The sequence below is a fragment of the Acinetobacter sp. CAU_H_S139_7 genome (assembly GCF_058599305.1).
Genome location: NZ_CM178651.1, coordinates 57,672 through 173,014 on the forward strand (window position 1 = coordinate 57,672; position 115,343 = coordinate 173,014).

The window sequence follows — 115,343 nt, forward strand, 5'->3', positions numbered from 1 at the left end:
GTGCTGACTGGTAAAGACTTTGATTATGCGGTGATGAAAGAATATGCCGACCGTCTACAGTTACAACTACAACGCGTCAAAGATGTCGCCAAGGTCAACTTGGTTGGGCTGCAAGATCAAAAGATTTGGATTGAAATTTCCAACACCAAGTCGGCACAGTTAGGCATTCCTGTGACAGCGGTGCAACAAGCCCTGCAACAGCAAAATACCATGGCCAGTGCAGGCTTTTTTGAAACAGAATCGGATCGTATTCAACTCCGAGTCACAGGGCAAATTAAGAGCGTTGAAGAACTGCAACGTATGCCTTTATTGGTCAATGGGAAAACCATCCAGCTGAGCGACGTTGCCGACGTCTATCGTGGCTTTAGTGAACCTGCTCAACCCCGTATGCGCTTTATGGGGGAAAATGGCATTGGCATTGCGGTGTCGATGCGTAAAGGCGGCGACATCTTGGCTTTGGGTAAAAACTTAGAAACTGAGTTTTCCAAGCTGCAAAAAACCTTACCTTTAGGTATGGAGCTGAAAAAAGTTTCAGATCAGCCTGTTGCGGTGAAGCGTAGTGTCAACGAGTTCATGAAAGTTTTGGCTGAAGCGGTGATTATTGTACTGCTAGTCAGTTTTTTCTCGCTGGGTTTCCGTACTGGACTGGTGGTGGCATTCTCCATTCCACTGGTCTTGGCCATGACCTTTGCAGGCATGAATATTTTTGATGTCGGTCTCCATAAAATTTCTTTGGGTGCGCTCATTTTAGCGCTGGGCCTCTTGGTCGATGACGCTATTATTGCCGTGGAAATGATGGCGATCAAAATGGAGCAAGGCTACAGTCGACTACAAGCAGCAGGGCATGCGTGGCGAACGACGGCTTTCCCAATGTTGACGGGAACTTTGATTACCGCTGCGGGCTTTTTACCGATTGCCACGGCAGCGTCCAGTACAGGTGAATACACTCGTTCTATTTTCCAAGTGGTGACCATTGCCTTAATTGTGTCTTGGTTTGCAGCGGTGTTGTTTGTGCCTTATTTGGGCGACAAACTCCTGCCCGATTTTAATAAAGAGCTGATTCAAAAAGCGCCGTGGTATAGCTGTTTGTGGGCACGTTTGCGCAAACAGCCAGAACCTCAGCCGATGGTGCATCATGCAGGTGAGCATCATGATCCTTATCAAACTAAGTTCTATCAAGGTTTTCGCCGTTGGGTCGATCTGTGTGTGACCTATCGCAAAACGGTCATTGCAACGACGGTGGCTATTTTTGTGCTCTCGGTGTTGATGTTTAAGTTAGTACCACAGCAGTTTTTCCCACCTTCAAATCGTGCCGAAATTTTGGTCGACATAAAACTTGAAGAAGGTGCATCTTTAACGGCAACTGAAAATGCGGTGAAAAAAGTTGAACAGTTCCTGTCGAAGCAAGAAGGCATAGATAATTATGTGGCGTATGTGGGCACAGGCTCGCCACGTTTTTATTTACCGCTCGATCAGCAGCTACCACAGGCCAGCTTTGCTCAGTTTGTGGTCTTGGCTTCTTCACTGGATGATCGCAATGAAATTCGCAAATCCCTAGACACCCAAATCCGCCAGTTATTGCCCGATGTGCGTACTCGCGTCTCTTTACTTGAAAACGGTCCCCCTGTCGGTTATCCACTTCAATACCGTGTGTCGGGTGAAGACTTGACCCAAGTGCGTGCTTGGGCGGATAAAGTCGCAGCGATGCTGAGTGCTAACCCCAACACCACCAATGTGCATTTGGACTGGGGTGAACCAAGCAAGATGATCAATTTAGAGATTGATCAAGACCGTGCCCGCCAAATGGGGGTATCGAGTTTAGATTTGGCCAATTTCTTGAACAGCTCAATTTCGGGTGCCACCATTAACCAGTACCGTGAGAAACGTGAGCTGATTGAAATCCGTTTACGTGGCGATCAAGCCGAGCGGGTTGAAGTGGCATCACTGGCGAGTCTTGCCGTTCCAACTTCAAATGGCGGAACAGTACCGTTGGCACAAATTGCCAAAATTGAGTATAGCTTCGAAGAAGGTTTGATTTGGCATCGTAACCGCCTACCGACTATTACGGTACGTGCAGATATTCGGACCAAGTTACAGCCAGCCACTGTGGTGGATGAAATGGCCGAACAGATGAATCAGCTGCGTGCGGAACTGCCGAATGGCTATTTGGTTGAAGTCGGCGGTACAGTGGAAGAGTCTGCACGTGGGGGTAAATCGGTTGCAGCAGGCATGCCTTTATTCTTGGCCGTGGTCATGACTTTGCTGATGATTCAACTGCGCAGTATGTCTCGTGCCACGATTGTCTTGCTCACTGCACCTTTAGGTTTGATTGGCGTGGTGTTGTTCCTGCTACTGTTCAATAAACCTTTTGGCTTTGTTGCGATGTTGGGCACCATTGCCTTGTCGGGCATGATCATGCGTAACTCGCTGATCTTGATTGATCAGATTGAGCAAGACATTCAAGCGGGGCATGAACAATGGGATGCAATCATCGATGCGACGGTGCGACGTTGTCGTCCAATTGTGCTGACGGCATTGGCAGCTGTTCTGGCGATGATCCCACTATCTAGAAGTATTTTCTTTGGCCCTATGGCCGTTGCGATCATGGGCGGACTGATTGTGGCGACGCTATTAACCCTGTTCTTTTTACCGGCCTTGTACGCGCAGTGGTTTAAAGTAAAAAAAATTAGCCATAAGCTGTAAATTTATGCCAATATCAGGTGCGAAACGTTGAAAATTTCAATATAGTAGCACCTGAAATTTATGGCATTTTTATAAAGCAGTTTTTTGCTACACATTAAAAAACCAACGATGTGGCAAATGGGGTTAAACGCATGATGCAAGACAATGTAACCAAGTATCGCCGCTCTATCGCGATTTCTTATGTCTTCATGTTTTTGGCTTTGTTTACTGTGATTAGTGGCGCATTTTCCTATTGGTATGCCCGAAAAGTCACGCAAATTGATCATGCCGAAGTGTGGTTACAAGCGCAAGCACTCTGGGTCATGCGCAATATTGTGATTTATAGCATTTTGGCTTTATTTGCAGCACTGTGGTTTATTCCTCTTATTTTCTTCACTTGGGACAGCGCATTGTGGGTGACTGCATGCACGGTTGCAGGTGTGGTTTTTAGCTGTATTGCATTTCTCTTCCTTCTAAATGCATGGTTTAAAGGCCTGTCTAAATTTTTGAAAAATAAAGCAGTTTTCTAATCCTACTGATTTTTTTTCAAACACCCCCTTGTAAAACTTGGTTTGAACCCAATTTCAGACCACAGTTGAGTATTAAATAAATTCCGTGAGGAGCATCGCCAGACATGGCTAAACGTGATTATTATGAGGTTTTAGGTGTTGCTAAAACCGCTAGTGATGATGAAATTAAAAAAGCCTACCGTAAGTTGGCGATGAAATATCATCCGGACCGCAACCCTGACAATGCTGAAGCTGAAGAGAAGTTTAAAGAAGCGGCTGAAGCTTATGAAATTTTATCGGATAGCGAAAAGCGTAGCATGTACGACCGTATGGGGCATCAAGCCTTTGAAGGTGGTATGGGCGGCGGAGGCGGCTTCGGTGGTGGTTTCAGCGCAGAAGACATTTTCAGTCAATTCGGTGACATTTTCGGTGGTGCATTTGGCGGCGGCGGCGGTCGTGGTCAACAGCGTGCACGTCGTGGTTCTGACTTACGTTATGTGATGGAACTGACGTTGGAAGAAGCAGTAAGAGGGGTGAAAAAAACCATTACTTTTACTGCACCAGCGCCGTGTGAAACTTGTGATGGTAAAGGCTCTAAAAACCCGAACGATGTTGAAACCTGTAAAACTTGTCATGGTGCAGGTCAGGTTCGCATGCAGCAAGGTTTCTTCTCTGTACAGCAGACCTGTAGCACCTGTCGCGGTCAGGGTAAGATCATTAAGAACCCATGTAATACCTGTCATGGTTCAGGTGTTAAAGACCGTCAACAAACCTTAGAAGTGACGATTCCTGCGGGCGTTGACAACGGTGACCGCGTTCGTTTAACGGGCAAAGGCGAAGCGATTCGTGATGGTCAGTCAGGCGACTTGTACGTAGAAGTGGTGGTGCGTGAGCACGAAATCTTCCAACGTGATGGTGCAGACCTGTATATGGATGTCCCTGTGAGCATTGCTGATGCTGCTTTGGGTAAAGAAATTGAAATCCCGACACTCGAAGGTCGTGTGAGTTTGAAAATTCCTGAAGGCACACAAACGGGTAAAATGTTCCGTTTACGTGGCAAAGGGGTTAAACCTGTACGCACCAGTATGCAGGGTGATTTGCTCTGCCGTATCGTGATTGAAACGCCAGTCAACTTGACGGCACGTCAACGTGAACTGTTGAAAGAGTTGCAAGAAACTTTAGATGGAGATGATCACAAATCATCACCGAAGAAAAAGTCTTTCTTTGACCGTCTGTTTGATTAATTAAATACGGTACGTCTGAATCAGTGTTGAAAAGAGCGGGAATATTTTCCCGCTTTTTTTTTATGTTATTGCGCTTCTGCTGGCAACTCAGGTTGATCAATCTGATCTACAGAGACAGTTTCTTCAACAGGTGCAACTGATGGTGCTTGATGTTCAGTATTGGCCTTTGGATGTGTACTGGTGCTAATTTTGACTTGTGACAAACTTTCCAACGTGTCTCCCACTTGAACAGCGGGTTCAGCCTGAACCTGTGCCCAACTGCCCCCAAACGCCATCGCTAGAAAAAGTACCTTTGCTTTCATTCTATTTTCCTCATTTTAAAGTTGTTTTTAAACGCGAACCTAGTCTGCGTAAGATTGATTGCAAATTTGTGAAAAGCTTGAGAAATCATGTTTGAAAATAAAGCGATTTTTTCGATGAAAATGCCCAACAAACCTTAGTCTGGGCAATCAGTTTTGCTATAGTAAGAGCAATTTTGAAGCTAGATTAGGAATATGTTATGTCAGCAGCTCCACGCATTGGTGTCTTAGGTGCCGGCGGTCGTATGGGTCGCATCCTTATTCAAGCGGTACATGAAGCAGGCTATCAACTGGCTGCGGCAGTGGAACGCCCTGAAAGCTCACTGGTTGGTACAGATGCAGGTGAGCTTGCAGGTATTGGCAGCCTAGGCGTGAAGGTGGTGGGTAGTCTGGAAGCGGTAGTGAAAGATTGTGATGTGATCATTGATTTCACTGCACCAGTAGCGACCGTTCAGCATTTAAAAATTTGTCGTGAAGCTGGGGTGGCCATTGTCATTGGGACCACGGGTATGAATGACGAACAAAAAGCTTATTTGGATGACTCTGCGACTCAAATACCTGTGGTCTATGCAGCCAACTATTCTGTGGGGGTCAACGTTTCGATTAAACTGTTGGAAATGGCGTCTAAAGTCTTTGGCGACACAGTGGATATTGAAGTGATTGAAGCGCATCACCGTCATAAAGTCGATGCACCATCAGGCACAGCGTTGATGATGGGTGAGGCGATTGCGGGTGCTTTAGGTCGTGACTTGAAAACCGATGCAGTGTATTGCCGTGAAGGTCATACAGGACCCCGTGAGCGTCAAAGTATTGGTTTCCAAACCATTCGTGGCGGCGATATTGTCGGTGAACATACAGCTATGTTTATTGCTGATGGTGAGCGTGTTGAAATTACCCATAAAGCGACTAACCGTATGAACTTTGCTTCGGGTGCGGTACGTGCTGCGGATTGGGTGGTAGGACGTGAAGCACGTAAATATGACATGAAAGATGTACTGGGTTTTAACGACATTCAAGTTTAAAAACCTGCTTCATTCGCCATAAAAACAAGATAAAAAACTAAAATAAGACGAAGAATAGAATGAAAAAAGTCATGTATATGGCTTGTGTTGTTGTCGTGATGACGACAGCACAGGCCAAACCTATGGATCAAGCCAAACTCAGTATTCATAAAAATAATATTAAAGTTTGGACCTATCAAAATGCGCAAAATCCGGTCTTTTTATATAAGGCTGAAACCACGTTTGATGTACCGATTGAAAAAGCAGTGTCATTGATCTTAGATGTTGACCATGCGGTGAAATGGGTGCCGTATATGGGCAGTGTGAAAGTCTTGTCGCGCGATGATAAAAAAGGCGAGTTTCAGCTGTATATGGTGCTGGATTTTCCTTTTCCTTTAAAAGATCGCGACTTGGTGGTGCAGGGGAAAATGACCAAGGACAGTCAGGGCATTATTAGCATTAAAAATAAAGCGATTGATAAAAACATCCTTAAAAATCCAGATTATGTGCGTCTAAATCATTATGAGGGCGATTGGACCTTTCAGAAACTGGGACCAAATAAAGTCAAGGTTTCGACCTCGGGCTATGCCAACCCTGAGGGATCGATACCACTGAAGTTTGTGAATATGTTTGTCCAACAACAACCCTATCAAATGCTGCAAAAAATGAAAAATCAATTGCTGGAACAAGAGGGGACACCTGCCCACTTACCGACTGCCTTACGTTAATTTTGAAGACGAAGAAGCCTGCAATGCAGGCTTTTTATGTTTTAAAAATTAAGGCTGTTGATAAGCGCTCAGCAGCTCTAAGGTTGAAGCCTTAGGCAGGTCTAACTGGATTAAACTGAGCATGGCATCTCCTTCACCAGCGAGCGAGATCTTGAAGTTTTCAGCACTGCTTTGGTCACATTGAAACTGTAAATTTTTCTGGCGGGGCAAGTTCATCTGCATTTGACGTTCATTGTTTAACTGATATTGATAAGTTCGTTGGGTCGAGGTTTCAGTCAAGCTCGGCGCTAAACTTAAAAACTGATAATCAGTTAAATTTTGCGTTTTCAGAAACCCTTCAATCAGTGCTTTACAAATAAAATGCTGCTGTTGTACCTGCTGTGAAACATGTGGCGGTTGGCAAGCCGATAAGCTCAATAAGCAAAAGAGAGATATGATTATTTTTTTCATAAAAGTGCCTATTTATGGTTGTGAACGAATGACAGAAGCATAATTCTGTTGGCATAATGGATACAGATACATAAAATTTTAAAAAACAGGTACAGATGAATGGCATTTCAGTATCAAAGCTTAGCTGCACAGTTGCTTGAAAAAATTCAAAATGCTGAATTACCCGCAGGGCAAAAGTTGCTGTCGTTACGCCAGTTTGCTAACTTACAAAAGGTCAGCTTGAATACGGCCAAGAGCTGTTATGAGCTACTCGAGTCGCAGGGGTATATTCATGTGAAAAATAAGTCGGGCTATTTTGTCAGTTATCAAAAAAATACCAGCTCATCTATTCCTGTACCGCAGCATCCTGATTTTCAGTCTCAAGCTCGTGATATTTCTAATTTAGAGCTACAGCTAGAAATTCAACAGTCTTCCATTAATAGCCGTCTCATCCATTTGGGAGCGATTCAGCTTTCTCCAAAACATGTGCCTGTAGAGGCGCTCCGCCGCTCCATTCAACGTGCTTTAAAACACAGTCAACCTGAAGATTTTTTATATAGCGATAAGCAGGGTCATATTCGCTTACGGCAGGCTTTGTCTGAGCATTGGGCTGAAGATGGCTTTTATATTTCGCAGGATGATATCTACATCAGCAATGGCTGTATGCCTGCGTTGTCGGTGATGATCCAACACCTCAGCAAGGAAGGCGACAGCGTGATTGTGCCGACCCCAAATTTTAATGGCCAGTTGCAAATGCTGGCGGGGTTAAAGCGAAAAATTATTGAAATTCCAGCCGATACCCAAGGCTTTGATCTTGAACGTTTAGAGCAGGTCATGCAAAGTTCAGGCGCAAAAGCGTGCTTACTCACGGCCAATTATCAAAATCCATTGGGGTTTTGCTTAAGCAATGCAGAAAAAGAAAAAATTGCACAACTGGCGGCACGCTATCAGTGCTATGTGATTGAAGATGATATTTATGGTGAATGTAGTTTCAGCTCGAGTCGTCCGCTGCCGATTAAGTATTGGGATCAGCAGGGTTATGTGATTTTCTGTGGTTCGGTTTCCAAGTCACTTTCAACTGCGTATCGGGTAGGTTGGTTTTGTATTCCGCAGCGCTTAGCGCATTTGAAGGCTACGTTATTGATGCAAAATATTACAGTGAATACACCCTTGCAGTTGGCACTGGCCGATCTCATTTATAGTCGTGCTTATCGGGAGCATTTACAGCAGTTAAAGCCGATTTTGAAACAGCAAGTTGAGCAATACCGACACATGATTCAGCATGCCTTTAACGGAGTTGAGTTACGTATCAATCAACCCTTTGGTGGTTATGCACTGTGGTTACAGTTGCCAGAGTGTATTGACGGTTTAGATATGTACTATTTTGCTCAGCAGCACGGTATTAATATTGTGCCAGGCGAAGTCTTTGGTGAAGGGCAGCGTTATAAAAACTGTATCCGCCTCAATGCTGGTCATGAAATTTCAACAGATATTCGCGCAGCGGTCACTTTGTTGGCCGATTGGGTGAAAGCGCAACTCAGCAGTTCGACGTTGGTCAAACAAGCGGTATAAAAAGCGCCTCTTTTGAGGCGCTTATGGATTAAAAATCGGCTTTGAGGACGATACGATAACGGGCTTTTCCAGAATGTAACCGTTCCAGTGCTTCATTCAACTGTGACATAGGATACAGTTCAATTTGTGGCGCAATGTTTTTACGTGCAGCGAATTTGAGTAGCTGACGTAATGCCGCAGGTGAGCCAGTGGGTGAACCCGTGATAGACTTTGCTCCACCAATCAGACTACCTGCATTTAACTTGATGGGCTCTAGAGGCAAGCCTAGCAAATGGATCGTGCCATTCGGTGCCAGTGTACTAATATAGGCAGGCCAATTGAGCGTGACATTCACCGTACTGAGCAATAGATCGAATTTGCCTCGCTGGGTTTTAAGCGCATCCACATCACGGCTATTCACCACATGATCTGCACCCATGGCCTTGAGTTCTTCCGTTTTGTCGAGGTTCGAGGTAAACGCCGTAATTTCACAGCCCCATCCTCGAAGTAACTTAATAGCCATATGTCCTAGACCACCAATCCCAATTACCCCGACATGGTGAATGGCTTGAATTTGGTGTTTTAAAATCGGATCAAAAACGGTAATACCGCCACACAATAAAGGACCCGCAGACTCAGGATCCAGTTCTTCTGGTAAAGGAATAATCCACTGCCAACCTGCGCGAACTTTATCGGCAAAGCCACCTGCATGACCGACGATGGTTGCTGTCGACCCACCTGTACAGAGCACTTGTTGGCCCGACACACAGGGGTCACAGTGTTGGCAGCTTTCTGCCGTCCAACCAATACCGACGCGCTGTCCAAGTTTAAGCCCTTTGGCTTCGGAGCCTAAGCGACTGATGGTGCCAATAATTTCATGACCCGCGACAACGGGATAGACCGAAGAGTTCCATTCATTGTTAATGACTGAAACATCGGAATGGCACAATCCACAATATTCGACTTGGACTTCGACCTGATGTGGTTGCAGTTCACCCGCATCGAATTGATAGGGTTGTAGTGCTGCACCTGCTTGCATTGCCGCATAGGCACGAATGGTGTTATCCGTCATAGTCTATATCCTTATTTTCCTGTTTTTTATGTACTTTTATTTAAAATGACAGCTGTTTTCATGATCATTGACCATACCGACCGCTTGCATAAAGGCATAGCAGGTGGTGGGGCCGACAAATTTAAAGCCCTGTTTTTTTAGGGTTTTCGACATATTTTGGCTTTGAGGTGTCTGTGCAGGCGCTGTACGGTAGTCAGGGACATCATTGTTGATGGCGTGTTGCTCGACAAAGTTCCAGAGCCACTCAACGGGGTTGATGCCTTGTTGCCTTAGGGCTTGCCATGCAAGCGCATTGTCACGAATGGCGGTCAGCTTCCCGATATGGCGAATTAAGCCGATATCTTGGACTTTTTCGGCTAAGTCTGTATCACTTAGAGCCGCAATTTGTTCAATAGAATATTGAAAAAACTGGCGATGATAATGTTCACGCTTTTTCAGGACAGTAATCCATGACAGCCCCGCTTGTTGACCTTCGAGGCAGAGCATTGCAAATAATTGCTTTTCATCATGTAGTGGTTTACCCCACTCATGATCATGGTAGTCGATATAAAGTGGGTCTGAGGAGCACCATCCGCAGCGTTGAGTGGTCATGAACATGCTCCTGATCTTTTTATAGGGTAAAAGGTGCCCATTGGTCGTGTTGATTGTCCCAATAAAACAATTGGGCGTGTTCGAGGTCGGAAAAGTTAATCCAAACATCTTTTCCTGTTTTTTCAGCAAATCCAGTACTGATTAAAAGCGCATCTTCGGTAATTTCCATGATCCAACCTTGGTGGTTTTGTCCAGCCAAGATGATTTTTTGTTGATTGCCTGATTCAGCAAATTCGACCAGACGGTTGATCAACGCTTCTGACATGAAAAATTCCTAAAGTTAACGTAAATAAGGATAGGGATTTACTGCACCACGGCCTTTACCTTGTAAATAAAGTCCATAATGCAAATGTGGGGCTGTGTGCCGTGCATTGCCTGTATTACCGACATAGCCAATCAGGTCGCCTTTTTTGACATAGTCGCCGACACTTAAGCCACGTTTATGGTCATCAAGATGAGCGTAGTAATGCCAAGTGCCTGCTGGCCCCATAATCCAAACCACTTTACCACCCAAATTGTTATTGCGTAAGTCTGCGACGAGCCCTTCTGTGGCAGAAAAAACTTTTGTTCCACGTGGAGCCAGAATGTCGATGCCTTCATGCGTCCGTCCGCTACTGCGGGACGCTCCCCAAGTATCTGTGAGCCCATGACGTTTAATGCCTTGAACGGGTACAGGCAGCTGCTGAGCTAAACGCATGTTTTTCAGCTGTTGGACTTGTGAGGCCGGTAACTGGCTTCCACTTGGTGCAGGCGGCGTGGTACGGCAAGCTGCGAGTAACAGAATCACAAAACTTAAACTGGCAAGCGCAGAAAGGCGGGGCAAACAATTACGCACGAACAATCCTTTATTATTTCAGTGATCTAATTTTAAAGTGTCAGGGTGAACCCAATGGATTACCCAACTATGTCACAGTTGAATTGCCGAGATCAATTTTTTCATCGCAGTTGGGATACCCATTTCTGTGACGTTTTGTATGTCTAGCCATGTGCTGGCCAATTCTATACTTAAATGTTCGAGTTGATCGGCATCGACTTCAAAGCAAAGCGCTTCCAGTTGCCAAGTGAAATGGGTGAAACTATGCGAAATGTCAGCGCGTTGCGAGACTTGTTTCAGTCCTAGACTTTGGCGAAGTTGCGTGAGTTCATCACGATTTTCAAAAATAGGTAAACACCATAAACCGCCCCACAGTCCACTATTGGGACGCTGTTGCCACAGCCATTGATTGTGATGACGCAGCACCAAAACTTGGGCTGACTTCACAGGCACAGCTTTCTTGGGTTTTTTAAAAGGCAGTTCAGTTTCTAGCCCTTGTGCATGGGCCTTACAGTGTTGCTGCATTGGGCAGTATAAACACAGTGGTTTTTTAGGGGTACAGACGGTTGCCCCCAAATCCATGATGGCTTGGGTATAGTCGTGGTTACGTTCAGTTGGACAGAGTTCAGAGGCCAGTTGCCACATGCTGCGTTCATGCACAGGTTTGCTTAGATCATCCTCAATGGCAAAAAAACGCGCGAGCACGCGTTTTACATTGCCATCCATAATGACGCCGTACTGACGTAAACCCAAAGACATCAGCGCACCTGCGGTTGATGGACCAATGCCTGGCAGTTCAATCCAGTCCTCTAAAGTTTGAGGAAAGTGTCCCTGACGTGCCACAACCCCTGCGGCTTTATGCAGATTACGTGCACGGGCATAGTAGCCTAGGCCTGCCCAGTAGGGTGCGACCTCATCCCATGATGCTGTCCCTAAAGCTCCAACCGTTGGGAAGCGTTCGATAAAACGCTCGAAGTATTGCAGCACTGTTTTGACTTGGGTCTGTTGCAGCATAATTTCAGACACCCAGACTTTGTAGGGATCATCGGCCACTTGCCATGGCAGATCATGTCGACCATGAACATCGAACCAAGTCAGTAACGCATCTGAAAAAGAGAAAGGAGACATCTGAGGCACAAGCAAAAAATTCGGCTTAGTATAACTGAATGTCTTTTCTGAGCCTGATTTTTTGCACGTAAAAAATGGCGCTTACGCGCCATTTAAAACCATAAAAACTTAGTCTTTCGTCATGCCCCAACGTGCATCGAGTTTTAGCTCTTGGTCTTTGTAGCGTGGAATAATGTGAATATGTAAGTGTTCAGACACATTCCCAAATATTTCACCGTCATTAAAACCAATATGAAAGCCTGAAGGTTGATGACGCAATTGGAGTTCATTACGTGCCAGTTCTAGCAAAGACATTAAACTTTTACGTTCTTTGTCGGTAATGTCAAAAAATGAGCTCACATGACGTAGAGGGATAATGACACAGTGACCTTTAGACAATGCATTGGGTTCGGGCAAAATTACCCCAAAGTCATTTTTATCAAGCACGTCATATTCATCAAAATTACAATATTGGCAGTGGGTCTCAGTCATTGTTATCTCCTCTAAAATCTAATTATGTATCCTGTTGGATCTGAAAAATCAAATATTTGAATTCTCAGCTCTAGTTAAGCACTGAGATTGCGTTCTAGCAAGTCATACATTGCATCTAGCCCTTGTCTTTCTGCTTCTGGGTTATAGCCCAAGTCTACGCCATTGGCTTTGGCACGCTCATCGGCCAATGGGTTGCTAAAACCGTGCTTCGCATCTTCAAAAATGATCACTTCATGGTCCACTTTTGCCGCATGCATTTCTTCACGGAAGCTGGCAACATCATCCAAAGTGACCATGCTGTCTAACTCACCATGTAAAACTAAAATCTCACCCTGAATTTGACCTTCGACCGCGGGGGTTTTCGGTGCCAATGTGGCGTGGAAAGTCGCCACTGCTTTAAGCGGTGCACCTGAGCGAGCTAAGTCTAAAACCACTTTACCGCCATAACAAAAACCAATCGCCGCCAGTTGAGTGGGATTCACTTCAGGCTGGGCAGCAAGCGTATCTAAACCTGCTTGCGCACGGTTGACGATGGTGTCTGCATCGGCAAAAGTTTGCATCATCCATTCATAGGCTTGTTTCGCATCTGTGGTGACATTTTTGTCGCCGTACATATCAATCGCTAGTGCGGCATAACCGTGTTCAGCCAGTTCGCGAGCACGTTGTTCAGTATATTCATTTCGGCCCCACCATTCGGGTGCAACGATGATACCTGCATGCGGTGTTTGAGAGCTTGGTGCTGCAAAATAACCGACTAAGCGTTGTCCATCGGCTGCGTTATATTGAATTTCTCGAGTTTGAATACTGATTGTCATGCTCAAATCCTGATAGATGATCTGTTCTGATTAAAGCATAAAAACTTTTACAAGGATTTGAAAAATATTCCGATCTAGATGAGAAATGTGAGAAATTATTTTTAAAGGCACATATAAAAAAAGAAGGATCTGAATCCTTCTTTTTTTAGTGATTAAGCGTAATGTGCTTTAGACTTTGCCACGGGATAAAAATCCGACAATCGCAAGAATCACAGCAATCACTAATAAAATAATCGCAAAGTCTTTGGATAAACCTGCTACGCCGCCAAAACCAAGTAAACTTGCAATCAGTGCAATCACTGCGAAGATAATCGCCCAACGAAACATAATTTTTCTCCATACATGTTCTTATTTATTACTCTATTAGTATAGAAAGAAGGTTCGGACACACTGTGTTGCTTTTGTTTAAAAAGTGTTCTATTTGTATTTTAAGTTTATGAATATGATGTAAATATTGACACTTTAGATAGCTCTGAAAGCCATGTGACTATAGGTTATAATAGTGCATTCAGTTTTATTGGCAGTGGTTATGTCCAACGAATTAAGACCAGAGTTTTGGAAGCATTATGCGCTCACTGAGCTACGTTCAGCAGAGTGGGAAGCGTTGTGTGATGGTTGTGGTCTATGCTGTCTGGTGAAACTTGAAGATGAAGAAAGCCAAGAAGTCGCCTATACCAAAGTGGCCTGTAAACTGTTGGACTGTCAAACGGCCAGTTGTCGGGATTATCCGAACCGCAAGCAGCATGTGCCCGATTGTATCCAGCTCACGCCCGAACTTTTAGACACGATTCATTGGTTACCACCGAGCTGTGCTTACCGTCGTCTGCATGAAGGTAAAAATTTGCCCAGATGGCACTATCTGAACACGGGCTCACGTCAAAGTATTCTGAAAGCGAAAAAGTCTGCGGCAGGACGCTGTATTTCTGAAGAAGAGATTCAGGATGATGACATCGAAGACTATATTGTGCGTTGGGTTCGCTAGTCGATAAAAGCACAATCAAATTGCATGAAAAGTTTGTGTCATTCGCCTGAATTTGCCATAACATAAGCATTCGATGAACGCATGATAAGTCCTAGCCCTATGTCCGATAGCAATATTCCACTGCCTGAACGTTTACGCCCGCGTGATTTATCTGAAATTATTGGGCAGGATCACTTATTGGGTGAGCAGGCACCGCTCCGCCAAATGATCGATCAAGGGCATTTGCCATCGATCATTTTTTGGGGGCCGCCAGGCGTGGGGAAAACCACCATTGCTTTACTGTTGGCGCAAGCGATTGATCGACCTTTTGTCAGTCTATCTGCACTCAATACGGGGGTTAAAGAGCTCCGTGAGATCATTGCTGATGGCGGAGATTTAATGCCACCTGTGGTGTTTATTGACGAAATTCATCGTTTTAACAAATCGCAGCAAGATGCTTTACTGAATGCTGTGGAGAAAGGCAAAATTACCCTCATTGGTGCCACCACTGAAAATCCTTCTTTTGAAGTCAATAGTGCATTGTTGTCGCGTTGTCAGGTCTATACCTTAAATGCGCTCGATGCCGATGCGATTCAAACTTTATTACTGCAAGCGATTAAGAACGATCCGTTTTTAAAAGAGCGTTATATTCAAATTGAAGAATTTGAAGCACTGGTGCAGTTTGCCGCAGGTGACGCGCGCAAAGCCTTGAATTTAATTGAACTGATTGCGGGCACCTTCGAGCCTGACGTTGAAAATATCGTGACCAATGCAATGGTGGTCAAAGTTGCACAGCAAAATATCGCCCGTTATGACAAATCGGGTGAGCAGCACTATGATTTAGTGTCAGCTTTTATTAAGTCAATTCGAGGGAGTGATCCTGATGCCACGTTATATTGGATGGCACGCATGCTCAAAGGTGGTGAAGATCCCGTTTTTATTGCCCGTCGAATGTTGATTGCAGCCTCTGAGGATATTGGTAACTCAAACCCCAATGCACTGCTGCTTGCTGGAGAATGCTTCCGTTCTGTTCAAGCGGTGGGCATGCCAGAGTGTCGAATTATTCTTGGGCAGTGTGCGGTGTATTTGGCGACCAGTGCCAAAAGTAACAGTACTTATCTTGCGATCAACAAAGCTTTAGATTTGGCTGAGAAAACAGCGAATTTACCTGTGCCGCTGCATTTAAGAAATGCACCGACCAAGTTGATGAAAGAGCAGGGCTATGGCGTCGACTACTTGTATCCGCACAACTATCCAGAGCATTTTGTGATGCAAGAATATTTACCCCCTGAGCTCAAAGGAACCAAACTGTATGAGTCGGCACGTAATAAGCGTGAGGTTGAGGGTGAGCGTTTACAGCAGCGCCGTTGGCAACAAGAACAGCAACAGCAGCAGTAGTAAAAAAGCCTGATTCACAAATCAGGCTTTTTGCTTTTGGGGCATAGGATTTAGTCACATTCATTGAGCAGTTTTTTCTTTAAGCACTGTAGCGTTTTTATGTTCCGATGTGCGTATTCATCAATTTTAATGCCGCAGGTAACACAGCGGCTAATAAAGCGATTGCCATCGTGATGTTAAAGCTCAAGGCAAAGCGCGGTTTCATCAGATATTGGCGTAAGAAAAGACCACCGACTGCCCAAACCCCGACACATGGAATGGAAACTACCATTAAAATCAGGGCCGCATAAAGAATATCGCTGGCATGAGGGTTTAAAGCAAAATAAGTGGCAATGGTACTGATGGAGATGATCCACGCTTTGGGATTGACCCACTGAAAAAGAGCCCCTTGTAGAAAACCCATCGATGGTTTTTGTTCTAATTCGATGTTGAGTGGCCCACTGGACGCAATTTTCCATGCGAGCCACAGCATATAAGCAGTGCCGATCAAACTTAAAATAAATTGGAGCTTGGGCAGGGCCAGAAACACCTGATTTAACCCGATGCCGATGGCGAAGAGTTGCACGGCCACACCAAAGGCAATGCCTAAAACCAGAGGTAGGGTTTTACTGATGCCAAATCGTGCACCAGACAGCATGACCAGTGCATTATTGGGTCCAGGCGTGCAGGTCATTACGACACAGAACAGCAGATAAGAGACAAACAGTGAAGCGTTCATAAAGGGGATGGAGTAATCAAATATGTATCATTTTATTGTTGATCTATCACAATTTGGTTGTATATTGATCGTTAATACTGAGTTTCATGCAACAAATGATTGAATTAGATCGATTAGACCGAAAAATATTGTGTGAGCTTGAGCGCGATGCACATTTAACCAATATTAAACTGGCAGAACGCGTGGGTTTGTCACCCTCGGCCTGCTTACGACGCGTGCAAGAGTTAGAAAGAATTGGTGTGATCCGAGGCTATAAAGCGGTGATTGACCGTTCGCTTTTGGGTGTTGGTTTAACGGTTTATGTGACCATCGGGCTGTCTTGTCACTCAAAAGAAAGCTTGAGTCAGTTTGAGGATGTGATCACTGCAACGGATGAAGTTACTGAGTGTCATACCATTACAGGCTCGGTCGAGTATTTGCTCAGGGTTGAAGTGGCTGACATTAAGTCTTATAAAAAGTTTCATACTGATGTTTTAGGAACGATTCCATCCATTAGCTCGATCACCAGTTTTTTGGTGATGGATACCACTAAAAATCGATAAACCAATCTATAAAAGCTTAGGTGGAAAGGTAAAAAACCGAGCGAAATGGCTCGGTTTTTATCTGAGTGCATATAGTTTCGTGGGATCAGATCAAACAAGGCGCTTTATCTTTTCAACTAAGTATTGAATGTTGAATCATTGCTGCATCAAGCTCTTGAAGACTATTCAATTATTTAAAGTTACCCTCTAAAAACTGTTGCAGGCGTTCACTTTTGGGGTGAATCAAAACTTCTTTTGGATCACCTTGTTCTTCAATTTTGCCTTGATCTAAGAAAATGACATGATTGGATACATGGCGTGCGAAGCCCATTTCATGGGTGACCACAATCATGGTTCGGCCTTCTTCAGCTAAACTTTGCATCACTTTCAATACCTCACCCACCAGTTCAGGGTCTAGAGCACTGGTCGGCTCATCAAACAACATCACTTCCGGCTCCATTGCTAAGGCACGGGCAATTGCAACACGCTGTTGTTGTCCTCCTGACAAAAAAGACGGATATTTCTTTTCGACACTTTCAGCAAGCCCAACTTTTCTTAAGTATTTTCGTGCACGCTCTTCCGCCTCACTCCGCTTTAGCCCCAAGACATGAATGGGTCCTTCAATAATATTTTCTAATACCGTCATATGCGACCATAAATTGAAATGTTGAAAGACCATCATCAGTTGGGTGCGCATTTTTTGCAGTTGTTTGGGATTTGTCGCTTTGAGATCGCCATTTTTATCTAAAGTAGTCTCTAACTGTTCACCATTGAGCTGAATGCTGCCTTGGCTCGGTTGTTCTAGAAAATTGATGCAACGAAGAAAGGTACTTTTACCTGAACCTGAGGAACCAATAATACTAATCACATCACCTGCGCGTGCCTCAAGTGAAACCCCTTTTAAGACTTCATGATCGCCAAAACTTTTACAAAGGTCTCGAATCACCAGTTTTGCTGAATTTTCCATTGTTTCTCCTAATGATTCGATGGTTTTAAAAACGCCAACCAGCGTTGTTCCAATTTACGAAAGATCCAAATGAGGATAAATGCCAGACAGGCATACAGCACAGCGGCAATGCCAAAGGCATCAAACGTGGCATAAGTGGCAGCATTGACATCTCGTGCAATTTTGAGAATATCAGGCACGGTTGCAGTGAAGGCAATGGTGGTTGCATGCAGCATCAAAATGACTTCATTACCATAAAACGGCAATGCTCGGCGTAGCATCGACGGAATAATAATACGGGTATAGCGTTTCCAAGGCGACATTCCAAAGGCTTTTGCTGCCTCAATTTCGCCGTAGGGAATCGAACGTATCGCCCCTGCAAAAATTTCAGTGGTATAAGCTGCTGTATTGAGTGCAAACGCTAAAATGGTGCAATTAAGCCCTTCTCTAAAAAACTCATCGAGCCGTTCATGGGCATGCACAAATTCAAGGCTATAAATTCCGGTATAAATAATCAGTAGCTGCACATATAAGGGGGTACCACGGAAAATATAAGTAAAAAACCAAACAGGTCCACGTACAAAAGCATGCTCAGAAACTCGAGCAATTGACAAAGGCACAGCCAGAACAAAACCAATCGCAATCGATAAGACCAGTAGCCACGCGGTCATGGCGACCCCAGTCATTTGAAAACCATCGGTCCACAGATAGGACTGCCAGTATTGTTGAATAATTTCAATCATAGTTGTCCCTTTTTCACACCAGCAGAATAACGACGTTCCAGCCACATGAGAATCAAATTCGAAAGGGTGGTGATGGCCAGATAAATGATGGCTGCAACAATACTGAAATAGAACACTTGCATGCTGCTTCGACCTGCATCTTGGGTAATTTTGACGATGTCGGTCAAACCAATTAAGGACACCAAGGCAGTGGCTTTGATGAGGACTTGCCAGTTATTGCCAATCCCCGGTAAGGCAAAACGCATCATTTGTGGAAAGAGGACACGCCTGAAGACTTGAAATGGGGTCATGCCATAGGCATATGCAGCTTCAAGTTGACCTTTGGGGACGGCTTGAAATGCGCCACGGAAGGTTTCCGTAAAATAGGCCCCATAAATAAAGGCTAAAGTAATCACCCCTGCCACAAAGGGATTGATGTCAATTTGCTCCATATGGATCGATTCGGTAATGGAGTTCAGTCCAAGTTGCAGGCTATAGAACAACAACAACATGATCACCAGATCAGGAACACTACGAATGAGCGTGGTATAGAGGGTTGCAACATGACGTAAGATTTGAATACGAGAGAGTTTGGCACTTGCCCCAAACAATCCAATAATGATCGAAAGTACCAGTGATAACAAAGCAAGCTGTATGGTCATCCAAGTGCCACTGAGTAATACGGGACCATAGCCAGACAGAAACATACTCAGTTTCTCCGAGTAAAAATATAAAATTTTATAAATCAGCAGTATATAAAAAGTGTCGGTGTTGAACCGACACCCTATAAATTAATAAATGCTGAAGGAGAAGTATTTTTTCTCGAGTTTCTTATAGGTGCCGTCGGCAATAATTTCAGCTAATGCTTTATCAATATTCTTTTTCAGATCGGCATCTTCTTTACGTAAGCCGATTGCAGCGCCTACACCGAGTGTTTTGGCATCGACCACATTATTGCCTGCAAAAGCAAAGCCTTTGCCTTTGGCCGATTTTAGGAAACCAGCATCGACCATAATCGCATCTTGTAAAGTTGCATCTAGACGCCCAGAAACCATGTCTTGGTAAAGCACGTCTTGGTTTGGATAAGGAACTACATTGACACCTTTAGGCGCCCAATAGGCTTTTGCATAGCCTTCTTGAATCGTACCTTGTTGTACACCCACACGTTTGCCTTTTAGGGATGCAGGCGTAGGGAGTAAAGGAGAGCCTTTCTTCGCGACCATGCGGGTAGGCGTGTTGTAAATTTTCTTACTAAACGCGATTTGTTTTGCGCGATCTGTAGTAACTGTCATTGAAGACAGAATGCCGTCGAATTTCTTCGCTTTGAGCGCAGGAATCATTCCATCAAAGGAGTTTTCTACCCACACGCATTTGGCTTTTAATTTGGCACAAATGGCATTGCCCAAGTCGATGTCAAAACCGACCAACTTATTGTCTGGTGTTTTATATTCAAAAGGCGCATACGCAGATTCTGTGCCAAAACGAATGGTTTTCCATTCTTTTGCTTGCACAGTACTGCTTAGTGCTACGGCTACGAATGTAGTGGAAAGTAGTAATTTTTTTTGCCAGTTTTTCATTTTAAATATAGCCATCCGTAAAAATCAAATCTAAGAAATAAGACGAAGATAGAACTTACCCTACTGAGTACTTTTGAATAAAAGCAACATCTATACCAGCTTTCTGCTCTTAGGGGATCGATGGATCTTGTCGCTATGAGAGATGAGGAAATGAGGGTATTTTTTCGGTTAGAATAATTTTTATCTGAGAACATCCTGTTCATATGTTTTTATCATATTAAAAAATGAAGTTGAGACATAGCTGAAATATACCTGAAGTCTTGTGCGCTATGACGTACAGGATTGTTGATTTTTTAACAGTGGCTCAGTGTTTTACAAGACTATTTTTCAGTGTTGAATAGCTCACAAATAAACTGAAGTACTGTAATAGCTATGGAGCTGAAAAACAAAAAAACCGAGCGTTTAAGCTCGGTTTTCTTGAATCTGTAACTGATTAGATATCAGAAAGGTCGATACCTAAACGTGTAGCAACTTCTTCATAAGCTTCAACCACACCGCCTAAACCTTGACGGAAACGGTCTTTGTCGAGTTTTTTCTTGGTTTCTTTGTCCCATAGACGACAACCGTCTGGAGAGAACTCATCACCAAGAACGATACGGTCGTGGAATACACCAAACTCAAGTTTGAAGTCCACAAGTAGCATGCCACCTTGGTCAAATAAGTTTTTAAGAACTTCGTTCACTTGGTAAGTGAGGACTTTCATTTGCTCAAGTTGCTCAGCAGTTGCCCAACCTAAAGCAATCGCTTGAGACTCATTGACCATTGGGTCACCAAGCGCATCATCTTTGAAGAATAATTCAAAAGTCGGCGGTGTTAATTCCTTGCCTTCTTCTACACCTAAGCGACGGCATAAAGAACCTGCTGCATAATTACGAATTACACATTCAACAGGGATCATGCTGAGTTTTTTCACTAGAACTTCTGTTGGAGAAAGAAGTTTTTCAAAGTGAGTCTCAATGCCAGCCGCAGCCAATTTATCCATGATAAAGGCGTTAAAACGGTTGTTCACCTTACCTTTACGATCTAGTTGTTCGATCTTTTCACCATTGAATGCCGAAGCATCATCACGAAAGACTAAAATCAGGTGGTCTGCACTGTCTGTTTCATAGACAGATTTCGCTTTACCAGTATAGAGCAAGGTTTGTTTTAACATGAGGGAACCTTTTTCAAAAAAAAATGCCTAGTACGACTAGGCTGGCCAATTTTGGTAAATCTGGGTTAACAATTCTGTGGCTTTTTCAGGCGCTGCAAAACTGTTATCGGCATTGAACACAGCGAGGTTGTTGCTGCTGCCGACCGCGGTTAGTCTTAACACATAGACCTGTTGATCGATTTTAATGGTTGCTTCATAACCATTTTTGCTTTGACCAACAATTTGATGGTTGAGGCTGCTGAGGGTGGCAAGCGTATATTGCCAAATTGTAGCAGAATTTCCCTCAATTTTGAGCAGCGGATTCTTATTTCCGTCAATAATCAATTGAGGGCGACTCACAGCTGTATCAACTGTTTCCGTTGATTCTGCATTCGACATGACTTGAGCAGCTTGAGGGCGCGGCATTGCAAAACGGTTTCCGCGCTTGTTTTCAAGTACAGGTGCATGTTCAAGAGCGAGTGCTTCAACCGTTGGAGCTGGATACAACGGCGTTGCAGGTCGAACCATAGAGCCTTCAGGGTACTTAAGAGGTTCTAAGGTTGCTGTTTCTTTATAGTCCAAACTACCGTTATTGACTGCAAGGGAACTACAACCCGCTAAACTGACAACTGAAAGTGCGAGAGTAAGACCTAAACGTAATTGCATATTGATGTGCTCTTTATTTAATGACACCCGCCGTTGTGAGTGCTTCACGGAGCGGTGTGCGATATTGTTCTGCAAGTGGTGTTAATGGTAAACGAATACCCGTTTCGATTAACTCCATTTCATGAAGTGCCCATTTCACAGGAATTGGGTTTGATTCGCAAAATAGAATTTCGTGTAAATTTGCAACTTGGGTATTTAGGTTTTCAGCTTTTTCAGCTTCGCCTGCCAGTGCTGCCGCGCAAACATCGCTCATTTCTTTTGGTGCAACGTTTGCAGTCACAGAAATATTGCCTTTTGCTCCCGACAGAATCAGTTGATAAGCCGTTGCATCATCACCTGAATAGACGGTCATCGCTTTGCCAGCAAGGCCTTCGAGCAGTGCTTGACCACGCGGGACATCACCTGTGGCATCTTTGATGCCCACAATTTGAGGAATATCGGCCAAACGAATAACTGTTTCATTCGCCATATCGACACCCGTACGACCAGGTACGTTATACAGAATTTGAGGAAGATCAACAGCTTCAGCAATAGCTTTATAGTGCTGATATAAGCCTTCTTGGGTCGGTTTATTATAATAAGGGGTAACCAGAAGAGCAGCATCTGCACCGAGTTCTTTGGCTTCTTTAGTCAACTCGATGGCTTCACGCGTTGAATTCGCGCCAGTACCCGCAATAATAGGGATGCGTTTGTTTGCGACACGAATGATTTCTTTAATCACTTGTGTATGCTCTTTCATGCTTAGAGTAGACGCTTCACCCGTTGTACCGACAGCAACAATGCTATTTGTGCCTTGTGCGATGTGCCACTCAACGAGCTTCTCTAGACCCTTCCAATCTACGCTGCCATCTTCAAACATAGGGGTGACGATTGCGACAATTGAGCCTTGGATGGTCTGTGCTTGCTGAGTCATTTTAAAAAAATATCCTATTTGTCCATCCAGTTAGGCCAGAAAAACATAAGATTGGATGGGTGCGTATTTTAATTTATAGCATTTTCAAAGCGCTGATGCATTGAATAATGCTTATGCAAATTATGAACGAACACAACATGAAGAACAATATGCTTTAGTCAAAGTGTATAAAAACTTTATCTTTCGCTACAAAAATACAGCTTGTTCAAATGGTAGACAAAGAAATGCTTTTCATTTTGCATCTGAAAAGAGCGTTTTGCATAACCTATTGCCGTTGATTGAAGTATTTAATGAAAGGAGATTCTTCATTTCAATTGAGGCTTAGAAGTCAATTAAACTGAATATCTGGATATAAAGTTCAGGATTGAAGCACTTTTAACGCTTACACAATTTCTCTAAACAGCGATGACATGTCCTTTTAACCTTATAGATCAATGTCCAGTATTTTGTTCTATATTCTATCTTCGCTTCAATTTGCCACAATACCCATTGCACTCAAGGCTGCGGTCATTTAATTTTGACCCGCGAGGGTGAATACTGTTTTATAAATTAAGCTAAGCTTGGCCTTCGAGCGCAGAACAAAAAGGACAGAGAATAATGCAGAAGAATATGGCATTGATTGTGGTGGATGTACAAAATGGTTTTACGCCTGGTGGAAATTTAGCGGTAGCAGGATCAGATCAAATTATTCCTAAAATTAATCAGCTTGGCGATTATTTTGACACTATTGTACTCACTCAAGATTGGCATCCTGAAAATCATATTTCTTTTGCAGACAATCACCCCGATCAACAAGCCTTTCAAACCATTGAATTAGACTACGGCACACAAGTGCTCTGGCCACGTCACTGTGTACAAGGCACACAGGATGCGGAATTGCATCCCGATCTCGATCTTGCCAAAGCGCAGTTGATCATTCGTAAAGGATGTCATGCGCACATTGATAGTTATTCTGCTTTTTTAGAAGCCGATCACAAGACCCAGACGGGACTCGCAGGCTATTTAAGAGAGCGTGGGATTGATACCGTATTTATTGTTGGGATTGCAACTGACTTTTGTGTGGCATGGACGGCAATAGATGCCTGTAAACTCGGTTTTCAAACCTATGTGATTGCCGATGCCACCAAAGGCATTGATTTACATGGTTCTTTACAACATGCATGGCAAGAGATGCTGGCCCATGGTGTGAAACGTCTGTATTGCAAAGATATTGTGCAACAATATGCCGTGAATTGATGTGCTGAGCCAATCGGCTCACCTCAATCACCAATATCGATATTATAAAAACATGTAGCAGGGAAAGGTCATGGGCACTTTTTTTAAATTTACCGCTTGGATTCAAAAAACTTTTGCTCTGTGGGTCGTGTTATTTGCAGGCATTGCGCTCCTGAGCCCTGAAACTTTTATTTGGATGAAAGCTTATATCACGTGGATGTTGGGTCTGATCATGTTTGGTATGGGCATGACCATGACACTGGATGATTTTAAAGGGGTGATGCAAAGTCCTAAAGCGGTTGCAATTGGGGTAGCGGCTCAGTTTGTGGTGATGCCAAGCGTGGCTTATCTGCTGTGTTTATTGTTTCGCTTGCCGACTGAAATTGCGATCGGGGTGATTTTGGTGGGTTGCTGTCCGGGTGGCACCGCATCCAATGTGATTACTTACATGGCGAAAGGTAATACAGCATTGTCGGTCGCATGTACCACGGTATCGACCTTATTGGCACCCGTGTTGACTCCCGCGATTTTCTATCTGTTGGCCAGCCAATGGATTGAAATTAATACATGGTCGATGCTGAGTTCAATTTTGCAAGTGGTCCTGTTCCCGATTATTTTAGGGCTGGTGGTACGCGCCGTGCTAAAACATAAAGTCGAAAGCTATATTTCGGTGATGCCCTTAATTTCTGTAGTGGCGATTGTGCTGATTGTGGCGGCGATTATTGGCGGCTCAAAAGCACAAATTTTAGAATCAGGCTTATTGATTTTAGCTGTGGTGGCATTACATAACGCGATTGGTTATTTACTTGGCTTTGGAGCAGCACGGATGTTTCACTTGCCACATGCCGACTGTAAAGCGGTCTCGATTGAGGTGGGTATGCAAAACTCAGGACTAGGTGTGGCTTTGGCAGCTGTACATTTTGCCGCTTCGCCAGTTACGGCTGTACCCAGCGCAATCTTTAGTTTGTGGCATAACATTTCAGGGCCAATTTTAGCCAGCTATTGGGCCGCGAAAGCAGAGGCTACTGCCAAGGAAAAAAGTGAAAAGGAACAGATGTCGGTTTGAATATTGTACGCTGTTGCAGCTTTAAGCATAAAGTCAGGATGAATTTTCTATTTGGCATGAGGTTGTAACTAAACTGTCATAAAGACTACCTAACATCCCTGCCAAACACTTCATAACAGACTGTTGCAAACAGCATTGAGAGGGTATGGATAATTTTCAGCATTCATCGGCGACGTATTTTAACCGAGAGTTATCGTTATTTGAGTTTCATCAGCGGGTTTTAGCACAAGCATTAGATCCGAGTTTGCCAGTGCTGGAGCGTTTAACTTTTTTAATTATTTTTTCACGTAATTTAGATGAGTTTTTTGAAATTCGTATTGCGGGCTTGATGAAACAACGCGATATGAATGTGATAGCACGGACCCCTGATGCTGTTCCCACTGAAGTGATATTAGAAGACCTGTCCCAATCCATTCATCGTGCCGTCAAAAAACAGTTTGAAGTTTTAAATCATTCGATTTTGCCTGAGTTACAAGCGCAAGGTATTCAGTTCATCCAATTCCAAGACATTTTAGAAAAACATAAAGCATGGATTGCAGAATATTTTGCCAAAGAAATCCAACCCGTTTTGACCCCAATCAGCTTAGATCCGTCACATCCTTTTCCTCGCCTTGTGAATAAAAGTTTGAATTTCATTGTGAGTTTACAAGGTAAAGATGCTTTTGGACGAAGCATTGAGATGGCGATAGTCCCAGCGCCGCGCTCATTACCGCGTTTAATTCATATGCCGAAAAGCGTGGCAGGCAATATCGACACGCAGATTTTTTTAACCGCAATGATTCAGCAGCACATCAGCGATCTGTTTCCAGGGATGAAAGCCACGGGGTGTTATGCTTTTCGTGTGACGCGTAATGCTGATCTGATTTTGTCGGAAGATGTTGATGATTTGGCGGTTGCACTCAAAGATGAGCTGTCTTCACGCCGTTTTGGTCGCGCGGTGCGTTTAGAAATCGAAGATGACTGCCCTGAAGCGGTGATTGATTATTTGCTCAAGGAGTTTGATTTAACTGAGCAGGAGCTTTATCGCATTGATGGGCCGATCAATCTTTCACGCCTCAGCACCAGTTGTGACCGACCTGAATTAAAGCATCCAGTTTTTATTCCAGTCATTCCCAAAGTTTTGCGTAAACAAAAAAGTACCTTTGATACCTTAAAAGCACAGGATGTGTTGTTACATCATCCTTTTGACTCTTTTCAGCCTGTGATTGGTTTATTAAAAGAAGCAGCGAAAGACCCAAATGTGCTGGCGATTAAACAAACCCTTTACCGCAGTGGGCCTGACTCAGAAATTGTACAGGTCTTGGCAGAAGCAGCACGAAATGGTAAGGAAGTCACGGCAGTGATTGAGTTACGGGCGCGTTTTGATGAAGAGTCGAACATTACCGTGGCCAATATTTTGCAAGAAGCTGGGGCGGTGGTGGTGTATGGCATTGTCGGTTATAAAACCCATGCCAAAATGATTTTGATTGTACGCCGTGAAAATGCTCAGCTGATCCGTTATGCCCATCTGGGCACAGGCAATTATCATGCGGGCAATGCGCGTATGTATACCGACTATGGCCTGATGACCACACAGCCTGATATTTGTGAAGATGTACACCGTATGTTCCAAGAACTGACGGGGATGGGCAAAATGGCCAAATTGAAGGCGTTGTTACATGCGCCTTTTACGTTACACAGTGAACTGTTAAAACTGATTGAGCAAGAAATTCAGTTTGCGCAAGCTGGTCAAAAGGCGCGTATCATCATTAAAGTCAATGCCTTAACGGAGCCGCAGTTAATTGCTGCACTGTATCGTGCGTCACAAGCGGGGGTACAGGTCGATCTGATTATCCGTTCGATCTGCTGTCTGATTCCACAGGTCCAAGGCATGTCTGAGAATATTCGTGTGCGTTCGATTGTGGGCCGTTTTCTGGAACATACCCGCGTGTATTGTTTTGAGCATGGCGGTGAGAAAAAGCTGTACTGTGCCAGCGCAGATTGGATGGGACGTAATTTATTTTCGCGTGTGGAAACTTGCTTTCCAATATTAGATCGCGTTTTGAAAAAGCAGATTTATAAAGACGGATTAATCAGTTACTTAAATGATTGTTTGAATGCTTGGGAGCTACAAGCCGATGGTCATTGGCTTAAAGTGGCCTGTACCGATCCAGAGCAAAGGTATAGTGCGCAGCAACATTTAATTGCACAGAAGCAACTCAAAATTTAACAGTTGCCATAAAAAAAGCCTGACGTAGGTCAGGCTTTTTTATGATTGGATGTAATTAAGAGGCTTTAGATTGTTTTGCTTTTAAAATTTCCGTTCTTAAGCTTTGCGCCAACTCTGCAGATTCTGCACCCATGCCATTGACCATAAAGGCATGACGGGTCAAGACATTGGTTGGATTAGGTAAATTCACCAGTTGGTAACTTTCAGAGATGTCTTTCAATAATTCGTTACTTAAATGTACGGCACTTTCTTTGGCCGACAACTGCTGGACCAAACGCTCAGCAGCTTGATTCGCAGACAGTTGCATCGCATCGACTGCAGTTGAAATGCCACAACGCGTTTGCAAAACAAAGCGCTTTTCTTCGCGGTAACGTTTATACAAAACCTCAGATAGCAGTTGGAACACACTGCTGATCATCATTAAACATGGGACTGCATTGGGTGTGTCTGTCGACATGCTGAGGGTGGCACCATGCTCATTAAAGGATTGAACTGTAGTGATGTCCGAGCTGTTGAGTTTGTAGTGTTTTAAACAAAGTTCTATGCTTTTATTGAGGAAAATCTGACACAAATTAAAGTATGGAATAGACACGGTTGTATTCACCGAGTCCATCAACTGTTTCGGGTCATAAAATTGAATATTGAGCGCAACCGAATGATTATCCACGATCACGGGTTTTTGTTCTTTAGGCTTCGCACTGGTTTTGATTTGTTGTTGTGCTTGGGCAATCGCGACCGCCGTATGGTGTTTCTCTTGTTCAAGGGTTTGGGTTAAAACTTGAATTTCGTGTTTTAAGCGGGATTCATTATTGATCCGTGCCAAATATTCGGTACGACTTGGGCGCGCAATGGCGCGATAAACTAACCACAGTAAACCATGAATCGCTAAGGACAATAAAATCGCTAACCACTGAGTCCGTAAAATCTCACCCATACTTGGTTTAATGAGCGTGATTTCAATGCTACCCACTTTCTTTTCATTTTGCAGCGCATCACGGACAAATACTTCACCATCACGTGTTCGAACTTGGCCACCTGTGGCCAAGACTTGATTGTTGGCATCCAAAATACGAATGGAAGCTACGCTTGGATTAGTCGCATAGCGATCCACCAAAAGCGCAAGGGAAACCGTGTTGGGAGGCTCCAGCTCTGCAAGACTGTCTGTGACCAATTGAGAGGTCATCAGTTGGCCTTGGTTGGCACGGTTTTCATTCAGTTGATGAGTCGTTGCCAATACCAATAAAAAGGTATGTAAAGCAAAACTTACAATTAATAGGCTAGCAAATAGCCCTTGTCTAGGCGCATTCAACGTAAACTTCCAAAGAAAATATATTCAATTTCGATTATGATTCTAACAATAGTCGTAGCTCAGACCCGAGTCAATTCATGCGAGAAATCATTCTTATTTCATTTTTAGGACCAGACCAACCTAATCAGTTCACTCGATTAATGCAGGTTTTGTCCACTCATTCATTACAAATTTTAGATGTCGGACAAGCAGTTATTCATAACCAATTGACCTTAGGTATTGTTATTTCTTCAGACGACCAAACTGCAACAGCTTTGGCGATGAAGGAAATTCTAATTTTAGCACATGATATTGGTTTAACTGTACGTTTTAAACCAATCACTACAACTGAATATGACCAGTGGGTGAGTGAAGGTGGGCGGACGCGTTATATCGTCACGGCTTTGGCGCCAGAGCTTGAGGCGTCTCACTTACAAGCAGTTACAAATATTGTGTCTAACCAAGGTTTCAACATCGAAACCGTGACCCGTTTGTCAGGTCGTCCAGTCTTAAATGGCGAAGTCGATGGACCGAAACGCGCCTGTGTTCAATTCGGTTTAAGTGGTCAAATGCTGGATGCCGCAGCCATGCGTGCAGCCTGTTTACGTTTGTCACATGAACTGAATGTCGATGTAGCTGTACAAGAAGACAATGCCTACCGTCGTAACCGCCGTTTGGTGTGTTTTGACATGGACTCGACCTTAATCGAGCAAGAAGTGATTGATGAGTTGGCGATTGAAGCGGGTGTCGGCGCACAAGTCGCTGAAATTACGGAACGTGCAATGCAGGGTGAGCTAGATTTTCAACAAAGCTTCCGTGCACGTGTCGCACTACTCAAAGGGATGGACGCCTCTGTCCTACCTAAAATTGCAGAACGTCTGACCGTTACAGAAGGTGCTGAACGCTTAATTTCGACTTTAAAAGCGTTGGGCTACCACACGGCTATTTTGTCGGGTGGTTTCCAGTACTTTGCAGAGTATCTACAAGCCAAACTTGGCATCGATGAAGTTCATGCCAATGTCTTAGACGTTGAAAATGGCGTGGTGACGGGCGAAGTTAAAGGTCACATCGTGGATGGTGCACGTAAGGCATTATTATTACGTGAGTTAGCCGATAAGATGGGCATTTCTCTTGAGCAGGCGATTGCAGTGGGCGATGGTGCAAATGATTTACCGATGCTGTCGATTGCTGGCTTAGGTGTCGCTTTCCGTGCGAAACCGCTGGTGAGACAAAACGCCAATCAAGCCATTTCAAGTGTCGGCTTAGATGGGGTGTTGTATTTATTGGGTGTGCACGATAAAGATTTAAATCGTGCTTAAAGCTTGTCCCTGTTATAAAAAACGCAGCCTTTGAGCTGCGTTTTTTTGTTGCAAATTTAAGCGAAAAACGATGAGCGGTCAGTGAAAAATGTCGATAAAAACAACGATCAACAGAATTGGAAAAAATATTTTTAAGCGCTGAAAATACGGGTTTTATTTTGTAATGACACGCCAAGACTGAGCGCGTCTTTGTTTTGGAAAAGTTCAAATCTAAAAAAATGTAATGACAATATAATATGGCGACAAGGTATGTCGCATTCTAAAAATACAAGCCTTTTTTTCTTTTCAAAACTGCTCATAATGCATGCATAGAGTTTGAAAGCTACACAATCCATTAATTTTAAACGGTATCGGGGATGAGTTCAGCACAGTGTATCAGTCGCCTGAATTTATCTTAGACGGAGGTTTTTATGGTAACAGCGAATTTAGCAACCATCGTTGGCTTAAGTTTAGTCGCCGCTGCGTTAATTGCTGTTTTCTTTTCGCCTTATCGTCGCTGGTTGAGTTTTATGGTGGCGGGTATGGTGTTTTGGGGAATCTTGGAAGTCATTCGCCTAGGTGTGCAAGCAGTGTTTGAAATGCCGATCACTTATAGCTACTTAACTGCTTTAACTTCAGCGATGCTTATTGTGACGATGTTGCTTCTACGTGAAGACCGTCGCGCAGAACGTGCACTGGCGCAGCGCCGTTGTATTGAACATACACCTGTATATGAAGATGACCAACAGCAGTGTTCTAGCCGCTAAGTCATAACCTCATACCGTAAAAGAAGATGCCTAGAGCATCTTTTTTACGTTCTTACATGATTGTTATACAAAGCCTAGCGGTAAAAATGGCAACTTGTGGTAGCATTGAAAACAGTCAATTTATCAACAATTACAATAGGCTTTCATGTCATGAAACTATCTTCAATTCCTGTGGTTAAACTTCCATTGGTTGATGTCAGCACGGATCCGCTGGATTTAATGGTTACTGGTTTGGCACTTCGTATGAAACAGCTGGCGCGTACCAGTCCAAAATTTATTGAATTAGTTCATGAACGTCAGTTCCGTATTCAAATTGGTACGGATCTGGGTATGGCGCGCCAAATTATTGTGAACAATGGTCAGATTGATACCGTTTCAGGTGATGCTGAAAAAGCCGATTTTATTTTACAGTTTGCGGACAGTGAGCAAGGTGTGAAAACTTTAATCAAAGGTGACCCAACCGCATTTATGACGGGCATGCAAAACGGTAGCATTAAAATGGAAGGTGATTTTGGTCTCTTGGTTTGGTTTAACCAAGTTGCAAAATTGGTTCCACCAAAGCTACCAAAGCCTGTGAAAGCAAAAATTAAAGCTGCTCGCGCATTTTTGAAAGAAAAAACCGGTAAGTAAAAAGATTTTTTAAACGTCTCGATTCCGTCTCCTTTATAAAAGACAGATTGAGAGTGATGAAATCGAAAAGCCCTCTATCGAGGGCTTTTTTATGCATGGTGTTTTATTCGACTTCTAAATTGAAAGTCACGGGTCCATTATTGACCAAATGTACTTTCATGTCGGCAGCAAAAATACCGGTTTGCACATGCTCAAACTGGGTCTTGGCATAGTCAACCAGTTGTTCGTATAAGGCCTCGGCATCATCCGGTGGCATGGCCGGTCCAAAGTCAGGACGTAAGCCTTTTTGGGTTTGCGCCATCAAGGTGAACTGAGAAACCAGAAGAATACCCCCGCCAGCTTGACTGACATTCCAGCCCATTTTGCCTTGTTCGTCGTTAAAAAAACGATACTTTAAAATTTTATCGATCAGTTTTTTGCCTTTATCTAAAGTGTCTTCTTTCCCAAGACCTAAGAAAACCAAGATACCGTGTTGAATTTCGCCTGTGGTTTCACCATCGACCACCACTTTGGCTTCGAGAACGCGTTGTAATAAGGCCCGCATGACTGATTCTATCTACCTTTTGATTGTGCAGACTGAAATTGTAGCAATTCTAGGGCAGCACAGGAGAAACATCGATTGAAAAAACAAGGCCGTTGCGTTGATATCCATAGCAATGTTTAAGTAAAAGAACATAGGCCAAGAGCGATGACAATAAAGACATCAACACTTGAATTCTGAATAGAGAGAAACAAGAGATGTACTGAGTAATTGGTCGAATAGCAAGACCGAATTACCAAAACATGGCTATGCAGCTTAAAAAAATGTGCTTTAATGCAATAAGTTGCTAAAAACCGAAAATGATATGTCTGCCATCATCCAATCCTTATTAGATACTGATCTGTACAAATTTACGATGCTACAGGTGGTCCTGCATAAGTTTCCCCAAGCGCATAGTGTGTACCAGTTCCGTTGTCGCAATTTGGATGACACGGTCTATCCTTTGGTCGACATTCTTGATGATTTAAATCACCAATTAGATTTGCTTTGCCAATTACGTTTTCAAGACGATGAACTGCAATACCTGCGCAGTTTGCGCTTTATCAAAAGTGATTTTGTCGATTATTTAGAGTTATTTCAGCTCAAACGTCGTTTTATTGTGGCCAGTATCGATCACCAAGGCCGTTTAGACATTCGAATTGAAGGGCCGATGGTTCAAGCCATGATGTTTGAAATCTTTGTGCTTGCCATTGTCAATGAGCTGTATTTCCGCCGTATTCGAAGCGAAGAGGTCATGGCTGAGGGCGAACGTCGCTTACAGGCCAAAGTGGCTTTATTAAAACACTATGAAACATCGCAGACCCCAAATGATCCCCCATTTTTAGTCTCTGATTTTGGTACGCGGCGCCGCTATAGTTTGGCGTGGCAAAAACATGTGATTGAAGTGTTTAATCAAGCTGCACCGCATATTTTCCGTGGCACCAGTAATGTCTTAATTGCGAAGCAATTGGGCCTAACCCCGATTGGCACCATGGCACATGAATTCCTACAAGCATTCCAAGCGTTGGATGTACGTTTACGTAATTTCCAAAAATCAGCACTGGAAACCTGGGTACAAGAATACCGTGGTGACTTAGGTATTGCCTTGACGGATGTGGTGGGGATGGACGCATTCCTGCGAGATTTTGATTTGTATTTTGCCAAGCTGTTCGATGGTTTGCGTCATGACAGTGGCGACCCGTATGAGTGGGGCGATAAAGCCTATGCTCACTATAAAAAGCTGAAAATTGACAGTAAAACCAAAATGCTGACCTTTAGTGATGGACTGAATTTAGAGAAAGCGTGGGATCTGCACAATTATTTCAAAGACCGTTTCCAAGTCAGCTTCGGGATTGGTACCAATTTGACCAATGATATGGGACAAACTCCTTTAAATATTGTGCTTAAACTGGTCGAGTGTAATGGCCAGTCGGTTGCGAAAATCTCAGACAGTCCGGGTAAAACGATGACGGATAACGACACCTTTTTAGCGTATTTACGTCAGGTTTTTGAGATTGCTGAAGCAGAAGCCAATTAATCCAGAATATATACCATGCCAGAATCGGTTCTGGCATGGTTGTATTCAAAAACTGGCGAATAGTGATATCTATAATTCTGCTAAAAGAATGCAAAAAATCAGAATAATTGTAAAAATGAGTTGTGCTAAGATCAAAGCATAATCTGAAAACATACGAAATAATATGACACATTCTGCCTTTGATTTTGGCTTGTTGATAGACGCAGAGCAGTTGGTTCCGCATTTAGGGAATGACAAATTACGCATCGTCGATTTAAGTCGAGCTTCAGTCTATGACCAATTGCATATTCCACATGCTTTACATTTAAAGCCAAAATTTTTGGTGCGCCAAGATGAGCAAGCCACCGGCCGACTTCCTGATGTAGAAGGTTTACAAGAGCTGATTCGTTATTTGAATATTTCACCCGAGCATCATGTCGTGGTCTATGATGATGAAGGTGGTGCTTGGGCGGGGCGTTTGATTTGGAATTTACACTGCTTAGGTTTTGAAAATACCAGTCTGCTCAATGGTGGAATTCATGCATGGCTTGCAGCAGGACTTCCAACCACTTCTGAAGTGGGACAGTTTGAACCTGTGAGCGCCTTGGTACAGGTCGATCAAGCCAAAATACAGCAGTATCGAATTGAATATGCTGAGTTATTAGAGAAAGTTCAAAACAGCGAAGTCCAACTCTGGGACTGCCGAACAGAAGACGAATATACCGGCGTGCGTCTTGCAGCGCGACGCGGCGGTCACATTCCAAATGCACTACATTTTGAATGGAGTACTGCCCTTAACCGTGAAAATCATTTAAGATTGCACCCTTTAGAACGCACGCAGCAACGCTTAGAACAATTGGGTTTTAACTTAAATAAACCTGTGGTGGTGTACTGTCAGTCACATCACCGCTCAGGACTGGCTTATATTTTAGGTCGTTTATTGGGTTGGAATATTCAGGCGTATGACGGTGCGTGGAGTGAATGGGGCAACCGCCTCGACAGTCCTATCATTACCGGAGAGATGCCGTCTTGAGCCTCACATCACGCTTAAAAAAACAAATTTTCATTCAAGCTCAACGTGTTGTACCGCAACATCAGTTATCACGTGTCGTGGGTAGAGTCGCAGCCAGCGAAAATCCGATTGTGAAAAATGCGGTCATCACTGCGTTTAAAGCGCAGTACGGCATTGATATGTCGATTGCTGAGCAGAGCAATGCACTGAAGTTTAAGTCCTTTAATGAATTCTTTACCCGTGCATTAAAAGAGGGTGTACGTGATATTGATACCGATGCGACCAGTATTGTATCGCCTGCGGACGGTGCGATTTCACAGTTGGGTCCAATTGTGGAAGGGGATATTTTCCAAGCCAAAGGGCAAAAATTCACCGTTGATAATTTAATTGCAGATCCACAGTTGGCTGAACCGTTTAAAAATGGTCAGTTTGCAACGGTGTATTTATCGCCTAAAGATTATCACCGTGTGCATATGCCATTTGCAGGCACATTGACTGAAACCTTATATGTGCCGGGTGAATTGTTCTCGGTCAATCAAACCACTGCTGAAAACATTCCAGGCCTGTTTGCCCGCAATGAACGTATGGTTTGTTTATTTGATACGGAAATCGGCCGTATGGCCGTGGTCCTCGTTGGCGCCATGATTGTGGCGGGGATTGAAACTGTTGCAACAGGAAAAGTGAAGCCTACTGGCCGTTTAGAATTAAATCAGCATGACTTGTTCTTGGACAAAGGTGCTGAACTCGGTCGTTTCTACCTAGGTTCAACCGCTGTGGTACTGTTTGAAAAAGACAAAATGACGTGGGATACAGCCTTTAAAGCCAACTCGACTGTGGTGATGGGTGAAGCGATGGGACATACAGTTTAATCGTTTCAGCTCTAGGTCACCATCCTTGTTAAAGGGAAGGTGAGAGACAAAAAAGCACCGATATCGGTGCTTTTTTCATGCTTTTGAAGAAAGGCTTATTCAGGATTATAGGTGCGTTCTTTGGGGAAAATCACTTTAAAAATTGAGCCTTGATTTTCTTTAGATTCAATTTCTAAATGTGCTTGGTGCTGCATTAACACGTGTTTCACAATTGCTAGTCCTAAGCCTGTGCCACCCGTTTGTCGACTGCGCGCGCTGTCAACACGGTAGAAGCGTTCGGTTAAACGGGGTAGGTGCTTAGGATCAATGCCTATGCCAGTATCTTCCACAGTAAAATAAGCTTGCTCACCATTGTCATGCCAACCCATGGTCACCGTTCCACCTTTCGGTGTGTATTTGATGGCATTGGTAATCAGATTACTAAAAGCGCTGGCCAACTCCATATCTGAACCGATTAAGTCGCAATGACTGTCGATATCGAGATTGAGCGTATGCCCATAATCAATATTATAGGCATGTGCATCGTCATAAAGTTGGTTCATTAAGCTAGGCATATCAATGATTTGATTTTTAGCAATTTGCTTGTCATTTTCTAGGCGTGACAGTAAGAGCAAATCATTCACCAAGGCATTCATGCGTTTGGCCTGTGCCTGCATTTGGTCAAAGGCCCGCTTCCAACGTGGGTTGAGGTCTTCTTGGTCTGTAAAGGTTTCAATATAACCACTGAGTACTGTGAGTGGTGTACGTAGTTCATGTGAAATGTTATCGACAAAGTCTTTACGCATTTGTTCGAGATTGTGCATGCGGGTCACGTCATAGGCGACCAGTAAGCGACTTTCACCACCAAAACGGGTCATTTTGACTTGAACATAATGTTCATCAAAACTGGATGACTTCATTTTTAAGCCATCTGGTGCCGCATCAATATTATTGTAATAATCCACAAAACTCGGTTGGCGTAATAAAGTCAAAATATTACGGCCACGGTCATTTTGTTCGATGCCCAATAACCGTTCTGCAGCAGGGTTCCACCATTCAATTTGTTGCATGTCATCAATCAGCACCACGGCTTCTTGCAAAGCGACCAATGATGACTGTGCCCGATCAATCAACCCAACCATTTCCGCTTGTACAATCCGTTCTTGGCGCTGTGCACGATAAACATTGAACAATAATGCCCCCCAAATGCCCCCAAGGTTGGGTGGAACTTCGTAGGGACGATTGGAAATCCAGTCATTGACCAAATACAAAGAGCGCATTTGCAGAATGAAAAAAACGGCAAAGGCAAAGGAGATACACGTCCAAAAATAACCAACGCCAAAACCAATCAAGCTTGCAATCAGCAAGAAAAAGGCAAGGAGACGTAAGTCCTGTTTGGCAAAGCCCCATAAACTGCTGTATCGCGTTTTTTTATGCTCGCGCGCAAGTTCAGGGACCGGGTAGGGTTCATACATAAAACAAAATTAACCTAGGGCGATATCCGCACGTGTAGAGAATCGATAGCCTGTACCGCGAACTGTTTGCACAAAGCGATCTGCCGCATAAGGCTCAAGCACTTTACGTAAACGGCGAATATGCACGTCGATGGTACGGTCTTCAATATACACGTTTCCACCCCAGACTTGGTCAAGAAGTTGTGCACGGGTGTAGGCACGCTCAGGATGAGTCATGAAGAAGGCCAGTAAACGATACTCGGTTGGTCCCATGTCGAGGAAATTATTGCCAAAGCTGACCCGTTGGCTGACAGGGTCTAAGATTAAGCCATTGGCATCAATCGATTTTTCACCGCTGAGCGCATTAGCGCGGCGTAAAACGGCTTTAATGCGTGAAACCAATTCACGGGTCGAAAACGGTTTGGTCATGTAGTCATCTGCACCAGCGTCCAGACCTTGTACTTTATGGTCTTCTTCACCACGTGCCGTGAGCATAATCACTGGAATTTCAGAGAGATTTTCATCGCGCTTGAGACGGCGACATAAATCTACGCCACTGACGCCACCAGGCATCATCCAGTCGAGCAAGATCAAAGCAGGACGCTGATCCACAATCATTTGGTGGGCTTGTTTTGCATCTTCGGCTTGTAAGCATTGAAAGCCTGCCATATCCAACGAGGTGTGAATCATTTCTCGAATGGGAAGTTCATCATCGACGATTAAAATGTAGTCATCTTTCACAACGCAATATCCTATTGTAGGTAACGGCAGGCCGTTTTAATTTTATGACAGGCTTATTACAAAGATTAATTATGACAGTATCATTGCAAAAAACAGACGATTGATGAAATTTGCAAAAAAATGTGACAAAAAATCGTCATATTGGGATTCAAAATTAATGGAAGTTTAATCTAAATTGCATTCGAAAATGCCGATCTCATCCAAGTGAAAAGTCTTAGACATCCAATTTTTCCCGTGCATTCGGGTCAGAAAAGGTTTCTAGGAGTGAAATAAACACAATACGGCTGGAGGTTAAAACTTCTTCAAAGGATTGTTTAAACCCACTGACCACCCAACGGATCGCAATTTGCGTAACATAGCCATTGAGGCCTGTGGCGACCAGCGAAATTTCTCGTTCGGAACGATTAATTTGCGGCATCATCAGCATCACAAAGGCCTGAATCATTCGGTCAAAACGGGTCATGGTTTCATGAATGGTGGCTTGGTTATGTAATTCTTGGACCAACATTGCATCGATATAAATAATACGCGCCATGCGGGGATTGTCTTTTAAGGTAGTGAGTAAGGCACGCAGTCCTGCATCAATCATTTTGTGTGGATCTGAAGAGGCTTGCATGATGGCTTGCATGACATTGTGCTGTAACTCATCGATCAGCTTTAAAAAAATGGTTTGAAACAGCTGCTCACTTTTTTTAAACGACTCATAAAAATAACGTTCAGTAAGTTTGGCTTCATTACAAATATCTTTCACCGTCACGGCAAAAAAGCCGTGAGTACCGTAGGCTTCAATTCCTGCTTCAATGAGTTTTTCACGACGCAGCTGTTTACGTTCAGAAAGCGATAAGCCCTTGAATTGTCTTTCTTTGGTTTTATTATTATCGCTGTTTTTTTGTACTGGTTCAGATGCCGTCATCAGATTTCATCGCCCTATTTGAAAGCCAAGGTTTTGCATAGTTTAGCAATAAACCACGACTCTACCTATGCGTAGGCTTTAATCTCTAGCTGGTTTTCATGGACTTGACACTTTTGGCTATTAAATTTATGACAATTGATATTGTCAATTATAAAAAAAGCATCTACAGTCGATGTACAAAGATAAAGGACAACCACAATCTCATGAAGAATTTTAAAAATAAAGTCGCGGCAATTACAGGTGCAGGATCGGGTATTGGCCAACAATTGGCACTTTTATTAGCCAAGGCGGGCTGTCATGTATCATTGAGTGATGTCAATGAACAAGGGTTGGCAAAAACAGTTGAACTGCTACAAGGCACCAATGTACGTGTCACCACGAAAAAATTAGACGTCTCAGACCGCTTAGCGATGCAAGCGTGGGCTGAAGAAACCGTACAAAATCATGGTTCTGTGAATATGATTTTTAATAATGCCGGCGTTGCTTTGGGTTCAACCGTAGAAGGTGCATCCTATGAAGAGCTGGAATGGATCTTGGGGATTAATTTCTGGGGTGTGGTCTATGGCACCAAAGAGTTTTTGCCTTATATTAAGAAAACAGGCGATGGGCATATCATCAATATTTCCAGCTTATTTGGCCTAACCGCTCAACCGACTCAGTCTGCTTACAATGCCACTAAGTTTGCGGTGCGTGGCTTTACGGAGTCATTACGCCAAGAGTTAGATATGGAAAACTCTGGCGTGAGCGCGTTGTGCGTGCATCCAGGTGGGATTCGAACCAATATTGCCAATGCTGCCAAAGTGAATGACAGCCTGCGTAGCATCGGGATGAACCCTGAGAAATCTGCACAGACCTTTAATAAATTATTACGCTGTCCACCTGGAGAAGCAGCGCGTCAAATTTTAGAGGCGGTACAAAAAGACAAGCGCCGTTTATTGATTGGCAATGATGCGAAAACGCTAGATTTGATTCAGCGCATCTTACCAACGGGCTACCAAAAAGTGACGGCTTTTGCGACCAAATTAAGCCAAAGAAAGTCTTAATGTTGTGATGTAAAAAACCCGCTTTGGCGGGTTCTTTTATGCTTAATTTTAATGAGTGTCATGATCAAAAACGTGTTCTATCAAATATCTGTTTAGCTTTAAATGAGCGTTTCAATGGTCTTTTTCTTCCAAATAAATTGATAATAAAGCCCCTGCATAATGCATAAGCTGACAAAGGCCAGTGCATAAGCATACCAAATACCTTGCAGTCCCCACCATTCACTAAATAAGTAGGCACAGGGCACTTCAATCGCAATAATCGCAATGATATTGATGATCATGGGCATGGTGACTGTACCGCTGGCCCGCATAATGGAGGCAAAAATGGCACTGGCACCAAAGAATAAAATGGACCACAGCACAATGAACAACAGCTGTTGCCCCAGCTCAACCACTGCATGGTCAGTGATAAAGAGTGCCATGAGGTATTTGGAGAAGAGGTAAGCCAAAACCACCAAAGAACCCGTAATGATAATGTTCATGCCGAGTGCGGTACGCGTGACTTTGGCCAATAACTCGGATTTGCCTGCGCCAATGGCTTGCGCACCAAAAATCGATGCAGCAATGGCAATCGATAGAGCAGGGAATTGAATATAATTCAGAACCTGATTAACCGCACCATAGGCTGCGGTCGCATCGGCCCCATGGCGGTTGACTAGGCCCACAATAACAAGACCCGCAACCGAGGTGGTGATCATTTGAATGCCTGTTGGAACCCCTAAGCGCAGAATGATTTTACTCAGCTGGCGGTCAAAGCGAATATGACGTAGCAGTTGTGCATCAAGCCTGAGTGGGTGCTGTTTATAGTTCAAATAGAAATATAAAAAGGTCAGCACAGAAACAAAGCCTAAAATGGTCGCAATGGCAGGCGCAACAATCCCCAGTTTTGGAAAGCCAAAATAACCCGCAATCAGAACGGGTGTGACACAAAGCCCAATCAAGATGGTCATGCCAGAAGCAATTAGAGGTGTCGTGCTGTCTCCGACACCGCGTAAAATTGAGGTATAAATAATATATACAAACAGTAGGGGGCTACCTGCCAACATCCATTGCACATAAGGTAACGAGAGATGCATGACGTCTTCATCGATACCCAAAGCCGATAAAATTGGTCGCGCAAAAACTACCCCAAGAAACGCAATAAAGCTGCCACCAATGAGGGTCATAAAAATAGTGGAGCCGACCACCGCCCGGACTTTTTCAATATTCTGTGCGCCCCATGCTTGACCAACCAAGACGGTAGAACCCGCGGATAGTCCAATTACGAAGGCCATTAAGCAAAATAGGATGGGGAAGAACACCGCAACCGCTGCAATCGCCTGCACCCCCATCATCTGTCCGACAAAGATGGTATTAATCGTACCCGACAGATTTTGCAGAATATTGGTGGCAATCAAAGGCATCAGGAAAATAAAAAAGGCTTTCCATAGCTTTTGCTGTTGCACCAATGGGGCGTGTGCTGACATAAGTCATCCTGAGGTTATTTTTATTACATTTCTAAGGCTTACCCTAGCATAGTTCAGCGCTGAAAAGCCGATGTATTTCAGTAAGCGAAGCTTGTTCTTGTGCAAAAGAAAAGCTGAAAAATTTAAACGCTTTGCAAAATTTCAGCTGCCTGAGCCAAGGTTTGATCGGTCTTGGCAAAGCAAAAACGAATCATGCGCAAAGCCTCTGGTGCCTGCTGATAAAACACGGAAACAGGAATGCCAACAATGCCATGCTGCTCTGCCAGAAAGCGGCAAAATTCAACATCGTTTAAATCGGGACGAATGTGGCTGTAGTCGACATTTTGAAAGTAAGTGCCTTGCGAAGGCAGCCATTGAAAGCGTGAACCGGTTAAACCCTCAATAAAACGATCGCGTTTTGCTTGATAAAAGCCCGCTAAGTTTTGAATATGCTCAGGATGTTGCTGCATATAATTGGCTAACGCCAGTTGTACTGGGGTGACTCCGCAGAAGTTGGCAAACTGATAGACCTGACGGAACAGTTGCATCAGCGCAGGTGTAGCAACGCAGTAGCCGGTTTTCCAACCGGTCACATGAAAGGTTTTGCCAAAGGACCCCACCACTACACTACGCTCACGCAGTTCAGGAAAAGACAGCGCCGAATAGTGACGTTGACCATCAAATACCAGATGTTCATAGACTTCATCGGACAGGATTAAAATATTGGTGTCGCAAATCAGTTCAATCAGCATCAACCAATCTTGCTTACTCCAAATGGCACCACTTGGGTTATGTGGTGTGTTGATAATGATCAGTTTGGTTTTGGCAGTGATGGCTGATTTGACCTGCTCCCAATCGACCGAAAAATGTGGGGGGTGGAGCGCAATATGAATGGCTTTGCCCCCAACCAAAGCCACACTTGGCGCATAGCTGTCATAACTGGGGTCAAAAATGATGACTTCATCATCCGCATGGACTACGGCTTGAATGGTGGCAAAAAGGCCAATGGTTGCGCCCGGAGTGATGGTAATTTCAGTCATCGGGTCGAGCTGAATCTGATCGCGGTGTGCAAATTGCTGCGCCAGTTGCTCGCGTAATAACCAGACTCCATCGCCTGGAGCATACTGATTGAAACCACTTTGAGTGGCCTGTGCTAAAGCATCCAGCAGTTCAGCAGGAGCTTCGAAGTCTGGAAAACCTTGGGATAGATTTAGTGCATTTAAGCGCTGTGCCATGGCAGTCATAGTGCTGAAAATAGTGACGCCTTGTGCAGGCAGTTTAGATGAAGGCAACTGAATCATGAATGCTTAAAAGTGTCTAAATATCAGCCCAAAATAGCATATTCATCCCCTTTTACTTATGCAAATTTTGCATGTAGGGCAGGGGTGAAGCATGCATTTTTGTGGATTGCTTTTATAAGAGCTGTTCAACTGCCGCGCGAATAATCCCCAGTGCTAAGCCAATAAATGCACCGACTACGACGCCATTGACCCGAATCATATGCAAGTCGCCACCGACTTCATTTTCGATCTTGTCAATCATCACACTGGAGTCCCATTCGTGAATACGTTCACTGATAAAACGAATGACTTTTTCACTGTATTGGTCGCTGAGATTGACCGCAATGCCGCTGAGGCGTTGATTAAGCAAGTCTCTGACGGCTTGATTGGAGATGATGTTTTCCCCGATTTGTTGAATGGATACACGGATGTTGTGAGCAATACCAGAGTCTGGTTTTTGCAAGTCTTGTTTAATGGCATCACATAAAATGACCACTGCACCGCTAATAAAATTCAGCACTTGTGGGCTATCTAGCAGGGCGTCTTTGGTCTGGTTTAAACGCTGACTGGCCCTACTGTCGCTGTCTGCCAGTTCGAGCATAAGCGCGTGTCCTATTGCTTCAATCTTTTGACGCCATGGATGCTCAGGATCGGCCAACATCGATTCGACTCGTTGAATGAGTGAGTCGATGGTTCTTTGCTGCACATCGATGCCAATCCAACTGGCCCCTTTGGCCAGTTTCCAAACCCCGAGTTCTTTGAACAAGGTTCGGGTCAACTCACGACTTTGTTCAGGATGTTGGGTCATCCAGTCATGCGCCAAGTCGAGTCCGCGTTGTAATACATCTTGATGGAAATCATTTTCTAGCACTGCACGCAGCATTTCACTGGCCAAATGATTGACTTGAGTGTTACGCACCCACTGCACGCTGTTACTTTGAATAAAGCGTCCGATTTGTTCTTGGCCCACAAACTCAAAGACTTTAGGCACCGTTTGTTGAATGACTTGGGTGACTTGCAGATTGTTTTGTGGGTTGGCAAGCCATTGGCCAACCGCCAAAGACAGGTCGGTACTTTGCAGGCTTTTTTCCACCACTTGTGGAGAAAGAAAGTTCTCTTGTACAAAGCGGCCCATAGACTCTGCAATACGGTCTTTGTTACGGGGAATAATTTCGGTGTGATCGCGTAAAAACTTTGGAATTGGCATTTTCCCAAAGGGATTACGGAACAGCACAGTAATGGCATACCAGTCAGCCAAGCCGCCGACTACACCTGCTTCGGCGGATAACATTAAAATATGAATGATCCAAACCTTGTCTGTGGGGACAAACTTGGCAACGACCATCAGCAGCAGCCATGTCACCACTGCCGTGATTAGGGCAATGGTGGCAAAACGTTTGCTGCGTTTCAGACTCGATGGGACGGCTTGAGGTTCATTCATAGGCAGGCTCTATGCTTTATTTGCTGGTCGACGCTGGACTGCTCGGTTCAGGCGGTGGGAGCACTTCACCGGTTGGACTCAAACCGTATTTTCTACCCAGCGATTTTAAAATCAGCGTGGCATCAAAGGCATCGCTTGGTGCCGATTTTTGGTCTTTAAAGCATTGAATGCTGTATGACACTTGCACGGGGTCAATGTCGACTACACGTGGTACATCGTAGAACGGATCAGGCCAAAAGGCTGGATGGCGAGAATAATAACCATATGGGTAATAAGGCATTGGGTTTGAATACACCACGGCTTGTCTTGGTGGTTGGTTTTGGTTGCTCGGGTCATTTAGCACTTTAAAGAAGCGATAACCATTTTGCACTGTGGTTTGCGCAGCTTTGACCAGAGTGATTTCTTCAGCCGTGCCATAGCTCATATTTGGGCGCGCTTGGAAGCTGATGCGATAAGTCGAGGTGTTTAATGGCGTATTACTAAACCGACCTAACTGGTCGAAGGTTAAGGGCTTTGAGGGGGTAGAGGCACAGCCTACTAAACTCAGACCCGTCGCCAGTGCACAGGCGATTAAAATTTTCTTCATGAGATAGACTCCTTAGCACAGAGGGAGAAGCCGAACAGTTAAAAATGGCTGTTGGGCTGAGTCAAAAAATCCAGTTCTTCTTGGCTTGAGTTGCGGCCAAGGACTTGGTTCCGATGCGGATAGCGTCCAAAACGATCGATAATCACTTTGTGACGCTGTTCAAAATCGAGGTTAATCGGATTGCCTAAGTCTTCGAACAATTTTAAAGCATATTGATGAATAAGTTTCGATTCACTATGCATAAAGGGCATATATAAAAAACTACGTTGTATGGGTGGTAGTGCTGCATCCAGTTTTAGCGTGATGGCTTCTTGTGCCAAAGCCAAGGCCAAAGCGTCCTGAGCAAAGACCAAAGAACTGTTGCGATACAGGTTTCTCGACAGTTGGTCGAGCACAATAATTTCAGCCAAACGCCCCTCAGCACCAAGACCATAGCTCAGCATGCGCCGCTTGTTGATGAATTGTCTTAAATTTTTCTTCGATGAGTGCATCGAACGCATCATTTTGGCTAAACCACCAGCTTTGGTTTTTGGGATCGAACCAAAAATCTAAAATTTCTTGATAATTCATAAAGTTTACAATTCTTTAGCATTTATTCTTCAATACAATCACACTTTTGATATGTCTAATAGCGTAACTTTGTGATAAATATTTTCCGAAAAAATAGAACAGATGGTTTACTTGAAAATAGGACTGGGTGTAATGTGCCGAATTAAAATCACGTTATACTGATATAAACTGATGATTTTATTTTATTCGTCGTTGTAATTGTTTCTTCCAAAAAGTGAGATTGTAATGGGTCAACCCGCATCTAAATCTACAGCTGTGTTACCGACTTGGGTCAATTCATCACTTTTGCAAGGGATGTTACGTGGGATTGAGCGTGAAAGTTTGCGCATGCAAAGTGATGGTTTTTTATCACAAGCCGACCACCCTCAAGCTTTGGGTTCTGCACTGACCCATCCGCATATTACGACGGATTATTCGGAAGCTTTATTAGAATTTATTACACCGCCCCAGCCCAGCATTACCGAGGCGTTGCACTATTTAAAAGACATTCATAGCGTGGCGCATCGTCATCTGGAACATGGTGAAAAGCTCTGGCCGCTGTCGATGCCATGTATGTTGGATGACAATGACGATAAAATCCGCTTAGCCCAATATGGCAGCTCAAATATCGGGAAGTTCAAGACCTTGTACCGTCATGGTTTAGGGGTACGTTATGGTCGCCGTATGCAAACCATTTCAGGTTTACACTATAACTTATCTTTTCCTGATCAGCTGTTTGAACAATTACAACAACACGAAACAGATGAGGCACTAAAAGCCTTATCTGCACAAGACTATCGTAGTCACCGCTATTTTGGATTGATCCGCAACTTTATTCGCCTTACGCCGTTGGTGATGTTTTTGGTCGGGGCAAGTCCATCGGTCTGCCAGTGTTTTATGACAGGGCGTGAACATCATCTGTTGCCATTGCTGCGCGGGACCTTGTATTTACCTTATGCAACTGCTTTGCGAATGGGACGTTTTGGTTATCAAAACTCAGCACAAAAGCAGCTCGGGATTCATTACAACAATATCGACGGTTATCTCGAAGGCCTACAAAAAGCAGTCAAAACGGCTTATGCGCCGTTTAGTCGCTTAGGCCTCAACGATGCGCAGGGAGAGCCGATTCAAATTAATGATCATGTCCTGCAAATTGAAAATGAGTACTACAGTTTGGTGCGGCCAAAGCAAGTACCACAAGCAGGTGAAACTCCATCACAAGCGCTGAGCAATCGTGGTGTCGGTTATGTGGAACTGCGTGCGGTGGATGTGAACCCGTATAGCCCAATTGGGATCAATGAAGATACCGCAGGTTTCTTAGAAGTGCTGGCGCTGTACTGCTTATTGCTAGATAGCCCAGACTTATTGGCCGCAGAGCAAGATCAAATCGAGAAAAACCAAGCGGAAGTGGTCAATCGTGGTCGCGCACCGAATGCTGCAATTGCTGTGGGTGAGCAATCGTTCCCAATTGAAGCATGGAGTCAGTCTCATTTAGAGGCTATGCAAGAACTGGTTGTGTTGTTAGATCAGTGCTATGACACCACACTGTATAGTAAAGCGATGACAGTCATGCAACAGAGAGTCGCTGAAGTTGATGATACTTTGTCGGCGCAGATGATCGAAGATACTCTAGAAGCGGGTGGGACATGGGGCTTTGGTAGCCAAATGGCTGCACAACATGCATCGAGTTATGAGCGTCATCAGTTGAGTGCAGAGACATGGGCTTATTTTGACGATTTAGCCACGCAATCACTGCAACAACAACAGCAATTAGAGCAAGACAGTCAGCTGAGTTTTGAACAGTATCTTGCGCAATTTAGATAAAAAATTAAGAGGATTGACCATGCAATGGAGTTATCGCTTCGTGAGTGGTGTTTTGGTTTTAGCCAGTATCATCGGGATGGCCTTTGCCTTGTATTTAGAGCATGGCCCGCTACAGTTAAACCCATGTCCACTCTGTGTGTTCCAACGTGTGGGACTGATTGGACTGGGGATTATTTCGCTGATTGCCTTTTTGCATAACCCAGCATCGAATGGTTTTAAACGCTTTTATGCATTTTTAGGCAGCCTCTCGATCTTATGGTCGGCTGGTGTGGCAGCACGTCACGTTTGGTTACAGAGCTTACCGCCTGATCAAGTGCCGAGCTGTGGCCCAGGCTTGGATTATTGGTTAGACACGTTGCCGCTGCGTGCTGTGTTTGAGCAAGTCTTAACAGGTTCAGGTGAATGTGCACTGGTAGACTGGACTTTCCTAGGTCAGTCTTTACCTGTGTGGTCTTTGGTATTTTTTGTGGCACTGGCGTTGATTAGCCTGTGGCAACTGTTGCGTACATATCCAAGCCACGCGAAGAAAAAATAATAAAGATAAAAAAAGCCAACGTGATGTTGGCTTTTTTATGAGGTGAATGAGGGGGCCTAGGTGAGCGCAATGCCCTCTAAGTCATCCAACCCGATCATATATTCATGCACTTGGCCATATTCCGTTTCAGTTGGATTTGGATAGAACCAATTGACGATTTGTTCGGCAACACTGGCATGGGTATGTAGCTCAAAATGGTTTAAGCCATAGAAAATGGCTTTATGTGAATCGGGGACTTTCAGTTGAAAGCGCGGATTCATATGCTCGCCTAAGGCACTTTTCACACTGACCAAATAATCCCCAATCACATTGAGCGCGCGATATTTGCGATGTTCAAACTCAATCGTACCTGCCACCAAGAAGGTATTGATATGGGAGGGTAAAGGGGCTGGCTTACGATTGTCATCAACATGACCAATACGCGCTTCATTATGTTCCCAGTCATCATCCCGCACACTGCCATGACGTAAGTCTAAAATACCGTTGCTGCGAATGTTGATGATATGCCCAATAATTTTGACAAAAGGGAAACGTCCCAATTTGTCCTGCAAATGAAAGCCAAAACGTTCTAAAGCCGCACCATGATGCGGAGAACCAATACAGACCATGTTTTCCACCACATGAATCCAACTTTGCATATTTTGTTTGCCGTAGAACAGCGCACTGCGCGAAACCAGTCCGCCCATACTGTGCCCAATCAGATCAATCGAGCTAATCCGTGGGTTACGGTTGAGTAAATCTTGTAGTGAGTTGGCAAAGCTACGCCCATTGGCTGAAATACGACGACCCGTGTTGTAGTTGAGATATAGCATGGTGTTTTGTGCACGTTGCGTCAGCAGTTTTTCCCCTATACCGCCATAACGCGCCGTGCTCCAGTACAAATGGTTCATGCATAGACCATGAACCATAATCACAACGCGGCCAGATAACTCACCTTGTTGGACAGCGCCATAATGATCATATAGCACCATCGGTAGTGCCACAGGGTTGTGATATTTCAGTAAATAGTCGCCCAAAACACCATTCAGCGCCCCAACTAAATAATGCATGGTTGGGGTTAAGGGTTTGCGATGCAAATTTGGAAATTTTTCAATGATATGACGCAAACTTGGCGCCAATAAATAGCTACCGTAGTTTTGCAAGGTATTGAAGGAAAACTGGTAAATTTTTTCAATTGACCGTGTCGACAGAAACTTCTTGGAACTGGTTTCATTCATCCCAAATATACTGATTAAAATTTCACGCTGAATGGCCTGAATTAAATCGTGGACGACATCGCCTAAGCGGGTTGTCACCAACTGAGCAATCCCTTCAAGCAGGTCGGCTTGGCTGGGAGGAGTACGATCCCATTTACAATAGGTCTCGTGCAGAGGCGTTAAACTTGGCATTTTTTCTACCCTTGTGTTTCTGTGTCCAAAGGGACTTTATTTTTTTCAACGATCACGGTATAAATTCTTAGCACTCTAGCTTATCTAATTCATCTCGAACAACTTTTACAATAGCGATGAATACACAGATGACCTTATTTTTTTGTCTGACAATTTTTATATCCATACAAAATAATACAGTCGGCTGATGTCATCTCTTTTGAGTTCAATAAAAATGATGTAGAAGAGTAAATGTACAGCATGAATATTATTTATTTACATGGCTTTCAAAGCAGTTCTTTATCGATTAAAGGTCAATTGCTGAAACGCTATTGCGAATCTCGTCCACAGTGGCATGTGCATTTGCCAGACTTGAACATGCCGCCACATTTGGCCTTAGAAAAATTGGCCGCCTTGATTCAGGAGTTGGATCAGGTGGTGCTGGTAGGCAGTAGTTTAGGTGGGTTTTATGCGACACAACTGGTCGCGAAGTTGGCAGTGCCGGCTGTGCTGATCAATCCAGCTATGCAACCATGGCATTTGTTCCGAGATTTATTTGGTGCGACGCAACTGCCCTATAAAGTCAATGAACATTGGACGCTCGATGATGCACAATTAGACTATTTAGAGCAGATTGAGCTGCCATTTGTGCAAGATGCAGACAAAATTTTAGTGTTATTGCAACAAGGCGATGAAGTTTTGGATTATCGTGAAGCACAGCGCTATTATAATGGCGCAGCGCTCGTGATCTCGGAAACGCAAGGCAATCATGCGATGGAAGATTTCGCAGACAAAATACCGATGGCATTACAGTTTTTATCGGACTGCTTAAAATAAGGAAACAGTACAACGTGTCTCAATATACGGCTCAATCGCTTGAAGTATTATCTGGTTTAGATCCGGTACGTCGTCGTCCCGGCATGTATACCGATACCACACGCCCAAACCATTTGGCGCAAGAGGTTATTGATAATGCAGTCGATGAGGCACTGGCTGGCCATGCCAACAAAATTACCGTCACCGTTTATAAAGATGGTTCGCTCTCAGTCGAAGACAATGGTCGCGGTATGCCTGTCGATATTCACCCCGAATATGGTCAAAGCGGGATCGAAATCATCCTGACCAAACTGCATGCAGGTGGTAAATTCAGTACCGACAACTACCAGTTCTCAGGCGGTTTGCATGGCGTAGGCATTTCCGTGGTAAATGCCTTATCTAGCCGAGTCGAAGTAGAAGTTCAGCGTCAAGGCAACCTTTACCAAATGGTGTTTGAGCAGGGTGAACCGACTGCGCCCTTGACGGTGCTAGAAGGTAAAGCTCCGAAGCGTGCGACAGGGACCACCGTTCACTTTTGGCCTGAAGCCAAATATTTTGATTCACCGAAATTTGCCTTGAAAGCGCTGAAGCACAACTTAAAAGCCAAAGCTGTTTTGGCGGCTGGTTTGCAAATCAATTATGTCGACCAAATCAATGACGAAAAAATCGTTTGGCAGTTTGAAAATGGCCTCGTCGATTATTTGATGGATGAAATTGAGGATCGTGAGATTCTGCCTCATCCAGCCTTTGTGGCAACAGGAGATGCTGAGCGTGCCAGTGCCGAATTTGCCATTTGTTGGAATGTCGATGGCGGCGAATTGGTACAAGAAAGCTATGTGAACTTGATTCCAACGGCGCAAGGCGGAACCCATGTGAACGGCCTACGCTCAGGTGTGACCGATGCAATGCGTGAGTTTTGTGAACTGCGTAACTTGCTGCCACGCAATATGAAGCTGTCAGCTGAAGACGTCTGGGATGGTGTGAACTATATTTTGTCGTTGAAGTTCCAAGAGCCACAGTTTTCAGGCCAAACCAAAGAGCGTTTATCTAGCCGTGAAGCATCGGGCATTGTCCAGAACATTGCCAAAGATGCTTTTGCACTGTGGTTGAACCAAAACTCCGATATTGCCATGCAGTTGGCTGAAATGGCGATCTCAAAAGCAGGTCGTCGTCTGAAAGCTGCGAAAAAGGTCGAACGTAAGAAAATTGTGGCAGGGCCAACTTTACCTGGAAAACTGTCAGACTGCGTTGGACATACCTTAGAAGAGTCTGAACTGTTCATTGTGGAAGGTGATTCTGCTGGTGGTTCAGCCAAGCAGGCGCGTGATAAAAACTTCCAAGCGATCATGCCTATTCGTGGGAAAATCTTAAATACTTGGGAAGTCTCTTCTGATGAAGTCTTAGCTTCGCAAGAAGTGCATAACATTGCCATTGCGATTGGGGTCGATCCGGGGTCGGATGATCTATCCGAATTACGTTATGGCAAGATCTGTATTTTGGCCGATGCTGACTCGGATGGTCTACACATTGCGACTCTGCTATGTGCTTTGTTTGTGAAACATTTTCCGATCTTGGTTGAAGAAGGACATCTGTATGTGGCGATGCCTCCGTTGTATCGAATTGATGATGCAAAAGATGTGCACTATGCCTTGGACGATGATGAGCTTGAAAGCATGTTAAAAAAATGCAAAACCAAGAACCCGCAAATTACTCGATTTAAAGGTTTGGGTGAAATGAACGCAAGCCAACTGCGTGAAACCACGCTGGATCCAAACACACGCCGTTTGGTGCAATTAGATTTGGATGACAGTCATTTTACTGCAGGTTTATTGGACAAATTACTGGCAAAAAAACGCTCCAGTGACCGTAAAGAATGGTTAGAGCAGAAAGGTAACTTGGCCGAGTTGGTGGTTTAATATATTGATAAGCCTGCGTAAAGTGGGCTTATCTATTATGATGACTAAAAACTAAATTGGCTTTAAGAGAATAAAAATGGAATATCAAGAAAAACATTTAGCGGAAAATATACGAAATGATATGGGCATGGATGAAGAAGAATTACAGGAAATGCGTGAAGCTGATGTGGATGATGAAACACTACATACCTTAAGCTTAGCAGGGCGTGTCGAATGGAAAAAAAGAATTTTGTATTATGCCAATTTATTAAATTCTGAGATGAAAAAAATTTTAGACAATGAGTTAGCACTAGGTAATCGAATCAGTGATGCACATTGTGATTATCCTGAACAAGGCTCAATACACGTTACCCTTGCTGAAAAGTTTAAAGGAAATTATAAAGAACAAAATGTTAAATATACGAAAGGTAATGATCCACATTATTGGTTTGAAGATTACACATCACTAAATCAACCTAGGCATATGATTCTGCATTAAATGCATAAATTGTGTTATTTGAACACTTTTAATCTAAAAATAAAAAGCCCGTACATTGCGGGCTTTTTGTTGCGCAGATGGGCCATAAGATTGCGCTTAATCTGTGCACAATTTTTCAGTCAATCAATTGAATTAGGCGAAATGAATTGATTTGGAACAAATGATGTATACAAGTTTGTATGCAGAAAAGTAGCCATTTGGGCGAAAATCTACCTAAAATACAGTGCATTTAAAAATAAATAAATGATTGATAAATATTGAAATAATTAAAAATTTGATAATGATTTTCACATCGTAAAACCCTGCTTGGCATAGAAATTGAATTGGCACTCATAGCGCGAATAACAATCATGCATTGCAAAATGCACCCTAAGTTTCAAGTTTGGAGAAAATCAAGATGTTCCAACAAAAATTACTCACTAAAACATTCCTTGCAACTGCAATGATGGGGACTATTGCTTTGACAGGTTGTTCAAAACCTGCGGAGAAAGCGGAAACAGCAACGTCTGAGCCAACAGCGGCAGTGAGCAGTGGTGACACCATCAAAGTCGGAATTTTGCACTCGCTCTCAGGCACCATGGCAATTTCTGAAACCTCTCTCAAAGACACAGCATTGATGACCATCAATGAAATTAATGCCAACGGTGGGGTACTGGGCAAAAAGTTAGAACCTGTAGTGGTCGATCCAGCATCTGATTGGCCTTTATTTGCTGAAAAAGCACGTCAACTCATTACCCAAGATAAAGTCGCGGTGATTTTTGGTTCATGGACATCGGTATCGCGTAAGTCAGTGTTACCTGTGGTAGAAGAGTTGAATGGTTTATTGTTCTATCCCGTGCAGTATGAAGGGCAGGAGCAGTCGAAAAATATTTTCTATACAGGCGCCGCACCGAACCAACAGGCGATTCCTGCGGTGGAATATTTGATGAGCGAAGAGGGCGGTAAAGCAGAGCGCTTTGTGCTACTCGGTACGGACTATGTCTACCCACGCACCACCAATAAAATTTTACGTGCGTTCTTGAAGTCCAAAGGTGTGGCCGATGCGGACATCATGGAAGAGTACACCCCCTTCGGTCATAGTAACTATCAAACCATTGTCGGTAATGTGAAGAAATTTGCTGCGGGTAAGAAAACCGCAGTAATTTCAACCATCAATGGCGATTCTAACGTACCGTTCTATCGTGAGCTGGGTAACCAGGGCATTAAAGCTTCGGATATTCCAGTCATGGCTTTCTCTGTGGGTGAAGAAGAACTCCGTGGTATTGATACCAAACCATTGGTTGGACATTTGGCTGCTTGGAACTATTTCATGTCGGTGAAAAACCCGACTAACACCGAATTTGTCAATAAAATGAAGCAGTATGCGGTGCAGTATAAGCTACCGAATGCTGACAAAATCGTGACCAATGATCCGATGGAAGCCACCTATGTGGGCATCAATATGTGGAAGCAAGCGGTTGAAAAAGCAGGTAGCACCGATGTTGATAAAGTTCGCGTTGCGATGGCAGGTCAAGAGTTCAAAGCACCTTCAGGCTATACCTTAAAAATGGATGCTGAAAATCATCATCTACAAAAACCAGTGATGATTGGTGAAATCCGTGGTGATGGTCAGTTTGACGTGGTCTATAAAACACCAAATGTGATTAAGGCGGAACCTTGGAGTCCGTACATTCCTAAATAATTTCCTTAAGCGTTGAGCCTGCTGCGATTGCTGTGGGCTTTTCAGTAAGCACATCCCGATGTGGGGTGTTTTAAGCAAGCTTAAGGAGGTCATATTATGAATCTTAAATTTTTTTGTGCTGCACTGTTGTGCGCAATGGCACAGCTCGTGAGTAGCAGTGTTTGGGCTGAAGAGGCTCAACTTTCTGCTCAGACCCAAAGCGTATCAGCATCGAATGATACGATTCAACGTTTTGTCAAAGCTGAGTTTGCTGAGCGCCGTGTCATGCTCAACCAATGGCCGGGGACGATTGAAGAATTTGATCGATTGGTGGCACTGATCGACAATGATGAGCTGTATCGAGACAGTACAGGTACGACGTATATTTTAAAAAATAATGAAAAATTATTGCGTTATCCCGATGAGCAAGTGATTGACACTTGGCCGGGGGATTTGTCTCAGGTAACTTTGGTCAACACCTTACGTAAGGCTTTAAATTTTGGGCAGGCACAGGCCAAATTAAAATCTGAAGAATCTGCCCAACGTTTAGCAGCCATTGATATTTTAGAAAATAATCTGTCTGAACTGAATGTTGCGCAGATTAATCAGCTCTATCTGCATGAACAAAATAATAAAGTTAAACAGCGCTTGGCACAGCTCAAAGCACGCCTCGACTTTGAAAGTCCAGATGTTTTAGTCCAAATTCAGGCTGCTAAAGTCCTTACCAATTCCAACCGTCCCGAGGTGCTGGCACTGGTTGAGCAGGCTTTAACTCAATCAAATTTGAACCCCGAACTCAAAGCTGTTTTGGTGGATGCCAAAAGCCAGATTAAAACACGGATTCAGGCCAGTGAATGGGCTGGACATGTGTTTTCAGGTTTCAGTACAGCCAGCATTTTACTGCTTGCGGCACTCGGTTTGGCCATCACTTATGGCCTGCTTGGTGTGATTAATATGGCGCATGGCGAGTTGATTATGATCGGAGCCTATACCACCTATGTGGTGCAAAGCCTGTTTAAGACTTATTTAGGCAGTTATGTCGATTGGTATTTGATTGCTGCTATTCCTGCAGCCTTTTTGGTGAGCGCGTTGATTGGCATGTTGATTGAACGGACGGTGATTCGTCCACTGTACGGTCGTCAGCTTGAAACCTTGTTGGCCACTTTTGGGGTCAGTCTGATTTTGATGCAATTGGTGCGGATGATTTTTGGCGCACAAAATGTTGAAGTCTCGAATATTTCTTGGTTATCGGGTGGGATAGCGCTGAGTCCAAGTTTAATGCTGCCGTATAACCGGATTGCCATTATTGTGTTTACGGTTGCGGTGCTACTGCTGTTGGTTTACCTACTTAATAAAACCCGCTTTGGTCTGTTTGTTCGTGCCGTAACACAAAACCGTCAAATGGCACGTGCTGTCGGTATCCGCTCTAGCCGTATCGATATGTTGGCCTTTGGGCTGGGTTCAGGCTTAGCTGGTCTAGCAGGCTGTGCCTTAGCACAAGTGGGCAATGTTGGGCCTGATTTGGGTCAGAACTACATTATCGATGCTTTCTTGGTTGTTGTGGTGGGTGGTGTCGGGCAAGTTTGGGGAGCTGTGCTGGCGGCGCTTGGTTTAGGGATCAGCGGTACAGTCCTTGAAATTGGGATGGGGGCTGTTCTTGCTAAAATTATTCTACTGGTTCTTGTGATTTTGTTTATTCAAAAACGTCCACAAGGTTTGTTTGCCATCAAAGGCCGTTTTGTGGAGTAAGCGCATGAAAATCACTTCTTTATTTTCCGATAAACCTTATAGTGCGCTCGCTATTGCGGTCTGCTTTGCGGTGATGTTGATCCTGCCTTGGTTACATTTGCTACCAGTCGATGCAGCCTTTCATCTCTCTGCGTATTGGGTCACCTTGATTGGTAAAATCATGTGTTTGGCTTTGGTGGCTTTGGCGTTGGACTTGGTTTGGGGTTATGCAGGCATTTTAAGCCTAGGCCATGGCTTGTACTTTGCCCTTGGTGGCTACGCGTTTGGTATGTATCTGATGCGCCAGACGGCAGGTGACAGCCTGCCTGACTTTATGCGTTTTTTAAGCTGGACTGAACTACCGTGGTATTGGGTGGGCAGCAATCATTTCTTATGGGCTTTGGCCTTGGTGGTATTGGTGCCCGGTATGGTGGCCTTCATCTTTGGTTTCTTTGCCTTTCGCTCCAAAATTAAAGGCGTGTATTTCTCGATTATTACCCAAGCCATGACATTTGCTGCGGCACTGTTATTTTTCCGCAATGAAACAGGCTTTGGCGGAAACAATGGGTTTACTGGCTTTAAGACTATTTTAGGCATGGACATCACGTCTGCGCCCATGCGTGCCACCTTATGTTCTCTAACGGCTTTGGTGTTGATGCTGTGCTTTGTGGGGTTGCGTCATCTCATGAATAAACCCTACGGTCGTGTGCTGGGGGCGATTCGGGACAGTGAAAACCGCTTGCAGTACTTGGGCTATCGTACGCTGTGGTACAAGCTTTCTGCATGGGTACTGTCCGCAGTGATTGCAGGTATTGCAGGAGCTTTGTATGTGCCTCAGGCTGGCATTATTAACCCGAGTGAAATGAACCCTGTCAATTCGATTGAAATGGCGGTATGGGTGGCTGCGGGTGGGCGTGGCACCTTGATTGGCCCAATTTTGGGTGCAGGGTTAATTAATGGCGTGAAAACTTATTTCACCGTGGCTTATCCAGAAGCATGGTTATTGATCTTGGGTGCTTTATTTATTGTGGTCACCATTTTCTTACCCAAAGGTGTCATTGGTCTGTTTGACCGTTTTAAAAAGGAGCGTAGCAAATGAGTGAGCTAATACAACCTCATGGTGGCCATGCTTCAGACGGCTATGGACGTCCCAAAGAGCAAGGCGCCGACTTCAGTCATGGGATTGCACTGTACTTGGAAAAAGTTAGTGTTTGGTTTGATGCTTTTCGTGCCTTAAATGATTTATCGCTATACATCCAAGAAGGCGAGCTACGCTGCATCATTGGGCCCAATGGGGCAGGTAAAACCACACTAATGGATGTGATTACGGGTAAAACCCGACCGACCGAAGGCTCCGCTTTTTTTGGGCAAAACTATGATTTGGCCAAGATGAGTACCGAGCAAATTGCGGAAGCAGGCATTGGACGTAAATTTCAAAAACCAACGGTGTTTGAAAACTTTAGCGTGATGGAAAACTTACTGCTTGCTGCACCAAAAGATAAGCGGGTGAAGAAAAGCTTTTTTAGCAAACTTGACCCAGATGCACAGCTGGCTTTGGACGAGTCTTTGGCTCAAATTCGCCTAGAAGAATGGGTACACAAACCTGCGGGGCTGTTGTCACATGGACAAAAGCAATGGTTGGAAATCGGTATGTTGCTTATGCAACGTCCTAAGCTGATTCTACTCGATGAACCTGTGGCGGGTATGACCGATGCCGAAACGGAACGAACCGCTGAGCTATGTTTAGAGCTGAAGAAAAATCACACCTTGGTGGTGGTTGAACATGATATGAGCTTTATCGACACCATCAGTGAGAAGGTGACGGTACTGGCTCAAGGGGCGATCTTAGCCGAAGGTACATTGGCTGAGGTACAGGCCAATGAAGATGTGATTGAGAAATATTTAGGACGTTAAGGAGCCGACCATGTTAGAAGTCAAAGACGTCAATCAGTTTTACGGTGGCAGCCATATTTTAAGAGATGTCTCCTTTCAGGCCCCTGTGGGAGAGTGCTCCGTGGTGCTGGGGCGTAATGGCGTAGGGAAAACCACTTTACTGAAATGTTTAATGGGGATTTTACCGATTAAGTCCGGACAGATTTTACTTGATGGTCAGGACATTTCGAAAATGAGTCCCGAGCAACGCGTGCGTGTAGGTTTGGCTTATGTGCCGCAAGGGCGTGATATTTTTTCAACCTTAACTGTCGAAGAAAATATCCTGATTGGCATGGCCAAGTTTAAGGGGGTGAAAACTCGAAAAGTGCCTGAGCATTTGTATGAAATTTTCCCAATTTTAGATGAAATGAAGCACCGCCGAGGCGGAGATTTATCAGGGGGGCAGCAGCAGCAACTGGCGATTGCGCGTGCTTTAGCATCAGAGCCTCGGGTGTTAATTTTGGATGAGCCTACAGAAGGCATTCAACCTTCTATTATCAAAGACATTGGCCGAGTGATTCGTAAACTGGCGGATGGCGGCGACATGGCGGTGGTTTTGGTCGAGCAGTTTTATGATTTTGCCGAGGAGCTGGCCGATGCATATACCGTCATGGCCCGTGGGCAAGTGATTGCGCAAGGCGCAGGCTGTGAAATGCCTGCAAAAGGTATTCGAGAATTGGTAGCGATTTAAGCTTTTTTATTCTCCCCCCTCTTCCCAAGGGAGAGGGGGGAGAATAATGAAAATCTTGAATATTGTATCGCGATCTTAGTCTACTTTTAGAAATAAACCGTCTGCTGAAATATTGTGCCCAAAACCACAGCTCATGTTATTGGTTTCGCTGACACGGATGGTGTGTCCCATTTTGGGATCGAAGGCGAACTTTAAATTAATTTTACAGTCGTCGACCTGATATTGCGCTTGAGTTCGATTGAGCGGCATGGTGGTTTCAAATTCGCCAATATTGGGTCCGTAGATGAGACTGCGTAGTCCCATATAAAGACCATGAAATTCAATTTTATACACATTTTTAAGCGGTTTTACCTCAATCTGATTCCACTGCCCAAAACCTGCATACTGTACATATTTGCCTGCCAGTGTTGCTGATTGTTTAGGGGGTGGCAGTTGCTTTAAATTAAATTGACTGGATTTAGACTCAGCATCACGCAAAAACCATGCTCTAGCCCAAAGCGGTTTTCCCAACTTGCTATAACTTAAACCGACATTGTTGTTGGCAATTTCGACATCACGTTCAGTGAGGGATACACCACTTTCAGGTTGATTCATTAAACAAAAAGAAGACCACGTCGCCTGATACTGAAATTGCTCTAACGCTTTTTGATATTGTTTTTGATCATAAAATTTCTTACCAGAGTTGGCAGAGCTTTTGACTTTAGCACAACCTTGGCGAAGTTCTTGTTCAAAGGTATCGTCTGCTGAAGCGAGTGTGCTTACAGTCAAAAGTCCAATCAAGAATGGATACTTAAGCATAATTTGATTCCATTTTCGTTATGCTTTGAATAAAACATAGGGAGCTATTCGAAGTAAAGGGACAATCTTTAGGGGCTCGGAATTATTATTCAAGATAGAGAGATGATGGAAACTGAAAAATTACTCATACAAATTGATTGAGCGATCTGCTTTTAGACGCGTTAAGCTAATGCAAAGCAACAACAAAATAAGAGCTGCCATATGGACACATTATTATTAAGTATTCGCCCCAATGCTTTGGAAACATTGATTTTAGAATCTATTTCTATCGACGATGTGCTGAATTCGGAGCACATCGAGTCGCATCTGCTTTTAGGTAAAAACTGGAAAATCTTACAGACCTTATTGCAAGGCAGTTTTAAGTCTGGCACTTCATTACTTGCTTTGAGTGTACAAGCCGAGCATCACTTGGCAGAGCGCCAAAAACAACTTACAGAGGTACGTTATAACACCGCGGTTCGTGTCGTTGAAGTCCAAGAGGCTTTAGAAAAACTGGCTATCGATGACTTTAAAAAACATATGCAAACCACATGTTTGAAACGCTTAGAACAGGAACATGGCATCCAGAGCGAATCGATTGAATTGCAATTTGCTGAGTTGAGTTTAATCTTTGCTCAGCTCAGAAACTTTTATGAACATGCGGCCAAGCATACCTATGCCGTGATCAGCGTCACCAGTGACAATCTAACGCCAATCTCACTGATTTAACAGCAGTTGCATCAACACCAGATCACGCCATTGCCCAAACTTCTGTCCGACTTGGGGCATATAGCCAGTTTGTACAAAGCCAAACTTTTCATGCAAAGCAATTGATGCCAAATTGGCGTGGTCTATTCCTGCAACCATGACATGCATGTGCTGCATTTTTGCTTGTTCAATCAAATAGGCTAAAAGCTGTTGACCTAAGCCCTGACGGGCATAGTTGGGTGAAATATAAATCGAGTGCTCAACGGTATAACGATAGCCTGAAAAATTGCGAAAAGTGGCATAGTCTGCAAAACCTGCAATGGCCTGCGTTTCTTGGTCTTCCACCACGCAAAATGGAAATTGGTTTTGTTGAAAGTGTAGTAGTTGTTTTTGGAAATGTGCTAAATCATAGGCATGTTCATTCCAAGTGGCCATGCCATGTAAGACTTCTGCATTATAAATATTTTGGATCTCGGGCAGATCGTGTTCAGTAGCCGGACGAATGAGAAAAGACATGAAGTCAAGGTTGTATGCGTTGGGAGGGTTATCATGCTGCTTTTACATAAAAAAAAGCAAGACAGAAGTCTTGCTTTTGGATATTCACAAAAGTGAATTAGAAGTGGTATTTAATTAACGCACTTACGTCATTTTGGTCAACGCCTTTATAGCCGTATTTGTTATTCCAAACTGAGTGCTCGATACCTACGTAAAGGCGTGTATCTGGAGAAATGTGTTTACCTACATTCCATTTATACTGACTAGTCCAGTTTAACTCGCTTGCATGATTTGCATTTTCACCTGTTGACCAGTCAAGGAAGGCATCAACTAAAAAGTCTTCAGAACCAAGTTTGAACGGTACTGCATAGTTGATGGTCATTTGATAATCATCATCAGTCAGGTCGTTATCTGCTTTGTAGAAGTTGATGTTTGCATACTGTGTATATGGCACGTTTAAGGCAAAACCAATACCATAGAGGTAGTTATTGAAACCTTCACCGCCTTCCCATGTCGTTGCAACTAGCACATCTTTAACTGGGCCAAGCTCAAGTTTAGTTCCTGTCATTGCACCTAAGCTGAAACGTGGTGCAACTTCAAAGTAAGTTCCATTGCCATCAGCATCGTTGTTGGTACGGTCAGCGAAAGCGAAGAAATCGCCATATTTGAAGCCCGCTGCGTATTCTGCAGTAATGGTTGTTTGCTCAAGCTTTTCGTCTTCAGTTTCGAACGGTGATTTGTAGTTTTCACCATATAAACCAGTGATGCTAAAGTCTTGCCAAATTGGCGCAGCTTGAGAGATTGCCGCAGCAGAAGATAATGCTAAGAAAGCAGCAAGTTGAGTCAGTTTCATGAATATTTCCCCAAAAAATCGGATACAGGATACCGATTATTAAGCAAAAATAAAGCCAAATTTGACGAATGTCATGGAAAATAGATATCAAAATGAGCCATTTTTTATACTTTTTTACCAAATGGTTTAATGTTTCCTTTCAGGCATGACACTTAATTTGATATGGATTTTCATGGAAAAATGTTAAGTGATTGAATAATAAATTTAGCAATATCGACATGATACTGCTCGAGAGAATCATAGAATGCAACAGAGTTTGCACTTATTGGGGGATGTTTGCAAAGAATGAATGGTCGATGTTTGGAGTCATTCCTGCCGTAATTGAAGTTGTCATAATCATTAGATTTTTTTGTTCATTCTAGCCAATGAAGTCACGTGAATAGTTAGAAGATGGAATCAAATCCATCTGTTTTTAGCCATGTAAGTAAGGGCTTGTCACAATAAGTATCCTTTTCATATTTTTTTAAAAATATCACTTGCATAATTTTCAGTTAGGCCCGATATTCAAAGGAGAAGGACACAGATCTGCAGACTCAAAAGTGTTCATCATTCAATCGATGGAGATTACATTCCAAAGCAATTGAAGATGGTCGAATACTGTTAAAACAGTAAGTTACAAGTGTGCCAAGAGATAAAAATCTTCGTACAAAAAAAGAGTCGAATAAAGAAAGAGAGAGGATGTTATTTTATGAACATAGAAATCCGTACAGATAAAAACATTCAAAATAGTGACCGTTTAATTAGTTATATACGCGAAGAGCTGAATCAAGAATTTCAACGTCACAGTGAGCGCATTACCCACTTTTCAGTGCATCTAAGTGATGCCAATAGCCATAAAGGCGGAGATGACGACATTCAATGTATGATTGAAGCGCGTCCAGCAGGTTTAAAACCCGTGGTTGTAAATCATAAAGGTCATAATGTCGATACTGCGATTCATGGCGCGATCGATCGCCTTAAACGTAGTTTAGAACATACCTTTGAAAAAAATGATAAACCACGTGCTGGCCAACCTGTATATGCAGATCAGGATGATGGCCTAGTTGATGATGAGGAAGATTAAACCTCACCGAATTTAAAAAAAGCCCCTCAATCAGGGGCTTTTTTAATGCTGGGCACTCACTTTTATCCAACATTACGGATAACAAATGTCCCGTTTATTCGGCATAATAGAATAAACTGAATTGAAGAGCGTCATCTCCATGTTAACCGCGCAACAACAAGCTTTCGTGCAAGCACTTGAAGAATTAGATCTTCAACAAGTTCAACGTCTATTGACCGATGGGTTAAGTCTCAATTTTATCGATCCTGAAAAAGGACCTGTGATTTCTGTTTGGTCAGACGGCTTATTCAAATGGTGGGAAGCGATTTGCGAAGCGTATGAAGCAGGTGCACCACTGTCAGAACAAGAAAAACAACAAACTCTAACGGTACATTTAGATATTTTAGAACAACTGATTCATGGCAAAGCAAACTTGCATTTGTGGGATACAGAAGAAATTTATGGCCCACTTTGGGATGCGGCAAGTGCTGCATGTGCGCCAGCGGTCAAACGTTTATTGGACGAAAAAGTCGATCCAAACACCAAAGATGAAGATGGCTTAACCATTTTATCCTCCATTAGCGATTTATTCTTTGATTGTGAGTTTGACGAAATTAATTGGGCCGAAGCATTGGCTGAAGAAAAGCAAACTTTAGAGTTGCTTCGTCAGCATGGTGCAAAAATGACAAAAGAATTAGCTTAAACAGCGAGATCATCATGATGCAATTAAAACATTTAGGTTTATGTGTAGCCGCTGGATTCAGTATGAATGCGATGGCTGCAGATTTTTCCTTTGACCGCCCAGGTTCGGGCATAGGGACAGGGATTACGCCTGTGGGGCAGTTGGCTTGGGAGCAGGGCTTGGCCAATGCGCACTATGCTGAATCGACCACGGCTGATGGTGAAAAAGTCAAAACTACCAGCTTAAATGCAGATATGTTATTGCGCACAGGTTTAGCTGAAAACATCGAATTGCAATTGGGTTGGGCTGGACCTTCTTGGCAACAAGTGAAAGTGGCCGGCCACAAGTCTGAAACAGACGGTTTGGGTGATGTCAGTGTCGGTGTAAAAGCTGCGATTCCCTTGGATGATGAACGCTTGAGTATGGCGGTACTGGCTGAAGCGATTATGGCCACAGGTAATGATGGTTTCACCAATGAAGATGATATTTATAGCCTGTCATCTGTGGTGGCATACGATTATAGCGACCTCGTGTCGACATCCATTACCATGCGTTATGAAGTGCAAAATAGTGATTGGGCCATTTCTGCGATTCCGACTTTAGAATATCAATTTACCGATAAACTCAGCGGTTTTTCTGAATTGGTTTATCGTAAAGCAGAAAGTCAAGACAATGAATATGCGCTCGGTACAGGTGTCATGTATGCGGTGAATAATCGGATGCAGTTGGACGCAAGTGTTGGTGTTGACTTAAATGGTTCAAATAAAAGTTATTATTCAGGTCTTGGTGTTTCATACTTATTTTAATTAGAAAAAAGAACATATTATGAAAAAGCATCTTCATCTGAAACAGGGGATGAGCGGCAAAACGTGGTATCTGGCGCTGTCAGTATTGATCATCAATCTGTGTATCTGGGCCAGTATTCTAAACGTTCATGCGGAAACTCCACTCCTTTCAGCTGAAGATGCTTTTCCATTTACAGTGGAATCCACGACTGAGCATACCGCTCAACTGCACTGGAATATCCCTGAACAGTATTATCTGTATCAGCACAAATTTGAAGTGCAACAGGCGGGTCAGCTGCTCAAGCTTGAGCTACCTCCTGCGCATGATCTGTATGATGAAAACTATGGACACACCCAAGTTTATTATCAACAAGTGCAATTTGATTTAGATACACAAGCTTCGCAAACTTATAAGGTGACTTGGCAAGGCTGCGCTAAAGATCGTATTTGCTATCCACCGCAAAGCATTGAGTTTAAAACTGATGTCAATGGCTTGGTCAGCCTACAAGACCAAGCAGGTGGGTCAAAACGACTGTTAGATTTAGCCGCGCAGTCGAATCCGCAATTTGAGCCGATCAACCCAACGGTCACTGCTGAACCCGCCGCAACAGCTTCTGATATGATGGCTGCGCAAGACCAAATTTGGTCTGAAGAGTTAGCCCAAAGCTCATTGGCTTATGGTTTATTACTGTTCTTTGGCCTTGGGATATTACTCGCGTTTACGCCGTGTTCTTTGCCGATGTTGCCGATTTTAACTTCTTTAATTATTCGCGATAGCAAAGGCCTGAAAGCATGGATGATTGCCTTGGTCTTTGTGTGCAGTATGGCTATGGTCTATGCCATTTTGGGCTTGGTGGCCTCATCAGCAGGTTTGAACTTCCAGCGTTGGTTACAACAGCCATCCACCCTGATTGCTTTTAGCATTCTTTTTGTTTTATTCGCGCTCAATCTATTTGGTTTGTTTGAACTTAAACTGCCGCAAGCCGTGGTGAATAAACTTGATCATATCCAGTCTATGCAAAAGGGTGGAAGCCTGATCAGTGCTGCGATTATGGGCATGATCTCTGCGCTGTTAGTTGGACCGTGTATGACGGCACCTTTGGCAGGCGCTTTACTGTTTATTTCGCAAACACAAAGTCAGTGGCAAGGGGCAATTTTGTTGTTCACCTTAGGCTTTGGTATGGGGACACCATTGTTATTGGCAAGCGTACTGGGTGCTAAGGTATTGCCTCGTGCTGGGCTGTGGATGAATCAGGTTCGGGTATTCTTTGCTTTCATCATGTTGGCTTTGGCGCTGTATTTTGTGCGTCCTTTGCTTTCTGAAACATGGATGCAAGCACTGAGTCTGCTGCTAGGCTTGAGCTTTATTATTTATGTGTTGTATCGTTTGATGTGGCATAAAACTCAGTTGCGTATGCTGTACATCGTGGCTCTAGTCATTGGCGGGACGTACATTGCCTATAGCCAATATCAGCAGAGTCAGCGTTTCTTTGAAGCGCCAGTGGCTGCATCTGCGCGTTGGCATGTGGCAGCGACGGCAACGGAGTTTAAGCAGCTCTTGGCACAAGCACCAAAAGGTCAAAAGATTATTGTCGATGTCTATGCGGATTGGTGTGTTGCTTGTCAGCCAATCGAACACCGTATATTAAAGTCTGCAAAGGTACAGCAAGCGCTTGCGCCATATTATTTGATTAAATTGGATTTGAGTCATTACGATGCAACCCATCAAGTGCTTTTAAACCAGTGGGATATTTTAGGACCACCGACCTATTTATTCTTAGATGCCTCACAACAAGAAATTCGTGGTTTACGTTTAACGGGTGCATTTACTGAGGCTGAACTGCTAGCTCAATTACAACGTTTTTAACCTGAAGGAGAGCGGGGGATGCAACGTTTATATATTGCCAATAAAAATTACTCCAGTTGGTCGATGCGAGCATGGCTGGTCTTGACTGCATTTAACATCGATTTTGAAGAGGTACTGGTTCGCTTTGATGCGACAAATCCCAGTTTTAAAGAGCAACTGTCCCTCATTCATGCCAATGCCAAAGTGCCCGTATTGGATGTGGGCGAATTTAAAATTTGGGATTCTTTAGCCATCTGTGAATATTTGGTCGAGCAAAATCCAGATTTAGCCCTGTGGCCCAAGCTGACCCATTTGAGAGCACAAGCACGGAGTATCAGTTGTGAGATGCACAGTAGTTTTATGGCACTACGCCAATTGTGCCCCATGAATATTCAAGCGCAGTACAGCATAGCTGAGGGTCAAGCTTTGTGGGCGCAGCATGCTGAATTAAGAGCAGATGTCGAACGAATTGAACAAATTTGGGCACAGCGTTCGGATGAGCATACCTTTTTATTTGGTGATTTTTCTATAGCCGATGCCTTCTATGCCCCTGTAGTGATGCGTTTCAAGAGTTATGCACTACCTGTAGCCGAACGCAGCCAGCAGTATATGCAACACATCATGCAGCATCCTGCGGTTAAACAATGGGTCGACGCGGCACGGGCAGAAGCCGTTTAGTTAGGTGAAATATGCTGTGTGTCTGCACATGCGGCGCTATATTTGATCTCACTGGGATTGATTTCTAAATAGCATTTGATTTGATTACGTCCACTGGCTTTAGCGGCATAGAGTGCTTTGTCTGCTTGATCCAAAAGCTGTTGCGGTTTCAATTTATCCGCCGCTAGGGCAATGCCGAAACTGGCAGTAATGCGAATTGCACGTCCATTTTCATTTTGAATCACTAAATCTTCAATGGCTGCACGGCAACGTTCCGCGATTTGACGAGCTTTAAGAGCAGAGGACTGCTTTAAAATGAGTATAAATTCTTCACCCCCAAAACGGCCCACTACATCACTTTCACGCAAATGAAGGCCTAATTTTTGACTTACGGCAATCAGAACCGTATCTCCCATATGATGTCCAAATTGATCATTGATATTTTTAAAGTGGTCGAGGTCTAAAAGCACGATGGCATAGGGGCAATTTTTATCATGATGCAACTCATCTAAGCTTTGGTTAATACTGCGGCGTTTCAAGGCGTTGGTGAGTGGGTCGGTCTGACTTAAATGTTGAATCAGTCGCTCACGATGCCGCCATTGGCTGAGTAAGATTTCAAATAAAATCAGACAAGTGACAAGAATAGGGGCAATGAAATACAGCATTGAAAATAACCAAAACCCATTATAAAACAGCTTGCCGTTAATGGTGAAAAGTGGAGAGTAGGGCATGACATCTATAAAACTGAGATAGCCTGAGAAGACCAAAAAGCTGGTTGCGAGAATCAGCATGATATAAATGATTTTGCGTTTAAACAGGACTAAGCCCACGGTCAGCAAGCACATGTAGGTAATCATAGTCATTGGGCTTAATACGCCGACGAAATAGCTGTCTTGGCAAAGAGAAATGACAAAAATGCCGATCGCGACATAGGGTAAAAAACGCTGCACCCATACGCGATCATGTAGGACATAGCAGGGATAAATCAGTCCTGACAAGGTCAGTAAAAAGATAGAGTTCAGTACAAATTAGATGCGTACAATATCGAGATTGACCACCTGCCAATATTGCGGGTTCAGTAGGATAAAGCTATCCCAACCGAGCCAAGCAACATGAATAATGCAAGCCAAAACCAACATCAGAATGCACTTTTTCAAGGTGCTCCAATTCATGATGACTTCCTCTTCAAGTAGATAATGAGAAAGTTTATTTTTATTTAATTTTTTAGAGCTGGAGGCTAGTGAATTCATTCAATCTTTTTATCCTCTACTTTCATATTCTTTTAAATTTAAATAGTGTAATTAATTCTTAAAATTGAATCTAAAGATAGCATCTAAAATCATAGAAAAAATATCCCTATAAAAAGGAAAAAGTGTTCTATTTTTGCAACATAGTGTTTTAAATAAACCAATTATTCTAAGAGCGGGATTCTTTTAAGATGCAGCTATTCAATAAAGATTATGCGGGAACATCCCATGAAAGTTTTACACATCGATTCAAGTATTATGGCGGATGCCTCTGTATCTCGTCAGTTGAGCCAAGCCATTGTTTCGCAACTCAGCGAAAAGCATGCGCAAGTTGAGGTTGAATATTTGGACTTGGCAACGCAACCGATTCCACATTTAGACGCAGAAATTTTAATGGGTCAAAATGCAGAACAATCGGCTTTGGGCGAACGTATTATTCAACAGTACTTAGATGCGGACGTTGTGGTGATTGGTGCGGCGATGTATAACTTCGGGATTACTTCGACTTTAAAAGCATGGATTGATCGCATTAGTGTTGCAGGTCGTACCTTTAAATATACGGAAAATGGCCCTGTTGGTTTGGCTGGTGACAAGAAAGCCTATATTGCCAGTAGTCGTGGAGGTGTCTATGGTGAAAATAGTCCTGTTGACTTCCAAGAAGGCTTCTTAAAAACTGTCTTTAATTTTACTGGTGTGACCGATGTTGAAATCATTCGTGCTGAAGGCGTGAATATGGGCCCAGAGCTGAAAGACAAAGCCATTGCAGCAGCTCTAGCGCAGGTGCAAGCGATTTAAACAATAACTGTAGTTCCATGATTCCTCATTTGGTCAGCGTTAAGCTGACCTTTTTTTATGCGAACTTGTTTAGTCTTGGTCGAGCGCTTGAGCAAACGTTGCGATGTCATGCAACGCCATTTTAGCTTCTGGAAACCATGCATTAAACATTTGAAAGTTATGCCACATGCCTGTGTATAGTTTAAATGTCACATCTACACCTGCCTTGGTCGCTTTATCTCTAAACCGCTGGGCATCGTCCAAGAGAATTTCTTTTGAACCGACTTGTACAAGGGTTGGCGGGAGGTCTGCTAAATCATCAAATAAAGGTGAAATGAGCGGGTCCGCTGGGTCAATTTGCTCTGGGACATAATAGTCGATGCCTGTTTCAAGGGCTTCGATGGATAATAGTGCATCGAGCTTGCTGTTATAGCGAATAGACTCACTGGTTAAGCTTAAATCCAAAAACGGCGAAAGTAGAATTAGTCCACTGACTTGAGGACATTGCTCATCACGAATTCGCAGCGCCAAGGCTAGCGCTAAATTTGCACCACATGAATCCCCCGATAAAATAATATCTTTGGCCTGTATACCTTGCTCCAATAACAGCAGATAAACATCAAACAGCGCATCAATGGCTTCAGGATAGGGGTGTTCGGGTGACAACGGATAGTCAAGGTGAATGACTTGCATTTGTGTACTGGCTGCAAGGTCTGAGACAAACGCACGGTGGGTATTCATTGAACCTAAAAAGAAAGCTCCACCATGAATATGCAAAATGAGCTGAGTGGCTTCAGTTTCAGGTTTTAACTCTTCCGCACGCAGGCCTGCAAGACGTAGAGGACGAATGCGAATCGATTTATTGAGCGGAAATGCACGACACATTTGTTCAAGAAGAAAACGCTGACTACTGGGTGGGAGACTAAAGCGACTTGGGGTTCGAATCGTGGTTTTTAAAAACTGCTCTGTAATGATTTGTTTCCATGGATCGGCAATCTTCATAGTTATTCCATTTTGTTATTTGTTTTACCTTGAGTTTGTGTATTTACCAACATAATTTACAAGGTTACACTAATTGGTCACATTGAAAAATTGAAAAATTGTTGTGACTTTTTAATAATGATAGTCGTCTATACTAGACTAGGGAAATGACAAAAATGAAAAAAATTGCACTTGCGTTAAGCGTACTAGGATTAACCGCTCTAGCTCATGCAGCAGATCCGCTGAATGGCACTGTTTGGAAAACGATTGATGACAAAACTAAACAAGCAAAAGCCTTGGTTAAATTCACTGAGCAAAAAAATGGAACTTTAACTGCGAGTATTCAAGGTATTTTGACGCCAGGTGAAGAAAATGCCTGTACCAAGTGTGAAGGCCCATACAAAAACAAATCGTTGAAAGGTTTAACGATTGTACATGGTCTGAAAAACGCGGGTGGTACAAGCTATGACGGTGGATCAATTTTAGATCCGCAAACCGGTAAAACCTATAAATTAAAAGGCAACATTGCTGCTGGTGGTAAAAAACTAGAGCTTCGTGGTTATATTGGCGTGGCTGCACTTGGCCGTAACCAAACTTGGATTCGCGCGAACTAATCTCATCCAACAAAAAAAGCCGAGCAATTGCTCGGCTTTTTTGTTTTTGTTATGCCTTTAGGGCACGAATTGCATCTTCATTGAAACCCACAATAAAACCATCGGGCGTTGCAATCACGGGGCGCTTAATGAGACTGTGATGGGTCGTGAGGGCATCAATCAGTCCTTGCTCTGAAGCTAAAGCAGTGTCTTGTTCTGCTTCAGTCAACTTACGCCAAGTGGTGCCTTTTTTATTCAGGACCACATCTGCCCCAATCTGATCGAGCCATGTTTTGACAGTCGCAGCATCAATGCCTTGTTTTTTATAATCATGAAACTCATACGCTAAACCTAACTCATTCAGTAGGTCGAATGCTTTTTTCATTGAATTACAATTTTTAATGCCATACACATTTAACATGGAACACCCTTTTGAATTTTAAGCTGGGTTTAGAGTAACGGAAAAAGCAGAGCAGCTCTAGTGTCGCGATTTAAGCCAACAGCGTCATCGTTTTGTCATAAAAGCGATTTAGAATTAAATCAAAGAAAAATAGAATATAAAAAGAAGAAGCATTAAAAAGGCAGAGACTAAAAAAGAGAAAACCCGCATTTAATCATCCTGATCATGCGGGTCTCATTACAACGTCCATTGTCACATCCTTGAAAACCAACTATATCCATAGTTCGTTTTAATTTCATCCTACGGCGTCCTGTCCTTGTGCTGTCATCCTGACATCGTCCCTTTGCCGTGGAAACATAATGCACTGATTGATTGATCAGAAAAAGACTCAAAAAACGGCAGATAATGTAGGTTAAAAACGCATATTCAGTAAACATTTGTTCGCTGAATATGAGCTAAATGCTTACATTTTTCTAGATTTTGTAGTCAATAATGACAGGTGCATGGTCGCTAAACCATGTTTCTTTATAGACCCAAGCATTGACTGTACGGGCTTTCCAGTCAGGTGAGCAAGCTTGATAGTCAATGCGCCAGCCCACGTTCTTCGCACGGGCCTGTCCACGGTTTGACCACCACGAATAAATCTCAGCTTCTGGACGTACTTCACGGAAAGTATCGACATAGCCAAGTTCATCATAAATATGATCGAGCCAAGCGCGTTCGTGCGGTAAGCAGCCTGAGGCTTTTTGATTGCCTGACCAGTTTTTAATGTCGATGCGTTTATGCACGATGTTGTAGTCACCACAGACAATCACGGATTTATTTTCATCGCGCCATTGTTTCAAAATTTGTTTGTATTCTTCTAAGAAGTGATCTTTACGTACTTGTGCTTCTTCGCCAGAAGAGCCCGATGGTAAATAGAGTGAACAAATATGCACGTTTTGGTCTAAGCCTAAGTCAAACTCAGCCGAAATAAAGCGGCCTTGAGAATCGGCCAATTCAAAACCAAGCCCATCAGTGACTGAAACAAATGGTAAACGGCTATAAATAGCAGTGCCAGCATACCCTGGACGTTCAGCAGGGAACAGGTGAGTATGCCAACCTTCAGGTTTAAATTTATCGGTCCATTGTTCGTGGGTGATGCGAGATTCTTGCATGCAAATCACATCAGCATCTGATGTGGCAATCCAATCAAAAATCCCTTTTTTTTCTGCAGAACGTAGACCATTTACGTTAATTGAAACCACACGTAAAATTTTTTGATCACTTGGATAGCTACTCTTTGGTATCATGCGCAAGTCTTACCTCAATTTGAAAATACGGAGCACCGCATGACAACGCAAGCGACATTTAACCCTCAAGCTTTTATCGAACTCGCATTATCACGTGGCGTGCTTAAATTTGGTGAGTTTACTTTAAAATCGGGTCGTGTGAGTCCTTATTTTTTTAATGCCGGTCTACTTAATGACGGTGAAGCCTTGTCATTACTGGCGTCTGGCTATGCAGCCAAACTGACAGAATGCAACAATGTTGAGGTGGTCTTTGGTCCTGCGTACAAAGGGATTCCTTTTGTTGCTGCAACAGCAGTGGCTTTGTCACAAAATCATGGGGTAAGTGTGCCTTGGGGTTTTAACCGCAAAGAAGCCAAAGATCATGGTGAAGGCGGGGTCTTGGTTGGTGCATCCGTTACAGGCAAAAAAGTCTGGATTATTGATGATGTGATTACTGCGGGCACAGCGATCCGTGAAGTAGTCACCATTTTGAAAAATGCAGGTGCGCAGATTGCAGGTGTGTTGGTGGCATTAGACCGCCAAGAAAAAGGTCAAGGTGAACTGTCTGCGATTCAAGAAGTCCAAAAAGAATTGGAAATTCCTGTGCATGCATTGGTGACCATGAAAGATTTGATGAATTATTTAGAGGCTAAAGGTGAGACAGAAGCTTTAGCAAAAATGGAAGCCTATCGCGTGAAATATGGCGTCTAAGCATTGAAACAAAAAAGGGAAGCTTCGGCTTCCTTTTTTATTCGCTTTCTTTTTCAGTTGGTGTTTGGCTATGCGCACCTTCCCAGCCAATCATCGCGGTTTTACGTGTTGTTCCCCACATATAATTACCACGTTGCCCTGAAGACTGAATGACCCGATGGCATGGAATTAAAAAGGCAACGGGGTTGCTGCCAATGGCTGTTCCGACCGCTCGTGAAGCACGCTTTTGCCCAATCTCTTGAGCAATATGTGCATAACTGCTGAGCTGCCCCATGGGAATTTTAAGCAGACTTTGCCAAACCTTGAGCTGAAAGTCGGTACCTTTCAGATGCAGTTTAATCTCTGATAAGCTGTTTTGATCGTGCTGAAAAATTGCGAGTGCTTTGCGTTGTAATTCATCCTGATCTTCAATAAATGTCGCACGTGGGAACTGTTTTTTCAGATAGGCCAATGCATCCCGATCTGCTTCGGTAAAGGCCATATGACAAATCCCTTTAGGGGTCGAGGCAATAATGACGGAGCCAAAAATGGTCTCGGCAAAGCTATAGTGAATGTGGAGTGCTTCACCACTATGTTTATATTCTGCGGGTGTCATACCCTCGATTTGGACAAATAAATCATGCAATCGGCTGGTACTGGAAAGGCCAGTGTCAAAAGTTGCTGCAAAAATATTATTTTCTGTGTGATTCTTCAAAACCGACTTTGCATATTCCACACTAATATATTGCAGAAATTTCTTCGGGCTAATGCCTGCCCATTCGCTAAAGATACGCTGAAAATGTGTAGGACTTAAATGCACGTGTCCTGCAATCTCAGTCAAACTGGGTTGCTGTTTGAAATTTTGTTCAATGTATTCAATCGCCTTTGCCACACGTGCATAGTTACTATGTTTTGTCATGATGACTCACGGAAATCATTTAACTTAAGAAAACAGTAACAAATCCAGCGAAGCCTGAAAATCCGTTTCTTGCGCTTTATAACAAAAGGTTCAAAGCCAGCATTGATTGGCTTAGTCATCCCTTGCTAAGCATAAAAAAGCGGAACAGTGATCTGTTCCGCTTGAGATGGCGTTTTAACTAAAGGGGTTTAGAACTGGTAGTTCAAACGCATGAGGAAGCTGCGTGGTGTACCAGGCATAGAGTCCGAACGCCAGTATTCTTTATTGGTCAAGTTGCTGACAGCTAAAGTCAGGTTCCATGGGTCAGCACTATAACCAATGGCTGCATCGACACGATTGAAACCATCCATCTTGGTCAAGTTATTGATGTTTGGATAGTAAGAGCCGACATACGTTACGCCAACTTCACCATAAAGTTTTTCGGTAGGTAAGTAGCGGACAAATAAGTTGCCTGTATTTTTAGAGGTATTTGCTAATACATTTCCTACATTCTCTGGTTTTTCCTTATCTTTTTTCACTTCAGTATCCGTATAACCATAACCACCACGGACAAATAAGTTGTCCAGTACACGACCGATGAAGCTGAACTCTAAACCTTTGGCTTGATGTTCACCACCTACGGACCAAAGGAAAGGTTGTTCTTTGGCATCAGGTTGATAACGAATATTCTTTTTACGAATGTCATAAACTGAAAGTTGTGTGTTTAAGCGTTGGTCTAACCAATCACTCTTAACCCCAATTTCATATTGCTCATTATATTGAGGTTCTGAATCAAAGGTATTCAGATTGGTATTTGCGGATACAACACTGACACCTACACGCCCACCAAACGGTGCAAAGCTTTTATTGTATGAAGCATAGAAGCTGTGTTGATCTGTGGGTTGCCAAATGAAACCAATGTTGGGGCTAAAGCTTTCGTCATTGATACTACGATGGTAATTGATGTCGGAAGAAGCTAATAATTTATTGGTGGTTGATGTATCGTAATAATCATAACGTGCACCAAGCATTACTTTGAAATATTCATTAAAACTAATTAAGTCTTGAATGAAAAAGCCGTAGCTTGTGCCTTCATTATAATTATGCTGAGTAATGGTTTTAGCACCGTTATCACGATTATTCTGTGTTAATTGACCTGTAATTGGGTCATAAAAACCATCAATTCGACTGCCATTGGCGTTTTTATTAGAAAGTTTCGGCTCTCTTTGTTCATAGGTCCAATCGGTACCCACTAAAAGATTATGTTTAATAGCGCCCGTATCAAACTCACCTGTAATATCCCACGTATTGGTGGTGGTTCGATTAGATGTTTGCTGCCAGTAATAGTTTTGCGAAATTTTTCCGACATTGTTATAGCAGCGACGTTGATCTACAGGGGTAAAACCGGCACCCGCTTTACTACTTTCACCATTACTAGTGGTTTCATTCGAAGCACAGTAGGTACCACCATAAAAATGATCAAAGTCTTGATCTGCTTGGCGGTAACTGGTTGCCCAATGGAATTTCCAATTCGGTGCAAACTCGTAATTTAAATCTGAACGAATGACTTGTAGTACATCATCAACGTAATCACCTTTTTGTGCAAAACTCGTTTTAATCGATGTGCCAGCAGGTAAAACACTATAACTTGGACCACGGTCAGGTACTCGACCTAATTTGTCATAGGTATATTGTGTGGTCCACGTAAGGGTTTCATCATCATTTTTATAAGTGAAACTTGGCGAGATCATCTCAATTTTACTGTTGATGCTTGAGCGGAAACTATCCGCTTCACCGTATTCACCTGTTAAACGGACAGCCCAGTTGTCATTTAAGACTTGGTTAATATCTGCGGTTGCACCGTAGTTATCATATGAGCCTACGTAATTACCGACTGAGCTTTTCGAGTCAAAGTTGGCGTATTTACTCACCATATTGACCACACCACCGCCTGCACTACGCCCGTATAACACCGAGGCAGGGCCTTTTAAAATTTCGATCCGTTCAATATTGGCTGTACTACGACGCACTTGGCCACTTTCACGGATACCATCACGGTAAATATCACCCGAGTCGGCAGAGAAACCACGGAGGGTAATGCCATCACCGCGCATATCGTAGCTGGTGGATACCCCTGGTGTGCCTTGTAGCATCACACTGAGGTCGTTAGAGCCATAGATTTTATATTTCTGTACATCAATGGTGTCGATGGTTTGAGGAATATCTTTTTTCTTTAAACCATTCCGTGTGACATTGGCCTGATCGTAATCAATATAGCTTTTGATTGGATCAAGTTCACTCATTGCCTCAATTTTTAAGGTGGGCAAAACTGCTGCTGTGCCCGATTTGTTTGTCATCGCTTGAGAGGAGGGGTTCTCATTATTTTGTAGCGTTGCTTCATCCGCATAAGCTGCATGCGCATTTAAAATCATAAAGCTGAGAAGGCTATATTTGAATAGGTTAGAACCACAAAGCGGCTGTGGTGAAAATTTCATCATGATTTAAGGCTCGGAGAGAGTGAATTGCCAATAAAAATGAGAAGTATAATCATTTACAAAAAATGAACAAGACTTACGGTAATATTCATTTTTTCTACATGGTTTTACTGGGTTGAAAAGTTCAGCTGTACAGGCTTGTTAATTTTTATAAAAAATTGATAAATAAGCATTAAAATTTGAAGAAAATGTAAAAGAATTATTTTTGTGGATTTTCCATGCATTTTTTACAGCTTAAAAGAACGCCTATTTTTTCTTGGCGTCCTTGCTCAGTTTGTACCCAAGGACGGTTTTGCCACGGTGGCGTATGGCGGACATGTTGTGTGTGGCCACAGGCAAGCTCCGCCACCCAATGATGTTCTTCATCGAGATGAAAACCGACAATCGCTTGTTGCACTTAAGTATCTCGACTATCGTGTTGAGGCTGTTCTAAGCCATTCAAAAAACGTTGACACAATTGATGGATGGCTACCAAATCATCGGGATCTAGACCTAAAGAACACGCTAGCTCAAATGGAATGCCTATAATTTTATCTTTGGCTAAGAGTGCTTTTTCCAGCAGAACGACTTTTTTCATACGTTCATCTTCTTTGACAGCAACACGCTTTAAAAACTGTTTTTCTTCTAGTTTTTTAATAATCGGGGTTAAGGTGCCTGAGTCAAAAAAGGTTTTTTGTCCAATCTCGGTCAGCGTCACATTGTCCTGCTCGTATAAAGCCAACAAAACAATAAATTGAGGATAGGTCAGATCGTAAACCTGTAAGCGTGGACGGTATTGACGAACCATGGCATTGGTTGCGGAATACATGGCAAAACACACGCGGTTTTCTAAAAGTGGGGTGTCCGCCATATTGCATGTCCTTGGGTGTTAATGTCTGTAAAGCAGTATAAATGAAATAGGGGTAAAAGTGTATTGTACATAATAATATTGTGCACAAGTTAATTGTGTGCGATATTGTTTTGCGAATGAGGTCGATTCAGTGCTTGAAGCGACTTTAATTAATGACATTTTGATAAATGGAAGCGATGTAATGAACACAATTTATGATTTTCAGGCCGAACTGTTAGAAGGCGAGCAAAAAAATCTGGCCGATTATCAAGGCAAGGTTTTATTGGTGGTGAATACCGCTAGCCAATGTGGTTTAACCCCGCAATTTGAAGGCTTGGAAAAGTTATATCAGGACTATCAACAGCAAGGCCTGCTGATCTTAGGTTTTCCTTGTAACCAATTTGCGCAGCAAGACCCTGCGAGTAATGAAGAGATCGGCAGCTTTTGCCAGCGTAACTATGGAGTCTCTTTCCCAATGTTTGCCAAGGTCGACGTGAATGGGCCTACAGCGCATCCGCTGTATCAGTATTTAACCACTGAAGCTAAAGGCATTTTAGGTAGTCAAAGCATCAAATGGAATTTCACCAAATTTCTCATTAACCAAAAAGGGCAGGTGGTGAAACGCTATGCGCCGATTGTTAAACCTGAAAAAATTGCCAAGGATATTCAACGTCTTTTGGCTTAATAGAGAAGGTGTGGAAAGGAGCTGCCGCGTGGTAATGGATACATACTTTCCTTTGTTGAATTGAGCAGTTAGCATTTGATTTGTTACTACAATGTGTTGTAGTTATTTGAATAAAATGGATTTTTTAATCTTTAATTATTACACAACTAGTTATACCCAAACTTGAAAACTTCGCTATACTTTTTGCCAAGTTTAAAAAATATGAGCGTGAGAATTATGCGTGTACTGGTAGTGATGGACCCGATTGAAACGGTGAATCTAAAAAAAGATTCCACCATGGCCATGTTATGGGCAGCAAGCCGTCGCGGACATGAACTGGGTTATGCATTACAACACGATTTATATATCGATCAAGGTAAAGCCTTTGGTCTGATTTCTCCCTTAAAAGTGTTTGAAGACTACGATCATTATTTTGAGTTGGGTGAACAGCAAAAAGAGTCCTTGGCCGATTACGATGTGATCTTGATGCGTAAAGATCCACCATTCGACATGAACTTTGTCTACACCACCTATATCTTGGAACAAGCGGAACGTGAAGGCGCGTGGATTATCAATAAACCACAGTCCTTACGTGACTGTAATGAAAAACTGTTTGCCACGCAGTTCCCCGAACTCCAAGTCCCTACATTAGTGACTTCACAACAAAGCCTGATCCGTGAATTTATCAAAGAACATGGTGATGTGATTGTGAAGCCTCTCGATGGGATGGGTGGTATGGGAATTTTCCGTTTATATCAAGATGGTGTGAACATTGGCTCAACTTTGGAAATGTTGACGGAAATGGGCACACGTCCGATTATGGCGCAGCGTTATATTCCTGAAATTGTGGAAGGGGATAAACGTATCTTGCTGGTCAATGGTGAACCTATTCCGTACTGTTTGGCGCGTATTCCACAAAACGGCGAAGTCCGTGGGAATTTGGCCGCAGGTGGTTTGGGTCAAGGACGTCCTTTGACTGAAAACGACAAGGCGATTGCTGCAAAAGTGGGACCCTTCTTACGTGAAAAAGGTTTGGTTTTTGTCGGACTTGATGTGATTGGCAATTATGTGACCGAGATTAATGTCACCAGTCCAACCTGTATTCGTGAGATTGATGCGCAATTTGGTACCTCGATTGCCGATGATTTATTTGATGTCTTGGAAGCAGGCAAAGCCAGCTAAAACGACAGAAAAGGAACCTGAAATGGTTCCTTTTTTCTTTCATGGTTGTGGTCGGTTTTGAAATAGAGCTGTGCTTTGCTGCAAAGTGTATCAATTTGGTTGAAAATAAAGCGGATTATGTTGCCAGACACTACAAATTTTCATCCTACTCAAATGTATGCACTCAGATTGTATTTCTAGGCGCTAAAATGACGCGAATTGGGCTTTAGAATTGTATTAAATAATTGATTCCAATCACCTTCCTGGTTTTAATTTTAAATATAGCCAATTGCGCTGTCGAGCCTGATTGTGTGCTGTAGTTTGAGTAAAAATGCACATCTGATAACAAATCTAGTTTAAACTTGAAAATCAGTAGAAAAAAACAATCAAATGCCTGTTGAAAAAAAGTAAATAATCTTTCGCGGCTATGCGTTTGTGATTACAATTGATCGCTTAAAATTGAATTTTGTTTCCATATTTTTAGAATTGAAGAATTAGACTGTGACCGAAGCAACACAAACAAAGCCGAAACATGTAATGATGATGGCTGCCGGAACGGGCGGGCATGTTTTTCCAGCACTTGCTGTGGCTAAGGAATTACAGCAACAAGGCTGCCAAGTCTCGTGGCTTGCTACGCCTACAGGTATGGAAAATCGCCTGCTTAAAAATCATGATATCCCAATTTATCAAATTGATATTCAAGGTGTGCGCGGCAATGGCTTAGTCCGCAAAGTATTGGCACCCTTTAAAATTTTAAAAGCCACTTTAAGTGCAATGCGTTACATGAAGCAGCTCAAAGTCGATGCCGTCGCGGGCTTTGGGGGGTATGTCGCTGGGCCTGGTGGATTGGCTGCGCGCGCATTGGGTATTCCTGTGATTATTCATGAGCAGAATGCGATTGCGGGTTTTACCAATACGCAGTTATCACGTATTGCCAAAACAGTGTGTCAAGCTTTTCCAAACACCTTTGCTGCACAAGATAAAATTGTGACCACGGGTAATCCCGTCCGCAAAGAGATTGCGGAAATTTTAAATCCGTCTTGGCGTTATCAAGAACGTGAAAAAGCAGGTCTGCCACTGCGGGTCTTAATTGTGGGTGGTTCATTAGGTGCACAAGCGTTAAATGAGCGTGTTCCTGAAGCATTGAAGCAATTGAATGTGCCGTTAAGCGTTTATCATCAGTGTGGTCAAAACCATGCAGAGGCGACCCAGGCGCGTTATGCCGATGCTCCTGAACAACTTCAAGTTGAGGTTCAACCTTTTATTGAAGATATGGCCCAAGCCTATAGTGATGCTGATTTAATTATTTGCCGTGCTGGGGCTTTAACCGTGACTGAGATTGCCACTGCTGGCGTGGCTGCTGTGTTTGTTCCGCTGCCGAGTGCAGTGGATGATCACCAAACGGCTAATGCAAAGTTTTTAGCCAATATCGGTGCAGCCAAAATTTGCCCACAAGCAAGTATGACATCCGAAAGTTTAAAAGCATTATTATTACCCTTGATGAACCGTCAGTTATTGTCTGAAATGGCAGTGAAAGCACGTCAGCAAGCACAACCCGATGCAACCCAACATGTGGTTCGTTTAATTCAAGCATTGTAAACCGAGTATTTTATGTCGCCATCTACGCCTGCTGATCAAGCAAAAAAGTTAATTAAAGTGCCAGAAATGCGCCGTATTAAGCACATCCATTTTATTGGGATTGGTGGTGCGGGTATGTGTGGTATTGCTGAAGTGCTCAAGAACCAAGGCTACAAAGTCTCAGGTTCAGATATCAAAGCATCAAAAACCACGGCTCAGCTTGAAGAAAACGGCATCAAAGTCTATATCGGGCATACCGCTGAAAATATTCAAGGGGCAAACGTGATTGTGGTGTCGACTGCAATTGATGCAGAAAACCCAGAAATTAAAGCAGCCATTGAAACGCGTACACCTGTGGTGCGCCGTGCAGAAATGCTGGGTGAGCTGATGCGCTACCGTCATGGGATTGCTGTTGCGGGAACGCATGGTAAAACCACGACCACTAGCCTTGTCACGTGTATGTTGGCAGAAGAAAATCTCGACCCAACTTATGTGATTGGCGGTTTGCTGAATCGTACTGGTGTGAATGCAGCACTGGGCGCGAGTCGTTTTATCGTGGCAGAGGCAGATGAATCAGATGCTTCATTCTTGCATTTGCAACCAATGGCCACCATCGTGACCAATATTGATGCAGACCACATGGACACCTACGGTGGTAGCTTTGATGTCCTAAAAGATACCTTTGTACAGTTCTTACAAAAACTACCGTTTTACGGCTTGGCTGTGGTGTGTGGCGATGATGCCAACATTCGTGAAATCATGCCGCGTATTGGTCGTCCATTGATCACGTATGGTTTTAACGAAGACAATGACATTCGTGCAGTGGATATTGAACAAGAAGGCATGCAGTCGCACTTTACCGTATTGCGTAAAGATCGTGAGCCTTTACGTTTAACCATCAATTTGCCGGGTTTACATAATATTTTAAATGCGCTTGCAGCAATCGGTATTGCAACCGATGAAGGGGTATCTGATGCTGCGATTGCACGTGCGTTAGAAAGTTTCAGCGGCGTAGGCCGTCGTTTCCAAGTACAGGGCGAATTTGACATCGACGGCGGCAACGTGAAATTGGTGGATGACTATGGTCACCATCCAAAAGAAGTCGAAGCGACCATTAAAGCTGCACGAGCAAGCCATCCAGACCGTCGTTTAGTGATGATGTTCCAGCCGCACCGTTTTAGCCGTACCCGTGACTGTTTCGATGACTTTGTGGATGTATTGTCACATGTCGATCAGCTGTTGCTGCTTGAAGTCTATCCTGCGGGTGAAAAACCGATTGTGGGGGCAGATAGTCGTTCATTGGCGCGTAGTATTCGTTTACGTGGCGATGTAGAGCCGATTTTGATCGATCCAGTCGAAGGTAATTTGCAGCATGCGTTGAAAAAAGTGTTACAAGCGGATGACTTGTTATTGACGCAAGGCGCAGGTAATGTGGGTGCTATCTCGGTTGAGCTTGCAAGCAATCATTTATATTTAAAATAATCACGTTTTGTGATTACTCAATGAATAAAACAGTTATAAAGTTTAAGGATATCAACGTGTCAAATGCTTCAAAATTCGGCAAAGTAGCGGTGTTGCTTGGTGGTAAGTCTGCTGAGCGTGAGGTTTCTCTAGATAGTGGTGCAGCTGTACTTGAAGCATTGGTTCGTTCGGGTGTAAATGCAGAAGCTTTTGACCCGCAAGAGCGTAGTGTGACGGAATTGGTCGGGTATGACCGTGCGTTTATTGTGTTGCATGGTCGCGGTGGGGAAGATGGTCAAATCCAAGGTGTCTTGGAGTGGCTCAACATCCCGTATACTGGAACAGGCGTACAGGGTTCTGCTATTGGTATGGATAAAGTTAAAACCAAGCAAGTTTGGCAGGGTTCAGACTTACCGACAGCGCCCTATCGCATCATTAGCCAAGAGTCAGATTTGGCTGAAGTAGTGGCGAATTTGGGTCTTCCACTGATTATCAAGCCGGTACACGAAGGTTCAAGTGTCGGCATGAGTAAAGTCGAAAAAGCAGAAGATTTGGCAGCGGCAATTGCCAAAGCGACCCAACACGATGCTGTGGTGATGGCTGAAAAATGGATTACGGGACGTGAATTCACGATTTCATTTTTAAATGGTCAACCGCTACCTGTGATTCGTCTACAACCGCCTGCGGATGTGGCTTTTTATGATTATGAAGCGAAATATCAACGTAATGATGTGGAATACGGAATTCCGTGTGGCTTAAGTGCTGAAGAAGAGCAAAAGTTACAAGCGCTTTGCCTCCGTGCATTCCAAGCGGTAGGTGCAAGTGGTTGGGGCCGTATTGATGCGATGCAAGATGAGCAAGGCAATTTCTGGTTACTCGAAGTGAATACAGTACCTGGGATGACCAGTCACTCTTTGGTACCGAAAGCAGCAAATGCAGTGGGTTATAGCTTTGATGCGCTTTGTGTCCAAATTTTAGAGCAAACACTGACAGGTACGGCTCACTAAATGGCGCAATTACCAGCTTCTATGCGCCGTAAACGCGCAGCGATTACTTCAATACACGATAAACCACCGACGCGTAAGGAAAAGCTTGCCAACTTCGGTGGTTGGGTGATGTTGGTCGTTGCCGTGGCGGTGCTGTTGGTTGGTATTTATGGCTTATATCAAGTCATGACAGATGCACGCGTGGCCGAACTTGATATAGTAGGTGTACGTTCTGAGGCGGAAAAAAATCAGGTGATGGGACATGTTTCACCAGCCATTACTCATAATTATTTCACCTCAGATTTAGAAGAAATTCGTGATCGAACTTTAGAGCTGGCTTGGGTTGATCGTGTGGTGGTTTCGCGCGCATGGCCGAATGCGATTCGCGTTCGCGTCATGCCACGGCATGCAATTGCACGTTGGGGGACAGGGCGTCTCTTAAGTGACAGTGGTGACGTATTTAGCGAAGTGACACCGAAAAATAATCAGAATTTGCCTTTATTACACGGCCCAATCAGTCAGTCTAAAATGATGATGCGCCGTTATAATGAAATTAATCAATTATTCCAGCCAGTCAATCTCCGTTTAAAAGAATTATATTTAACGGAGCGTATGACTTGGTTTATGCAGTTCGATTCAGGTTTACGTGTTATCGTAGATCAGGATCAAACCATGAGTAAGCTGCAACGTTTGAGTTATTTGGCTCAAAGTGATTTGAAGCCAGTTTGGGCCAAAGTATCTGCCATTGATTTGCGTTATCGGAATGGCTTGGCCATCCAATGGAAGAATGCTGCCGCACCAAAGATAGCAAATGGTCATTTTGTTGTAACGATTGATGACACAAGCATTGCAGGTGGAGCAGCAGCAAAGCCATAATACTTGGCTTTAAAACAGAGGCATAAAGCCATAAATTAAACAAACATGTGATGGTAGTAGTAAATAATGAATGAAGCGGTTCCCTCAGTTGTTGCGATTGACATTGGGACGCACAAAGTTTCAGTTTTGATTGGTAAGGTACATGCGCCAGACAATATCCAAGTGATAGGAATGGCAACTGCTCGTAACCGAGGCATGAATAAAGGAAAAATTGTAAGTCTTGATAAAGTCATTACAGCGATAAAAAATGCCGTGCAAGAAGCAGAAGATATGGCTGAATGCCGTGTCCATTCCGCGTGGGTGTCGATCCCAAGTGCTGAGTTAAAAAGCTTTTATGCCTCTGGACGAACGCCAGTTGAAAATACTGACCATACAATTACAACAAGTGAAGTGGTTCGTGCATTAGAGTTGGCCAAAGCCAGCCACATGACCTCGGATCATTATTTGGTCAGTGCTGTTCCAATGGGCTTTGAGCTGGATGACTCCACTGAGTGGGTACAAAACCCAATACGGATGTCTGCACACAGCATGATTGGTCATTATCAGTTGATGATGTTACCGATTAGTACCATGCAAAACCTTGATCGGGCATTAAAAGGCGCGAACATCGGGGTAGAAAAACTGGTGGTGTCTTGTTTGGCAACGGCAGAAGCGAGCCTACTCAAAGATGAAAAAGAGTATGGCGTCTGTTTAGTGGATATTGGTGCAGGTACCACCAATATTGCGGTGTATTTGGATGGTCGTTTGGCGTTGACACATACGTTGCAGCGTGGTGGCGAGCATGTCACCCGTGATATTGCTGCTGTGTTACAAACCACCACTGAAGAAGCTGAGCGAATTAAATTACTCTATGGGTGTGTCGACATTAAGTCGGTTAAACCAGACCATATGATTCAGATCCAAGGGATTGATGGTCCGCAAACGATTAGCCGTATTGAGTTGACTGAAATCGTGATTGCGCGTTATGAAGAAATCTTAGGCCAAGTTCGCCAAGAGCTAGAGCGTAATGGTGCGATTCATGGGTTGTATCATGGTGTGGTGTTAACTGGTGATGCCAGTCAAATCGAAGGTATGGTGACGTTGACCCGTCGTATGTTGGGTGTGTCTGCGCATTTGGGTAATCCACCTGTGCAAGTGACAGCAGATGAGCAGAATATTGCCGCACTGCGTCGCTCTCAGTATGCCACTGCCGCAGGTTTGTTGATGTTTAGTCAGAGCGAAACACAAGAAACCATAGTGGAGCCAGAAGATAGAGAAAAACTGTCTCTGATTAAACGCGTTGGACGTGCTTGGTCTGGACTCAATGAAAAGCTGAAATCTGTTTTTTAAGTTGAATTTTTTTGGAATATTGTTAAGAAGTTCTACTACGCATCGCTTAAACTTGACAAGCTATGGCTTGCACAGCATGCTTAAAAGCAATTTTGTTTATTAAGATCAAGGCAGTATACGGGCTTAAGTGACTGCCAATAACGAATTAGGAAATCTATAGGTCATGGCCTCATTTGAATTTTTAGAAGATGATCAAACCGATAGCAACGGTCAAGCCCGTTTTACTGTGTTTGGTGTTGGTGGTGCGGGTGGTAACGCCGTACAACACATGCTTGAGTCAGATATTCAAGGTGTAAAATTTGTATGTGCCAATACGGACAAGCAAGCGCTAGACCGTATGAATGCACAATTCAAAATCCAGTTGGGTGAGCAAAGTACCCGTGGCTTGGGTGCGGGCGCCAACCCAAATGTAGGTCAAGCAGCGGCTGAAGAAAGTCGTGACTTGATTCGTCAACACCTTGAAGGCACTGACATGGTGTTTGTCACTGCCGGCATGGGCGGTGGTACAGGTACAGGGGCTGCGCCAGTGGTTGCTGAAATTGCCAAAGAAATGGGTATTTTAACCGTAGGCGTGGTAACGACACCGTTTAACTTTGAAGGTAAGCGTCGTCTTCAGTCTGCTGAGCAAGGCATTGAAGCATTAGAAGCGCATGTAGATTCTTTAATCATCATTCCAAACCAACGTTTGTTAAAAGTTTTCCGTGACATCTCAATGAAAGATGCCTACAAAAAAGCGGATGATGTCTTATTAAATGCGGTCCGTAGTATCTTTGATTTGGTAGTACGCCCAGGTCATATTAACCTTGACTTTGCTGACTTGAAAACTGCGATGAGCACACGTGGTTATGCCATGATGGGTGCGGGTTTAGGTCGTGGTGAAAACCGTGCACGTCAAGCAGCTGAACAAGCGATCCGTAGCCCATTGCTAGATAATGTCACCATTATGAATGCCAAAGGGATTCTGATTAATGTGACGGGTGGTGATGACGTTACCTTTGGCGAAATTGAAGAAATTACCGACGTTGTGAACCAAATTGTCGATCTAGATGAAGGCCAAGTCTTCTATGGCACCGTATTTGATCCAGATGCGCGCGATGAAATCAGTGTCACTGTCATTGCAACAGGTTTAACTCGAAATTCAGCAGATTCTGCTGAGCCAGTGAAGCGTCCAAATGCACATGTGCAGGTAGCACAACATGGGCATGCAACGCAAGCGGTTGTTGAAGATGATGATGTGCCTGCAATCCAGCGTCAGAACCAAGACGTGGCTGCTGCAGCGAGTTCTGCATCGACAGTGAGTGCTGCACGTCCAACACCAATGAGTATTCAAGATTACTTGAAAAATCAACAACGTAAATAGTATTTGTCGATGTGGTTAAGCCACATGTGATGAAGAAAAGGTAGTCTCTGACTACCTTTTTGTTTTTTATCAATGGCTAAATATGCTAACGTATAGCGGTTTAGTGGTGAGATGATATGAAACATGTTGAAACAAAGAACTCTACAACGTGTCGTTAAAGCAAGCGGCATTGGTTTGCATAGTGGTCAAAAAGTCTTAATTAACTTTGTACCACATCATGCGGACGGAGGAATTGTGTTTCGTCGTATCGATCTCAATCCACCCGTCGACATTCGTGCAAATGCGATGTTGATCCAAGAAGCCTTCATGTGTTCAAACCTAGTTCAAGAAGATGCCAAAGTCGGTACGATTGAACATGTTATGAGTGCAATTGCAGGTTTGGGTATTGATAATTTGATCATTGAAGTGTCTGCCTCTGAAGTGCCGATTATGGATGGCAGTGCGGGTCCGTTTATTTATTTATTGATGCAAGGTGGCCTCAAAGAACTGGATGCCCCTAAAAAATTTATTAAAATACTCAAACCTGTTGAAGCTCTCATCGACGACAAACGCGCCATTTTCCGCCCGCATGAGGGTTTCCAACTCAACTTCACCATTGACTTCGATCATCCCGCTTTTAAGAAAGAATATCAGTCTGCCATGATCGATTTTTCAACCGAAACTTTTGTTTATGAAGTCAGTGAAGCCCGTACTTTTGGTTTTATGAAAGATTTGGACTATCTCAAAGCCAATAATCTCGCTTTGGGGGCAAGTTTAGACAATGCTATTGGAGTCGATGAAACCGGTGTGGTGAATGAAGAAGGTTTACGCTTCTCAGATGAATTTGTTCGTCACAAAATATTAGATGCGGTGGGGGATCTTTACTTGCTCGGCCACCAAATTATTGCCAAATTTGATGGATATAAGTCTGGGCATGCTTTGAATAATCAATTATTGCGCAATGTCCAAAGTGATCCAAGCAGCTATGAAATTGTAACATTTGATGACGAAGATCAGTGTCCAATTCCTTATGTGAGTGTGACTTAAGTCATTGTCTTTATTATGTGATGTTATATTGTAACAAGTATAAATGTGATGAATTTATCATTTTAAAAACGCAATTCTGACGCGGGTCGCGACGAGGTTACTTTTTTTTGCTTGCCAAACGGCGCATTGCTTGGCTAAGCTTAGGGTCGCTCACAAAGTCAGCAGCATCTCGAATTAAGTCTTGAGTTTCTGTGCTTAACGATCTTGAAATAGATTGTATCTTTGCGGGTGTTTGAGAGGTGATTCTCAAACGAACTTGGAGTTTTTGTAGGTCTTTAAACTCATCAAGTTCCGACAGTTGTGCAATATATTGTTTTTGAAGGTAACCAAGTTGACTAATCATCGCTTGATTTTCGCCGGTAATCGTCAAAATACCATATTGATAACAAACAACCTGCCACTGCTCTGGTTGCGGTAGGATCGGTTGAATCAGTTTTGTAAGTTTCTGCCATGCAGTCACTTGCTTTGAGAGAAACGTTAAGTTTCCTGTTTTTATGTGTTTTCTGGTTTGTTGAAAGAGATTCACTGGTTCGGACATACATATTTCCTTCATGTTAATGTCTTAATCTTATGCGCTTCTTTCGGTAGATATCAAGGACGAGATCACGCAAGAAACATTCGTAAGAACAGTTTTAAGAGGTTTTTTATGCATATGCGACGTATTTTGTTGGCTTTTTCTTTTGCGGCATCGGCTGCTTCAGTAGCCTTCGCTGATTTGGTAGAACTCAATACAAATAATGCATCTTCGGATCGAATTGAGCAATTGACACGCACTTTATCCGAAGGTGCTTATACTGAATCTAATGATATTGATGTTCCTGCCGAAACGAAAATGACCGTTCAGCTCCGTGAAAAAACGGTTGAACTTAACAACGCTTCACTGGCGAAAAAATACGGTTCAGAATTCTCTGCAAAAAGTTTTTCAAATAATGCATATTCGTGGTTAGTGACACACCCACTTCCAAGCGCACGTGTGAGCTCAAGTTACGGCGGCCGTACTATGAATGGTCGTGCTGAGCGCCACTCAGGTCTAGATCTTGCTGCGCCAAGCGGTACACCGATTTATGCGACAGGTTCAGGGATTGTGACCAAGTCAGGTTGGGGTACGGGCTATGGTCAATATGTTGAAATTAACCATGGCAATGGTTATATCACGCGTTATGCTCATGCATCACGTTTAATCGCGCGTGTTGGTGACCGTGTAGATGCTGGTGAACATATTGCCAATGTCGGATGCACAGGTCGTTGTACTGGCCCACATTTACACTATGAAGTAGTGAAAGATGGTCAACGCAAAAACCCATCGACTTATCTAGCAATGTTGCCTTAATCCGATTTGATCGGATGCTCCGAACTTACCGTTGGTCTGATGCTTGAAAAAGGAATACAGCTCTGACGAAATCTAAGTTAGCATCAAAAAATAGCATTAAATGTATAAAAAACCGCCTAAATTGGCGGTTTTTTGTTATCTTGGGTAACGAATGGTCAATGACTATTTAGTTGCTAAATAGTAGGGCTCAGCCATATTCAGCTGTAGCGATACTCTTATAGGACGAAAGTATGATACATATTAGCGTATAAGATTAGGATATCGAAATAGGTGAATTATGGCGTTTTATGGTGATACTGACGCGCAAGAAACGCAAGAGTGGCAAGATGCGTTTGACTCCGTTTTACAACACATGGGGACTGAGCGTGCAGCTTTTCTACTGGAAAAACTGTATCAACAAGCAATCGCTAAACATGTCCCTATTCAGCGATTAAATACCCCTTATTTAAATACAATTTCAGTGGCTGAAGAACCTGCAATGCCGGGCGATCAAGACATGGAGCGTCGTATCCGTGCGTTGATTCGTTGGAATGCGCTAGCGATGGTACTCCGTGCCAATAAAACGGGTGATGACTTAGGTGGTCACTTGGCAAGTTTCGCATCTTCAGCAACATTATATGATGTCGGTTTTAACCACTTTTTCCGTGCCAATAACGACAACTTTGGCGGGGACATGATCTATTATCAAGGTCACTGTGCGCCAGGTATTTATGCACGTTCATTCCTTGAAGGTCGTTTGACTGAAGAGCATCTAAACAATTTCCGTCGCGAAGTGGACGGTGTTGGCTTACCTTCTTATCCGCATCCATACTTAATGCCTGATTATTGGCAGTTCCCAACGGTATCGATGGGTCTTGGCCCAATCATGTCGATTTACCAAGCACATATTCAAAAATATTTGATGAACCGTGGTTTGATTAAAGAAGAAAATCGCAAAGTTTGGGCATACCTTGGCGATGGCGAGATGGATGAGCCAGAAAGCACAGGTGCAATTTCACTTGCGGGTCGTGAAAAATTAGACAATCTCATTTGGGTTGTAAACTGTAACTTACAGCGTCTAGATGGCCCAGTACGTGGTAACGGTAAAATTATTCAAGAATTAGAATCTTTATTCCGTGGTGCGGGCTGGCGTGTCATTAAAGTGGTTTGGGGCCGTCATTGGGACCCACTACTTGCAAAAGACAAAACTGGTGCTTTAAAGTCGGTTATGGAAGAAACACTGGATGGCGAATACCAGCGCTTACAAGTGAAGGGCGGTGCATATGCACGCGAAAAATTCTTTGGTAAATACCCAGAAGCGGCTGAGTTGATTAAAGACTTAAGCGATGAAGATATTGATAATCTAAATCGTGGTGGTCATGATCCGTACAAAGTTTTTGCAGCCTATGCAGAAGCATGTACAGCCAAAGGTCAACCAACTGTAATCTTGGCGAAAACTGTTAAAGGTTATGGCTTGTCTGATGAAATTGAAGCAGTAAACAAAACGCATCAAATCAAAAAGATGCAAATCGAATCTTTAAAATATGTACGTGATCGCTTCAATTTGCCATTTAACGATGAGCAATTAGAAGAAGTGCCTTTCTATCGTCCAAGCGAAAACTCGCCTGAATTGAAATATATGAAGGCACGTCGTGAGGCCTTGGGTGGTTATTTGCCTGCACGTCGTAAAGAAAGTGAACAGTTGGCTATTCCAGATATTTCTGTGTTTGATGCAGTATTAAAAGGCTCACAAGGCAAAGAACAATCAACCACCATGGTGATGGTTCGTTTAATCGCTGCATTGTTAAAAGAAAAAGCAATTAAAGACCGTGTTGTTCCTATTGTTCCAGATGAAGCACGTACTTTTGGTCTAGAAGGTATGTTCCGTCAGTTAGGTATTTATGCAGCCAATGGTCAGCATTACACGCCTGAAGACCAAGAACAGTTAATGCATTACCGTGAAGCAAAAGATGGTCATATGCTTCAAGAAGGCATTAACGAAGCAGGTGCAATGAGCGCTTGGGCAGCATTGGCAACCAGTTATTCAACCAATAACTTACCCATGATTCCAATGTACATGTACTACTCTATGTTTGGTTTTCAACGTATTGGAGACATTGCATGGGCTGCAGGTGATGCACAAGCACAAGGTTTCTTATTGGGTGCAACAGCAGGTCGTACCACGCTAAACGGTGAAGGTTTACAACACCAAGATGGTCACTCACATATTCTTGCGAACACGATTCCGAACTGTGTGTCGTATGACCCATGTTTTGGTTATGAATTAGCAGTTATTGTGCATGATGGTTTACAGCGTATGTATGTGAACCAAGAGCGTATTTTCTATTACTTAACGGTAATGAACGAAAACTACGAGCATCCTGAAATGCCACAAGGTGCTGAAGAAGGCATTAAACGTGGTATGTACTTACTTCAGAAAGATGAAAAAGCCACTGTTCAGTTGATGGGTTCAGGTGTGATTCTGCGTGAAGTCATTAAAGCTGCTCAAATCTTACGTGATGAATACCAAATCCGTTCAAATGTATTTAGCGTAACAAGTTTCAATGAACTTGCACGTGATGGTATGGCATGTGAAGAATATAACCGCTTGCATCCAATGAGCGAGAATGTGAAAGAGGCTTGGGTGACTGAGCAACTGCGCGGTACAGAAGGTATCGTGGTTTCTGCAACAGATCATATGCGTGCTTATAGCGAACAGATTCGTGCATATCTTCCAGACAACCGTCCATTCGTAGCATTGGGTACAGATGGTTATGGTCGTTCAGATTCACGCGCTAAATTACGTAGCTACTTTGGTGTAGATGCAGCGCACATTGTTGTTGCCACACTGAAGAAATTGGCTGATGAAGGTGAGGTGGATGCACGCTTAGTGAAAGATGCCATCTCTACATTTGAATTAGATACGGACCGTCCAGTAGCTTGGGCTCCTCAAGCAACGCCATCTGTACACGCTGTAGCTGACTACAAAGAGGAGAAATAAGTATGCAAATTACAACTCCTGATATTGGTGTAGATAAAGCCGTTGTTGCTGAAATTTTGATCAAAGTTGGCGATACCATTGCGGTTGATGACAGTGTCGTTCTATTAGAATCAGACAAAGCATCTGTTGAAGTGCCTAGCACTTCAGCAGGCGTTGTTAAAAGCATTTTAGTAAACTTAGGTGACTCGGTTGCTGAAGGTGCAGCGCTGATTGAGCTGGAAGCCGAGGGACAAACTGAAGCGCTAGCAGTACAAGCACAGGCTGACGTTGTACAAGCTGAAGAAAAGACTGCACCCGCTGCGACTACAGCATCACAAGTGATTGATGTGCAAGTGCCAGATATTGGTGTGGAAAAAGCAACCGTTGGTGAAATTTTGGTGTCGGTTGGCGATCAAATTGACGTCGATCAAAGCATCCTCGTGGTTGAGTCAGACAAAGCGACTGTGGAAGTCCCGAGTACGATTTCAGGCACAGTGGAATCGATTAGTATTCAAGTTGGTGACAGTGTTAAAGAAGGTGTGGTGATTCTGACTGTAAAAACAGCAGCGTCAGTTGCACCATTGATTGCTGAGCCTACTCAAGTTGCAGCACCTCAAGCCACCACTGAAGCTCAGCCTGCTAAAGCGGCGCCACAAGTGGCTGCTGCGCCTGTAGGTGCGGTTGAAATTGCAGTGCCTGACTTGGGTGTGGACAAAGCGGCTGTTGCTGAAATTTTGGTGTCAGTAGGTGATACGGTTGAAAAAGATCAAAGTATCATCGTGGTTGAGTCAGACAAAGCAACGGTTGAAGTGCCTAGTACAACAGCGGGTGTGATTAAAGCCATTCATGTTGCATTGGGACAAAATGTATCGGAAGGTGTGGCTTTGGTGACCATTGAAGCTGAGGGCCAAGCCCCTGTACCAGTGGCACAAGCGGTTACTCAGACACCAGCGAAACCTGCAGCTGCTCAAGCTGCAACTGTGCCAGTGGTAGCATCTACTGTACAGGCTGCACCAGCAGTTCAAGGTGCAGATAAGCTAACCAAAGAGCAAAATGCAGCCAATGCTAAAGTCTACGCGGGTCCTGCGGTACGTAAACTGGCGCGTGAATTGGGCGTGGTACTGGCAGAAGTAAAAGCCTCTGGGCCGCATGCACGTTTAATGAAAGATGACATTTTTGCTTATGTGAAAGGTCGTTTAACAGCGCCTCAAACTGCACCTGCTGCGACGGTTGTTGCTGCCGCGGGCTTACCGAAACTGCCTGACTTTAGTGCGTTTGGTGGTGTAGAAGAGAAAGTGCTGACACGTCTGCAACAAGTCTCTATTCCGCAGTTGTCTTTAAACAACTATATTCCGCAAGTGACTCAGTTTGATTTGGCGGATATTACTGAACTTGAAGCTTGGCGTAATGACCTTAAAGGTAACTTTAAGAAAGATGGCATTAGCTTGACCATTATGGCTTTCATTATTAAAGCTGTTGCGCATTTGCTGAAAGAAGAGCGGGATTTTGCCGGTCACTTGGCTGATGATGGCAAGTCTGTACTCTTGCGTAACGAAATTCATATGGGCATTGCTGTAGCAACACCAGATGGTTTAACCGTTCCGGTACTACGTAATCCAGACCAGAAATCAATTAAAGACATTGCGGTGGAGCTCGGTGTATTGGGTCAGAAAGCACGTGATAAGAAGCTTTCGCCGAAAGACCTACAAGGTGCAAACTTCACGATTTCAAGCTTAGGTGCAATTGGTGGTACGGCATTTACACCATTGGTGAACTGGCCACAAGTCGCAATTTTGGGGATTTCTCCAGCGACGATGCAACCAGTATGGAATGGTCAAGGTTTTGATCCGAAACTGATGTTACCGTTGTCACTGTCTTATGATCACCGTGTGATCAATGGGGCCGATGCAGCGCGCTTTACCAATAAGCTGACCAAGTTGTTGAAAGACATCCGTACTTTGCTGATCTAATGATCTGGTTTTTTGGCCTGTAGGTTTCTCTTCTCAAAAGAGAAAAATAGCGGCTGGAAGCACTGCAAAAATACTTCAATAAAGACTCTGCTTCGGCAGGGTCTTTTGTATTTAGAGATTGCCAAAAAACATATTTTCGCCTAACATGGTGTTACTTCATTGGGGAGTAGCCGCTGTTCTTCAGAACAGGTGATGATCAACATATTTGCTCTAAAACGAGCATGGTCATCATAGCAAAGAACCAAATGAGCTTCTAAAGAGCTTTCTTTTGTTGGCAAGACCTTTGATTTACCACTCTGCAGATTTTGGCTAGCAGGAGCGGTGAGTCATTGGTATTTGTTATGCTAGCCAGAGAAAGACATCATGTATGAATTCCTCCTCTCCACAGCCATCGTGGCTTTAGCTGAAATGGGCGATAAGACCCAACTGCTTGCATTGTTACTTGCTGCACGTTTCCGTAAACCCGTCCCAATTCTATTGGCTATTTTGCTGGCGACCATTATTAACCATGGCGTCTCTGCCGTTTTAGGTCAATGGATCACCACAGTTTTAAGTCCTGATGCGCTGATCTGGATCCTCTCGATTGGTTTTATTGCTATGGCAGGTTGGATGTTGATTCCTGATCAGTTGGATGATGAGTCAGGCAGCATTAAGAAATGGCAGAAACTTGGGGTATTTGGCGCAACGTTTGTGTTGTTCTTTTTGGCCGAAATTGGTGATAAAACCCAAATTGCTACCGTAGCTTTAGCGGCACGTTTTGACAGTATTGTTTGGGTGATGTTGGGTACGACTTTCGGGATGATGTTGGCCAATGCTCCAGCAGTCTTTATTGGTGATAAGTTGGCGACCAAGTTGCCAATTGCCTTAATTCATAAAATTGGTGCGGCCATTTTCTTGGTCATTGGTGTTGCAACACTTGTACAGCATTATTTCTTCTAATTCACCGTAGAAAATAAGAATCCCGACTTAAAAAATCGGGATTTTTTATTGAAAAATTATCTTCAATTTATTGATATATCAAATGATATTGGTCGCAAATGCATTGTAAGTTTGTATAAATCCATATATGTTGTAGGTATTAAAAAGTCTTTTAAGAAAAACAGCATTTTGAGGGGATGGGCATGGCATTTGACCGCACAACGTCACAGGTTTTATATGATGATGGCACACATAAGTGTATTAGCTTTACCAGCTTGGTCAAAGGCGAGGGTGTACAGGCAAATCAGTTTTTAATTATTGATCATGAGCGTGCAGCAGTCTTAGATCCGGGTGGTGATTTAACCTATGTGCCGTTGACCATGGAGTTGAATAAATATACCCGTTTGACCAATCTTGATTTTGTGATGGCCTCACACCAAGACCCCGACATTATCACCTCAATGCCACGTTGGTTAGTGTATACCGAGGCAAAAGTGGTGGCTTCTAAACTGTGGGCACGTTTTTTACCGCATTTGAACTCTGCCTTTATGAGTGAGCGGATGAAAGGCAACTGGTTGGATCGTTTAGTGGAGCTGCCTGACCACGGTCAGGTGATTACGTTGGGGCAGTCTTCGATTATTGCTGTGCCTGCCCATTTTCTACATTCGGTAGGCAATTTTCAGTTTTATGACCCGATTGCCAAGATTCTATTTTCAGGCGATATGGGGGCATCGATGGTGGATGATGCCTCAAAACCTTTGGAAAACTTTGCTGCGCATATTCCTAAAATGAAAGGGTTTCATCAGCGCTATATGTGCAATAACAAAGTGATTCGTTTATGGGTCAATATGGTCCGCACCATGGATGTCGAAATGATTGTACCGCAGCATGGTACACCGTTTATTGGGCAAGAGCAGATTCATCAATTTTTAGACTGGATTGAGACTTTGGAGTGCGGTACAGACTTGATGGATGAGAGTGTTTTTACCTGTCCAACTTAAGTGACAAAATAGTCGTAAATTTTGCTTGTTTGGCAACCACAATTTTTTTAATATTTTCTTCCAAAAAAAGTTTTTGAAAATGAGAATATAAAGGATGTTGTCTCAAGTTCCAACGGAAGATGCCTGTTTAAGCTGCGGGGCATGTTGTGCCTTTTTTAGAGTCTCATTTTACTGGGCTGAAGGCATTTCAATGCCTGAACATTACACAGAGCCAGTGACGGCTGTGTATTCATGCATGGCTGGAACCAATCAAGCCAGCCCACGCTGTATTGCACTGCAAGGTACCATTGGTGAGCAGGTGAGTTGTGGGATGTATGAACAGCGTAGCTCTTCATGTAAAGAAGTTCAAATCGCTGATGATCAATGCAACAAAGCGCGACGTGCGCACAATATGATTCCATTTGTGCAATTGGAAGCGAGCATTCCAGTCAACGATGAAGGTTTTGATCAAGTGTGTTAATCGGTAAAAGCAGAGTCAAGGCTCTGCTTTTTTGAGTTTTAGAACGTCAATTGAACCCATCTCAAAACAAGAAATAAAAAATAAAGGTGAAAATGAAGGTGTCAAATAAAATATGGGTTTTATCACTTTATTTTCTAAGATAAAAAAATAAATTTTCAATTGAAATGAAATTTAAGTTCATATTTGTTTATAATAGCGCACGGAAATTACCAGTGAGACTGCCATGTTGACCATCGTTCAAGACGCGTTAACTTTTGATGATGTCCTATTACTCCCTGCCTATTCTACTGTTCTCCCAAAAGATGTCTCATTAAAGACACGATTCACGCGCGGCATTAATTTAAATATCCCCCTTGTTTCAGCAGCAATGGATACGGTGACTGAATCACGTATGGCGATTGCGATGGCGCAAAACGGTGGTATTGGTATTTTGCACAAGAACATGGATATTGCTGCACAAGCTGCAGAAGTCCGTCGTGTGAAAAAATTTGAAGCAGGAATGGTGAAAGATCCAATCACTGTGACACCTGAAACTACAGTGCGCGAATTGATCTCGATTACTCAAGCCAACAACATCAGCGGTGTGCCTGTTGTGAAAGATGGCAAAGTGGTCGGTATTGTCACAGGTCGCGATACACGCTTTGAAACCAATCTTGAGCAACCTGTAAGCAACATCATGACCGGCCAAGACCGCCTTGTGACTGTTCGTGAAGGTGAGTCGAAAGAAAATATTCAAGCTTTACTGCAAAAGCATCGCATTGAAAAAGTTTTGGTCGTTGGAGAACACAACGAACTCAAAGGTTTAATTACAGTCACTGACTTCCGTAAAGCGGAAAGCTATCCAAGCAGCTGTAAAGATGACCTTGGTCGCTTACGCGTAGGTGCTGCAGTCGGTACAGGTGTAGAAACACCAAGCCGTGTAGAAGCTTTGGTTGAAGCGGGTGTAGATGCGATTGTCGTAGATACGGCGCATGGTCACTCTGCGGGTGTGATCGAGCGTGTACGTTGGGTGAAAGCGAATTACCCACAGGTCCAAGTGATTGGTGGTAACATTGCAACAGGTGATGCGGCATTGGCACTCCTCGATGCAGGCGCAGATGCGGTCAAAGTCGGTATCGGCCCAGGTTCAATTTGTACCACTCGTATTGTGGCGGGTATTGGTATGCCGCAGATTTCTGCGATTGATAGCGTTGCCAATGCACTAAAAGATCAAATTCCATTAATTGCAGATGGTGGTATTCGTTTCTCTGGCGATATGGCGAAAGCGATTGGCGCGGGTGCGAGTACGATTATGGTCGGTTCACTCCTTGCCGGGACTGAAGAAGCGCCAGGTGAAGTGGAATTCTTCCAAGGTCGTTACTATAAAGCGTATCGTGGTATGGGCTCATTGGGCGCGATGGCAGGAGCAACAGGTTCTGCTGACCGTTATTTCCAAGACTCTAAAGCAGGCGCTGAGAAACTTGTTCCCGAAGGAATCGAAGGTCGTGTGCCATACAAAGGGCCAATGGGCAACATTGTGCACCAAATGATGGGCGGTTTACGTTCTTCTATGGGTTATACGGGTTCATCTGTGATTGAAGATCTTCGTCAAAATGCGAAGTTTGTGAAAATTACTTCGGCAGGTATGTCGGAGTCACATGTTCACGATGTTACGATTACCAAAGAAGCACCGAACTATCGCGTTGGTTAATTCAGCTATACCAATTGTTCAATGTAAAAGCCGTCATTTTTATGACGGCTTTTTCGTTTTGGTGTAAAGTAATTCGCAATGAAAAAGGATGATGCAAATCACCCGTTAAGAAGTGAGTAAAATATGAGTTATTTTGGTACCGATGGTATTCGCGGTAAGTTTGGCGTCCTCCCTATTACCCCTGAATTTGCCCTTAAATTAGGCTTTGCCGCAGGGAAAGTTTTAAAACGCCACAGTAAAAAATCAAAACCATTGGTGGTACTTGGTAAAGACACACGTTTATCGGGTTATATTTTAGAGTCAGCATTACAAGCGGGTTTAAATGCAGCAGGGGTTTATGTACATTTACTAGGCCCATTGCCAACCCCAGCGATTGCACATTTGACCCGTGCCTTACACGCAAGTTTGGGCATTGTGATTTCAGCATCACATAATCCTTATTTTGATAATGGGATCAAGTTCTTTTCCAGTGAAGGAAAGAAACTACCAGATGCTATCCAAGAAGAAATTAATCAAGAACTTGAAAAAGAATTAGTGATTGAAGACACGGCAAACTTAGGTAAAAGTGTCCGCGTAAAAGATGCCAATGGCCGCTATATTGAATTTTGTAAATCCACATTTCCATACCATTTAGACTTGAATGATTTAACCATTGTGGTGGATTGCGCCAATGGTGCTGCATATAACGTGGGTCCATCGGTCTTTCGTGAGCTCGGCGCCAAGGTCATTGCCATTCATAATGAGCCTAACGGTGTAAATATCAATGAGCAATGTGGTTCGACCCATCCTGAGCATTTGCAGCAACTCGTAGTGAAGCATAAGGCTGATTTGGGCATCGCCTTTGATGGGGATGCGGACCGCGTTATTTTGGTGGATAAAGATGGCAAGCTGATTGATGGCGACCATATTTTATATATCTTGGCGACTCAGAGCGCTAAAAAACCTGCTGGAATAGTGGGTACCTTAATGTCAAACATGGCTTTAGAGCTGGCTTTGGAAAGAGCCGGTGTAGCGTTATTACGTGCGAATGTGGGTGATCGCTATGTCCTACAAGGCCTAGAAGAAAAAGGCTGGGTCATTGGTGGTGAGCCATCAGGGCATATTTTAACCTTGGATAAAAGTACCACAGGTGATGCCATTATTGCCGCCCTACAAGTCCTTACCGTGATGGTCGAGCAGAAGAAAGCGCTTCATGAATTGGTTGCTGACTTTAAGCTTCTACCGAATGTGCTGGTGAATGTACGTTTAGAGGCGATGTTTGACCCTTATGCGGTGCCTGCTTTGGTGGCTGAATTTGATAAAGCCGAGCAACAACTCAAAGGTCGTGGTCGTTTGTTGATTCGTAAATCAGGTACTGAACCTGTGATTCGTGTCATGGTGGAAGGGGATGACCTCGATGAAGTCAACACTTTAGCCAATACATTGGCTGATGCTGTACGTGCGAATGCAGCTTAATAAGGAGTGAAAAATGAGTGATTTAATTAAAGATCTCAGCGAGCTTCGTTTAAGTTATCAAAAAGGCGAGCTGCGAGAAGATCGTGTAGAAACCCATCCACATGCTCAGTTCTTGCTTTGGTTTAATCATGCTTTAGAAGCACAACTGCACGAACCCTATGCTATGTCACTGGCGACAGCAAGTGTCCAGGGTCGTCCGCATGTACGAACGGTATTGCTGCGCGGTGCAACTGAAGCAGGTTATGATTTTTATACCAATTATGACAGTCAAAAAGGCAATGATTTGGCTGAAAACCCATATGCAGAGTTACTGTTTTATTGGCAAGAGCAGGAACGTCAGATTCGCATTGGTGGTAAAGTGGTTAAAATTTCTGAAGCAGAATCGACGGACTACTATCATAAGCGCCCACGAGATAGCCAAATTGCGGCACATATCAGTACACCACAAAGTGGCGTGATTGAAAGCCGTGAAGTCTTGCAACAACGTTTTGAGCAATTGCAGAACCAAGTTGAAGGTAAATCAGAACTCAATAAACCCCTCTTTTGGGGTGGCTACCGTCTCGAGCCCGACTACTATGAGTTTTGGCAAGGGCGTCCGAACCGTTTACATGACCGTTTAAGTTATGAAAAACAGCAAGATGTCTGGATGCTGAAACGTTTGATGCCATAAATGTCAGCCATTCAAATTAAGCAAAGACCCTTTATTACCTGTCCTGAATTATTTCAGGACATTCCTGCGTTTATTGCAGAAATTTTAGCCCGCCGTGGGGTGGCGTCAACGCAGGAGCTGGAGTTAAAGCTCAAGCATTTACTGGCCCCTAGTCTGAAAGGCTTAAATGAAGCGGTTCAGTTGATGGATGCTGCAATTGATCAGCAACACAAAATTGTCATTGTGGGTGATTATGATGCAGATGGTGCAACCAGCACCGCTTTAATGATCTTGGCTTTGCGAGAAATGGGGGCGCAGGTAGAGTATCTGGTTCCAGACCGCTTTAAATATGGCTATGGCTTAACGCCTGCGATTGCGGATTTAGCATTTACCACCTTTACACCTGATTTATTGATTACTGTGGATAATGGTATTTCCAGTCATGACGGCGTGAAACAAGCGCAAGATCATGGTATGCAGGTGATTATTACCGATCACCATTTGACCACCAAACCGACTCCCAGTGCCCAAGCGGTAGTGAATCCGAACCAGTTGGGGTGTGATTTTCCAAGTAAAGCCTTAGCTGGGGTCGGCGTGGCCTTTTATGTCTTGGCCAACTTATCAACCTATCGTAAAAAACTGAATAAGTCTTCGGCAGTCATGAGTCAGTATTTGGATTTGGTGGCATTAGGCACCTATGCCGATGTTGCTAGTCTTGACTATAACAATCGTATCTTGGTCGATGTTGGCCTGAAGCGTATTCAACAACATTTATGTCGTCCGGGCATCAGCGCTCTACTGGAGATTGCAGGTCGAGAAGCTGCAAGTTTAAAAGCGCAAGATTTGGGGTTTGTACTGGGACCACGTATTAATGCGGCAGGTCGTATGGAAACCATGGATATCGGTATTGAATGTCTGTTGGCACAGGACTTTGCTTCCGCTTATCCATTGGCAGAACAACTGAATCAGTTGAATGTGGAACGTCGTCAGGTTGAAGCGACGATGAAACAAGAGGCATTAATAGCCTTGGATCAAATTCAACTGGATGATACGGTCTTACCTGCGGCTTTAATTATGTTCGAGCCGCATTGGCATCAAGGGGTGATTGGCATTGTTGCGGGGCGTTTAAAAGAACAGTTTCACAAGCCAAGTATTGTGTTTGCTGCAGATGAAGACGGGATACATATCAAAGGTTCTGCCCGCTCGATTGAAGGAATCCATATCCGCGATGCCATTGAGTGTGTTGCTGAGCAATATCCACATTTGGTCAGCCACTTTGGTGGGCATGCTGCGGCAGCGGGTTTAACCATTCAAAAAGTCCATTTTGAAGAGTTTAAGCAGGCCTTTGAAGTACTGATGGCAGCTCAGGATGAAGGTCTATTTACTGCGACTTTATGGACCGATGGTGAGTTAGCAGCAGAAAATATTCAGGTTGAAACGGTCGATCTTCTACAGCAGATTAGTCCATGGGGGCAAAAGTTTCCAGCACCTATTTTTGAAGGAAACTTTCAAATTGTAGATTTCCGCTGGTTGAAAGAAGTGCATTTAAAATTACGTATTGCTTTAGACAATGGACAGGTTGTAGATGCCATTGCTTTTAATGCGGCAGACAAATACCAGTTCAATGAGATGAACCATCAAATTCGTTTGGTCTATGAGCTGGATAAAAATGAATTTCGTGGCAATGTCAGCGTACAACTTCGCATTTTGCATTTAGAACAACATTAAAAAAACCGCTCTATAGAGCGGTTTTTTTAATACATTTTTGTTGCAATTAGAAGCGGAATGTACCATTGATACCGTATGAATCAGCATCTTCCGTTGTTGTGTAGTTCAAGCCAACAGCAATAGCAGGCGTAAAGAATTTTTGCGCGCGAACAGCCCAAACAGTGTCAAAGTCATCGAATGTTGTATCCATAAATGAAACACCAACACTTAAGGTTGGATCGATATATAAATCGGCACCTAAGCGGTAAGCAGTTTCATCGCCAAAGTATGTTGCACCTTCAAAATTGGTAAAATGGTTACCAATTTGAGTCACATATTTAGCGCGTAAGGTCACAGCTGTATCGTCTGCTACTGCGGAGATATTTGAGAATGTATCAATGAAGCCATTTTTTGAAACATACATTGGATCAAGATTTTCTTTGGCTACACCAGCCGCAATCAGTAGCCCATCGACAGGCAGGTAACCTGCTTCTAACGCATAACCCACATTATCATCTGATGCTTTACCAAACTCACCTTCAACCGTTAGTTCAGAGCGGTTGAGGCTACCAGAAACATAAAATTGAGAGTTTGGGATGAAAAATTCACCATTTAAACCGACTGTGTCAATTTCTAAATCGGCGCCGTCTTCATCAATACTTGAGTTCGCATAACCAAGACCAATGTTGCTTGCTTTGCTTAAAAAAGCAGCCTCTGCAAGTGGCGAATTTTTAGTGTTGACTCCATTTAAGTAGTACTTGCCACCGATGCCAAAAGTATCAAGATCTTCACTGTCACCATCAAAGCTTGTATTTTCGTAGTTTGCATTGATTTCTGCTTGGTAAGCATGTGCAGTCCCGAAGCTCGCAATAAGTGCGGTAGTAAGTGCAAGTTGTTTAAGCATTTTAGAGGTTCTCTCTTTGTTATAAAAATATGACTGTTCTATGACAGTTGTAACGAAGTGTACGAAAAAGTAGCAGGGAGTCAATCTTTATTTATAACAATGCTTTATCAGAGTGCAAAAAGCCCATTCGAAAATGGGCTTTGAGTATTCAGGGTTTTTAATTGGTTTTAGAAACGGTATTTCGCAGCTACACCGAATTTGTTGTAGTCGTTGTTGCCATCTTCACCAAAACCAACACGGCCTTCAAGGCTGACTTGCGGGGTAAAGAATTTACGTGCATTGATACCAAATTCGTTAGTATCACCATAGTCACGGTCTTTGCTGTAGTAATCTACACCTAGGCTTAAGGTTTTATCGATGAAGTAATCTGCTGCAAGATTATATTCGTCTAAATCACCAAAACCTGCACCTGCTTCTAAGTTAATATCTTTACCATTACTTAGAGAAGTGACATATTTAGCGCGAAGGGTAGGATCGACACCGTCGTCATAATCGTTGTCATAGCCTTTTAGACCCGCAGCAATTAATAAACCTGGTGCTGGTAAATAACCAACTTCAGCGCCATAAACGGTCTCATCAAAATCGCCACCGCGGTCAAATTTCCTATCATCGCGACCAACATTACCACTCACATAGAAATCTGAGTTAGGGACAAAGACTTCAGCACCGACGCCATAACGATGACGTTCATTATCACCAACTTCGTCATACTGATATTTTGCGTTAACGTTACTTGCACGGTCTAAGAACGCTGCTTCTGCAAGTGGCGCATTACGTGTTTGAACTGGGTTGAAATAGTATGTGCCATCTACGCCAAAAGAGCCACTTGAACTACCGTTGTCTGGATCAATTAGGCCAGCTGAAGCACCCACCTCTGCTTGGTATGCATGTGCAGTACCTGTGATCGCTAGAGCGGAAAGTAATGCTGAAGCAATTGCTAATTTTTTCATGGTATGTACCCCTCGTAAGTGGAACTGTATTTCATTAATTTTTTGTTACAAGTTCAGTCTAGGGCAAAATAAAAAAGCGTCAACCAAAGGAAAGTTACCGCTTTGTTGCAAGCGTAAACTTATGTAATATTTTTTATTTAAGTTATTGAAATAAAAATGAAATAATTAAATGTTTTGTTTTATTAAAATTGTGTAGATTCTGTGGATTTCCTAATTATTGATGTTATTACAAACGATTTTAACTCAAAATGTTTATTCCGTTTGTCTGTTGAGAACACTTCTCAGGTGTGTATTTTGTGGGATGGTTCGCATTTATATGCAGCTTGATTTTGGATCAAGTGAATGCTTTTTCGGAGACTAAACAGTTTTAATGTCTAGAAGAAGGGTGTGATTTTGTCGAATTTGAGATGAATAATCCCAGCCGTCGACTGTGATATAATCAGCGGCTATTTTTCGCTTTATATTGATTGAGAGTAATTCACGTGGAAATTAATCCGTATCTAAACCAATTAAAAGACTTAAACGACCGTGGTCTCACATTACGGGGGTATCTTTGACTACGATCTGAAAAAAGAGCGTTTAGAAGAGGTTCTCCGTGAATTAGAAGACCCAGCGATTTGGAATGATCAAAGCCGTGCACAAGCCATGGCCAAAGAAAAAGGCGAACTTGAAAACGTCTTAAATGTGTTAGATGGTTTGGCAACGCAGCTTGAAGATGCGCAAGCGATGCTTGATTTGGTAGTCGAAGCTGATGATGAAAGTCTGTTGGCTGATGTCCAAGCTGAATTGACTTCTGCAGAAGAAGAGTTAGCGAAGCTTGAATTCCGCCGTATGTTCAGTAACCCAATGGACCCAAATCCATGTTATGTGGAAATTCAAGCCGGTTCAGGTGGGACAGAAGCACAAGACTGGGCTTCAATGCTACTGCGTATGTATATGCGCTGGATTGAACGTCATGGTTTTAAAGCTGAATTGATGGAAGAATCCGACGGTGATGTGGCTGGGATTAAGTCGGCAACCATTCGTGTGGAAGGTGAATATGCCTATGGTTGGTTACGTACGGAATCGGGCGTGCATCGCTTAGTACGTAAATCGCCATTTGACTCGGGTAACCGCCGTCATACCTCATTCTCTGCTGTGTTTGTCTCGCCAGAAGTCGATGACAACATTGAAATTGATATCAACCCATCTGACGTGCGTACCGATACTTACCGTGCTTCGGGTGCAGGTGGTCAGCACATTAACAAAACAGACTCTGCGGTACGTTTAACCCACGCGCCAACAGGGATTGTGGTGGCGTGTCAGAACCAACGTTCACAACATGCCAACCGTGACCATGCTTGGAAACAGTTACGTGCGAAGTTGTATGAATTGGAAATGAGCAAACGTAACGAAGCGGCTCAAGCACTTGAAGACTCGAAGTCGGATATTGGTTGGGGCAGTCAGATTCGTTCTTATGTGTTGGATGACTCGCGTATTAAAGACTTACGTACGGGTGTTGAAAACTCCAACACTGGTGCAGTACTAGATGGTGACCTTGATAAGTTTATTGAAGCAAGCTTAAAACAAGGTTTGTAATTTAAATGATGAATGAAAGCAAAGTGTTATCAATTATTTTACAATATATCTAAAAAAATCGATATTAAAATCGAAAAAATGCGATATATTAAGTAAAACAAGCTGACAACGCTTTGTTGCCCATTAAACGTGTCTTGAGTATGGATATAGATTTAATTTTTAAAGCCTTGGCTAATCCAACGCGTCGCCAAATTTTGGAATGGTTAAAAAAACCGGAACAATTTTTATCGAGTGACGAATGTGGTGACTTTAGACGCGGCGTATGTGCAGGTCATATCGAACGGTTGGGAAATGTATCGCAATCGACGATGTCGAACCATTTGTCCGTTTTACAGCAGGCCGGTTTAATTCAAGTGGAAAAATATGGACAATGGTCTTATTTTTCTCGCAATGAAGCGTTGATTCAGCAATTTATCGAACACCTACAACAACACCTTTAACAGGTGGGAGTAACGATGGCTGAATTAAATTCTCCTTTAACGCTCGGTGCGTTAGAGCTTAAAAACCGTGTCATCATGGCGCCGCTGACCCGTAACCGCGCAACTGCTGATCGCGTTCCAACCCCAATGATGGTTGAGTACTATGCGCAACGTGCAAGTGCTGGCCTGATCATTTCTGAAGCTACAGTGATTTCTGAAGAAGCCAATGGCTATTTGAATACTCCAGGATTGTTTACCGATGCTCAGGTCGAAGGCTGGAAAAAGGTCACTCAAGCGGTTCATGAGAAGGGCGGTCTGATTATTGCCCAGCTTTGGCATGTTGGTCGTGTATCGCATCCGGATCTGTTAAATGGTGAAACACCAGTCTCTGCAAGTGCAGTACAACAGGCGGGTCATGTCAGCTTACTACGTCCAAAACGTCCTTATGTATTGCCACGTCCTTTGGAGGTTTCTGAAATTCACGCGATTACCGAGCAATATAAGCAAGCCGCGATTCGTGCTAAAGAAGCCGGTTTTGATGGTGTGGAATTACATGCTGCCAATGGTTATCTTATTGACCAGTTCTTGCAAAGCAAAACCAATCAGCGTGAAGATGAATACGGCGGTTCAGTGGAAAATCGTACACGGTTCCTGCTAGAAGCCACTGATGCACTGATTGAAGTATGGGGTGCAGATCGTGTAGGGGTGCATTTTGCGCCGCGTTGTGATGACCATGACATGGGCGATGATAATCCACGTGAAACATTTGGCTATGCCATGGAGCAGCTGGGCAAACGCAAGATTGCCTTCTTCTTTACCCGTGAATATCTGGCTGAAGACAGTATTTCTGAATATATGAAAGAGCGTTCTGGTGGAGTGCCTTATATTGCCAATATGCAACTGAGTCGTGAAGATGCGATTCAGCTGTTGGCATCAGGCAAGGCTGATGCGGTGTCTTTTGGTAAGGCGTATATTGCCAATCCAGACTTGTATGAGCGTTTACTGCAAGATGCGCCACTGAATGAACTGAAACTGGAAAATATGATTGGAACGGATGTCGCTGAAGGCTATGTGGACTATCCGACTTTAGCTGAAATGGAAACTGCTGCGGTTTAAATTGCTTTTCCGTTCAATTCGCGACAAGATAACAGCGCAATTCATGGGATAATATGAGTTGCGCTGTTTTATTTTTGCATTGATTTTTGGAGCACGTATTTGGCTACTCCTTTTTGGTATAACGCAGCACTTGCGCTGATCAAACCGCTGTATAAGTCTAAAATAAAAAAACGTGCAGAGACTACAGAACAATTTCAACAAGAATGTCTCGAACGTTTCGGGCCGTTTCAACCCGTTAAAAATCGCCAAGCGATTTGGTTCCATGTGGTGTCGGTGGGTGAAACCAATGCAGCGCAGCCTCTCATCGAGCATTATTTAAAAGAGGGTCATCCAGTCTTGGTGACCAATACCACTAAAACTGGGCAGGCGCGGGCCAAATCCCTATTTTTAAAAGCACCTTATTTAGACCTGTTCCAAGCGGTATATTTACCTGCAGATCAAAAGCCTTTAGTTCGTCAGTTTTTTGCATTGTATCAGCCCAAACTTTTGGCTTTGGTTGAAACAGAACTCTGGCCGAATTTAATTGCCCAAGCGGGGCAGAGTCAGGTGCCATGTATCTTGATTAATGCACGTCTTTCTGAAAAATCAGCCAAAGGCTATGCCAAAGTATCTAGCCTGACGCAGCCGATGTTACATGGGCTAGATCAGCTCTTGGCACAAGATCGGGCAACTGCAGAGCGCTTTATTCAGCTCGGTGCAGCGCCATCGCTAACACAGGTGGTGGGCAGTATTAAGTTTGATATTCATGCGCCAGAATCGGCTGTCAAACTGGCAGCTCAGCTCAAGCAAGAATGGTCACTGGCTGGGCGTAAGATCATCACTATTGCCAGTACCCATGCACCTGAAGAACAAAAATTGTTAAATGCACTTAAGCCATATTTGGATGCGCAGTCTGAACTGTTGTGTATTGTTGTGCCGCGTCATCCAGAACGTTTTGATGAGGTCTTTGCTGTTGCACAGAGTTTAAATTTAAATACCACTCGCAGAAGTACGGGACAAAGAATAGAGGCGGAAACCCAAGTCTATTTAGCCGATTCGATGGGGGAGATGTGGTTATGGTATGCCTTATCGAATGCTTGTTTTGTCGGGGGATCACTAAATGAACCGGGTGGCGGACATAATATTTTAGAGCCAATTGCGTTACATGTGCCGACGGTTTTGGGCAAAAACTATTTTAATTTCCAAACCATTGTCGATGAATTTGTACAAGCCAATGCAGTGAAAGTTGTTGAGGATGCTGAACAAGCTGCCGTGGTGTTGATGACACTGTTAGAGGATACTGAGCAGGCCAATACACTGAATCAATCTGCACAAAAGATTATGCAGTTAAATACGGGCTCTTTGAAAAAGCATATTCAAGTGATTGATACTTATTTATAGACTATTCACAAAAAATAGGAACGGTGAGGTGGCAGGTATGCCACCGTTAGGCTGTGGTATAGGGATGTACTATCAGCCTAACAAAGAGTTTTGCCTACTTTTGCTCTTTCAAAAGTAGGGTCATGCCTACACAGGGGCTTTAAATTTATATTGTTATTTGTGACTATGAGTGATTAAGCTGCTGAATATCACGAGTTCGCACAGTTTAAAGTAGTTTTTTCAAATTATGAATATCGTTCTCTTAGATCCGCGCCAAACTGAATCTGAAGTCTGGTCCATTAGTGCTAAGCGTCAGCTTGAACATTTACATCGTCATTTAGAGCTTAAAGTCGGTGATACTTTAAGAGTAGGAATACAAAACGGGAAGCGTCATCTTACGCAAGTGGTTGAGGTTTCCGAAACAGCTGTACGCTTAAAACCCTTATATGAAGAACCTGTACCAGCCAAACTACCAGTCACTTTAATTGTCGCGATGCCACGCCCTAAAGTTCTGCGTCGTTTGATTATGGATGCGGTGACTTTAGGGGTTGAAAAAATCATTTTGCTGCACAGCTATCGGGTCGATAAAAGTTATTGGCAAACCCCGTTCTTACAACAGTTGGATCAGTATGTGACTTTGGGGCTAGAGCAGGCAGGCGATACGATTGCACCGAAAGTTGAAATTTATAAACGCTTTAAGCCTTTTGTTGAAGATCAATTGCCAAGCCTGATTTCAGCCGACTGTCCTGCCTATGTGGCACATCCCTATAGCGATGCCAAAATGCCTTTTGCGATTCAGCATCCCTGTACGGTTGTGATCGGGCCGGAAGGAGGATTTATCCCTTACGAAGTTGAATTACTTGTAAAAAACGGCTGCCAAGCGGTGAGCTTAGGCAACCGTATTATTCGGACTGAAACCGTGATCCCTTATGTTTTAGGGCGTTTATTTAGCGGTTGAAGTTTCTGTCGGGTAGCTGTCATTTTTTGCGACGCGAACTTCTTGGACTGGGTAAGGAATAGAAATTCCTTGCTCAGCAAAGGCTTGAACCACATATTCTTGTACTGAACTGATCGAGCCAGATACCGTAGTTTCTGTGGTGTTGACCCACCATTGAACTTTAAGATTTACTGAAAAATCTGCAAGTGCAGCGACGTTCACGCTAAAACCCGGTTGACTTAAAATGGTCGTATCTCGGTCTAAAATGCCTAAAATAATATCTTTGGCTTTTTTGATGTCATCTTCATAACCAATACCGACCAAGAACTCGCAGCGACGACGTGGATAGGCGGTGTTAACGGTGACCGCACTGGTATACACAGTCGCATTCGGAATCACGATACGACGACCATCTGGTGCACGTAAGTAAGTGGCACGAATTTGAATATCTTCAACGTTACCTTCCATACCCGAGACAATGATGTCATCGCCAATCTTAAATGGTTCACCCAGTAAAATCAGGATTCCTGAAAGTAGGTTTTGGAAGATATCTTTAAATGCAAAACCAATGGCAACCGAGCCAATCCCCAAAGCACTCATCAGCTGACCGGGTGTGAAACCCGGAATCGCAATCACCATGGCAATCAGGAAGCCAATAAAGACGATGGCCGAACTGCCGACACGGTTCAGGACAAGGACAAGGTTTTGCTTGGTATAAGAACGATCAGACAGTGCTTTACGAACAAAAAGTTTAAACAGCTTGGAGAGCAAATAAAAAATGACGAAGGTAATCAGCGCAATACAAAAATAAGGCATACGCTCCCAAAAACTATCGACAAATTTGTCGATGGTGGAATAGGCGTCATTATATTTTGCCGTATGTGCAATTACACTTTGCGTGGTTTTCGCTGTCGCGTCATGTAGCATCTCTGACGTACCTTGAGCAACCTCGCTCAGGGTATTGGTTTGTTCTGACACTGGTGCTCCAATCGCTGAAAATTTGGCATATTTTGCCTGAAAATTGTGTGTATTTAATAGAGAAAAGCGTATGAAATTATCGCATTCTGGGTGATTGATAGACGGATAAAAACTTATCTCTCTGTTTTTTAAATGCTTGAGTTTTGGAATGAAGGCGCTGAGTCATGCTCCTAAGTATGAAACAGCACCGACTGAAGTGTAACAATATGCTTGAAAAAGTGTAGCTGGAGTGACTTTACGGAGTTCGGCTTTGTTCATGTTACGGATTAAACACAGGATCTCATTGAAAGATCACTATAAAATGTGTTTTAAATTGTAGAAATAATATACGACCAAAGCCGTGTTGATCTGTTTAAAAAACAATCGTCATACTGTGGTTATGCAGTCCAATAATAAACCAATAACTGTGGCATGAACTCTCGCGATGAGAGTCAGAATATAAGGAAGTATGATATGAAAGAAGTCTATCCTGTACCTGCTGAATTTGAAAAAACTGCGCGCACCAATGAACAAGAATATTTTGAACGCTATCAAAAATCGATAGAACAACCTGATGAATATTGGGCTGAACAGGCTTTGAAACTCGATTGGATCAAGCCTTTTAGCCAAGTTAAAAACACCAGTTATGACAAAGATAATTTTAAAATTGAATGGTTTGCCGATGGTCAGTTAAACCTAAGTGCCAACTGCCTTGATCGCCACTTAAAAGAACATCCGTATAAACCTGCCATTATTTGGGAAGGTGACCATCCGTCGCGCCATAAAATCATTTCCTTTGCTGAACTGTATGATGAAGTGTGTCGTTTTTCTAATGTCCTAAAAAAGCATGGTGTGGTGAAGGGTGATCGTGTGGTGCTGTATATGCCGATGATTTCAGAAGCGGCCATTTCGATGTTGGCCTGTGCCCGAATCGGTGCCGTGCATTGTGTGGTGTTTGGTGGTTTCTCGCCTGATTCATTGGCAAGCCGAATTGATGACAGTCAAGCTAAAATTGTGATTACCGCAGACTCTGGAATGCGCGGGGGTAAACCGATTCCGCTGAAAGAAAATGTAGACGCAGCATTGAATCTACCTGGGACAGACTCGGTACAAAATGTGATTGTGGTGCACCGTACAGGCAATCCAATCACGCTGAAAGAAGGGCGTGATTTGTGGTATCACATGGAAATCATGACCGTCAACGAGATTTGTCCACCTGAACCGATGAATGCCGAAGATCCCCTATTTATTTTATATACCTCAGGTTCAACCGGTAAGCCCAAAGGGGTGCTGCATACCACAGGGGGCTATTTAACTTATGTGAATAGTACCTTCCGTGAAGTGTTTGACTTAAAACAAGATGATGTGTTTTGGTGTACCGCCGATGTAGGCTGGATTACGGGACATTCTTATGTGCTGTATGGCCCCTTGTCGAATGGAACCACAACAGTGATGTTTGAGGGGATTCCACAGTATCCAAGTTGGGCACGTACAGGACATATTGTCGACAAACACAATGTGACGATTTTATACACTGCCCCGACAGCGATCCGCGCCATGATGCGTGAAGGGGATGCCTTTGTCCGTGAGAGTGACCGTAGCAGTTTACGTTTAATTGGTTCCGTCGGAGAGCCGATCAATCCTGAAGCATGGAATTGGTACTACACAGTGGTGGGGGAAAGCCGTTGCCCAGTGGTGGATACTTGGTGGCAAACCGAAACAGGCGGGATTTTGATTTCTCCACTTCCGGGTGCGACACCACTTAAACCGGGGTCTGCAACGCGTCCTTTATTTGGGATTCAACCCGCTTTGGTTGATGCTGAAGGCAAAGAGTTAGAAGGAGAAGCTGAAGGCAATCTGGTGATTAAGGATTCATGGCCAGGGCAAATGCGAACCATTTGGGGGGATCCTGAGCGGTTTATCGAAGCGTACTTTGCAACTTATCCGGGAACGTATTTCACGGGCGATGGTGCACGCCGTGATAAAGATGGTTATTACTGGATCACAGGTCGGGTGGATGATGTACTGAATGTGTCAGGGCACCGCTTAGGCACGGCTGAAGTGGAAAGTGCTTTGGTGGCACATGAGGCGGTTGCTGAGGCTGCAGTAGTAGGAATGCCACATGAAATCAAAGGGCAGGGAATTTGTTCTTTTGTTACTTTACAAGCGGGCACAGCGCAAACGGAAGAACTCCGTGCAGAGCTGATTCAGTGGGTAAGAAAGGTACTCGGTCCTGTGGCGACACCAGATGCCTTACATTGGGCACCATCTTTACCGAAAACACGTTCAGGTAAAATTATGCGCCGTATTTTAAGAAAAATTGCGGCGAACGAGTTAGATAGTTTGGGCGATACATCGACGCTGGCTGAACCGCAAGTGGTCGAAGTGTTGATTAAAGAAGTATATCCAAACGGCTAAAATCGACCTAAAAAATACCGTCTCAAGCAGACGGTATTTTTATTTTGGTGTACTGATGGAGTACATCGGTTTGCTGTATACAAATTTGTAAGTGTAAGACGTTTAGAAATTAAAGAGTTCTAACGCTGATGGATGCTTTCTAAGGTATCTACCATCGTCCGTGTCATCTGATCAATTTCATAATTGACCGCATCGCCGACTTGTACCGATGCCCACGTGGTTAGACGCAAGGTTTCAGGAATCAAATCAACTGAAATTTCATGACTGTTACGATCAACACGGTTGACGGTGAGGCTACAACCATTTAGACCAATAAAGCCTTTTAAGAAAAAGTATTTAATATTGTCTTCTGGAATGTGAAGATCCACATGCAGAGTCTCGCCGTGACGGCTCAGCTGCTTTATTGTAGCCGTTCCTTCGATATGTCCATACAAGTTATGCCCCCCATTTTCCATTCCAACTTTGGCTGAACGTTCGATATTCACCTCATCACCTGTCTGTAAAGTGCCTAAAGTGGTCAGGCGTCGAGTCAAATCTGAGACATCAAAATGGACTTGGTTGGCGGTCAGATCGATGCGCGTTGCAGTTAAGCAGGTGCCATTGATGGCTACACTTGCACCGATGAAGACATCGTGAAAAAAGTTGTGTGTATTTGAAACCACAAGGGTGCTAAAACCATCACCTTGACGGACATCTAGAATTTTCTCTAAGCCTTGTACGATACCTGTGTACATCAGAAGTCTTCCTAATTCGGGGTTTATGTTTAATGTAAATGATCTACACCTTGATGTGGCATTATTTTGAGTTGAGATCCGCTAAAACTGTATCTTTAATGGGATTTCGACGCCAATAATAGGGCCGAAAAAATCGGAGCAACAGACGTAAGGGCGTCATCCATACGATTCGACTATGGCGACGTTTATTCTCTAAAATACGTTGAGCCAAATAGCGACAGACCACCTCAGGAGGATCGATAATAAACAAAAAAAGCCGTTTCATTTTGTTCCAGTGCTGAACATTGCCATTTTGCCATGAGGATACCAGTAGGTCGGTTGCCACCATTCCGGGACTGAGCGTACCGACTTGAATGTGGGTCTGTTTGGTTTCTTTAAACAGTGCTTGACTAAAGTACCCTACGGCACGTTTGGTGGTGGCATAGGCGGTCATGCCTGCACTCCATTCGCCTCGAGTACCCCAACCTTCCATGTTCAAAATTTGACCATAGCCTTGTGCTAGCATGCCGTTTAAGGCCACTTGTGAGCCGAACATACTGCCTAGAATATTGGTTTGCACCACAGTCTGTATGTCTGCTGCTGCGAGATCTTTAAAGTCTAGTGTCGCAGTACAACTGCCTGCATTATTAATCCAAATCTGAACAGCACCAAAGTGTTGAATGGCTTCATCCCAAAGCATTTGTACTTCATGGATCTGCGTGACATCACAAGTGACAGCATGAATCAGCGCAGCGGGAAAACGATGCCGTAGCTGTTGCAGGGTGCGCTGTAAATCTGTGCTATTTCGGCCAGAAATCACGACGGCTTGTTGTTGTTCTAAGAAGGCTTGAGCTAAACCTAAGCCGATACCTTTAGAACTGCCTGTAATGACGATGCAACCTGATTTTGAATTCATATGGATCCTTTACTTTGTGAACTAAAGGAAGTCGCTTGTTGACTGTGAAGCATACAATAACAAATGGATAGACTGATCATTGCAAGGTTCATGACCACAGGATTAAAAGCACGAATGAGACTGTCTGGTATTAGAAAAGCGACCAGTGCGAATAAAAACACTAAGCTAAAGATACTGAGGTAATGCAGATATTTACTGGAATTAAAGAGGAACAATAAAGCAAAAACACACTCAAGCACACCTGAGCCCTGACCTGCCAGTTGGGCCTGTGTGTAGGAAAGCCCAAAAGTTTGCCAAATGGCAATCTCATCGGGATTGATAAAAAGGATTTTAGGAACTAAACCTTGATAGCCCCATAAAAAGGCCAAAGAAAGATTAATGAATTTAGAGGGTTGGCTGTTGTTCATATAAAATGGTTATTTTTTACTTTGTGCGGATTATACACCAATAAAAAAACCCTCAAGCCGAGCCCTGAGGGAAGAATAGAGTCACCTATGATTATTATTTTTTAGTTCGTGTCTGCTGCTTACCGAGCTAAGCAGATTTGGCAGTCTCAACGGATTGCTGCTGAGCTTCCAACTCACGAACCAATGGCAACACTTTGGCACCGAAGTATTCAACCTCTTCGATAAAATGTAAAAAACCTGAAAGGATTAAATCCACACCAACGGCTTTTAATTCCACAATACGTGCGGCAATTTGGCGTGGTGTACCAATCAAATTGGTTTTAAAGCCATCATTGTATTGAACCAAATCTTCAAAGGTCGATTTGGCCCAGTTGCCTTCACCTTCCAGTGTGGCAGCACCCGCTTCACGGGTGGCATCGCCAAAGGCATGTACCGCTTGAATATTGGCTTTATCAATAATTTCTTGCAGAACCGTTTTCGCTTCTTCCTCGGTATCTCGGGCAATGATAAAAGCATTCACCCCAATTTTGACCTGATGGCCATTCTGTTGGGCTTTTGCACGAATATCATCAATCTGTTTTTTGAGTTCATCAGGGGTATTGCCATTGGTAAAATACCAGTCTGAAACTCGTGCAGCCATATCCCGTGCAGCACGAGAGCTGCCGCCTTGGAAAATTTCAATATGCGGCTTTTGCACAGGTTTGGGGGACAAGGTGTAGTCTTTGAACTGGTAGTATTTTCCATTGAAACTATAGTTGTCTTGGGTCCAAACGCCTTTTAATGCACGAATAAACTCTTCCGAGCGGGCATAGCGTTGGTCATGTTCAGGCCATGGTTCACCAATGGCATCAAATTCGCCGCGAAACCAACCACTAACCACATTAATCGCAATACGTCCTTGGGTTAAGTGGTCGATGGTTGCAAGCTGTTTTGCGGCAAGCACGGGTTTCCACGGGCCAGGTAAAATAGCGGCAATGACTTTGAGTTTGCTGGTTTTGGCTAAGATACCGTGACTAAAACTGACCGATTCATGTTGGTTTTCTGCGTTATAACCTGCAGTAAAACGAATCTGAGTCAGAGCATAATCAAAGCCACTTTTTTCTGCAGCCTGCGCTAAACGGACGTTATAGTCATAACTCCAATCCGTACGTTGCTCAATATTACTTACCACTAAGCCACCGCTGACATTGGGAACCCAATAAGCAAACGTGATATTTTTATTTTGTTGTGACATGTGAAAACCCTCTCAATGCTTTTCTGCGTTAAGCGACCTGTGGTTTGGCTTTTTTCTGATGCAAGCGGGACTCGGCTGCATCTAAATTTGGAACTGCCGCTGAAGGCAATACATCGTCTTGTTCGATTTGCGTGTTGATACCCAAGTTCTGATTGGCAAGTTGGGTCTTTTCTTTCACCACTTCTGCACGCTGACCTTTGGCGGGTGCCCATTCTAAGATGGGTAAAGCACGAGCTACGGCAAGAGTAATGCGATCTCGTAATAATTCACTGTGGATGGTATACGCTGGGGTAAAGTCTTTGTCTGTGGCATAGACCCCAATCGGTAAAGTTTGTGCTTGGAAGAAACTGAATAGTGGGCGAAGTTGGTGCTCCAGTACCAGGGCATGACGTTCACTGCCGCCTGAGGCTGCAAGTAGTACCGGTACATCGACCAGCGCCGTTTGTTCAACAAAGTCGAAAAAGTGTTTAAACAAACCAGTAAATGAAGCACGGTAAACTGGTGTTCCAACAATCAAAGCATCGGCAGCTTCGACCGCGGCTAGGTCATCTTGCACACGTTGTGGCAGTTGGTTGCGGTAAATCGCGCCACCGAGTAAATGGCCAATTTCGCTGAATTTAATGAAATGTACATTGATTGGGGTTGCATTGCCCAGTTCATTTAATATTTCTTGTACTAATGCCTCAGTTTTAGACGGGGTATTTAAACCACCTGACACAGCGACAATATTGAGTGGTTTTTGCAGTAAAGTAGACATAAGGACAGCCCTAAAGTGTTGTATCTCGGAATGGACTTATTTATCTAATATTTGCATTTGGTCTGTAAAATAAAGAAATAGCGTTAAGTTATCTGATTTTAAGATATATCTGTTGAACTTGAAAAAGGCTGCTTAAATTTTTATTAAATGGTTGTATTTTATATATATATTTAAAATAAATAACCTTTTTCGATGTACTGATAAATTTTATATCAAAATGTGATTAGTTATTTATATTTCAAGATCGACTTGGAATTGAGGCTATTTTTCTGAATAAAGCGTGATAAAGTGAAAAAAAGTTAGACTTTGCATATCCTTATCGGCACTTGTATGGTTAGAATAGTCAAGACTAGTGCACTCGAAATCTGTCGTTGCTTATGAATATATTAATCGTTGATGACCATCCGCTGTTTCGCCAT

111 protein-coding genes, 3 pseudogenes and 1 riboswitch (2 of these 115 cut by a window edge) are annotated in these 115,343 nt (G+C 43.5%); of the genes and pseudogenes, 64 read left to right on the forward strand and 50 right to left on the reverse strand.

Annotation, left to right across the window (positions count from 1 at the left end; all coding sequences use genetic code 11):
- The 3 genes from AC4MC0_RS00240 to dnaJ all read left to right on the forward strand — a co-directional run.
- Nucleotides 1-2,703, forward strand: the 3' portion of a protein-coding gene (locus AC4MC0_RS00240; RefSeq protein WP_491887196.1) for an efflux RND transporter permease subunit. 435 nt of this gene lie to the left of the window's left edge; the window shows 2,703 of its 3,138 coding nt (coding positions 436-3,138); its start codon lies beyond the left edge, outside the window; it ends in the stop codon at nt 2,701-2,703.
- Nucleotides 2,704-2,834: 131 nt separating this feature from the next.
- Nucleotides 2,835-3,212: a hypothetical protein gene (locus tag AC4MC0_RS00245; RefSeq protein WP_004978426.1), complete on the forward strand. Its 378-nt coding sequence runs from the start codon at nt 2,835-2,837 to the stop codon at nt 3,210-3,212.
- A 104-nt stretch (nt 3,213-3,316) separates the two neighbouring features.
- A complete protein-coding gene (gene dnaJ, locus AC4MC0_RS00250) occupies nt 3,317-4,435 on the forward strand; it encodes a molecular chaperone DnaJ (RefSeq protein ID WP_004978425.1) in 1,119 nt (372 codons plus the stop codon).
- 65 nt (nt 4,436-4,500) lie between these two features.
- On the opposite strand, the gene AC4MC0_RS00255 is transcribed toward dnaJ, so the two are convergent.
- Entirely contained in the window at nt 4,501-4,737 is a 237-nt protein-coding gene (locus tag AC4MC0_RS00255) for a hypothetical protein (RefSeq protein WP_058951479.1), read from the reverse strand.
- A gap of 197 nt (nt 4,738-4,934) precedes the next feature.
- Here AC4MC0_RS00255 and dapB point away from each other — a divergent pair, with 197 nt between their 5' ends.
- Nucleotides 4,935-5,756, forward strand: a complete 822-nt coding sequence (dapB, locus tag AC4MC0_RS00260) for a 4-hydroxy-tetrahydrodipicolinate reductase (protein ID WP_058870567.1) — start codon at nt 4,935-4,937, stop codon at nt 5,754-5,756.
- A 59-nt stretch (nt 5,757-5,815) separates the two neighbouring features.
- Entirely contained in the window at nt 5,816-6,463 is a 648-nt protein-coding gene (locus tag AC4MC0_RS00265) for an START domain-containing protein (RefSeq protein ID WP_058951481.1), read from the forward strand.
- 48 nt (nt 6,464-6,511) lie between these two features.
- On the opposite strand, the gene AC4MC0_RS00270 is transcribed toward AC4MC0_RS00265, so the two are convergent.
- Nucleotides 6,512-6,913, reverse strand: coding sequence for a hypothetical protein (locus tag AC4MC0_RS00270; RefSeq protein ID WP_005401444.1), 402 nt, complete (start codon nt 6,911-6,913; stop codon nt 6,512-6,514).
- A 99-nt stretch (nt 6,914-7,012) separates the two neighbouring features.
- Here AC4MC0_RS00270 and AC4MC0_RS00275 point away from each other — a divergent pair, with 99 nt between their 5' ends.
- Nucleotides 7,013-8,464 (forward strand): aminotransferase-like domain-containing protein, encoded by a 1,452-nt coding sequence (locus tag AC4MC0_RS00275; protein WP_270428732.1) that lies wholly within the window; start codon nt 7,013-7,015, stop codon nt 8,462-8,464.
- A 28-nt stretch (nt 8,465-8,492) separates the two neighbouring features.
- Here the strand turns inward: AC4MC0_RS00275 and ahr are convergent, their stop codons facing one another.
- The 8 genes from ahr to AC4MC0_RS00315 form a co-directional block, all read right to left on the reverse strand.
- Nucleotides 8,493-9,515 (reverse strand): NADPH-dependent aldehyde reductase Ahr, encoded by a 1,023-nt coding sequence (gene ahr / locus AC4MC0_RS00280; RefSeq protein WP_005401446.1) that lies wholly within the window; start codon nt 9,513-9,515, stop codon nt 8,493-8,495.
- A gap of 36 nt (nt 9,516-9,551) precedes the next feature.
- The gene (locus AC4MC0_RS00285) at nt 9,552-10,106 is read right to left on the reverse strand and encodes a DNA-3-methyladenine glycosylase I (RefSeq protein WP_270428734.1); all 555 of its coding nucleotides are present in this window, start codon (nt 10,104-10,106) and stop codon (nt 9,552-9,554) included.
- 19 nt (nt 10,107-10,125) lie between these two features.
- Nucleotides 10,126-10,371 (reverse strand): hypothetical protein, encoded by a 246-nt coding sequence (locus tag AC4MC0_RS00290; protein ID WP_004691836.1) that lies wholly within the window; start codon nt 10,369-10,371, stop codon nt 10,126-10,128.
- Nucleotides 10,372-10,386: 15 nt separating this feature from the next.
- Entirely contained in the window at nt 10,387-10,929 is a 543-nt protein-coding gene (locus AC4MC0_RS00295) for a M23 family metallopeptidase (RefSeq protein WP_171522851.1), read from the reverse strand.
- Between the two features lie 84 nt (nt 10,930-11,013).
- Nucleotides 11,014-12,048, reverse strand: coding sequence for an A/G-specific adenine glycosylase (mutY, locus tag AC4MC0_RS00300; RefSeq protein ID WP_270428736.1), 1,035 nt, complete (start codon nt 12,046-12,048; stop codon nt 11,014-11,016).
- 108 nt (nt 12,049-12,156) lie between these two features.
- Entirely contained in the window at nt 12,157-12,519 is a 363-nt protein-coding gene (locus AC4MC0_RS00305) for an HIT family protein (protein ID WP_004691832.1), read from the reverse strand.
- 74 nt (nt 12,520-12,593) lie between these two features.
- A complete protein-coding gene (locus AC4MC0_RS00310) occupies nt 12,594-13,334 on the reverse strand; it encodes a dienelactone hydrolase family protein (protein WP_270428738.1) in 741 nt (246 codons plus the stop codon).
- 168 nt (nt 13,335-13,502) lie between these two features.
- Nucleotides 13,503-13,661 (reverse strand): DUF1328 domain-containing protein, encoded by a 159-nt coding sequence (locus AC4MC0_RS00315; protein WP_004647174.1) that lies wholly within the window; start codon nt 13,659-13,661, stop codon nt 13,503-13,505.
- A gap of 202 nt (nt 13,662-13,863) precedes the next feature.
- Here AC4MC0_RS00315 and AC4MC0_RS00320 point away from each other — a divergent pair, with 202 nt between their 5' ends.
- Nucleotides 13,864-14,316, forward strand: a complete 453-nt coding sequence (locus tag AC4MC0_RS00320) for a YcgN family cysteine cluster protein (protein ID WP_039890724.1) — start codon at nt 13,864-13,866, stop codon at nt 14,314-14,316.
- Nucleotides 14,317-14,415: 99 nt separating this feature from the next.
- The gene (locus AC4MC0_RS00325) at nt 14,416-15,693 is read left to right on the forward strand and encodes a replication-associated recombination protein A (RefSeq protein ID WP_062031827.1); all 1,278 of its coding nucleotides are present in this window, start codon (nt 14,416-14,418) and stop codon (nt 15,691-15,693) included.
- A gap of 97 nt (nt 15,694-15,790) precedes the next feature.
- Here the strand turns inward: AC4MC0_RS00325 and AC4MC0_RS00330 are convergent, their stop codons facing one another.
- Entirely contained in the window at nt 15,791-16,411 is a 621-nt protein-coding gene (locus AC4MC0_RS00330) for a LysE family translocator (protein ID WP_491887197.1), read from the reverse strand.
- An 86-nt stretch (nt 16,412-16,497) separates the two neighbouring features.
- Here AC4MC0_RS00330 and AC4MC0_RS00335 point away from each other — a divergent pair, with 86 nt between their 5' ends.
- Nucleotides 16,498-16,953, forward strand: coding sequence for an Lrp/AsnC family transcriptional regulator (locus AC4MC0_RS00335; RefSeq protein ID WP_270428747.1), 456 nt, complete (start codon nt 16,498-16,500; stop codon nt 16,951-16,953).
- A 169-nt stretch (nt 16,954-17,122) separates the two neighbouring features.
- On the opposite strand, the gene AC4MC0_RS00340 is transcribed toward AC4MC0_RS00335, so the two are convergent.
- From AC4MC0_RS00340 to dapA, 7 genes are all read right to left on the reverse strand, one after another.
- A complete protein-coding gene (locus AC4MC0_RS00340; protein WP_004691823.1) occupies nt 17,123-17,899 on the reverse strand; it encodes an ABC transporter ATP-binding protein in 777 nt (258 codons plus the stop codon).
- Nucleotides 17,900-17,907: 8 nt separating this feature from the next.
- Nucleotides 17,908-18,621 (reverse strand): ABC transporter permease, encoded by a 714-nt coding sequence (locus tag AC4MC0_RS00345; protein WP_004691821.1) that lies wholly within the window; start codon nt 18,619-18,621, stop codon nt 17,908-17,910.
- Nucleotides 18,618-19,307: an ABC transporter permease gene (locus AC4MC0_RS00350; protein ID WP_126034762.1), complete on the reverse strand. Its 690-nt coding sequence runs from the start codon at nt 19,305-19,307 to the stop codon at nt 18,618-18,620. The genes AC4MC0_RS00345 and AC4MC0_RS00350 overlap by 4 nt, the downstream gene beginning before the upstream one ends.
- An 84-nt stretch (nt 19,308-19,391) precedes the next feature.
- On the reverse strand, nt 19,392-20,177 hold the full coding sequence (locus AC4MC0_RS00355) for an ABC transporter substrate-binding protein (protein ID WP_491887198.1): 786 nt from the start codon (nt 20,175-20,177) through the stop codon (nt 19,392-19,394).
- Between the two features lie 433 nt (nt 20,178-20,610).
- Nucleotides 20,611-21,330: a phosphoribosylaminoimidazolesuccinocarboxamide synthase gene (purC, locus tag AC4MC0_RS00360; protein WP_348927097.1), complete on the reverse strand. Its 720-nt coding sequence runs from the start codon at nt 21,328-21,330 to the stop codon at nt 20,611-20,613.
- A 36-nt stretch (nt 21,331-21,366) separates the two neighbouring features.
- On the reverse strand, nt 21,367-21,975 hold the full coding sequence (locus AC4MC0_RS00365; protein WP_005401459.1) for a hypothetical protein: 609 nt from the start codon (nt 21,973-21,975) through the stop codon (nt 21,367-21,369).
- 13 nt (nt 21,976-21,988) lie between these two features.
- Nucleotides 21,989-22,888, reverse strand: coding sequence for a 4-hydroxy-tetrahydrodipicolinate synthase (gene dapA / locus AC4MC0_RS00370; RefSeq protein WP_004691815.1), 900 nt, complete (start codon nt 22,886-22,888; stop codon nt 21,989-21,991).
- Nucleotides 22,889-23,485: 597 nt separating this feature from the next.
- Between dapA and pncA the strand changes: the two genes are divergently transcribed.
- The 3 genes from pncA to ppk1 all read left to right on the forward strand — a co-directional run bounded on the left by pncA (nt 23,486) and on the right by ppk1 (nt 27,378).
- Nucleotides 23,486-24,124, forward strand: a complete 639-nt coding sequence (gene pncA / locus AC4MC0_RS00375; RefSeq protein ID WP_126034768.1) for a bifunctional nicotinamidase/pyrazinamidase — start codon at nt 23,486-23,488, stop codon at nt 24,122-24,124.
- Between the two features lie 70 nt (nt 24,125-24,194).
- Nucleotides 24,195-25,169 carry a bile acid:sodium symporter family protein gene (locus AC4MC0_RS00380; protein WP_491887199.1) on the forward strand — a complete coding sequence of 325 codons (975 nt, stop codon included), beginning with the start codon at nt 24,195-24,197 and terminating at the stop codon, nt 25,167-25,169.
- A gap of 145 nt (nt 25,170-25,314) precedes the next feature.
- A complete protein-coding gene (ppk1, locus tag AC4MC0_RS00385) occupies nt 25,315-27,378 on the forward strand; it encodes a polyphosphate kinase 1 (RefSeq protein ID WP_491887200.1) in 2,064 nt (687 codons plus the stop codon).
- A 55-nt stretch (nt 27,379-27,433) separates the two neighbouring features.
- On the opposite strand, the gene AC4MC0_RS00390 is transcribed toward ppk1, so the two are convergent.
- Entirely contained in the window at nt 27,434-28,687 is a 1,254-nt protein-coding gene (locus AC4MC0_RS00390) for a hypothetical protein (RefSeq protein WP_094148425.1), read from the reverse strand.
- Nucleotides 28,688-28,764: 77 nt separating this feature from the next.
- Between AC4MC0_RS00390 and serB the strand changes: the two genes are divergently transcribed.
- The 3 genes from serB (at nt 28,765) to AC4MC0_RS00405 (ending at nt 31,361) form a co-directional block, all read left to right on the forward strand.
- Nucleotides 28,765-29,985: a phosphoserine phosphatase SerB gene (gene serB / locus AC4MC0_RS00395; protein ID WP_004691808.1), complete on the forward strand. Its 1,221-nt coding sequence runs from the start codon at nt 28,765-28,767 to the stop codon at nt 29,983-29,985.
- 410 nt (nt 29,986-30,395) lie between these two features.
- The gene (aciT, locus tag AC4MC0_RS00400; protein WP_004691806.1) at nt 30,396-30,731 is read left to right on the forward strand and encodes a ciprofloxacin tolerance protein AciT; all 336 of its coding nucleotides are present in this window, start codon (nt 30,396-30,398) and stop codon (nt 30,729-30,731) included.
- Between the two features lie 150 nt (nt 30,732-30,881).
- Nucleotides 30,882-31,361 (forward strand): SCP2 sterol-binding domain-containing protein, encoded by a 480-nt coding sequence (locus AC4MC0_RS00405; protein WP_004691804.1) that lies wholly within the window; start codon nt 30,882-30,884, stop codon nt 31,359-31,361.
- Between the two features lie 103 nt (nt 31,362-31,464).
- On the opposite strand, the gene dtd is transcribed toward AC4MC0_RS00405, so the two are convergent.
- Nucleotides 31,465-31,905 carry a D-aminoacyl-tRNA deacylase gene (gene dtd, locus AC4MC0_RS00410; protein ID WP_078388281.1) on the reverse strand — a complete coding sequence of 147 codons (441 nt, stop codon included), beginning with the start codon at nt 31,903-31,905 and terminating at the stop codon, nt 31,465-31,467.
- A 301-nt stretch (nt 31,906-32,206) separates the two neighbouring features.
- Here dtd and pncB point away from each other — a divergent pair, with 301 nt between their 5' ends.
- The 3 genes from pncB to asd all read left to right on the forward strand — a co-directional run bounded on the left by pncB (nt 32,207) and on the right by asd (nt 35,278).
- Nucleotides 32,207-33,418, forward strand: a complete 1,212-nt coding sequence (gene pncB, locus AC4MC0_RS00415; RefSeq protein ID WP_419275348.1) for a nicotinate phosphoribosyltransferase — start codon at nt 32,207-32,209, stop codon at nt 33,416-33,418.
- Nucleotides 33,419-33,581: 163 nt separating this feature from the next.
- Complete coding sequence (locus AC4MC0_RS00420; protein ID WP_419283703.1) at nt 33,582-34,430, forward strand: sulfurtransferase; 849 nt, start codon at nt 33,582-33,584, stop codon at nt 34,428-34,430.
- Nucleotides 34,427-35,278, forward strand: coding sequence for an archaetidylserine decarboxylase (gene asd / locus AC4MC0_RS00425; RefSeq protein WP_063454376.1), 852 nt, complete (start codon nt 34,427-34,429; stop codon nt 35,276-35,278). The genes AC4MC0_RS00420 and asd overlap by 4 nt, the downstream gene beginning before the upstream one ends.
- A gap of 95 nt (nt 35,279-35,373) precedes the next feature.
- On the opposite strand, the gene phoR is transcribed toward asd, so the two are convergent.
- From phoR to AC4MC0_RS00440, 3 genes are all read right to left on the reverse strand, one after another.
- On the reverse strand, nt 35,374-36,732 hold the full coding sequence (gene phoR, locus AC4MC0_RS00430) for a phosphate regulon sensor histidine kinase PhoR (RefSeq protein ID WP_004691795.1): 1,359 nt from the start codon (nt 36,730-36,732) through the stop codon (nt 35,374-35,376).
- Between the two features lie 9 nt (nt 36,733-36,741).
- Nucleotides 36,742-37,452 carry a phosphate regulon transcriptional regulator PhoB gene (gene phoB, locus AC4MC0_RS00435; RefSeq protein ID WP_004691794.1) on the reverse strand — a complete coding sequence of 237 codons (711 nt, stop codon included), beginning with the start codon at nt 37,450-37,452 and terminating at the stop codon, nt 36,742-36,744.
- 214 nt (nt 37,453-37,666) lie between these two features.
- Nucleotides 37,667-38,365 carry a TetR/AcrR family transcriptional regulator gene (locus AC4MC0_RS00440; protein ID WP_058951499.1) on the reverse strand — a complete coding sequence of 233 codons (699 nt, stop codon included), beginning with the start codon at nt 38,363-38,365 and terminating at the stop codon, nt 37,667-37,669.
- A 203-nt stretch (nt 38,366-38,568) separates the two neighbouring features.
- Between AC4MC0_RS00440 and AC4MC0_RS00445 the strand changes: the two genes are divergently transcribed.
- Nucleotides 38,569-39,408, forward strand: coding sequence for an SDR family NAD(P)-dependent oxidoreductase (locus AC4MC0_RS00445; RefSeq protein ID WP_491887201.1), 840 nt, complete (start codon nt 38,569-38,571; stop codon nt 39,406-39,408).
- A gap of 98 nt (nt 39,409-39,506) precedes the next feature.
- Here AC4MC0_RS00445 and AC4MC0_RS00450 read toward each other — a convergent pair whose 3' ends face one another.
- The 5 genes and pseudogenes from AC4MC0_RS00450 to AC4MC0_RS00470 form a co-directional block, all read right to left on the reverse strand.
- Nucleotides 39,507-40,874: an MATE family efflux transporter gene (locus tag AC4MC0_RS00450; protein WP_291390285.1), complete on the reverse strand. Its 1,368-nt coding sequence runs from the start codon at nt 40,872-40,874 to the stop codon at nt 39,507-39,509.
- A gap of 122 nt (nt 40,875-40,996) precedes the next feature.
- Nucleotides 40,997-42,154, reverse strand: a complete 1,158-nt coding sequence (locus AC4MC0_RS00455) for a methionine aminotransferase (protein ID WP_491887202.1) — start codon at nt 42,152-42,154, stop codon at nt 40,997-40,999.
- A gap of 112 nt (nt 42,155-42,266) precedes the next feature.
- Nucleotides 42,267-43,574, reverse strand: a complete 1,308-nt coding sequence (locus AC4MC0_RS00460; RefSeq protein ID WP_395474985.1) for a DUF445 domain-containing protein — start codon at nt 43,572-43,574, stop codon at nt 42,267-42,269.
- Nucleotides 43,575-43,590: 16 nt separating this feature from the next.
- Nucleotides 43,591-44,160 (reverse strand): CC0125/CC1285 family lipoprotein, encoded by a 570-nt coding sequence (locus tag AC4MC0_RS00465; protein WP_491887203.1) that lies wholly within the window; start codon nt 44,158-44,160, stop codon nt 43,591-43,593.
- Nucleotides 44,161-44,198: 38 nt separating this feature from the next.
- A pseudogene (locus AC4MC0_RS00470) lies at nt 44,199-44,730 on the reverse strand (DUF924 family protein).
- Between the two features lie 225 nt (nt 44,731-44,955).
- Here AC4MC0_RS00470 and gshA point away from each other — a divergent pair.
- Together gshA and AC4MC0_RS00480 are read left to right on the forward strand one after the other, a co-directional pair.
- Entirely contained in the window at nt 44,956-46,533 is a 1,578-nt protein-coding gene (gene gshA, locus AC4MC0_RS00475) for a glutamate--cysteine ligase (protein ID WP_114837385.1), read from the forward strand.
- A 19-nt stretch (nt 46,534-46,552) separates the two neighbouring features.
- A complete protein-coding gene (locus tag AC4MC0_RS00480) occupies nt 46,553-47,068 on the forward strand; it encodes a disulfide bond formation protein B (protein ID WP_114837384.1) in 516 nt (171 codons plus the stop codon).
- A gap of 56 nt (nt 47,069-47,124) precedes the next feature.
- Here the strand turns inward: AC4MC0_RS00480 and AC4MC0_RS00485 are convergent, their stop codons facing one another.
- Nucleotides 47,125-48,456 carry a PGAP1-like alpha/beta domain-containing protein gene (locus tag AC4MC0_RS00485; RefSeq protein ID WP_176536796.1) on the reverse strand — a complete coding sequence of 444 codons (1,332 nt, stop codon included), beginning with the start codon at nt 48,454-48,456 and terminating at the stop codon, nt 47,125-47,127.
- A 240-nt stretch (nt 48,457-48,696) separates the two neighbouring features.
- On the opposite strand from AC4MC0_RS00485, the gene AC4MC0_RS00490 reads away from it, so the two are divergent.
- The 8 genes from AC4MC0_RS00490 (at nt 48,697) to urtE (ending at nt 57,656) form a co-directional block, all read left to right on the forward strand.
- Entirely contained in the window at nt 48,697-49,272 is a 576-nt protein-coding gene (locus tag AC4MC0_RS00490; RefSeq protein ID WP_201701906.1) for a YqiA/YcfP family alpha/beta fold hydrolase, read from the forward strand.
- 14 nt (nt 49,273-49,286) lie between these two features.
- Nucleotides 49,287-51,167: a DNA topoisomerase IV subunit B gene (parE, locus tag AC4MC0_RS00495; RefSeq protein ID WP_491887204.1), complete on the forward strand. Its 1,881-nt coding sequence runs from the start codon at nt 49,287-49,289 to the stop codon at nt 51,165-51,167.
- 76 nt (nt 51,168-51,243) lie between these two features.
- Entirely contained in the window at nt 51,244-51,645 is a 402-nt protein-coding gene (locus tag AC4MC0_RS00500; RefSeq protein WP_491887205.1) for a hypothetical protein, read from the forward strand.
- 397 nt (nt 51,646-52,042) lie between these two features.
- On the forward strand, nt 52,043-53,326 hold the full coding sequence (gene urtA, locus AC4MC0_RS00505; RefSeq protein WP_004691771.1) for an urea ABC transporter substrate-binding protein: 1,284 nt from the start codon (nt 52,043-52,045) through the stop codon (nt 53,324-53,326).
- A gap of 96 nt (nt 53,327-53,422) precedes the next feature.
- Nucleotides 53,423-55,054: an urea ABC transporter permease subunit UrtB gene (gene urtB, locus AC4MC0_RS00510; protein WP_491887206.1), complete on the forward strand. Its 1,632-nt coding sequence runs from the start codon at nt 53,423-53,425 to the stop codon at nt 55,052-55,054.
- Between the two features lie 4 nt (nt 55,055-55,058).
- Nucleotides 55,059-56,132 (forward strand): urea ABC transporter permease subunit UrtC, encoded by a 1,074-nt coding sequence (gene urtC, locus AC4MC0_RS00515; protein WP_078425114.1) that lies wholly within the window; start codon nt 55,059-55,061, stop codon nt 56,130-56,132.
- Nucleotides 56,129-56,947 (forward strand): urea ABC transporter ATP-binding protein UrtD, encoded by an 819-nt coding sequence (urtD, locus tag AC4MC0_RS00520; RefSeq protein WP_004691767.1) that lies wholly within the window; start codon nt 56,129-56,131, stop codon nt 56,945-56,947. The genes urtC and urtD overlap by 4 nt, the downstream gene beginning before the upstream one ends.
- Before the next feature lie 10 nt (nt 56,948-56,957).
- Nucleotides 56,958-57,656: an urea ABC transporter ATP-binding subunit UrtE gene (urtE, locus tag AC4MC0_RS00525; RefSeq protein ID WP_078425113.1), complete on the forward strand. Its 699-nt coding sequence runs from the start codon at nt 56,958-56,960 to the stop codon at nt 57,654-57,656.
- Between the two features lie 75 nt (nt 57,657-57,731).
- Here the strand turns inward: urtE and AC4MC0_RS00530 are convergent, their stop codons facing one another.
- The gene (locus tag AC4MC0_RS00530; RefSeq protein ID WP_333654275.1) at nt 57,732-58,454 is read right to left on the reverse strand and encodes a hypothetical protein; all 723 of its coding nucleotides are present in this window, start codon (nt 58,452-58,454) and stop codon (nt 57,732-57,734) included.
- A gap of 201 nt (nt 58,455-58,655) precedes the next feature.
- Between AC4MC0_RS00530 and AC4MC0_RS00535 the strand changes: the two genes are divergently transcribed.
- Nucleotides 58,656-59,162: a DUF1877 family protein gene (locus tag AC4MC0_RS00535; RefSeq protein WP_291391066.1), complete on the forward strand. Its 507-nt coding sequence runs from the start codon at nt 58,656-58,658 to the stop codon at nt 59,160-59,162.
- On the opposite strand, the gene AC4MC0_RS00540 is transcribed toward AC4MC0_RS00535, so the two are convergent.
- From AC4MC0_RS00540 to AC4MC0_RS00550, 3 genes and pseudogenes are all read right to left on the reverse strand, one after another.
- Nucleotides 59,151-59,657, reverse strand: a complete 507-nt coding sequence (locus AC4MC0_RS00540; protein WP_078425110.1) for a GNAT family N-acetyltransferase — start codon at nt 59,655-59,657, stop codon at nt 59,151-59,153. The two genes, AC4MC0_RS00535 and AC4MC0_RS00540, sit on opposite strands and share 12 nt — an antisense overlap.
- Nucleotides 59,658-59,754: 97 nt before the next feature.
- Nucleotides 59,755-60,489: an outer membrane protein OmpK gene (locus AC4MC0_RS00545; protein WP_094148410.1), complete on the reverse strand. Its 735-nt coding sequence runs from the start codon at nt 60,487-60,489 to the stop codon at nt 59,755-59,757.
- Between the two features lie 139 nt (nt 60,490-60,628).
- A pseudogene (locus tag AC4MC0_RS00550) lies at nt 60,629-60,847 on the reverse strand (hypothetical protein); the annotation flags it as partial.
- 330 nt (nt 60,848-61,177) lie between these two features.
- Between AC4MC0_RS00550 and AC4MC0_RS00555 the strand changes: the two are divergent.
- The 5 genes from AC4MC0_RS00555 to AC4MC0_RS00575 all read left to right on the forward strand — a co-directional run bounded on the left by AC4MC0_RS00555 (nt 61,178) and on the right by AC4MC0_RS00575 (nt 65,522).
- On the forward strand, nt 61,178-61,552 hold the full coding sequence (locus AC4MC0_RS00555) for an HPF/RaiA family ribosome-associated protein (RefSeq protein ID WP_004691760.1): 375 nt from the start codon (nt 61,178-61,180) through the stop codon (nt 61,550-61,552).
- Nucleotides 61,553-61,691: 139 nt separating this feature from the next.
- Nucleotides 61,692-62,234: an ankyrin repeat domain-containing protein gene (locus AC4MC0_RS00560; protein WP_491887207.1), complete on the forward strand. Its 543-nt coding sequence runs from the start codon at nt 61,692-61,694 to the stop codon at nt 62,232-62,234.
- A 14-nt stretch (nt 62,235-62,248) separates the two neighbouring features.
- A complete protein-coding gene (locus AC4MC0_RS00565) occupies nt 62,249-63,019 on the forward strand; it encodes a transporter (RefSeq protein ID WP_491887208.1) in 771 nt (256 codons plus the stop codon).
- 19 nt (nt 63,020-63,038) lie between these two features.
- On the forward strand, nt 63,039-64,865 hold the full coding sequence (dsbD, locus tag AC4MC0_RS00570) for a protein-disulfide reductase DsbD (protein ID WP_491887209.1): 1,827 nt from the start codon (nt 63,039-63,041) through the stop codon (nt 64,863-64,865).
- A gap of 18 nt (nt 64,866-64,883) precedes the next feature.
- Complete coding sequence (locus AC4MC0_RS00575) at nt 64,884-65,522, forward strand: glutathione S-transferase family protein (protein ID WP_078388303.1); 639 nt, start codon at nt 64,884-64,886, stop codon at nt 65,520-65,522.
- On the opposite strand, the pseudogene AC4MC0_RS00580 reads toward AC4MC0_RS00575, so the two are convergent.
- Nucleotides 65,519-66,751 (reverse strand): annotated as a pseudogene (locus AC4MC0_RS00580) (GGDEF domain-containing protein). The gene AC4MC0_RS00575 and the pseudogene AC4MC0_RS00580 sit on opposite strands and share 4 nt — an antisense overlap.
- 225 nt (nt 66,752-66,976) lie before the next feature.
- On the opposite strand from AC4MC0_RS00580, the gene AC4MC0_RS00585 reads away from it, so the two are divergent.
- The gene (locus tag AC4MC0_RS00585; RefSeq protein WP_039890677.1) at nt 66,977-67,543 is read left to right on the forward strand and encodes an FMN-dependent NADH-azoreductase; all 567 of its coding nucleotides are present in this window, start codon (nt 66,977-66,979) and stop codon (nt 67,541-67,543) included.
- Nucleotides 67,544-67,612: 69 nt separating this feature from the next.
- Here the strand turns inward: AC4MC0_RS00585 and AC4MC0_RS00590 are convergent, their stop codons facing one another.
- Nucleotides 67,613-68,524, reverse strand: coding sequence for an alpha/beta hydrolase (locus tag AC4MC0_RS00590; RefSeq protein ID WP_094148492.1), 912 nt, complete (start codon nt 68,522-68,524; stop codon nt 67,613-67,615).
- Between the two features lie 155 nt (nt 68,525-68,679).
- Between AC4MC0_RS00590 and AC4MC0_RS00595 the strand changes: the two genes are divergently transcribed.
- Entirely contained in the window at nt 68,680-69,117 is a 438-nt protein-coding gene (locus AC4MC0_RS00595) for a DUF2147 domain-containing protein (protein ID WP_058951520.1), read from the forward strand.
- A 49-nt stretch (nt 69,118-69,166) separates the two neighbouring features.
- Here AC4MC0_RS00595 and AC4MC0_RS00600 read toward each other — a convergent pair whose 3' ends face one another.
- Both AC4MC0_RS00600 and AC4MC0_RS00605 read right to left on the reverse strand, forming a co-directional pair.
- Nucleotides 69,167-69,517, reverse strand: a complete 351-nt coding sequence (locus tag AC4MC0_RS00600; RefSeq protein ID WP_078425102.1) for a Spx/MgsR family RNA polymerase-binding regulatory protein — start codon at nt 69,515-69,517, stop codon at nt 69,167-69,169.
- Nucleotides 69,518-69,969: 452 nt separating this feature from the next.
- Nucleotides 69,970-70,788: an exodeoxyribonuclease III gene (locus AC4MC0_RS00605; RefSeq protein WP_078425101.1), complete on the reverse strand. Its 819-nt coding sequence runs from the start codon at nt 70,786-70,788 to the stop codon at nt 69,970-69,972.
- Nucleotides 70,789-70,827: 39 nt separating this feature from the next.
- Between AC4MC0_RS00605 and pyrE the strand changes: the two genes are divergently transcribed.
- Nucleotides 70,828-71,478 carry an orotate phosphoribosyltransferase gene (gene pyrE, locus AC4MC0_RS00610; RefSeq protein WP_078388306.1) on the forward strand — a complete coding sequence of 217 codons (651 nt, stop codon included), beginning with the start codon at nt 70,828-70,830 and terminating at the stop codon, nt 71,476-71,478.
- Between the two features lie 37 nt (nt 71,479-71,515).
- On the opposite strand, the gene AC4MC0_RS00615 is transcribed toward pyrE, so the two are convergent.
- From AC4MC0_RS00615 to AC4MC0_RS00630, 4 genes are all read right to left on the reverse strand, one after another.
- A complete protein-coding gene (locus tag AC4MC0_RS00615) occupies nt 71,516-72,376 on the reverse strand; it encodes a methylated-DNA--[protein]-cysteine S-methyltransferase (RefSeq protein ID WP_491887210.1) in 861 nt (286 codons plus the stop codon).
- Between the two features lie 188 nt (nt 72,377-72,564).
- Nucleotides 72,565-74,853, reverse strand: a complete 2,289-nt coding sequence (locus AC4MC0_RS00620; protein ID WP_491887211.1) for a TonB-dependent receptor — start codon at nt 74,851-74,853, stop codon at nt 72,565-72,567.
- Between the two features lie 196 nt (nt 74,854-75,049).
- Nucleotides 75,050-75,247: a DUF3565 domain-containing protein gene (locus AC4MC0_RS00625; RefSeq protein ID WP_005401500.1), complete on the reverse strand. Its 198-nt coding sequence runs from the start codon at nt 75,245-75,247 to the stop codon at nt 75,050-75,052.
- Nucleotides 75,248-75,700 carry a MarR family winged helix-turn-helix transcriptional regulator gene (locus AC4MC0_RS00630; RefSeq protein ID WP_491887212.1) on the reverse strand — a complete coding sequence of 151 codons (453 nt, stop codon included), beginning with the start codon at nt 75,698-75,700 and terminating at the stop codon, nt 75,248-75,250. It abuts the gene before it with no gap.
- Between the two features lie 181 nt (nt 75,701-75,881).
- Here AC4MC0_RS00630 and AC4MC0_RS00635 point away from each other — a divergent pair, with 181 nt between their 5' ends.
- The 9 genes from AC4MC0_RS00635 (at nt 75,882) to lpxC (ending at nt 86,120) form a co-directional block, all read left to right on the forward strand.
- Nucleotides 75,882-76,364 (forward strand): glutathione peroxidase, encoded by a 483-nt coding sequence (locus tag AC4MC0_RS00635; RefSeq protein ID WP_148825321.1) that lies wholly within the window; start codon nt 75,882-75,884, stop codon nt 76,362-76,364.
- A gap of 216 nt (nt 76,365-76,580) precedes the next feature.
- Entirely contained in the window at nt 76,581-77,525 is a 945-nt protein-coding gene (gene gshB, locus AC4MC0_RS00640) for a glutathione synthase (RefSeq protein WP_491887497.1), read from the forward strand.
- Nucleotides 77,526-78,041: 516 nt separating this feature from the next.
- Nucleotides 78,042-79,103 carry an undecaprenyldiphospho-muramoylpentapeptide beta-N-acetylglucosaminyltransferase gene (gene murG, locus AC4MC0_RS00645; protein WP_491887498.1) on the forward strand — a complete coding sequence of 354 codons (1,062 nt, stop codon included), beginning with the start codon at nt 78,042-78,044 and terminating at the stop codon, nt 79,101-79,103.
- A 12-nt stretch (nt 79,104-79,115) separates the two neighbouring features.
- Nucleotides 79,116-80,564 (forward strand): UDP-N-acetylmuramate--L-alanine ligase, encoded by a 1,449-nt coding sequence (gene murC, locus AC4MC0_RS00650; protein WP_005401502.1) that lies wholly within the window; start codon nt 79,116-79,118, stop codon nt 80,562-80,564.
- 56 nt (nt 80,565-80,620) lie between these two features.
- Nucleotides 80,621-81,550 carry a D-alanine--D-alanine ligase gene (locus AC4MC0_RS00655; protein ID WP_125273740.1) on the forward strand — a complete coding sequence of 310 codons (930 nt, stop codon included), beginning with the start codon at nt 80,621-80,623 and terminating at the stop codon, nt 81,548-81,550.
- The gene (locus AC4MC0_RS00660; protein WP_004978279.1) at nt 81,551-82,405 is read left to right on the forward strand and encodes a cell division protein FtsQ/DivIB; all 855 of its coding nucleotides are present in this window, start codon (nt 81,551-81,553) and stop codon (nt 82,403-82,405) included.
- 66 nt (nt 82,406-82,471) lie between these two features.
- Complete coding sequence (ftsA, locus tag AC4MC0_RS00665) at nt 82,472-83,734, forward strand: cell division protein FtsA (RefSeq protein WP_491887213.1); 1,263 nt, start codon at nt 82,472-82,474, stop codon at nt 83,732-83,734.
- A 163-nt stretch (nt 83,735-83,897) separates the two neighbouring features.
- A complete protein-coding gene (gene ftsZ / locus AC4MC0_RS00670; protein WP_004691726.1) occupies nt 83,898-85,094 on the forward strand; it encodes a cell division protein FtsZ in 1,197 nt (398 codons plus the stop codon).
- Between the two features lie 123 nt (nt 85,095-85,217).
- On the forward strand, nt 85,218-86,120 hold the full coding sequence (gene lpxC / locus AC4MC0_RS00675; protein ID WP_125280668.1) for a UDP-3-O-acyl-N-acetylglucosamine deacetylase: 903 nt from the start codon (nt 85,218-85,220) through the stop codon (nt 86,118-86,120).
- Nucleotides 86,121-86,217: 97 nt separating this feature from the next.
- Here lpxC and AC4MC0_RS00680 read toward each other — a convergent pair whose 3' ends face one another.
- On the reverse strand, nt 86,218-86,658 hold the full coding sequence (locus AC4MC0_RS00680) for a DUF721 domain-containing protein (protein WP_317111088.1): 441 nt from the start codon (nt 86,656-86,658) through the stop codon (nt 86,218-86,220).
- Nucleotides 86,659-86,766: 108 nt separating this feature from the next.
- Between AC4MC0_RS00680 and AC4MC0_RS00685 the strand changes: the two genes are divergently transcribed.
- The 10 genes from AC4MC0_RS00685 to recJ all read left to right on the forward strand — a co-directional run bounded on the left by AC4MC0_RS00685 (nt 86,767) and on the right by recJ (nt 100,280).
- A complete protein-coding gene (locus AC4MC0_RS00685; protein ID WP_428870287.1) occupies nt 86,767-87,450 on the forward strand; it encodes a M23 family metallopeptidase in 684 nt (227 codons plus the stop codon).
- Nucleotides 87,451-87,727: 277 nt separating this feature from the next.
- Nucleotides 87,728-90,430 carry a pyruvate dehydrogenase (acetyl-transferring), homodimeric type gene (gene aceE / locus AC4MC0_RS00690; protein ID WP_491887214.1) on the forward strand — a complete coding sequence of 901 codons (2,703 nt, stop codon included), beginning with the start codon at nt 87,728-87,730 and terminating at the stop codon, nt 90,428-90,430.
- 2 nt (nt 90,431-90,432) lie between these two features.
- Nucleotides 90,433-92,379: a 2-oxo acid dehydrogenase subunit E2 gene (locus AC4MC0_RS00695; RefSeq protein WP_094148481.1), complete on the forward strand. Its 1,947-nt coding sequence runs from the start codon at nt 90,433-90,435 to the stop codon at nt 92,377-92,379.
- A gap of 139 nt (nt 92,380-92,518) precedes the next feature.
- Nucleotides 92,519-92,668: riboswitch (yybP-ykoY riboswitch) on the forward strand.
- A 74-nt stretch (nt 92,669-92,742) separates the two neighbouring features.
- The gene (locus AC4MC0_RS00700) at nt 92,743-93,318 is read left to right on the forward strand and encodes a TMEM165/GDT1 family protein (RefSeq protein WP_058951537.1); all 576 of its coding nucleotides are present in this window, start codon (nt 92,743-92,745) and stop codon (nt 93,316-93,318) included.
- A 182-nt stretch (nt 93,319-93,500) separates the two neighbouring features.
- Complete coding sequence (locus AC4MC0_RS00705) at nt 93,501-94,298, forward strand: oxygen-binding di-iron domain-containing protein (RefSeq protein ID WP_004691719.1); 798 nt, start codon at nt 93,501-93,503, stop codon at nt 94,296-94,298.
- 94 nt (nt 94,299-94,392) lie between these two features.
- Nucleotides 94,393-94,758, forward strand: coding sequence for a YkgJ family cysteine cluster protein (locus AC4MC0_RS00710; protein ID WP_078425088.1), 366 nt, complete (start codon nt 94,393-94,395; stop codon nt 94,756-94,758).
- 223 nt (nt 94,759-94,981) lie between these two features.
- On the forward strand, nt 94,982-96,448 hold the full coding sequence (guaB, locus tag AC4MC0_RS00715; RefSeq protein ID WP_004691717.1) for an IMP dehydrogenase: 1,467 nt from the start codon (nt 94,982-94,984) through the stop codon (nt 96,446-96,448).
- 123 nt (nt 96,449-96,571) lie between these two features.
- Nucleotides 96,572-97,903: a phosphoglucosamine mutase gene (gene glmM, locus AC4MC0_RS00720; RefSeq protein WP_094148480.1), complete on the forward strand. Its 1,332-nt coding sequence runs from the start codon at nt 96,572-96,574 to the stop codon at nt 97,901-97,903.
- Between the two features lie 13 nt (nt 97,904-97,916).
- Nucleotides 97,917-98,573, forward strand: coding sequence for a pyridoxamine 5'-phosphate oxidase (gene pdxH / locus AC4MC0_RS00725; RefSeq protein ID WP_005401514.1), 657 nt, complete (start codon nt 97,917-97,919; stop codon nt 98,571-98,573).
- Nucleotides 98,574-100,280, forward strand: a complete 1,707-nt coding sequence (gene recJ, locus AC4MC0_RS00730) for a single-stranded-DNA-specific exonuclease RecJ (protein ID WP_094148479.1) — start codon at nt 98,574-98,576, stop codon at nt 100,278-100,280.
- Between the two features lie 46 nt (nt 100,281-100,326).
- Here the strand turns inward: recJ and AC4MC0_RS00735 are convergent, their stop codons facing one another.
- Nucleotides 100,327-101,163: a putative porin gene (locus tag AC4MC0_RS00735; RefSeq protein ID WP_094148478.1), complete on the reverse strand. Its 837-nt coding sequence runs from the start codon at nt 101,161-101,163 to the stop codon at nt 100,327-100,329.
- Between the two features lie 167 nt (nt 101,164-101,330).
- Entirely contained in the window at nt 101,331-102,113 is a 783-nt protein-coding gene (locus AC4MC0_RS00740) for a putative porin (protein ID WP_094148477.1), read from the reverse strand.
- Between the two features lie 482 nt (nt 102,114-102,595).
- Here AC4MC0_RS00740 and prfB point away from each other — a divergent pair.
- The 5 genes from prfB (at nt 102,596) to AC4MC0_RS00765 (ending at nt 107,543) form a co-directional block, all read left to right on the forward strand.
- Nucleotides 102,596-103,691, forward strand: a protein-coding gene (prfB, locus tag AC4MC0_RS00745; RefSeq protein WP_141192735.1) for a peptide chain release factor 2 whose coding sequence is annotated in 2 segments (ribosomal slippage) — nt 102,596-102,667 and nt 102,669-103,691 — 1,095 coding nt in all. Because the reading frame shifts where the segments join, the coding sequence is not laid out codon by codon here.
- Between the two features lie 140 nt (nt 103,692-103,831).
- Nucleotides 103,832-104,131, forward strand: a complete 300-nt coding sequence (locus tag AC4MC0_RS00750; RefSeq protein WP_004978252.1) for an ArsR/SmtB family transcription factor — start codon at nt 103,832-103,834, stop codon at nt 104,129-104,131.
- 15 nt (nt 104,132-104,146) lie between these two features.
- Nucleotides 104,147-105,226, forward strand: coding sequence for an alkene reductase (locus tag AC4MC0_RS00755; RefSeq protein ID WP_419275413.1), 1,080 nt, complete (start codon nt 104,147-104,149; stop codon nt 105,224-105,226).
- Nucleotides 105,227-105,325: 99 nt separating this feature from the next.
- Nucleotides 105,326-106,606: a 3-deoxy-D-manno-octulosonic acid transferase gene (locus AC4MC0_RS00760; protein ID WP_491887215.1), complete on the forward strand. Its 1,281-nt coding sequence runs from the start codon at nt 105,326-105,328 to the stop codon at nt 106,604-106,606.
- Between the two features lie 226 nt (nt 106,607-106,832).
- Complete coding sequence (locus AC4MC0_RS00765; protein ID WP_078388327.1) at nt 106,833-107,543, forward strand: 16S rRNA (uracil(1498)-N(3))-methyltransferase; 711 nt, start codon at nt 106,833-106,835, stop codon at nt 107,541-107,543.
- On the opposite strand, the gene AC4MC0_RS00770 is transcribed toward AC4MC0_RS00765, so the two are convergent.
- Complete coding sequence (locus tag AC4MC0_RS00770; RefSeq protein ID WP_058870491.1) at nt 107,529-108,500, reverse strand: mechanosensitive ion channel family protein; 972 nt, start codon at nt 108,498-108,500, stop codon at nt 107,529-107,531. The genes AC4MC0_RS00765 and AC4MC0_RS00770 overlap by 15 nt on opposite strands.
- A gap of 453 nt (nt 108,501-108,953) precedes the next feature.
- Between AC4MC0_RS00770 and acs the strand changes: the two genes are divergently transcribed.
- Entirely contained in the window at nt 108,954-110,897 is a 1,944-nt protein-coding gene (acs, locus tag AC4MC0_RS00775; protein ID WP_078425079.1) for an acetate--CoA ligase, read from the forward strand.
- 119 nt (nt 110,898-111,016) lie between these two features.
- Here acs and AC4MC0_RS00780 read toward each other — a convergent pair whose 3' ends face one another.
- The 5 genes from AC4MC0_RS00780 to msuE form a co-directional block, all read right to left on the reverse strand.
- The gene (locus AC4MC0_RS00780; RefSeq protein WP_094148472.1) at nt 111,017-111,631 is read right to left on the reverse strand and encodes a riboflavin synthase subunit alpha; all 615 of its coding nucleotides are present in this window, start codon (nt 111,629-111,631) and stop codon (nt 111,017-111,019) included.
- Between the two features lie 61 nt (nt 111,632-111,692).
- Nucleotides 111,693-112,526, reverse strand: a complete 834-nt coding sequence (locus AC4MC0_RS00785) for an SDR family NAD(P)-dependent oxidoreductase (RefSeq protein WP_094148471.1) — start codon at nt 112,524-112,526, stop codon at nt 111,693-111,695.
- A complete protein-coding gene (locus AC4MC0_RS00790) occupies nt 112,523-112,933 on the reverse strand; it encodes a DoxX-like family protein (protein WP_094148470.1) in 411 nt (136 codons plus the stop codon). The genes AC4MC0_RS00785 and AC4MC0_RS00790 overlap by 4 nt, the downstream gene beginning before the upstream one ends.
- A 127-nt stretch (nt 112,934-113,060) precedes the next feature.
- Nucleotides 113,061-114,167, reverse strand: a complete 1,107-nt coding sequence (gene sfnG, locus AC4MC0_RS00795) for a dimethylsulfone monooxygenase SfnG (RefSeq protein WP_094148469.1) — start codon at nt 114,165-114,167, stop codon at nt 113,061-113,063.
- Nucleotides 114,168-114,195: 28 nt separating this feature from the next.
- Complete coding sequence (msuE, locus tag AC4MC0_RS00800) at nt 114,196-114,924, reverse strand: FMN reductase (protein ID WP_062032015.1); 729 nt, start codon at nt 114,922-114,924, stop codon at nt 114,196-114,198.
- Nucleotides 114,925-115,301: 377 nt separating this feature from the next.
- On the opposite strand from msuE, the gene AC4MC0_RS00805 reads away from it, so the two are divergent.
- Nucleotides 115,302-115,343 carry the beginning of a response regulator gene (locus AC4MC0_RS00805; RefSeq protein ID WP_004691689.1) on the forward strand. 609 nt of this gene lie beyond the right edge of the window, so only the first 42 of its 651 coding nucleotides appear in the window; the start codon lies at nt 115,302-115,304; its stop codon lies off the right edge, out of view.

Coding starts and splice junctions, on each gene's coding strand:
- AC4MC0_RS00245 (WP_004978426.1), top strand. CDS start 2,835: ATGATGCAAGACAATGTAACCAAGTATCGCCGCTCTATCGCGATTTCT.
- dnaJ (WP_004978425.1), top strand. CDS start 3,317: ATGGCTAAACGTGATTATTATGAGGTTTTAGGTGTTGCTAAAACCGCT.
- AC4MC0_RS00255 (WP_058951479.1), bottom strand. CDS start 4,737: ATGAAAGCAAAGGTACTTTTTCTAGCGATGGCGTTTGGGGGCAGTTGG.
- dapB (WP_058870567.1), top strand. CDS start 4,935: ATGTCAGCAGCTCCACGCATTGGTGTCTTAGGTGCCGGCGGTCGTATG.
- AC4MC0_RS00265 (WP_058951481.1), top strand. CDS start 5,816: ATGAAAAAAGTCATGTATATGGCTTGTGTTGTTGTCGTGATGACGACA.
- AC4MC0_RS00270 (WP_005401444.1), bottom strand. CDS start 6,913: ATGAAAAAAATAATCATATCTCTCTTTTGCTTATTGAGCTTATCGGCT.
- AC4MC0_RS00275 (WP_270428732.1), top strand. CDS start 7,013: ATGGCATTTCAGTATCAAAGCTTAGCTGCACAGTTGCTTGAAAAAATT.
- ahr (WP_005401446.1), bottom strand. CDS start 9,515: ATGACGGATAACACCATTCGTGCCTATGCGGCAATGCAAGCAGGTGCA.
- AC4MC0_RS00285 (WP_270428734.1), bottom strand. CDS start 10,106: ATGACCACTCAACGCTGCGGATGGTGCTCCTCAGACCCACTTTATATC.
- AC4MC0_RS00290 (WP_004691836.1), bottom strand. CDS start 10,371: ATGTCAGAAGCGTTGATCAACCGTCTGGTCGAATTTGCTGAATCAGGC.
- mutY (WP_270428736.1), bottom strand. CDS start 12,048: ATGTCTCCTTTCTCTTTTTCAGATGCGTTACTGACTTGGTTCGATGTT.
- AC4MC0_RS00305 (WP_004691832.1), bottom strand. CDS start 12,519: ATGACTGAGACCCACTGCCAATATTGTAATTTTGATGAATATGACGTG.
- AC4MC0_RS00310 (WP_270428738.1), bottom strand. CDS start 13,334: ATGACAATCAGTATTCAAACTCGAGAAATTCAATATAACGCAGCCGAT.
- AC4MC0_RS00315 (WP_004647174.1), bottom strand. CDS start 13,661: ATGTTTCGTTGGGCGATTATCTTCGCAGTGATTGCACTGATTGCAAGT.
- AC4MC0_RS00320 (WP_039890724.1), top strand. CDS start 13,864: ATGTCCAACGAATTAAGACCAGAGTTTTGGAAGCATTATGCGCTCACT.
- AC4MC0_RS00325 (WP_062031827.1), top strand. CDS start 14,416: ATGTCCGATAGCAATATTCCACTGCCTGAACGTTTACGCCCGCGTGAT.
- AC4MC0_RS00330 (WP_491887197.1), bottom strand. CDS start 16,411: ATGAACGCTTCACTGTTTGTCTCTTATCTGCTGTTCTGTGTCGTAATG.
- AC4MC0_RS00335 (WP_270428747.1), top strand. CDS start 16,498: ATGCAACAAATGATTGAATTAGATCGATTAGACCGAAAAATATTGTGT.
- AC4MC0_RS00340 (WP_004691823.1), bottom strand. CDS start 17,899: ATGGAAAATTCAGCAAAACTGGTGATTCGAGACCTTTGTAAAAGTTTT.
- AC4MC0_RS00345 (WP_004691821.1), bottom strand. CDS start 18,621: ATGATTGAAATTATTCAACAATACTGGCAGTCCTATCTGTGGACCGAT.
- AC4MC0_RS00350 (WP_126034762.1), bottom strand. CDS start 19,307: ATGTTTCTGTCTGGCTATGGTCCCGTATTACTCAGTGGCACTTGGATG.
- AC4MC0_RS00355 (WP_491887198.1), bottom strand. CDS start 20,177: ATGAAAAACTGGCAAAAAAAATTACTACTTTCCACTACATTCGTAGCC.
- purC (WP_348927097.1), bottom strand. CDS start 21,330: ATGTTAAAACAAACCTTGCTCTATACTGGTAAAGCGAAATCTGTCTAT.
- AC4MC0_RS00365 (WP_005401459.1), bottom strand. CDS start 21,975: ATGCAATTACGTTTAGGTCTTACTCTCGCACTTTCAGTTGTCAGTTTA.
- dapA (WP_004691815.1), bottom strand. CDS start 22,888: ATGACTCAGCAAGCACAGACCATCCAAGGCTCAATTGTCGCAATCGTC.
- pncA (WP_126034768.1), top strand. CDS start 23,486: ATGCAGAAGAATATGGCATTGATTGTGGTGGATGTACAAAATGGTTTT.
- AC4MC0_RS00380 (WP_491887199.1), top strand. CDS start 24,195: ATGGGCACTTTTTTTAAATTTACCGCTTGGATTCAAAAAACTTTTGCT.
- ppk1 (WP_491887200.1), top strand. CDS start 25,315: ATGGATAATTTTCAGCATTCATCGGCGACGTATTTTAACCGAGAGTTA.
- serB (WP_004691808.1), top strand. CDS start 28,765: ATGCGAGAAATCATTCTTATTTCATTTTTAGGACCAGACCAACCTAAT.
- aciT (WP_004691806.1), top strand. CDS start 30,396: ATGGTAACAGCGAATTTAGCAACCATCGTTGGCTTAAGTTTAGTCGCC.
- AC4MC0_RS00405 (WP_004691804.1), top strand. CDS start 30,882: ATGAAACTATCTTCAATTCCTGTGGTTAAACTTCCATTGGTTGATGTC.
- dtd (WP_078388281.1), bottom strand. CDS start 31,905: ATGCGGGCCTTATTACAACGCGTTCTCGAAGCCAAAGTGGTGGTCGAT.
- pncB (WP_419275348.1), top strand. CDS start 32,207: ATGTCTGCCATCATCCAATCCTTATTAGATACTGATCTGTACAAATTT.
- AC4MC0_RS00420 (WP_419283703.1), top strand. CDS start 33,582: ATGACACATTCTGCCTTTGATTTTGGCTTGTTGATAGACGCAGAGCAG.
- phoR (WP_004691795.1), bottom strand. CDS start 36,732: ATGTATGAACCCTACCCGGTCCCTGAACTTGCGCGCGAGCATAAAAAA.
- AC4MC0_RS00440 (WP_058951499.1), bottom strand. CDS start 38,365: ATGACGGCATCTGAACCAGTACAAAAAAACAGCGATAATAATAAAACC.
- AC4MC0_RS00445 (WP_491887201.1), top strand. CDS start 38,569: ATGAAGAATTTTAAAAATAAAGTCGCGGCAATTACAGGTGCAGGATCG.
- AC4MC0_RS00450 (WP_291390285.1), bottom strand. CDS start 40,874: ATGTCAGCACACGCCCCATTGGTGCAACAGCAAAAGCTATGGAAAGCC.
- AC4MC0_RS00455 (WP_491887202.1), bottom strand. CDS start 42,154: ATGATTCAGTTGCCTTCATCTAAACTGCCTGCACAAGGCGTCACTATT.
- AC4MC0_RS00460 (WP_395474985.1), bottom strand. CDS start 43,574: ATGAATGAACCTCAAGCCGTCCCATCGAGTCTGAAACGCAGCAAACGT.
- AC4MC0_RS00465 (WP_491887203.1), bottom strand. CDS start 44,160: ATGAAGAAAATTTTAATCGCCTGTGCACTGGCGACGGGTCTGAGTTTA.
- gshA (WP_114837385.1), top strand. CDS start 44,956: ATGGGTCAACCCGCATCTAAATCTACAGCTGTGTTACCGACTTGGGTC.
- AC4MC0_RS00480 (WP_114837384.1), top strand. CDS start 46,553: ATGCAATGGAGTTATCGCTTCGTGAGTGGTGTTTTGGTTTTAGCCAGT.
- AC4MC0_RS00485 (WP_176536796.1), bottom strand. CDS start 48,456: ATGCCAAGTTTAACGCCTCTGCACGAGACCTATTGTAAATGGGATCGT.
- AC4MC0_RS00490 (WP_201701906.1), top strand. CDS start 48,697: ATGAATATTATTTATTTACATGGCTTTCAAAGCAGTTCTTTATCGATT.
- AC4MC0_RS00500 (WP_491887205.1), top strand. CDS start 51,244: ATGGAATATCAAGAAAAACATTTAGCGGAAAATATACGAAATGATATG.
- urtA (WP_004691771.1), top strand. CDS start 52,043: ATGTTCCAACAAAAATTACTCACTAAAACATTCCTTGCAACTGCAATG.
- urtB (WP_491887206.1), top strand. CDS start 53,423: ATGAATCTTAAATTTTTTTGTGCTGCACTGTTGTGCGCAATGGCACAG.
- urtC (WP_078425114.1), top strand. CDS start 55,059: ATGAAAATCACTTCTTTATTTTCCGATAAACCTTATAGTGCGCTCGCT.
- urtD (WP_004691767.1), top strand. CDS start 56,129: ATGAGTGAGCTAATACAACCTCATGGTGGCCATGCTTCAGACGGCTAT.
- urtE (WP_078425113.1), top strand. CDS start 56,958: ATGTTAGAAGTCAAAGACGTCAATCAGTTTTACGGTGGCAGCCATATT.
- AC4MC0_RS00530 (WP_333654275.1), bottom strand. CDS start 58,454: ATGCTTAAGTATCCATTCTTGATTGGACTTTTGACTGTAAGCACACTC.
- AC4MC0_RS00535 (WP_291391066.1), top strand. CDS start 58,656: ATGGACACATTATTATTAAGTATTCGCCCCAATGCTTTGGAAACATTG.
- AC4MC0_RS00540 (WP_078425110.1), bottom strand. CDS start 59,657: ATGTCTTTTCTCATTCGTCCGGCTACTGAACACGATCTGCCCGAGATC.
- AC4MC0_RS00545 (WP_094148410.1), bottom strand. CDS start 60,489: ATGAAACTGACTCAACTTGCTGCTTTCTTAGCATTATCTTCTGCTGCG.
- AC4MC0_RS00555 (WP_004691760.1), top strand. CDS start 61,178: ATGAACATAGAAATCCGTACAGATAAAAACATTCAAAATAGTGACCGT.
- AC4MC0_RS00560 (WP_491887207.1), top strand. CDS start 61,692: ATGTTAACCGCGCAACAACAAGCTTTCGTGCAAGCACTTGAAGAATTA.
- AC4MC0_RS00565 (WP_491887208.1), top strand. CDS start 62,249: ATGATGCAATTAAAACATTTAGGTTTATGTGTAGCCGCTGGATTCAGT.
- dsbD (WP_491887209.1), top strand. CDS start 63,039: ATGAAAAAGCATCTTCATCTGAAACAGGGGATGAGCGGCAAAACGTGG.
- AC4MC0_RS00575 (WP_078388303.1), top strand. CDS start 64,884: ATGCAACGTTTATATATTGCCAATAAAAATTACTCCAGTTGGTCGATG.
- AC4MC0_RS00585 (WP_039890677.1), top strand. CDS start 66,977: ATGAAAGTTTTACACATCGATTCAAGTATTATGGCGGATGCCTCTGTA.
- AC4MC0_RS00590 (WP_094148492.1), bottom strand. CDS start 68,524: ATGAAGATTGCCGATCCATGGAAACAAATCATTACAGAGCAGTTTTTA.
- AC4MC0_RS00595 (WP_058951520.1), top strand. CDS start 68,680: ATGAAAAAAATTGCACTTGCGTTAAGCGTACTAGGATTAACCGCTCTA.
- AC4MC0_RS00600 (WP_078425102.1), bottom strand. CDS start 69,517: ATGTTAAATGTGTATGGCATTAAAAATTGTAATTCAATGAAAAAAGCA.
- AC4MC0_RS00605 (WP_078425101.1), bottom strand. CDS start 70,788: ATGATACCAAAGAGTAGCTATCCAAGTGATCAAAAAATTTTACGTGTG.
- pyrE (WP_078388306.1), top strand. CDS start 70,828: ATGACAACGCAAGCGACATTTAACCCTCAAGCTTTTATCGAACTCGCA.
- AC4MC0_RS00615 (WP_491887210.1), bottom strand. CDS start 72,376: ATGACAAAACATAGTAACTATGCACGTGTGGCAAAGGCGATTGAATAC.
- AC4MC0_RS00620 (WP_491887211.1), bottom strand. CDS start 74,853: ATGATGAAATTTTCACCACAGCCGCTTTGTGGTTCTAACCTATTCAAA.
- AC4MC0_RS00630 (WP_491887212.1), bottom strand. CDS start 75,700: ATGGCGGACACCCCACTTTTAGAAAACCGCGTGTGTTTTGCCATGTAT.
- AC4MC0_RS00635 (WP_148825321.1), top strand. CDS start 75,882: ATGAACACAATTTATGATTTTCAGGCCGAACTGTTAGAAGGCGAGCAA.
- gshB (WP_491887497.1), top strand. CDS start 76,581: ATGCGTGTACTGGTAGTGATGGACCCGATTGAAACGGTGAATCTAAAA.
- murG (WP_491887498.1), top strand. CDS start 78,042: ATGATGATGGCTGCCGGAACGGGCGGGCATGTTTTTCCAGCACTTGCT.
- murC (WP_005401502.1), top strand. CDS start 79,116: ATGTCGCCATCTACGCCTGCTGATCAAGCAAAAAAGTTAATTAAAGTG.
- AC4MC0_RS00660 (WP_004978279.1), top strand. CDS start 81,551: ATGGCGCAATTACCAGCTTCTATGCGCCGTAAACGCGCAGCGATTACT.
- ftsA (WP_491887213.1), top strand. CDS start 82,472: ATGAATGAAGCGGTTCCCTCAGTTGTTGCGATTGACATTGGGACGCAC.
- ftsZ (WP_004691726.1), top strand. CDS start 83,898: ATGGCCTCATTTGAATTTTTAGAAGATGATCAAACCGATAGCAACGGT.
- lpxC (WP_125280668.1), top strand. CDS start 85,218: ATGTTGAAACAAAGAACTCTACAACGTGTCGTTAAAGCAAGCGGCATT.
- AC4MC0_RS00680 (WP_317111088.1), bottom strand. CDS start 86,658: ATGTCCGAACCAGTGAATCTCTTTCAACAAACCAGAAAACACATAAAA.
- AC4MC0_RS00685 (WP_428870287.1), top strand. CDS start 86,767: ATGCATATGCGACGTATTTTGTTGGCTTTTTCTTTTGCGGCATCGGCT.
- aceE (WP_491887214.1), top strand. CDS start 87,728: ATGGCGTTTTATGGTGATACTGACGCGCAAGAAACGCAAGAGTGGCAA.
- AC4MC0_RS00695 (WP_094148481.1), top strand. CDS start 90,433: ATGCAAATTACAACTCCTGATATTGGTGTAGATAAAGCCGTTGTTGCT.
- AC4MC0_RS00700 (WP_058951537.1), top strand. CDS start 92,743: ATGTATGAATTCCTCCTCTCCACAGCCATCGTGGCTTTAGCTGAAATG.
- AC4MC0_RS00705 (WP_004691719.1), top strand. CDS start 93,501: ATGGCATTTGACCGCACAACGTCACAGGTTTTATATGATGATGGCACA.
- AC4MC0_RS00710 (WP_078425088.1), top strand. CDS start 94,393: ATGTTGTCTCAAGTTCCAACGGAAGATGCCTGTTTAAGCTGCGGGGCA.
- guaB (WP_004691717.1), top strand. CDS start 94,982: ATGTTGACCATCGTTCAAGACGCGTTAACTTTTGATGATGTCCTATTA.
- glmM (WP_094148480.1), top strand. CDS start 96,572: ATGAGTTATTTTGGTACCGATGGTATTCGCGGTAAGTTTGGCGTCCTC.
- pdxH (WP_005401514.1), top strand. CDS start 97,917: ATGAGTGATTTAATTAAAGATCTCAGCGAGCTTCGTTTAAGTTATCAA.
- recJ (WP_094148479.1), top strand. CDS start 98,574: ATGTCAGCCATTCAAATTAAGCAAAGACCCTTTATTACCTGTCCTGAA.
- AC4MC0_RS00735 (WP_094148478.1), bottom strand. CDS start 101,163: ATGCTTAAACAACTTGCACTTACTACCGCACTTATTGCGAGCTTCGGG.
- AC4MC0_RS00740 (WP_094148477.1), bottom strand. CDS start 102,113: ATGAAAAAATTAGCAATTGCTTCAGCATTACTTTCCGCTCTAGCGATC.
- AC4MC0_RS00750 (WP_004978252.1), top strand. CDS start 103,832: ATGGATATAGATTTAATTTTTAAAGCCTTGGCTAATCCAACGCGTCGC.
- AC4MC0_RS00755 (WP_419275413.1), top strand. CDS start 104,147: ATGGCTGAATTAAATTCTCCTTTAACGCTCGGTGCGTTAGAGCTTAAA.
- AC4MC0_RS00765 (WP_078388327.1), top strand. CDS start 106,833: ATGAATATCGTTCTCTTAGATCCGCGCCAAACTGAATCTGAAGTCTGG.
- acs (WP_078425079.1), top strand. CDS start 108,954: ATGAAAGAAGTCTATCCTGTACCTGCTGAATTTGAAAAAACTGCGCGC.
- AC4MC0_RS00780 (WP_094148472.1), bottom strand. CDS start 111,631: ATGTACACAGGTATCGTACAAGGCTTAGAGAAAATTCTAGATGTCCGT.
- AC4MC0_RS00785 (WP_094148471.1), bottom strand. CDS start 112,526: ATGAATTCAAAATCAGGTTGCATCGTCATTACAGGCAGTTCTAAAGGT.
- AC4MC0_RS00790 (WP_094148470.1), bottom strand. CDS start 112,933: ATGAACAACAGCCAACCCTCTAAATTCATTAATCTTTCTTTGGCCTTT.
- sfnG (WP_094148469.1), bottom strand. CDS start 114,167: ATGTCACAACAAAATAAAAATATCACGTTTGCTTATTGGGTTCCCAAT.
- msuE (WP_062032015.1), bottom strand. CDS start 114,924: ATGTCTACTTTACTGCAAAAACCACTCAATATTGTCGCTGTGTCAGGT.